This window comes from Terrilactibacillus laevilacticus, assembly GCF_006517395.1.
GTDB lineage: Bacteria > Bacillota > Bacilli > Bacillales > Sporolactobacillaceae > Terrilactibacillus > Terrilactibacillus laevilacticus.
The window spans coordinates 1-115,343 of the sequence record NZ_VDCY01000005.1; the positions used below are offsets into that span (position 1 = coordinate 1).

The following is a 115,343-nucleotide window of genomic DNA, read 5'->3' on the forward strand; positions in this document are numbered from 1 at the left end:
CTGTTTTGAGGACCGGAATGTAGGTTTTTACTACATGAGGACCGGAAAAACGAGCCAACGCCGAGAATCGTAGCTTATCATTTGTTGACTTTTTGAACAACCTCTTTAAAGGTTAAATTCCGATCCGGCACATTTACATCGAATGCTCCTTTATATAATAATGTCGCTATGTCATGATAATCTTCGCTGGTTACTTGAAAGACAATCGAAACGGTAATTAATCCATTATCTATATCTTCTTTATATTGATCTAATTTGATTGCTGTTTTATCTAAAATAATTTCATTTACCATGTATATCGTCTCCTATTCTTTATGAAAAAATGATAGCATTTAGATGATTATGGGTTCAAATGAATGGCATCTTAACTTTACGAGAATATTTCCTTTCAATATTTTTCATAAAAAGGATACATACTAAGTTCAGAGGTGACGATGATGTATAAATTGCTATCACACACAGATTTAGACGGCGTTAGCTGTGGTATTCTAGCTAAGCTCGCATTTGGTAAAGATATTAACGTTCGTTATAATTCCGTTTCAGCTTTGGATCAAAATGTGAAATGGTTTCTTGAAAATGAAGATAAAAGCACCACGCTATGGATTACAGACTTATCTGTTAACGAAGAAAACGAACAGAAACTGAATGAATTTTATAATGAGGATGGAAAGGTTCAGTTGATCGATCATCATAAAACGGCTCTTCATTTTAATGACTATGAATGGGGACATGTTAAAGTTGAAGATCAAGAAGGTCATCTATGTTCAGCGACTTCCCTTTTATATGATTACCTTCTTAATCATAACTATTTAAGTCCTAAATCATCGATTAGTGAGTATGTCGAACTTGTAAGACAATATGATACATGGGAGTGGGAAGCAAATAACAATCAACAGGCTAAGCGGTTAAATGCCCTTTTCTTTCTTGTTTCAATCGATGAATTTGAGGAAATGATGGTAGAACGTCTAAGTAAACAAGAGCATTTTTCTTTTGACGAATTTGAAGACCGAATTTTAACGATGGAAGAAAACAAAATTGAACGTTATATTCGTCGTAAGCGGCGTGAACTTGTACAAATTCAAGTTGGTGAAAATTTTGCTGGTGTCGTGTATGCCGAATCGTATCACTCAGAGCTTGGGAACGAATTAGGTAAGGATTATCCTCACCTTGATTACATTACCATTATTAACATGGGAGCAAAAAGAGTTGGATTTCGCACCATTCATGATCACATTGATGTTTCAGAGATCGCAGGGTTGTATGGCGGCGGTGGACATGCTAAAGCCTCCGGTTGTTTATTAACCGAAGAAGCTTATAAACAGTTTGTCTTAGACACCTTTCACCTTGAGCCATTACATGAAGATGCACGGTTTAATAAATATAATCTTAAAAAATCTCCGTTTGGTTCACTTTACAAAAATCGGATGAATGATATCTTCTTCCTTTATCCTGAAAATGAATACACATGGGCTATAGAATCTAACGAATTAAAAATGGATGAAACTTTCTATAGTTTTGAAGAGGCGGAAAAATATTTAAAACGAACTTATGGCGTATGGTTATTACGAGACCAAGACTTTGTCAACTATTTAATGGCTTTCCGCAAAAAGATGAAAGAACAAGAAGAGATTTAGGGGATAAAGAAAACCTGCCGATCGGCTAGCCTATAAGGCGCAGACAGAGGCCTAAGCCCGCACTTATCCTTTAAACCTTAAATTTTTATATTTCTTAAAGTGCAAAAAACAACAACCTGAATGCGTCTTCCCACGAATTCAGGTTGTTTATTTTCACTTTTAATGATGAATTCTATGTTGATTATTTCACCCATTTTTGTTGAAATTGTGTTATTTTGTCATATTCATTTTCGAGTTGCCTAGAGACTCGAATAAAGATAGGAATTAAATCTTGATAAACCGCTACATTTTCCTTTATGGGTTGATGTGCATGAGTTGAACCAACCCATTCAGACATCAATGAAAAATCATCAATTTCTCCAAGAGCGTACATGCCAAGAACAATAGCACCTAGACATGAGCTTTCAAATGTTTCTGGAACAACCACTTCTTGATCAAAGATATCTGCCATCATTTGACGCCAAAGTTCAGATCTTGCAAAACCGCCTGTTGCTTGAATTTTAGTTGGCATACCCATCACTTCTTGAAGAGCGAGCATCACGGTATATAGATTAAAAATGACACCTTCTAGAACCGAACGAATCATATGCTCTTTTTTATGGTGTAAACCGAGACCAAAAAAGGAACCCCTCGCATTTGCATTCCACAAAGGTGCCCTCTCTCCAGCTAAATAAGGATGAAATAAAAGACCATCAGAACCTGGAGATACACGTGAAGCGATCTTCGTCAAAACTTGATAAGGATCAATTCCGAGACGTTTCGCAGTTTCGACTTCGGAAGACGCTAATTCATCACGTACCCACCGGAAGGTCATTCCCCCATTGTTTACGGGCCCTCCGACTACCCAATGTTTATCCGTTAAAGCATAGCAGAATATTCGTCCTTTTGGATCGGTTGCCGGTTTATCTGTGACCGTTCGAATGGCACCGCTTGTTCCAATAGTCACCGCAACGACACCTGGATCGATGGCATTTACTCCTAAATTGGACAATACACCATCACTCGCTCCAATAATGAACGGTGTTTCGGTAGATAGACCCGATTCGTCAGCATAATTTTGTTTTAATCCTTTAACAACACATGTCGTAGATACGGGTTCTGATAACTGATCTGATGTGATTCCCGCAATTTGAAGTGCCTCATCATCCCAAGTCAAGTTTTTCAAATTAAATAAGCCTGTCGCTGAAGCTAGCGAGTAATCAATCAGATAACGATCAAATAATTTATAAAAAATGTATTCTTTGATTCCGATAAATTTACGTGTTTTGTTAAAGAGATCTGGATAATCCGTTCTTAACCATGCAATTTTTGCAAGTGGTGACATGGGATGAATCGGTGTTCCTGTCCTTTTATAAATCTCAATGCCATTCAGTTCATTCTTAATTTTCTCTGCCCATTTTTTAGCTCTGCTATCTGCCCAAGTAATGCAGCGTGTCAATGGTTTTCCATTTTCGTCCATCGCAATAAGGCTATGCATAGCAGAACTAAATGAGACAAGATTGAGGTCTGCCGGATTAATGTTACCATTATTAATGGATATTTTAATTGTTTTCATTACAGCTTCAAATATTTCTTCTGGATCTTGCTCCGCAATAGAGGGAGCAGGACTTAGCAATGGATACTCCACATGATGCATGCTGATGACTTTCCCTTTATCTCCGAAAACGACGGCTTTCGTACTTGTCGTACCGATGTCAACACCTAAATAATATGCTTGTTTCATCGTTTTTCACTCCTATTGAAAGAAAATACAATAAAAAATTTTTCTACATCCAAATAGAAACTTTAAAATTATTTTCATGCTATCTAAATTATAAACCATTAACACATGATTTGAAAGGGCTTTCATCACTTTTATTAAAAATAATCGTTTTGTATCTTCTGAAACGATTCCTAGATTCTCGTATCCTCTATTGCTTCTCTGACCTGTTCCATGGCTAAAAGTCCTTCATCCCCTCTTTTGACCATCACATTAACCAACAAAGCATCTACGAGACTGAGTTGGACAATTCGGGACGATAACGCTTCAGATCGATATTTTGTTTCTTCTGAACGAGAAAATAAGACGATGTCTGCTTCTTTTGCAAGAATTGAATTGGGAAAGCTCGTTATAGCTAATGTTTTAGCGCCCCTTTTCCGTGCAACATGAAAAATTTCTAAGCAGTGTTTATTCATACCTGAATGAGAAAAAAAGAAAGCTGTGTCGAGACTCGACACTTGAGAAGCTTCCATGAGTTGAAAATGTATATCCCCACCTAATAGGCATGATATACCAGTCCGAATAAATTTATGATAAGCATCCATAGCAACGATTGAAGAGCCACCAATTCCAAAGAAGATAATTCTCTTACTGTTCGTAAGTAAATCAACCGCTTGTTTGATCGAATGTTCATCAATGATGAGTGCCGTGTTCTCAAGCGATCTTTTATTTGATAAGAAAATTTTTTTCGTAATAGATAATTCGTTGTCACCTTCTTTTATATCCTCATGGATTTGTTGGATTGGACTCATTATCTCGGAAGCCAATGATATTTTAAAAGCTTGATAGCCTTTAAAACCTAAGCGCTTACAAAAACGAAAAACCGTTGCATCAGCGACTCCAATTTCATCCGCCAACTCATTGATCGTTTGATGGATGATATGCTTTGGATCCGCTAAGATATAATCAGCAATTTTTTTCTCTTTTACGCTTAAACATGTATAAAGTGAATGGATTCTCTTTAAACCATCATTGCTCATATAGACCTCCCCTAATTTGACTTCTTTAACAACAGTATAACACAGATAAATCAAAAAATTTTTTTTATAATACTTGTAAGAAGAAATAATTTTTTGTATAATGAAAGCGTTATCAAATCAAATTTATAATGAGGTGTATAGCCATGAATATTGGGTTTATCGGATTAGGAAAAATGGGAGCCAATATGGTCGAAAATATGTTAGAACATGGTCATGAAGTGGTTGTTTATGATAAATATGTATCTCCGTCTTTAGAACTCAAAGCAAAAGGAGCCGTTCAGGCATCAGGTTTACACGATTTGATCAATAAATTACCGAAACCAAGAAAAATTTGGGTGATGGTCCCAGTTGGTGAACCTATCAAGGAGGTATTAAACGAATTACTAGAAATATTAGAACCTCACGATATTGTTATCGATGGCGGTAATTCAAATTATAAATTATCGATGGATTGGTCAGCGCGATTTAAAGAGGCAGGAATTCATTTTTTAGATGTCGGGACATCAGGCGGGATGTCAGGTGCTAGACATGGGGCATGTTTTATGATTGGTGGAAATGAAAATGCCTTCAAATCTGTTGAAAAAGTAATCCAAGACATCGCCATTCAAGATGGTTATTTATATACAGGTCCTTCAGGAAGTGGTCATTTCTTAAAAATGGTGCACAACGGCATTGAATATGGGATGATGCAAGCCATTGCAGAAGGTTTTGAGGTTGTTGAAAAAAGTTCATTTAACTATGATTTAGAGGCTGTTTCCCACGTTTGGAATCATGGCTCAGTCATTCGTTGTTGGTTAATGGAATTAATTGAAAACGCCTTCAAAAAAGATCCTGATTTAGACGGTATCAAAGGGATTATGGCTTCATCCGGTGAAGGTAAATGGACTGTAGAAACGGCTCTTGACTTACAAGTTCCTACCCCAGTTATCGCCTTATCTTTAATGATGCGCTATCGCTCGTTAGAAACAGATACATTTACCGGCAAAGTCGTTGCAGCACTTCGCAATGAATTTGGTGGTCATGCAGTTGAACATGATGATTAATTTCATTTTCTAGGAGATTAAGAGTTTAAAAGAGGCTTTATCAAAGGAGGAAGAAATCATGCCTATATTTATTGTTGCTATCGGGGTCTTATTACTTCTGTTTCTCATTGTTAAATTTAAAATGAATACATTTATTTCACTCGTTATCGTCTCGATATTGGTTGGTTTAGGCTTAGGTATGGATTTAACTAAAATTGTATCGACAGTTGAAACTGGGATAGGCGGTCAATTAGGCCACTTGGCTCTCGTTTTTGGCTTTGGAGCAATGCTTGGCAAACTCGTTGCCGATGCGGGTGGAGCTTACCGTATCGCAACCACTTTAATTAACAAATTCGGTCGTAAAAAAATACAAATTGCCGTCGTCATGGCTTCTTTTATTATTGGTATAGCCTTGTTTTTCGAAGTTGGACTCGTCTTATTAATTCCTATTATCTTTGCTATTGCAACTGAACTTGGTATGTCGATTCTTTATCTTGGTATACCGATGGTTGCAGCCCTTTCCGTCACTCATGGTTTTTTGCCACCACACCCTGCTCCAACTGCGATTACAGCCGCATTTGATGCGAATATTGGTCAAGTGCTTTTGCTAGGACTCATTATTTCGATTCCAACAACAATCGTTGCAGGTCCATTATTTAGTAAAGTAGCCGTTAAATTGATGCCAAATGCTTTCCAGCGCAGAGGGAATATTAAAGCCTTAGGCGAACAAAAAACATTTAAGATTGAAGAAACACCCGGATTTGCTATTAGTACTCTTACGTCTTTATTTCCAGTCATCTTAATGGCATTATCTACCATCGTCTCATTAGTTGTTCAAGGAGATTCTGAATTTAAGAGGATTATTGAATTCATCGGTGCCCCTGGTACAGCCATGTTAATTTCGTTATTAATTGCGATTTATACGATGGGATATGCGAGAAAGATCCCAATGAATAAAATCATGGATTCGGTGTCTGAATCGATCTCCCAGATTGCGATGATGCTCTTAATTATTGGTGGTGGCGGAGCATTCAAACAAGTTCTTATAGATGGCGGCGTAGGTGATTATGTGGCTAAGTTATTTACCGGTTCAAATATGTCACCTCTATTACTCGCGTGGTTAATTGCTGCGATTTTGAGAATTTGTTTAGGATCTGCAACCGTTGCCGCCTTAACAACGGCCGGTCTCGTTGCTCCATTGATGGCCGCTGGATCGGTTAATCCAGCCTTAATGGTGCTTGCGACAGGTGCGGGTAGCTTAATTGCTTCTCATGTTAATGATGCGGGCTTCTGGATGTTTAAAGAATACTTTAATTTAAGCTTAAAAGAAACCTTCCAAACATGGACTCTATTAGAAACTCTTATTTCAATCATGGGACTTGTTTGTGTTCTCATCCTCGGTATGTTTATATAAAATTGTAAGCGCAATCAATCTCATGCTATCTGGAGAACAACTCACTGTTGTTCTCTTTTATTTTTTTATACCTCTATTTACATAAATTCAAATAGATGATTGTTGTTTACATTTTCATTATATTCACGATTGTTTGTCTATTACCCTATATCTATGTTTGTCGAAATTTGTTCATGCTTCAAAGGTTTAGATGATTGATTTCGACCAAATATACGATATAATGTCAATATAATGTCTTTATATAGTATATTCTCCCCACCGTTATACTACATATTGTATTCTATTTATTTTCTCCATCAAATATGTTTTTCTAAAATCTCATGATAGACAAGATACTTTTTTACCATGATTTAAAAAAGGAGCGTGATCTAATGACCACACTGCAATCAACGAAATGTCAGATTAACATCGATAAATTAAATAAAGATATTGATCTTTTTCCTCAAGTAGCTAAAATTACAAACGATATGAATACCACCTATAAAGGTGTATCAAGGCTTGTCATGTTAGATCGTTATTCATTCAAAGACACAGCAAAAACAACGCTAGCTGAAGGCGATTTTGTTGTTCTTACAATAAAGGAAGATCCTAAATTTCCGGCAAGAGGAACAGGGTTTGTATTAGACCTTGACTATAATAAACGACTTGCAACTGTTCAAATTGAAGAAGAGTTTAGGGGCATACTCGAACACGAAGCCGCTAAAAACGGAATTATTAAAACGAGTATTGATGTGCTAGATAAACCTTTAGAAATTTATTATGAACAAATCGCCCTTCGTAATGCCAAAGGTCTTGCAGCTGTTGAAAAAACACCTGAAAAACAAAAAGAGTGGGAAGAAAAATTTTATAAAGAACTCGTCTCTCTTAACTTTGTGCCAGCCGGACGTGTTATCTACGGTGCTGGTGCAAATACTCAAACCACATTCTTTAATTGTTATGTCATGCCTTATGTGGAAGACAGCCGCGAAGGTATTTCAGAACATCGTAAGAAAGTGATGGAGATTATGTCTAGAGGCGGCGGTGTTGGGACAAACGGAAGTACATTGCGTCCTAGACATGCCCTCGCTAAAGGAGTTAACGGTAAATCATCTGGGTCTGTCTCATGGTTAAATGACATTGCTCAATTGACTCATCTCGTTGAACAAGGAGGAAGCCGCAGAGGTGCACAAATGATCATGCTGCAATCTGATCACCCTGATATTGTTGAATTTATTATCTCCAAAATGCAAAATCCACGTATTTTAAGATATTTAATCGAAAATACACAGGATGAACAAATTAAAAAGCAAGCAAAAGATAAATTAAAATTTACACCTCTAACTGAGATAGAACAAAATATGTATCAAGGGATCGTCAATTTTAAGGATATCGAGGGACATGGCGGTTTTAGTGAGAGTGCTATTAGTGATGCTGAACTAAAATTAAGAGACGGTGGAACGTATAGTGTTCATCAGCCTGATTTCCTTTCTGGTGCAAATATTAGTGTTTGTATCACGAACGATTTTATGGAAGCTGTCAAGACCGATGAAGACTATGAACTTCGTTTCCCTGATATTGATCATTATTCTCTAGATGAGAAAAACGACTACAATGCCCACTGGCATGAAGTCGGTGATGTTCGCGAATGGGAAAAACTTGGGTACAAAGTTCGCGTTTATCGAAAAATAAAAGCGAGAGAATTATGGAATTTGATTAATATTTGTGCTACTTATTCTGCTGAGCCTGGTATTTTCTTTATTGATAATGCCAATAACGATACCAATGCAAAAGCCTATGGACAAAAAGTTGTAGCAACGAACCCATGTGGTGAACAACCTCTCGCTCCGTATTCTGTATGTAACCTAGGTGCCATAAACTTGGCTAATGTAGCTAATAAACAAGACAAAGTAGTTGATTTTGATAAATTGCGTCAAATTGTTGAAGTTGCTGTTCGGATGCAAGATAACGTTATTGATGCAACGCCATATTTCTTAGAAGAAAATAAAAAGCAAGCTCTCGGAGAACGTCGAATCGGTCTTGGTGTCATGGGGCTTCATGATCTTCTTATTTACTGCGAACAAAAATACGGTTCTAAAGAAGGAAATGCATTAGTTGATCAAATCTTTGAAGTTATGGCTGTTACCGCTTATCGTACCAGTATTCAAATTGCCAAAGAGAAAGGAAGTTTCCCTTTCTTAATAGGTCAAACTGAAGAAGAAACGAATAAACTAAGAAAAGCTTTTATTCAAACAGGCTATATGAAAAAAATGCCTAAAGACATTCATGAAGCTATTCTAGAGAACGGAATTCGCAACTCTCACTTGTTAACCGTTGCGCCAACAGGAAGTACAGGTACAATGGTTGGTGTCTCTACAGGACTTGAGCCTTACTTCTCCTTCTCCTACTTTAGAAGCGGAAGACTTGGTAAGTTTATTGAAGTCAATGCGGATATCGTTCAAGAATATCTTGATCAAAACCCAGATGTTGATCATCACAACTTGCCGGATTGGTTCGTATCTGCCATGGAACTTTCACCAGAGGCACACGCAGATACACAATGTGTTATCCAACGTTGGGTAGATAGTTCGATAAGTAAAACGGTCAACGCCCCGCGTGGTTATTCCGTTAAACAAGTTCAACAGGTTTATGAACGTCTCTATAACGGAAAAGCTAAAGGCGGTACAGTATATGTTGATGGGAGCCGCGACGCACAAGTTCTTACCCTTAAAAGTGAAGAAAGTGCAGGAGAACAAACTGAACTGGACTTGACATTCGATGAGCATGACGATAAACCTAAAGTCTATTTGGTTGATACGATTACAGAATTAGAATCAACCAATGTCACAATTGGCAGTGAAGTTGGTAACACATGTCCTGTATGTAGACAAGGGGAAGTTCGTGATATTGGCGGTTGCAATACTTGTGATAACTGTGGTGCCCAATTAAAATGTGGGTTGTAATTTTAATACAAAAGCTTGAGGGATCCCCTCAAGCTTTTTTTATCATCGTCTTTACTGGAACTTTTCTTTAATTATCTTCATTACATCTCCAGCCCTCTATATTTGCATGGTTATTCTTATATGATTTTCTCTTAACTCTTAGTCTACTGTCATTTTCCTAACCACCCCAGCGCCAAACAATAACATAAAACTTCATTGCATCTTCCTCTCACTGTCTAAATCTACAAGTCTATATTTCTATTTTAACTTACCAAAAAAAGAACCAAAGTCACCCGCATTAGGCTAACTTTGGTTCTTACTTCATGTCAATTTGATTATAGAATATTAACCTCTTTTTCATTTGTTGCTGACTTCGATGGATGACCAGCGATTTTTTTATCTAATGGTTTTTTCCAGAAACCAAGAATGAGTCCAGATACAACGGCTCCAATCGCAATCGAAACAAGGAATAATAAAGCGTGATTAGCAAGGAAGATGACAAAGATACCACCATGCGGTGCAGGAACATTAATATGCCACAATTGAGTTAATCCACCAGCAATCGCGGAACCGATGACGTTCGCACCAATAATTCTCATAGGATCTGAGGCTGCGAATGGAATCGCCCCTTCTGTGATGAAAGATAAACCTAAAACATAGTTCGTAATCCCTGCTTTTTGTTCACTTTCAGTAAATTTATTTTTAAATAGTGTTGTAGCAAGAGCAATTGCGAGCGGTGGAACCATTCCACCTGCCATAACAGCTGCCATCATCAAACCATTCGTATTACCGCTACTTGTAAAGACACCGATTGCAAACGTATAAGCTGCTTTATTAACCGGGCCACCCATATCAACGGACATCATTCCACCAAGAACTAATCCTAAAATAACGGCATTTCCTGTTCCCAAATTGTTAAGAACATTTACAAGTTCTGTATTGACCCAATTGAATATTGGATCTGCAATGTAATACATTAAGCTACCTGTTATCAAAAGGCCGAGAACTGGAAAGATCAAGACAGGTTTCAAACCATCCAAAGACTTTGGTAAATTAGTAAAGACTTTTTTGAGAAAAAGGATGATCCAACCTGCTAAGAAACCAGCAGCTAGACCACCAAGGAATCCAGCATTAGAGTTTGCAGCTAAAAGTCCACCCACCATACCAGGCATAAGTGCTGGTCTGTCACCAATACTATAAGCGATATATCCAGCTAAAATCGGTATGAGAAAATGAAACGCTCCGGTTCCCCCAGCAATGGTGCTTAGCATTTTGAAGATGGAATTGTTTTGTCCTAGCGTATTTTCAAGTAGGAAAGAAACCGCTAGTAATATACCACCACCGACGACGAAAGGTAGCATATGAGAAATCCCATTCATTAAATCTTTGTATATTTTACCCCAAACAGAAACCTTATTATCAGATGCTTCTGATTCATCTGAACCACCTTCAGCATGATACGTCGGTGCTTTTTTGTCTAATACTTTTTGAATAAGCTCCTCTGGTTTACGAATACCACTACTTACAGCTGTTTGTAAAACTCTCTTGCCGTCAAACCTGGCCATCTCAACTTTTTTATCTGCTGCAACGATAACTCCTACAGCCTGAGCAATTTCAACTTTTGTTAATCGATTTTTTACACCCTCTGAACCATCCGTTTCAACGCGAATAGCAACACCCATTTCTTCTGCTTTTTTCTTTAAAGCATCTTCTGCCATATAAGTATGAGCGATACCTGTTGGGCAAGCTGTGACGGCAACAATGAATGGTTTACCATCTTGTTTGTCGTTGGTTTTCATCTCTTCTCTTTCTTTTTCAGCCTGTTTATGATCAAATAAGCGTACAACATCGGCTGGTGTCTTTGCTTTTTTTACTTGTTCAACAAAAGGTTGATCAATCAATAATCTGGATAAGGCAGCTAATGTTTGTAGATGAACATTAGCGGCACCTTCTGGAGCAGCAATCATAAAGAATAAGTGTGATGGCTGACCATCAAGAGCCTCGTAATCAACGCCCTTTCTACTCCGTCCAAAAACCACGGTTGCTTCATTAACAGCCCTTGTTTTTGCATGTGGCATCGCAATGCCATCACCAATCCCCGTACTTGATTCTAATTCACGTTTTAATATCATGTCTTTAAACAACACAGGATCGTTAATTCGGCCTTGATTATTTAAACTTGCAATAAGTTCATCAATAGCTTCTTCTTTCGTTGATGCTTTCATATCCATAATCATCACACTTGGTATCATTAAATCTGTGATTTTCATTATGAAGGCTCCCTTCAATATAGTATAAATAAACGATCCTTGAGTGTAAGCGGTTACATTTCCTAAGCGATTTTCTATCTCATTTAGATTCTATCACTGTTGTTTCTTTTAGTATCATGTCTTTAACCGCTTGAGGTAACTCATTTGTAATAATAGATGCTTTAGAGAGATCAAACATTTTACTAAAGGATACTTCAGTAAATTTACTACTATCAGCAAGAATGTAAGATTTTAAGGCAAGTTCTTGTGCCCGTCGTTTAATCATAGCTTCTTCTGGATCTGGTGTTGTATAACCCATATCTATATCAATGCCATTAACACCTATAAAGGCTCGATCAAACCTGAAAGTATCAAGGGCTTGAATAGCTATGCTTCCAATAAAAGCTCTTGTATTGGGCTTCATCATACCACCGATGAGATAAGTTGCCATATTTTTTTTGACTAAGGCCTCAACATGGGCATATCCATTCGTGACAACGTTTACATTTTTTGCGTGAATAAAAGAAATCATTTCCAGCGTTGTTGATCCAGCATCAATATAAATACATTCGTTATCCTTGATTTGTTCTGCTGCTATCTTTGCAATGATTCTCTTTTGCTGAATGTTTTTGGATGATTTCGTTTCCATATCCTGTTCTTCACTACGTTGTTGCAGCGACATAGCTCCGCCGTGTACTCGCCTTATTAAGTGTTGAACTTCTAACTCATGTAGGTCCCGCCTGATCGTGGATTCAGAAGTATGAAGATCGTTAACTAAATCTTGTAACTTCACAATATGTTCTGCTTCAAGACGATTCAAAATGATCTTGTGTCTTTCTTCAGCTAACATGTTTCTTCCCCCTCCACACTTTTATTTTACCACCAATTCCTTCAAATGCAAGCGTTTCCATTCAAAAACTTTCAACTTTTTTATATGGTAAAATCTAATGTATGTCAATACTATTTCTGTGTTTATCCGAATGAATTAATGCGGATCATTTGAGGCTTTAACACACTTCGGTTATTATGGTTAGGGATTGTCATTCATTAGAACATGAAGATAAGTCTTCTGTATAAAATTGCTTTTGACTCTGATTTTTCTTAGGCGCTAATCTAGAGGTTGGAGCCCCTCTCCACTATGTAAACAATCAAATACGTTCATATTACGTTTATAAAAGTCCTCCTACAGTTGAATAACATGACTTAACCCTTTTATCTTAATGTTTTTTAGCTTGAGAATAAATGGATCCAAAAGCAACCAGAATATAGCTTAAGTTTAATAAAAGATTGTATTTCACTTTGGGTTATTGTTCATCTGGCACTCTTCATGCCGCTCAAAGCATACGTTTTCCAACCATGCCACTTTATTTGTATACTTAATATCACTATTTTTTTAAAGGAATGAATAGATATGGATCTAAAACTTTCAGACAAACTTGTCCTTGTGACAGGATCATCAGCAGGAATTGGAAAAGCCACAGCAAAAGCTTTTCTTGAAGAAGGTGCCTCTGTGATCATCAATGGCCGATCAAATGATAAAGTACAGGCTGTTAAAGAGGAATTATCCAAATATGGAAAAGTTCACGGAATTACAGCAGATCTTGCTGATGCTAAAGAATCTAATCAATTAATTCAACAAATAAATAATTTAGGAAATTTAGATATTCTGATTAATAATTTAGGCTTTTTTGAAGTAAAAGCATTTACCGACGTTACTGATGAGGAATGGTTTCGGTACTTTGAAGTCAATGTATTAAGTGCCATTCGTTTATGTCGACATTTTTTGCCTTTGATGCTAAAAAGAGATTCTGGCAGAATCATTAATCTTTCTAGTGAAGCAGGCATTAAACCTTTGCCTCACATGATTCCCTATTCAATGACTAAAACATCATTAATTAGTTTATCTAGGGGTTTGGCAGAAATGACAAAGGGAACTCATGTCACGGTCAACTCTGTTCTTCCTGGTCCCACTTGGACAGAAGGCGTCGCTCATTACATGGAAGGCGCAGCTCAAGCTGAAAAACAAGACCTTGATACGTTTGTTCAAAACTATTTTAAAGATAATGAGCCAACATCACTGATACAGAGATACGCTTCTCCAGAAGAAGTCGCGAGTATGATTGTTTACCTAGCATCTGAACTGGCATCCGCCATCAATGGTTCTGCTCAAAGAGTTGAAGGCGGTATTATACGTTCAATCTAATCCATTTAATTCTTTAACTAAAATGCAAAGGAATTCCCAAGAAAATGACTTCTTGGGTTTCTTTATTTTTGATCAGAATACGACTAGATTAATTTATGTTTACGATCCAACAATTCATCAATATCAAAATTAGGATTTATGATTAATAACAAGTTCAATAAATTTTGCATTTTTTTGTCTAATAGAGGGTCTGTTTCAGTTGAAATATTTTTATGGTGTACTTTTAGTTTATTTAACATGATAACATCTCTCCTATTATTTTGATTTGTTATTTGCTATGTCATATTTAAAGTAATACCACATTTTAAGAATAGCCAAACACTGAGCGATTGAAATCCCGTAGACAAAAACATTGAAGCTACTTTTCAGTTTCACTATTAGTATATTGTTCTCTATCTAAGATGTGAGGATAAGGTTTATTTTGTCCTATAATCACCAATTTATGTTTCCTGAATAATATTATTATTCCATCTTTTTAAAAAATGACTATATTAAATAAGATCAAAGCCTTATTATTGGCTTTGATGTCCCAATTAAAAAATATCCATCAGCATCATTTCTTTAACAAACCAGCTTGCATTAAGTAGTTTCTAGCTACCGATTCAGGTGACTTCCCTTGAACATTCACTTCATAATTCATTTTTAACATTTGATTATCTGTAATCTTTCCGGCCAGTTTATTTAAAACAGTTTCTAGTTCAGGATATTTTTGTAAAGTGCTTGTTTTAATCAATGGAGCCCCTTGGTATGGAGGGAAAAATTGTTTATCGTCTTTTAAAACAATGAGATGATTTTGTTTTATATCACTATCTGTTGAATAAGCATCCACAAGATTAATCTTCCCTTTTTTCACAGCAGCATATCGAAGTTTAGGTTCCATCGTTTTTATATTTGAAAAATGAAGGCCATACGTTTTTTGAATCCCTTTATATCCATCCGATCGATCTGCAAATTCTAATGTAAAACCTGGTTTTATTTGAGATTCAACCTTTTTCAAATCAGAAATTGTCTTAATTTGATACGTATTTGCCAATTTTTCAGGAATAGTTAATGCATAGGTATCACTGAACATCATCGGTTTAAGTAACGTCATGTGGTACTTTTTATCCAGCCCGGTCTTGGCTTGTTTGTAGACCTCATCTGCACGATGACTCACCGCATGCTCTTTTAAGAATGTTTCAACAGCCGTTCCAGTGAATTCAGGATAAATATCGATGGAACCGGACTTTAAGGCGTTAAAAACGAAAGTGGTTTTACCTAGGCCTGGTTTAAGCTGGACAGTGATATCCGTGTCTTGCTCTATCATCAGTTTGTACATATTAATTAAAATTTCAGGTTCAGAACCTAATTTCCCTGCAATGACGATTTGCTTTTGAGCCCCTCCATGAAAATACGGAAGAACGAATATAAAAGCAACAACAATGAAGACACCTATAACCGACTGAATCGCCCGCTTAAAGGATAGCTTTTCAACCAACCTTAAGAGCCAGTCAAAAACAATGGCAAGTAAAGCTGCTGGGATGGCACCAATTAAAATTAAGGCATTATCATTTCGATCTATTCCGAGTAAAATAAGATCTCCAAGTCCACCAGCACCGATCAATGCGCTAAGTGTTGCCGTACCTACAATGAGAACCATAGCTGTCCGAATGCCTGCCATAATGATTGGCATAGCAAGAGGCAATTCCACTTTCGATAGTCTTTTATTATTTGACATCCCCATCGCATTGGCCGCTTCAATGAGAGATGGATCAACATCACGAATTCCCGTATAGGTATTTCTTAAGATCGGAAGAAGTGCATAGACTACTAGAGCTATTATTGCAGGAACAGAGCCAATGCCCACAAGTGGGATCAACAATCCTAGTAAGGCAAGAGATGGAATGGTCTGAAGAATGGCTATGACTCCAAGCACCATTTCAGCCACTTTGGTGTGACGAGAAATGTAAACCCCAAGTGGTATACCTATGAAAACAGCAATAAAGAGCGCGATGAGCGACAATTGCAGGTGTTCTAATAGAGCTTGTAAGAGTTGACCCTCACGATCATGAAAAACGTTCAGAAACGACGCCATGCGCTCCCCTCCTTCGATTTGATAAATAGCGTTTCAAACCTTTTTGAGAAAAAGCCCCCAATAAGCGTCCGTTATGCTCCACGTAGATCTCCTTATTTTCCATTAATAGAATCAGAACCTCACTTATCAACGTATCTGATGTTATAATCAAAGCCTCATTAAAGCTTGCCTTATTTTCTTCTATAGGTTCTAAATCGATTTGATTCAGAATGGATTCTAGAGATTTTGACAATAGCGTTTCTTCTCGTTGAGTTTGTAAGATAGACTCGACAAAGTCATTCTTTGGATTTAATAGTAACTCCTCTGGTGTGTCAACTTGAATTAACTGCCCCGATTTCATGACTCCTATCCTGTCTCCTAGTCTCAAGGCTTCTTTCATATCGTGAGTAATAAAAACAATGGTTTTTTGAATTTTATTTTTCAAATGTAAAAGATCTTCTTGTAGTTTTTCTCTACTCAAAGGATCAAGGGCACTAAATGGCTCGTCCATTAAAATAATATCAGGATCAGCGGCAAGTGCGCGAATCACGCCTACTCTTTGCTGCTCTCCACCAGATAATTCCTTTGGTTTACGATGCCGGTAAACACTCGGGTCCAGTCCAACCATGTCTAATAGTTCATCAACACGTTGATCGATCTTAACTTTTTTCCATTTCTTTAGCTCCGGAACAACTGCAATGTTCTCTGCGACCGTTAAATGAGGAAATAAGGCAATTTGTTGCAAAACATACCCAATATTCCAACGCAATTCATCAATTTGGTATTCATTTATTGATTTATCATTGATGGTGATTGTACCGCTCGTTAAATCAATCAGTCGATTAATCAGTTTCAAAGTGGTTGTCTTACCACACCCGCTCTGCCCAATAAAAACAAAGAATTCACCTTTCTTAATGGTAAGATTTAAATCGGTTACAGCTTGTGTCCCTTCAGGATATACTTTTGTTGCCTTTTCAAATTGGATCAATACCCTCTCAACTCCTAAGTTGGATTACGATGTATTAGCCTATTTTAACGTAAAAAGGCCTAGAAAGCCTTCATCTTGCTTAGTTTATCTGGATCCATTTATAACTCTTATACATTCCATAAAATTTATGTCTTTTACTTTATTTAACTAGATCGATATACTTAGACCAATCATGATTTCAAGAATAGATCCCATTCAAGTAAGATTGCGGGGCTTAAACGGCGTAAACAGAGGCCTAGTTGCACTAATAGAAGTTGTTCAAAAAGTCACCAAATGATAAGCTACGAATCTCGGCGCCCGCTTGATCTTCTTGCTTCTAATTTGTCACCTTTTTGAACACGCACTAATACTTTACCTTAAATTTTTATGCATTATTAAAGTGTTAAAAAAGGAGATGGATTGATTTGACATCCAAAAATCAATGGAATTCAAATTTGTATGATACGAAAATTGACTTTGTTTCTAAATTGGGGCAAGGCATATTTGATATTTTAGATCCAAAACAAGGAGAACGAATCTTAGATCTTGGTTGTGGTACTGGAGACTTATGTGCCAAAATTAAAGAAGCTGGATCTTTCCCTATAGGTATAGATCTTTCAGAGTCTATGATTGAACGAGCACGGTTGAAGTACCCCAATATCCCTTTCCATTCACAAAATGCTATCGACTATCGAACAAATGAACCTTTTGATGCTGTTTTCTCGAATGCCACCCTGCATTGGATAAAACAAGCCGATGAGACAATCGAAACCGTTCATCAAGCCTTAAAAAAAGGAGGACGTTTTGTCGCTGAATTTGGTGGCAAGGGTAATGTAGAAACGATTTCAAAGGCAATTGAAAATACTTTAAAGGAACATGGATATAATATGGAAGGACGTAACCCTTGGTATTTTCCAAGTTTAGCAGAATACTCAACGAAGCTTGAAACTCATGGATTTAGAGTCATCCACGCCTCTCATTTTGATCGGCCGACCGAGTTAAAAGGCGAGGATGGATTGAAAGATTGGTTGGATATGTTTTCTGATGATTTCTTTTTCGATATTCCTCTTCAGATAAAACATCAAATGTATGATTCGATTATAAACGAAGCTAAACCGAAATTATGGCAAGATGGTAAATGGGTGGCCGATTATAAGCGTTTACGAATCGTGGCAGTAAAAGAAAATTGAATGGATGCTTAATAGCAAAATTTGTGCAAGACCATGATTATTGCTAATATGAGCTATAAATGGATCTTAGGTTAAAGGATGAATTCGAATGTCACAAAAGTTAATTCTTGCATCAAACTCCCCGCGTCGTAGGGAACTTCTTGCTAAAACTGGTTTTTCCTATCAGGTTGTGGTCAGTGAAATTGATGAAACATTAAATGAAAACTTCACTCCAGAAGAAAATGTCAAATCTTTAGCTGAACAAAAAGCAGAGGCCGTCAGCATGAATGACCCAGATGCCGTGATTATCGGAGCCGATACCATGGTTTGTATAGACAATATAAGTCTAGGAAAACCCAAAAACGAACAAGAAGCTAAACAAATGTTAAAAAGACTTTCCGGCCATGTTCATACTGTTATGACTGGAGTATGTATTAAATCAAGTGATGTTAACCTATCCTTCGTAGAAAAAACGGATGTCGCCTTTTATGATTTAACGGACGATGAAATTAATGACTATATTTCAACTGGTGATTCTTTTGATAAAGCTGGAGCCTATGGGATTCAAGGACAAGGCGCTCTTTTCGTCAAAAGTATCAATGGTGATTTCTTCTCCGTTATGGGCTTACCTGTTGCAAGAGTCTATCGAGAACTAAAATCAATCTTGAATTAATTGATCTGGTTATCGTTTGCTAACCAGATCAATGTCATGAAATAGCGTTTATCTGTTTGCTATGTCATTTGATTAATCGCCAACTTTTCTTTATCATTCACCAATTAATTGATCGTGATAATAATAATTCAATAAACGGCGTATCATAAGTATTAGTATTTTTGAACGGATGGGAGTTGGTGAACAATATGAAACGCAAACTTGTCATGGCTTTGAGTGGAGTCTATATTATTTTTATGGTCATTTTAGCTATTTACTACCATATTCAAGATCAATCATTTAAGTCCATCATTGCCATCAGCGGAATCATTTGCGGTGCTATTCCCCTTTTCCTTACCCTTTTTAAAAAAATTCAATTTAACTTACCAATCGTTATTTCTTATTTAATATTTTTACTTGGATCACAATATTTAGGTTCATTAATGGGTTGGTACGGGCTCGGTTGGTGGGATACATTTATGCATGTGATTAGCGGCGTGATCCTTGCTTATACAGCCATTGCTTTATACGAACGACTCACGCATCGGAGTGCTGGACATGAAATCTCACCTTGGCTGGTTTTTCTTTTTACACTATCCTTCGCCGTCTTTGGTGGTGTTGTATGGGAAATTTATGAATTTAGTGCTGATCAATTCTTTGGTCAGACACTTCAAGGCGGTGGAAACACCGACACAATGACCGATTTAATCGCTGATACCCTCGGCGGCCTTGTCATTGCCATCATTGCTGGAGTGAGAACGAAGATAAAGAAGCAGTAATTTTACTTTTACTTAACCAAAAAATATTCATTTTCTACATCCATAATCCATTTAATAACGGCTTTGCATTTGCTATAATAGGGATACTTGCAGATGACAGGAGAGATTTCATGAAACTTACTTCAACTGAAATTGAAATCGCAGAGATTTTAGAAAAAAACGCTCGCTTATCAAATGAAGATATCGCGAAGATGACTAATTTAAGCTTAGAAGAGACAGATAAAATCGTAAAAAAACTTGAAGAACATAATATTGTGGTTCGTTATGTTTCACTTGTGGATTGGTCAAAGATTGAAGGTCATGAAGGGGTTACAGCCATGATTGATGTCAAAGTGACTCCGAAAAGGGATGTTGGCTTTGATGCTGTAGCAGAGCGCATTTATCGTTTTAAAGAGGTTAAATCGGTTTACTTAATGTCTGGTACATATGATTTATCTGTTGTTATTGAAGGGAAATCAATGAATGAAGTCGCTCGGTTTGTTTCCAATAAACTTTCAACCATTGAATCTGTTATTTCGACAACAACACACTTTATTTTGAAAAAATATAAACATGATGGCACCATTTATGAATCTGATGATGAAGATCGAAGAATTGTGGTGTCACCGTGATGAGTCAAACGACCACTTACTTAGCTAAACATGTGAAAGAATTGAAACCTTCAGGCATTCGTCGATTTTTTGATTTAGCTGCTGGAATGAAGGGCGTTATTTCGCTTGGAGTGGGTGAACCGGATTTCGTGACTTCATGGAATCTAAGAGAAGCTGCCATTACTTCTTTAGAGCAAGGCTATACTTCCTATACAGCAAATGCTGGGTTAATTGAATTACGTGAAGAAATTGCGGGTTACATGCAAAAGCAATTTTCAGTCTCTTATCATCCAGAATCTGAAATCATCGTGACTGTGGGTGCTAGTCAAGCGATTGATATCGCCTTTAGAGCCATTTTAAATCCTGGAGATGAAGTCATTATTGTTGAACCTTGCTTTGTATCATATGCCCCGCTTGTGACAATGGCCGGCGGTGTTCCGATTCATGTTCAAACATTAAAAGAGAACGATTTCAAGATACTTCCTAGTCAATTAGAAGAAGTGATCACTGAACGAACGAAAGCGATTATGCTGTGTTCACCTAATAATCCTACAGGTACTATGCTGAATAAAGCTGAACTTGAAAAAATGGCCGAGCTCGCAGTGCGCCATGATTTACTTGTTCTATCGGATGAAATCTATGCTGAACTCGTTTACGATGAGCCCTATACCAGTCTCGCTTCCATTGAAGGAATGCGTGAACGGACGATTTTATTGAATGGATTTTCAAAAGGGTTTGCCATGACGGGGTGGCGTTTAGGTTTTGTGTGTGCACCAGAAGACATTACGCAAGGTATGTTAAAAATACATCAATATGCTATTATGTGTGCATCCACAATGGCCCAATATGCTGGGCTTGAAGGGTTGAAAAATGGCCGAGAAAATGTAGAAGAAATGCGAAAAAGCTACCGACAACGCCGCAATTTCATCGTTCAATCCTTAAATGATATGGGATTAACTTGCCATAACCCTGGTGGTGCCTTCTACGCCTTCCCTTCAATCGAATCAACGGGCCTCACCTCTGAAGAATTTGCTGAGCAGTTACTTAAAGCTGAAAAGGTGGCTGTCGTACCTGGAAATGCTTTTGGTGGGAGTGGTGAAGGTCATATCCGATGTTCCTATGCCACATCACTTGCCCAGCTTCAAGAAGCTATGAAACGAATCAAAAGATTTATAGAAAATCTATAAAATTAACAAAGAAGCTATTTATAGTAGATAAATAGCTTCTTTTTATTCAAAACATTTACTTCGCGTACCCTCTTCTATTTTCTCTATTTAATTTCAATTTTTGTTCCAAGGTCAATATCTGGTACTTCTTTATTTTCAAGATACAATGTTCCAGCCAGTTCAGGTGACTCGCTTCCATCAAATTTCATCGTAATGTGACCCAGTTCTACGAGATTTTTTTGGACAAGATTCCCAACAGCTGTAATATCGTATGATTGATTATTAAAAAACACTTTATTTCCCACTTTTATGTCACCGTTTAGCGGTTTAACATCTATTCCAAAACAGTAATCTTTCAATCCATCCGGTGCTTCGTTACCAAATAAAATAAGCATTTTTTCTGAAAAGAACTCTTTTGCCATTTCACCAATACTTTGAATTTTATTTTCATAAATTGTTGACATATCTCTTACTATTTACACTGAATGTAAATAGGCTACCTCCTTTATTTTTATAATTTGAATTAAACAGGGTACACACATTATTAAGCTCTTTCTTTTTTAAACATATAAACCAAAACTACATAACCAAGCGATAACCACCCTCGGTACACCCATTAGAAATCGTGAATAAAGAACTGCAGGGACACCGACTTCGACCGTTTCAGGTTCAGCCTCAGCTAATCCAAGACCAACTGGGATAAAGTCACAGGCATTTTGCGTGTTTATGGCAAATAAGGCTGGTAAAGCTAATTGTGGCGGTATATTCCCTTTTCCAATTTCAACACCAATTAATGTTCCAATAATTTGCCCGATAACCCCTCCAGGTCCAAGTAAAGGAGAGAGGAATGGCAAGGAACATACAAAACCGATGAGTATTAACCCCCATATATTACCTGCTAATGGAGACATTACGTTCCCAAACCATGTTCCAATCCCTGAGCCTTGAATGATTCCAATTAACATAGCCACAAATGCCATGAATGGTAAAATGGTATTTATTAATGTCTGAATGGCATCACGACCAGCTTGATAGAAAGTGTCTATAACTTTACCGGCCCCTAATCCGATTTTTGTTAGAATATTTTGATTTGAACTTTCTGCTTTAGTTTCTGAAATTTTCTTATCTGTGCTATATTTGTATGTTTTCTTTTCATGAACGACTTCATTTGATTCTTCTGGTATTGACTCTTCTTCAGCTGATGCAGCGGCTATTTGTTCGACACCCACATTAGAAACGTAAATGGATTCATTAATATATTGGGCAAGTGGACCACTTTTCCCTGTCGGCATCACATTAATGGTTGGAATCCCTTTTTTAGGATATATACCGCAACGCAGTGTCCCACCACAATCAATAATCGCTGCTGCAATCTCGTCATCCGGCACACTTGTTTTAAAACCATTGACAGGAATGGCTCCAGTCATTTCTGATAACTTATCGACAATCGCAGGTCTTGCTCCGCCACCAACTATATACAATATTTTGTCTTTTCCCTCTTTTGGTGTAATGATAAGAGGACCGCCGTATCCCCCGCTACCTTTAACTACTTTTACTGATTTATATTTCGTCATGATTTTTCACCCCTCACGCATTAATTTTCACTTCACTACTGAGTTCAACACCTTGTTGTTTCGAAACCCATCGAGTTAAATAGTCGGTAATCCAACCACATAAGAAGTTCGCGATTAAACCGACTAACAAGTACCGGATGGCAAGCGGAGTCGTATCTAATCCTAATTTTTGAATTCCTTGGGCAATACCTAGCCAAATAAAGAGTTCTCCTGCATTGATATGTGGAAATATACCGTTACTTGTATGGCAGAAATACGCTGCTGAAGCATAGTAACTCGGTTTGTATTTTTCTGGTAAGAATCGCCCAAGAGAAAGAGCCATTGGATTAGCTAACATAAATGCGCCTAAAAACGGTAATACCATATATCGAAGCAAAGGATTACGAGATGATTTGCTTGCTAAAACGTTAATCCGATCTTCGCCTATTAAACGAATAATCGAATTCATACAAACGAGTAGCATAAGAACAACAGGGACAATACCTGTCATCCAAGACATAAATGTTTTTCCACCTGTCTGAAACAGATTAATAAATCCTTTAGCTAGTTCAACAATAATATCCATCACTGTCACTCCTTTTTTAACTGAGTTTTATTTACCTAGAATACGTGACTTTCCATAAGAAACCATTTGTTGTAATGGGGAGATTGATTTTGTTGGAATCGTTCCCCCACTTGAGATAATTTTGTAATTATTGACTGCATCTTCAATGGCCGCTCTTAAAAGATTGTTATAAGCCTTTAAATCTTGTTCTCCTAAGGTTTTGATATTCTTTCCTGTTAATCCTTTTAATGCTTTAAATCTTGCTAAGACGGTGACACCCTGCATTTTTTGTACCTCAAAGATGTCCCCTTGTTCGTTAATTCTAATGAACACGATCGTACCGGACCTTAATCTTCCTTTCTTTCGCCCAATGGCCACTTTTCCTTTACGCCTCAGCCTCGTAAAAACATGTGAAAAATGTCTCATTTGTAAATAACCTAAGGCCATTTGGACAATAAATGCTCCACCTATGAAAATCATTAATGTGATAAAAAACATGAATGGACACCTCTTTTTTAATTCACCATCTCAAACAGTCTTTTCACTTCCAGAACGTTCTTTGTCTTCGAAAGTTTATTAACAAAGTCTTTATTCTTGGCTATTGAGATTAGCTCATCGTATAAACTAATCATGACACCATCATCAAGTTGTTGATTTTCCGGTATACCTAATAAGAAAATGAGTTTTATTTCCTTTTCATCCACTATAATTGGGTGTGAACTCACTCCTAAAGCAAAGACGATTTGGTTTGAACCTTTATTTACCGTATGTGGAAAAGCTATTGCATTATCAAAAAAGGTTCTTTTTTTGTCCTCGCGTTCAAAAACTCTTTGTTTAAACTGTAAACCTACGATATCTAACTGAGTTAATTCATCTAACATAAAAGATAAATTTTCATCATACCGTTTGGTGTGATCTAAGACAAAAAAGTGATGCTCACTCAATAAATGGCTCATTAATGATTCATGCTGATGGCCTGATGTAATATTTAACTTATTCAAGAGAAAAGATTGATTAATTTTTTTAAGGATCTTTTTTTCATCAAAAATTTCAGATAATAAAATAACTGGAACGTTAAGTTTACAAGCTATTGGGACTGTAGAAAAAATGACATCAAAGGTATTTAAAATATCACTCTCAATAGCATTAGATGAAAACATCTTCTTTTCTACGTTTTGATCTAAAATTTTATCTAATTGAATTGATATAATCTTCGCTGTTCCTCTACCCGTATGACAGACGATAGCGACACGTTTTATTCTCTTTATTTTTTCCTCTTGTTCATGAATTACCATGCAAAAATAATACGCAAGATATGCAAGTTCATCTTGATAGGTCTCTACGTGATATTTTTCATATATGACATCGTTAGAAATTTCAGCCATTTTATAAGCCAGTGGATATTTAAACTTGACTTCTGTGATCAGATTATTTTTCAATCGAATGCCAAATATTAATCTATTTAACATAAAAGTAAGATGATAGCTAAATTCATTTATGATTGGATTAAGATTTAGTTCAATATTCAACACTTTTAGTATTTGCTGTTTGATCTCATCAATTAGACTAAAGATTTCTTCAGGTACCTTAACTTTGTCAACATTCAATAGTTTTACGGGTGAACGTCTACTAACGATGGGAATCGTAATAAAAACTTTTTCTGGTTGTGTTAACTTTATTTTTAATACCTTTACTATCTTCTCTAATAAATGACTGGTTTCTCTAAACTCTTTAGTTTGTATAATAGATTGATATTTTTCAGGTATTTGTGAAGGAATTGGATGAGACGTCATTCGATTTAAGGCAATCATGATGAATCGTATTAAGTTATATTCAGTTTCTTCCTCAATCAAATGCTCCTTGCAATCATTTCTTATGATATTTTGAATGTTTTGATCTAATTTGTCACATTCCAAATATCGGTTATCATGATTTTGGATCATATATAATCTAATATCCCATTCATTTCCTTCAACATGGATACCTTCATTTGGTTTCCCTTCAACAAAAATTTCATAAGGAGCCAGTGCCAATCGAATTTTTTTTAAATCATTATTTAATGTTGAACGACCTATATTAAGTTCAAAGGCAAGATCATCTAATTTTAGTGGTTGACTTGCTTCAAATAAACGATATAACAGATAAGATGCTCTTTGATGCGGTGTATCGATCAACTGACTTTCTTTTACGAACTCTTTGATAAATTAGAAAACGATAAGTGCCATTTTCTAACTTAAGCTCTGACGATTCATCCAGAGCTTGATTAATCACTTTAACATCATTGTAAATCGTTCTTGAGGAAACATTTAACTTCTTTGCTAATTCTTCTTCTGTTATGTCATTTTCTTTAACACGTTTTAAAATAAATTTTAATCGATCTTCTTGAGTTATTTTGCCCATTTCTACAATCTCCTTTAACCCGAGTGCACTTGGGCGGAATAACTTTAAGAGACTATCCTCTTGATTTACCGCCAGTAATATTCACTGTTGTTCCTGTTATATAATCTGCACGATCGGATAGCAAATAAGCAACAAGATTTCCAATATCGTCTAATTTTCCTGGACGTCCTAGAGGAATTGCCTTAGAGTAATCCGTTCCAAGTCCATCAACTGTGGTACCTCTTGTATAGGCAAGTGCCTCGTTATAAGCATCTGTCGTTAACCCCGTTTTTTCATTGATGCCTGGTGCAACTCCGACTACACGTATGTGTCTTGATCCAAGTTCTTTTGCCCATGATCTTGTAAAACCGTTAACAGCTCCTTTTGTCGCTGAGTATACACTTTGACCATTCGAACCTTCCATACCAGCTTCAGAGGAAATATTGATAATAACACCTGATTTGGCTTTCAAGAATTCACGCACGACCGCTTGTGTCGCCAAAAATAACCCTTTGACATTGACATTGATCATAAAATCAAAATCTTTTTCGTTAAGCTCATACTCTGGTTTTTCACCTCTAAAGTCGACCAATAATCGAGGTAGATTGACACCAGCATTATTAACAAGACCATGAATCGCGCCAAATTTTTCGACAACATGATGAACTAAATTTTCAACACTTTCTTTTTTTGTTACATCTGTTTGGACATGATAAGCTCCGTTTTCTTCAATATCTCCTGTTGTGACATTAAGATCTGAAACAATCACTTGAGCACCAACTTGAGTCAATACATTTGAAATATGTTTCCCTATTCCTGAAGCCCCTCCTGTTACAATAATTGTTTTATTTTCTAAACCTAACCAAGACGCTACCATACGATAACTCCCTTTCACTATTTATTATACTTCTATTATAAAAGCGCTTTCAATTTAATTAATACATCAATTTTCAATGGCTTTGGAAAAGGTATGTACGAATTTGATGATCTCATTCTAAAACTATACATCCCATTTATATAATGTAATGTAGAATGACGATTCCCCAAAAAAAAAAATCATCCATCAAAGCTATTGATGATGGACGATTTTCTTTTGATTAGATGGTTTGCTTTAATAAACTCAGCATGTCAGCCATATCATATGGAAGTTCGACTTTCATTCTTTCTGCAAATTGAGAAACGAGCCTTAGAGTTTCTATACTTTCGATAGGATGGTCACCTGATGCACTTTCTGCTGATAACATAACCGCGTTTGTGCCATCAAGAACAGCTTGAAAAACATCCGTTACTTCTGCTCTCGTTGGAATAGAATGATCAACCATAGATTGGAGCATTTGTGTCGCCGTAATAACATATTTATTTAACCGATTGCATTCACTAATGATCGCTTTTTGTAAAAGGGGTATCCACTCATAAGGGCATTCAACTCCTAAATCTCCCCTGGCTACCATAATTCCATCAGTCGATTCAACGATCTCTTGGAAATTTTTGATAGCTTCCATTGTTTCAACTTTTACAATAAGCTTTGGAGCAACCCGTGTCCTTTCCCCTATAAAATCCCTGATTTCTTTTATGTGGGTTGCATTCCGAACAAACGAACAAGCTATAAAATCGACTTTTTCATTTAATAGAAAATCAATATCTTTTTTGTCTTTTTCGGTAATCGCTGGTAATTGGATCTTTGTCCCTGGCAAATTAACTCCTTTGTGGGATGAAATTATCCCGCCTTTTTTAACTGTGGTTAAGATATGTCCATCTTCTATCTTGACAGCAACAAGTTCAACTTCACCATCATTAATAAGAATTCTATTTCCAACTGTCATATCTTCTGTGATACCTTTATAATCGACTCCCGCTTCCTTTTCATTTCCCTTGATGGGTTGATTATGGAGAATGAACGATGCACCGGCTTTTAGTTCAACTTCCCCAGAGGGTATTTCTCCTAATCTAATTTTTGGACCCTGGACATCTCCTAAAATTCGAATAGAACCATCTAAAGACTTCACTAACTGAATCACTTCCCGATGACTTTCATGTGTTCCATGTGATAAATTAAGCCGAACAATCGTCATGCCATTTTCAATGAGTTTTTTTAATGTCTCCTTGTTTTGACTGGCTGGCCCTATTGTACAAATTCGATCAATGGTCATAAATTCACCTTCTTTTTAAACCTTTTACTATGGTATACCCATTAGGAAGGATAATAATTTTGAACGTTTAGGAAACATTTTAGAGCCTCCAATAAGTCAGCGGGGGTTTCATCACCACTAAATATTGTTAAACTAATCAGTTTTCAAAATACTGTTGTTCCCCTCAAAAAAGTTTCCCTGTTTCTCCTTAGCACACAAGGCGAGGGGCGTAGTCCATTGCTGTAGAATAAACAAAACAGTACTCAGATTTTTCGAGTACTGTTGTAAATGTTTTGGTCATTATTCCCATTGTCATTTGAACTCTATTCTTTAACTGATCCGGACGTTAATCCAGAAACAATTCGACGTTGGAAGATAAGAACTAAGATAACCAATGGAATGGTCACAACAACGGTTGCAGCTGAGATTTCTCCCCACGGAATGGTGTACTGACCTTGAAACATGGCAATACCGACGGGAACCGTTTTATATTTATCCGCTGTATTGATCGTAAGTGAAAATAAGAATTCATTCCAAGCCCCAATAAAGACTAAGATGGATGTTGTAAAAATACCAGGCCCTGCTAATGGAAGAATAACACGCCAGTACGTTTGCCACATAGACGCGCCATCAATTTTAGCCGCTTCCTCCAAATCAAACGGAATTTTCCTAAAGAAAGAAACGAGTAACCAGATCGACAGTGGTAAAGAGAATGTGGTATACGGAATGATTAAGCCTAAATAACTATTCGTTAAACCTACGTTTTTTAAAAACATATAGATTGGTGAAATAGTGGCTATTTGTGGAAACATCGAAACAGCCAAAACGGTACCTAGAATAATCGTCTTTCCCCTAAACTTTAATCTTGCAATCGCATAAGCTGCAAATGAAGCAACAAAGACCGTGTATATCGTTGTTATTGAGGCAACCACTAAACTGTTCCATTGATAATGTAGAAATGGATATTTTGTAAAAACAGAAACATAGTTTTCAAGAGTTGGACGACTTGTATAAGGGATGAACGCTTTATCCCCAAATAATTCGGTTAATGGTTTAATTGATGTTATTAACATCCATAAAAAGGGAAACATGACAACAAAAACAAAGACGAAAAGAAAAATATAGAATAAAGGACCCGCTTTCTTATGCATGTCAAACACTTCCTTTTCTCGTAATTAACTCATTTTTTGCCAGCATGATTTTGTATCGCCTTGGCCATCATTTTTTATTGCTATCTTGAATTAAATCTGCACCTAATAATTTGATATAAATGATGGAGATAATGGCCACACATACGAATACAATGACCGATAGTGATGAACCATTTCCAAAATTGGTTTGTGAGAACATGACTTTATAAGCTAAAATTGAGATCGTTTCAGTTGAGTTAGCTGGTCCTCCACCTGTCAAAACAAAAATCAAATCAAATACACGAAACGCATCTAATGTTCGGAAAAGAAGTGCCACAAGAAGACTCGATTTTAATAGTGGCAACGTAATTTTAATAAATTGCTGCCATTTATTTGCACCATCAATCGCTGCCGCTTCATACAAAGATGAAGGGATGGTTAGTAGCCCTGCTAAAAGTAATAAAGCCATATAAGGGGTTGTTTTCCATACATCGGTAAAGATAACCGAAAACATTGCCCCGATATTGGTTGTTAAGAGATCCGACATTTTATCCACTAATCCCACTTTTTCAAATAAATGCGCCACAATTCCATTTTGTCCATCATATAGGAATTTCCACATTAACGCCGAAACGGCCGTAGGTATCGCCCAAGGAATAAGAATACTAGCTCTGATTAACCCTCTGCCAAAAAAGGCTTTATTGATAAGTAGTGCAATAGCAAGACCGATGACTAACTCAAATGCTACGGATACGATTGTAAAAACGAGCGTATTCCAAATCGCTAGCCACGTGCGAGGACTCGATAAGTTTTCTTTGTAGTGTTGTAATCCAACAAAGTTGGATTTGATGAGTGCATCATTTAGGCCTTTTGAGAGCCCAACGATTTTTTCACCTTGCTCCAATTTTGCTGTTTTTGTCACTTCTTTTATTTCTTGTTGAACGTTATCTGTCATATTTTGATATCGCTTACTGAGCTTTTTATCTATAGATATAAGGGCCTCACCGTCTGATATCGATTTAAAATCCATCAGTTTATCATTAATCGTTTGATATGATTTCTTTAGATCAGGGTCTTTCTGTAATAAAGCATCAAATTGATCTATCTCAGTTTTTATTTTCGTTAACTGATCCACTTGATGACCATTTTGTATCTCTTGGTCAATAGCTGTAATAAGGAACGGTGCACTATTTAAATATCGCTCTAAATCAAAACTATAATTTAAGTGCACTGTAGATTTCGTCGGATCATTGAGTTTGAGATCAAAAAGACTTAAATAAAAAGATTGCAAAACTGGCCAAATAGCCACAATGAGAATAAGTAGCATCGATGGGAAAATTAAAAGATAGCCCGCTGATCTTTCTGATAGTTTCTTCTTTTTTTGTTTAAGTTGGACATTACCGACTGAGTGATCTATCTTTTTATCAGGTTTTTCCAGGTTGGAATGCATGTCATCACACCCTTATAAAGTAATCTATTGGACCTCATCATTCATCACATCCCGTGTCAATCTTCGTTCCAATTTATAGATATCATGCTGACCTTCAGGTAGAAGGCCAGCACCATTTCGTCAATCTTTATTTTGCAAGTTTCGCTTTGATTTGAGTTTCCATTTCTTGTATCGCCTGTTTCGCAGAAATTTCTTTATTGATCGCTTTTGAAACCTCAATCTGAATAATATCTGAAATCTCTTGATAGTTTGGTGCTACAGGTCTTGGTACAGCGTTAGCATAGCCTTCTTGGAATTCCTTATTAGCAAAGAATGGATTCGCTTTTAAGACATCTTTATCTTGGAATAAGGAGGTGAGTGTTGGAATATTACCTGAATCAATCGCCGTAATTTTTTGACCTTCTTTACCTGATAAAAATTTGACAAATTCCCATGCTTCTTTTGGATGTTTTGAATAAGCGGAGATACCTAATTGCCAGCCGCCTAGTGCCGTTACAGAACCTTTATCTCCTGCTGGAAGTGGAGCAACGCCCACTTTATCTACGATTTTTGATTGTGTTTTGTCATTGGCAATCGCATATTGGTAGGTCCAGTTTCTAATGAATGGTGATTCACCATTGATAAAGGATGTATGGGATTCAACTTCTGTAAATGTATTAATGTTGCCAGGAACAATGTTAGAGTTGGTGATGTCAACCATTTTCTGTAACCCTTTAATAGCCTCAGGACTATTAATCACCACTTCTCCTTTGTCGTTAATAAACTGTCCGCCATAAGAGGCGATAAATTCTACTGCGTCACAAACAAGTCCTTCATACTGTTTAGCCTGCATTAAATAACCATATTTTGTTCCATTTTTTCCTTGATATTGACTAGCTGCTTTTTGAAGGTCATCCCATGTTTTTGGTACATCTTTTTCAGGGACAAGATCTTTTCTATAGAACAACAAAGCGGCATCGCCGAGCCTTGGCATTGTCCATTGCTTACCATTAAATTGTGCAGCTTGAACCGCGCCTTTATTGTAATCATTCATGTTAATACGATCTCTTTGAATAAAACGATCCAATGGCATCACATAACCCGCTTGAGCAAATTCAGCTGGCCAAACGACGTCTAAAGAAATAACGTCAAATTCAGATGATTTAGCATTTAAAGCTGTTACATATGCATCATGTTGTGCATTGGAATCAGATGGAAGTTCCCGAAATTCTACATCAATATTTGGATGTTCTTTTTCAAAGGCTTTAATAATTTTAGGAACAACCTTCGTCGTATCCTTTCCTTGAGCATAAACAATTTTCACTTTTTTACCTTTAGTACTATTTTTGCTTTCATTTTGATCTGACTTACTGCCTGAACTGCAGCCGCCTAATATAAGTATTGCCACTAAAAATAAGCTAAGCATGCACATTGCTTTACGCTTCATCACAATATCCTCCTTTGGTGTTTAAATAGGACCATTTTGTTAACGCTTACATTTTCTGACTTACTCCTCACATCATACTTAATGCATGGCTATAGAATAGTTGGATGAGATCGTTTTACTCTAAAAAACAGCCTCCTTTTTGTAATCGCTTACAATTTTCTTTTTTTATTTTAATTTAAATCTTTAAATAAAACAACCAATATATTCCTTCAAAATTTGTTCATATATTACAAAATTCGCCGTTCACTAACTATATCTTTATCTTTACTTTTAACTATTGATGGACCGCCATTCCTACCGAACCAATCATTTTGTTTTTTTCGTATAAAAAAATAGTAGACTTATCATTTTGATTAAGCCTACTATTTCAAACGTCGATTGTAACTATAGAGTTTTTATTCCCTTTAATGCGCTATACATCTCTTTCAATGACTCTTTTGTCATTTCAACAGGATTATTATACATATTGGGAGAAAAACTCCCCTCTACGAGTTCGTTTAAGTCTTGTTCAGTATTGACACCAACATCATTTAGCGTCATTCGAAGACCCATCTCTTTTTTCATTGCATCGATTTGATTGGCTAGATCCTCTGCACTTTCAAATCCTTGACGTTGACTAAAAGCTTCTAGACGTTCCGCTTCCGGTCCCTTACTGTTAATTTTCCAAAAAGAAGGCAGTGTAAATGCACACGCTTCACCATGAGGGATATGAAAATCTTGTGTTAACGGATAAGAGCAGGCATGAGCAGCTGCGGTTTGAGTTAAGTTAAAGGCCATTCCCGCTGTCACTGAAGCTTCACTCATTTTTGCTCTTGCTTCTATGTTGTCAGGTTCATGATATGCCGTTAAAAGATGTTTAAACACAAGAGATGCAGCACGCTCTGCAGGAAGATCGGTTAAAGGTTGGTGTTTTTTCCCATAAAAAGCTTCTAAAGAATGTGCGAGCACATCCAGTCCACTTGCCGCTGTCACATAAGGAGGACATGATAAAGTCAACTCCGGATCAACTAACGCATATACAGGATAAAATAGGTCACTAGCAAGTGGTGCCTTTACATCGCGAGCTTCATCGGTAAGAACTGAGACCGTGGTAATCTCGCTCGCTGTTCCAGATGTCGTTGGAATCGCAATAAGAGGAATACTAGAACCTGTAACTGGAAGCTTTTTCGATAGATAATCAGCCGTTTTATTTTCAGTTCCAGCAACATAACAGGCTACTTTAGCACAGTCCATGATACTTCCCCCACCAAGAGCAACGGCAAATTCACATTTATTTTCACGAATCATCTGGGCGCAGTTATCTGTATTTTTAACCGTTGGATTGGGTCTGATATCGGAAAATATCGCGACAATTCTTCCTTCAGATTGTTTTTTGATTTCTTCTGCAATACCCAGCCTGACCATCGAAGGAGCACTAATAAGGATTCCACGGTTCAGATTCATCTGCTTTAAAATTTTGGGTAGTTGCTTTATTTTTCCTGCGCCAAAATCAATTGGCACAGGTTGCTTATATAAAAAATTCTCCATCTTACTTAAATTCCTTTCTCAATAAGTTCAGTTAATTTTCTAGATAATAATAGTACAAGCACTCATGATTTAACCGTTTGATCGGCAAATAAGACATCTTTCTCAAATAATGTCAATACCTGTTCGAATAGATCCATAGATTCATTTAATTCTTGTTCTGTGATCACAAGTGGCGGTGCGATAATCACACTTGATTCATGTGAATAAGTATAGAAACCGAATTCGCTGAGTAAGCTAACAAATTGACTCATTAACCCCACTTTATCTTTTCCATAATCCATACCGTAAGCGATGATGGGTTCTTTTGTTGTTTTATCTTTGACTAGTTCGACAGCTGCGAATAAACCGATATGTCGTACGTCCCCAACAGAATCATACCCACGGAGTTCTTCTAAACGAGAAGCTAATACCTTACCTACTTCATCTGCATGCTCTATTAAGTTTTCATCTTTATAAATATCAAGCGTCGCACAACCAATTTGTGTAGAGACTGTATGACCACTATACGTTAAACCCGTCATAAGCACATGGTCATCAAAGTATTTTGCGACTTTCTCGCTAACAATCACTCCGCCAAGCGGGCTGTAGCCACAGGTTACTCCTTTGGCAAAGGTCATCATATCTGGTTCGAAATCAAAATGATCGACGGCAAACATTTTTCCTGTCCGACCAAAGCCAGTCATGACTTCATCACAAATCATGAGAATACCAAATTCATCACATAACTCGCGAACACCTTCGAGATAACCCTTAGGCGGGATTAGAACACCGTTACTTCCAGGAATCGGCTCCATAAATACAGCTGCAATCGTTTCTGGTCCTTCATATAACATTTGATTCCTTAAACGGTCTAAATAAAATTTAGTTGCTGCTTCTTCATTTTCAAAATCAATGACTTCTCGATATAAGTATGGGACGTCAAATTTAATAAATCCGGGTAAGCCTGGTTCTACAGTAAAACGCCTGCTCTCACCAGATAAATTTCCAGCACCAAATGTTGCGCCATGATATGAACGATAGCGTGAAAAGATTTTATAACGTCCAGTTGCCATTCGAGCTATTTTTACCGCGTGATCATTTGAATCCGCACCGCCATTCGCAAAAAATACTTTTGCCATATTACTTGGTGCCACGTCAATAATTTTACGAGCGAGTTCTGCTTTTGAAGCCGTTGCAAAACCTGGTGCTGAAATAGGTATTTCACCAATATGTTTAAATTCCTCAAGCAATTTTGGGTGGGCATGCCCAACATTTAAATAAACTAGTTGGGAACACATATCGTAATATTTTTTATCTTCATCGTCCCAAAAAAAGATCCCTTTGGCTTTTGTTATCGTTTTAGGATTAACTTGCTTTTGTTTCGCCCATGAATGTAGAACATAATTCCTATCATCTTGTTTTATTTTCTCAATATCTACTGATTTCATGTGAGTAACAACTCCATTCATGTTTTAAAATTTTATAAAATTATCATATATCAGATAGTTATCAGAAAACAATGATGATTCAAACAAAAACCATTGTGCATTTGCACAAATAAACTACATACGAAGATCTTCAATCATAAAAGCAAGCGTTAAGGTTGTCTTAGTGAAAGTATGATCCAATTTCATATTTAAAATCGATTCAATTTTTTTTATTTTATATAATACCGTGTTTCGATGGATAAATTTTTTTCGACTGATGTTAATCGTACGCCCATCTTCCTCTAGATAAATTCTTAAAAAAGCAACGTAATCCGTTTCATTCGATTTGTCGTATTGGTAAAGTTTTCCTAGAGTATCATGATGATACTTGTCCGTCATGCGACGATTTCTAGCACCTAAAATTAACTTATAAGCACCTAGATCTTGATAAGAATAGATTTGATAGTTTGCATGTTTGCGATTAAGTTGAATAACTTTTAACGCTTCATCGTAACTTTTCTTAAGGTCTGATAAGTAAGTATAGTCCTCTCCCTTTGCGATCAGAGGCAACGCTTTGAAATCGAGTTGTTCTAGTCGATGGTAGACGTCTTGAACAATCTTAGAAAAAGAGGCATGTGAAACACCTTGATCAATGGTGTCAACTAATACAATATATTGATTTTTAAAAACCATGGATAAAGTGCATTCATAATAATCATGAAGAGACTTATCGAGGATTTTCATGATAGATTCTTGATGTTTCACATGGTTTGGAAGTTCACACACAACAATGGCGTTAGTTGTATCATTTTTGAAACCTCGTTTTGTCAGTTCTTTATTTATATCCTCATCATTAAAATCTGGATTAAAAAGAATTTCGGACAAGACAACATCACCATTCGTTGACTTATTCTGTTCTGTCATTAAAAATTGAACGGATAGTTTTAAAAAATCAGCCACACGATATTCCCATGGCATCTGAAACATTGGAAAGGCCTGCTCGTCAGCAAAATTCAATATTCTTTCTGGTATATTAGGAATGTAAGGCCCTGTATTTATCACCATCCCACAAGCCTGCCTTTGAAAGGCTGTTTCTACCATATTTATCAATTTTGCGAAATCATTAGCCATATCAATGCCTGTCGTCACGATCAGCTCATTTTGTCTAAAAAACTCTGCAAGATCGACACTCTCAGTTACATTAACCCCTGTAATCGTGCGATCAATACCTTCTTTACCTGCGACAAGAGAGATCGTTTTAAATTCAGGAAGACTAAAAATTTTTCTTAACGTTGTCATAGAAACTGTCCCCCTTTTGTCGAACGTTGAGATATAATTATAATAAATTCAATGTATTTTAAGACAAATTGACATGAGTCAGCTGTTCTTATGGCAATTTGCTTCCTCTCGATGTCTCATAAAGTGAATACCATTCTTCCCGTGTCATTAATTCTGATTGCCGCACAGCATCCTGGCAGTTTTTTATCCTCGTAGTATTTGTGGTACCGATGACAGGTTGAATTTTCATAGGGTGCCGCATTAACCAACCTAAAACAATCGATTCTTTTGTCGTTCCCTTTTCTAAAGCCATCTTTTCAATGAGTTCAATGGTTTTTCTATCAGCTTCTGAAATATCCTTTGGTACATTCCCAGAATAAAGACCTCTAGCGAGCGGTGACCAAGCTTGAACTTGTATGTTCTGCATCATACAATACTCGATTAGACCGGGGCCAAATTGCGTTTGAGATCCTTTCGTTTCATTAACTAATACACTTTGTTCTAACCAATCGAGTTTCTTTAAATTAAGTTCCAATTGATTAACAATGATCGGCTCTGAAGCGTACGTTTGGATATGCTGAATTTGTGAGGCATTCATATTTGAAACCCCAAAGTATCTCACTTTCCCGCTTGTTTTCAGCTCATCAAATGCTTCCGCTACTTCTTCTGGCTCCATTAATGGATCTGGACGATGCAGCAATAAAATATCAAGATAATCGGTTCCCAATCGCTTGAGAATACCATTAACCGATTCAATAATATGTTTCTTTGAAAAATCATAGCGAAATGGACCAACGTTGTCATCAAACCGAATGCCGCATTTACTTTGAATTATGATCTTTTCTCTTAGATTAGGCTTCGAATTGAGTATTTTGCCAAAAACAGTTTCAGACTTACCCATCCGGTAAATATCCGCAAGATCAAACATGGTCATTCCAATAGATAACGCTGTATCAACAGCCTGCTCTGCTATGTAAATATCATCTTGAGTAACTGGGCTATGATCCCAATTGCCACCAAAGCCCATACATCCTAAAACTAAACGACTTGTTGTAAGTTTTCTTTTTTCGATAGGCATTATACGCATGAATGTATCCCTCTTTCAAAAGATAATATCAATAAAATAAACATCTGAACCTCTCATGACTAAAGTCACGAGTGTTCTCGGCTATTTCATAAATTAGAGTTCGCCATCTTCTCTCTGAATTCCTTCTCATAATTATTTCATCTTTCAAGGGGTATGTAAGATAACCGAAATTTAAAACAGCTAAAAAAATAGGATAGGAATTTGTATTCCTACCCGAGAATCTATTTCTATTCATTTATATTAATCCACCCTCTAGAGTGCGAGGCCTCAGCAAGTCTTTTTGTTCCGAGAATGTAGGCGGCTACTTTCATATTTACGCCATATTCACTTACTATTTCCATGAGATCATTGAAACTTTCTGTTAATCTCTCTTTCAGTCTTTGATCAACAAGTTCTTCTGTCCAGTAGTATCCTTGGAGATTTTGGCACCATTCAAAATAGGAAACGATGACTCCTCCTGAATTGGCAAGGACATCTGGTACGACCTGAATACCTTCTTTATCTAAAAGTTCAATAGCTTCTTTAGTTGTTGGGCCATTAGCAGCTTCAACAATAAAGCGACATTTTAGTCGATCGGCGTTTTCGGATGTGATGACTCCACCGATTGCTGCTGGTATTAATACATCACATTCTTGTTCGAGCAATTCTTCATTCGTCATTGTTTGTCTAAATAAAGTGGACACGACACCATAAGCATCTTTATTTTCCATTAAATACGGGATATCGATCCCGGCAGAATCATAAATGGCACCTTTTGCATCCGCTATGCCAACAATTTTTGCTCCAAGATCATATAAATATTGAGCTAAGTAACTTCCAACATTTCCGAAACCTTGAATGATCACTCGCATATCTTGAATATTTAAATTTTGTTGTTCACAAACCAATTGAAGAATATATAAAACACCTTTTGAGGTGGCTGTTTCACGTCCTTTTGAACCTCCAAGTACTAATGGTTTACCTGTAATAAAACCTGGGGCTCCGTACTCACAAATATGATTATACTCATCAAGCATCCATCCCATGATTTGAGCATTTGTATACATATCAGGTGCTGGGATATCTTTAGTTGGCCCAACAAATTGACTAATGGCACGAACGTAGCCACGGCTTAATCGCTGCAATTCATTTGAACTTAAGTTTCTTGGATCACAAATGATACCACCTTTAGCTCCACCATAAGGAAGATGATTAATCCCACACTTTAAGCTCATCCATCCAGACAAGGCTTTGACCTCTTCGGGAGTAACATCTGGGTGAAAACGAATACCTCCTTTGGTTGGTCCACATGCATCATTGTGTTGGGCTCGATAGCCTTGAAATATTTTGGTCTCGCCATCATCCATCTGAACGGGAATACTAACCTCAAAAAAACGCATTGGATTTTTTAAAAAATGAAAGACCTCTGCAGGATAAGACAGGAGTTCTGTTGCCTCATGGAGTGTTTCCTGAAATTCACCAAGTGGAGTATCTTCTTTATTCATTCCTACTTTTTCTTCGTTGCGATTTTTCTCTTCAACTAGAATTGACATTGTTATCCCCATTCTTTTTTAATATTGTCTTAAAACTTCTTCCGAAAACAATAATAAGAGAGATAAGCTTACATTTATACTTTTTTGTAAGATAATATGACATATTATAATGAAATTATTAGTAACCAAGAGAATAATAATCTTTTATGTCAGTTTTTCTAACATATCTGTTGGACAAACTCATAAAATATGTTAAAAGAACCTGTTCCTTCATAACCGGAACAGGTTCCTTTGATACATCATTTTATATATTTAAGGAATAAGCGTTTTTTATTTGACCTCTTCAGGGACTTGTAAACCTAGTCCAGCTGCTACTCGTAATCCGTAATCTGGGTCGGCTTTATAAAAATGTCCAATCTGTCTGAGTTTAATCTCTTCTTTTTCAACTGGTTTCATGGCTGCGACAATATTTTCGATCAATCTCGCCTTTTCTTCATCCGTCATTAATCGATATAAATCACCAGCTTGGGTATAGTGATCATTGTGATCGTATCCCACACTATCCGCTGTACCATGAACTGGATAAGTCGCCTGTTTTGCTTCTGGTGTCTCTGTAGGCCCTCCAAAACTATTCGGTTCATAATATGTTGAGCCCCTACCATTTTTATCAAAGCGCATCGCACCGTCACGTTGATAATGATTGACATCGACTCGGGGACGATTGATTGGCAACAATTGGTGATTGGCACCAACGCGATGCCTGTGAGCATCTCCATACGCAAATAGTCGACCTTGTAACATCTTATCCGGTGAGACATCAATGCCAGGTACTAATGTTCCAGGTGAGAAAGTAGCCTGTTCGACTTCGGCAAAGTAATTCTCAGGGTTTCGATTTAATACCATTTTTCCTACTTCGATTAATGGATAATCTTTTTGGGACCAAGTTTTAGTCACATCAAAGGGATCAAAACGGTAAGTATTGGCATCTTCTAACGGCATGATTTGAACATATAATGTCCATGATGGAAAGTCTCCATTTTTTATGGCATTTTGTAGATCTTCAATATGATAATCTGGATTTGCACCGGCAAGCTGTTCCGCAACATCTGGCGTTAGATTTTTAACACCTTGATCGGTTTTAAAATGATATTTAATCCAGACACCTTCTCCAGCTTCATTTGTCCACTTAAATGTATGACTTCCAAAGCCGTGCATATGTCTAAATGTCGCAGGGATCCCGCGGTCTGACATTAAGATCGTCACTTGATGCAGTGATTCTGGTGAGAGTGACCAGAAGTCCCATACAGCGGTCGGATTTTTCAAATGAGTTTTAGGATCTCTTTTTTGAGTATGAATAAAATCCGGGAATTTAATCGCGTCTCGAATAAAAAAGACCGGTGTATTATTTCCTACTATATCGTAATTCCCTTCATCTGTATAAAATTTTACCGCAAACCCTCTTGGATCACGCAATGTGTCGGCTGAACCATTTTCACCTGCAACCGTTGAAAACCGAACAAACAGAGGTGTTCTTTTTCCAACTTCAGATAAGAAACTCGCTTTCGTATATTTTGTTAGATCATTCGTCACTTCAAAATAACCATGTGCACCGCCACCTTTGGCATGAACGACTCTTTCTGGTACTCTTTCTCGATTAAAATGAGCCAGTTTTTCCAAAAGATGCACGTCTTGTATTAATACTGGTCCTCTATGACCGGCTGTCATTGAATTTTGATTATCACCAACGGGCGCTCCCCAACTTGTTGTCAAATGCTTTTTATTTTCGTTCATTGGTCACCTCTCCACACACTATTTAGATTAAGTATTTATTTATTTTTATTTCCTATTGATAATAATTATAATTTAACATCATTTATAAATCAACTGTTTTTATCTATTTCTTTTAATCTATTTCTTTTCAATGATAAAAACGAACAATATTCAATAAAATTTTTAAAAGTAAAACTTATGCCTATTTTTATAAATGAGAGTAAAACTAATTAATTGAGAATTCCACTCAAAATGTTTATAAATCGAAAAAACCAGGCAATCTAGATGGCCTGGTCAGAACTTCTTATGAATAAACTCATTTACGGTTTAGATGTGAAATGGATGTTTTGAAAAGCGGATGAAGACTGAAAGGTATATAACCCAACCAATCCTTGATGGAATGTGGGATTTTGTTTTTCAATCATAAGCTTCCGATCTAAATAAATTTTGATTAGATTCTGTTGAACGATAACTTTGAGATGATAGGTTTGGTTACCTTTTAATGGCATGGTTTTTTGAGAGATAACCTGACGCTTCCCATTGCAAACTTTTATAAGCTGAACGGACTTATGTGGAATATCAAGGGCTGCGACGTACATATTTTTTGCCACCTTGTCAGAATGAAAAATCAAACCTCCAGTACCTGTTCCTTTATTTATATAGTTTCTATTAATAATGGTTACGTCACTTTCATATACGAAATTTTTACCCATCCTATTAGAGAGAATGCTGCCTTCATCTTCAGTTTGACCCACTTTGCCACTCATAGAATCAGCCCAGATTCCCTTTATCGTTTGCCATTTCTTAATGTTTGAAACAAGAGGAGAAGATCCCCAAATCGAAGTAAAAGGTTGAAGAACAAATGAAGTTATGACTGTATGACCACCAGAACTATAGAGTGACATACCATCATTGTTCACTCTAGGAAAAATTTGATCTGTAATCACTCGGATTCCATTATTTCCGAATACTTCTAATGCTGAATGATCTAAAAATATGTGTAACTGAATTTTATGGTTGGTTGGATTCATATGTATAGCATGTACACCCGTTATATCTGAGTTAAAATGAAAATTTGACGAATGCGAGCGATCAACAAATAATCGATGGGTTGTTACTTGATAACCAATCCTTGTGTATTGACCGTTACCTTCTCTAAGTTGGAAACCAAATTCCTTTGCATTTGACTTAGAAAGATCAAATTCTGCTTTTATTTCTCCGACCTTAAACTTGTGACCTTTAAGGATGTTAGTACTTGGTTGTATGGTCTTATGATGAAAACGAATGTGTCCATCTTTAGGTTTAAGATAATAAATCGGCGTTTGTTTTAATCGAAAGGCGTCACCCATTTTAACTAAAGTTAAACTAACGGGTAAACTCATTGAATTTCGCCAGGGCGTCGTTGGTGTTCTCTCGGCATATTTCCAGCTACTCATCCACGCTATCGTCACGCGTTCTCCTCTAGGGCCTTCAAGATTATTCCATGGGATAGCCGCATAATAATCTGCTCCATAATTGACCCAGTCTCTTCTTTTTAGTTTTCGATGTTGAATAAAATGCTGACCATTAAAATCACCAACAAAATATTCAACACCGGTTCCACCGGCAGGCGAACCTTCCGTCCGGCTTATTTGCAAGACCCATTTCTTTTGATTTGAGTTTTCAACTGGCAACCGCATAAGAGATGGACATTCCCAAACCCCTTTACTCTGATCAGTTGGTCCGAAAGTACTCATTAGTGTCCATTGCTTTAAATTCTTAGATGAATAAAACATCGCTTTATTATGAGTTGTAAGGACCATAATCCATTTTTTATCTTTTTGATACCAGAAAACATTTGGATCACGCCAGTCTTTTATCCCAGGATTTTTCATGATAGGTTCATTGATTTTTTCCCATGTTTGTCCTTCATCGTGGCTTACGGCTATTCGTTGATCTTGTATCCCTTTCCGATCATTCGTATAGAAAGCGACCATGGTATCTTTTCCAAACCCCGAGTCATTTTTCTTATCAATAATAATACTTCCTGAAAAAATGTGTCCTTGTGCATCAGGATATAAAGCTATTTTTTGCGGAATCCAATGGGTTAAATCAGTACTAATAGCATGTCCCCAATGCATCGGACCCCATAATAAGCCATATGGGTAATATTGATAGTACATGTGATAGAGTCCATGATAATAGACCAGGCCATTTGGATCATTCATCCACCCAAATTCAGGTGAAAAATGAACTTGATTACGATAAGGTTCTTGATAATACTCAGGGTCATAGGCATGACTCATCTGTGGACATAGGAACACGATGAAACTCAAACTAAAAACAACCATTAATTTCTTTAACAACGTCGCACCTCTTTTTCTTGTCGTTCTTTTCTCCTTCCACTCATAATACATTTATAGTTATACTGTACATTAAAGTTAGTTTCATCCATTTTTTATAAAGAAATGGAACTTTTAAACAAAAAAACATACCCCGTGAAGGGCTTTTTAAAATTTGATCACCATTAGATTTTTCTAGTTCAGACTTGTACCGTTGGAGGACAGCCTCTCACGATTCTTCGATTATGACCTTTTATTTCTTCTTACGAGCATATTCTTCTTATCTTTGTTAAAGTGGAAGTATTCCATTATTTTTAATAGGAAAGGAAGAAAATTTAATGTCATTAACAGGAAAAAAAGTATTATCTTTTGTCAGTGATGATTTTGAAGATTTAGAGTTATGGTATCCGATCTTACGCCTCCGCGAGGCAGGAGCCATTGTTCACTTAATTGCGGAAGAGGCTCATCATAAATATATCGGAAAATATGGAGTTCCTGCAGAATCAGACTATACTTTCAGTGATGTTAATCCAGAAGATTATGATGCTGTTGTGGTTCCAGGAGGATGGTCTCCAGATAAACTCCGCCGTTTTCCTGAGGTTATTTCAATTATTCAGCACTTTCATGAAAACAAAAAACCAATTGGTCAAATTTGTCATGCAGGTTGGGTGCTCATATCTGCTGGAATACTCAAAGGTGTACATGTCACGAGTACCCCAGGAATTAAAGATGATATGACGAATGCAGGTGCCATTTGGCATGATGAACCTGTCGTTGTAGATGGCCATATTGTATCTAGCCGTAGACCACCCGATTTACCTGATTACTTGAGGGAACTCATTAAAGTACTTGAAAATAAATAAGCTAGAACAAAGTGCGTTCATTGTTTTGAACGCACTTTGTTTATCGTGTTTCTGAGGCTTTTAATCTTTCAAATAGAATTATAAAGAATAGAACTAAAGCTACCGTTAATAAAATATGTCCAAGTCCAGCCATACCTGAGATCGCTGGTCCTACGGATTTACCAAGAACGCTCATCGTCCCGTGGATGACCATAAACCCAATCGTCCAGAGCAGGCCAATATTGTATATCCAGTAAAACGCTAGGAACAACTTACTCTTTGATAAAGTAAAAAGTTTCTCTAACACTAAGAAAATCAAGAACATCATCATACCAAGTGCAAGTAAATGGGTATGCAAGACAGACAACATTGATTCGCCTGTGAAGTTGTATGCTTTCGTTATTTCTCTGTAAAAAATACCCGCTAATAAACCTAGTATCATATAAATAAGTGCGGCAAAATATAACTTTTTCATGTCCAATCTCCTTGCAATAAATAGTCTCCTCTATGATTATACCATTTTATCAATCCGCTTTGCATTTAGACTCTACTATGCCTAGACGGATTCAATTAAGATATAACGACTTACAGACCGAAGTTTAAGCTATAAGTGCGTGTTCAAAAAGGTGACAAATTAGAAGCAAAGGCTAAGAGCGGCGCAGTTCCTTAGGACCGGCATTCCACATGAGGTGGTGGCTTCAGGCGCCAGCCACAGGACGTGAGCGATTTTAGCAAGAGATCCTCTTGTATTCACTACATGAGGATCGGAAAAACAAGTGGGCGCCGAGATTCGTAGCTTATCATTTGGTGACTTTTTAAATCAACCTCTATTAAGATATTAATTTCACCATTGCTAGGTTTACATTTAGTCGCTTATAATTAAGATGATGACATAGAGAGGTGAGAGCATGAAGTGGCATTTAAAAACATTTTCTGACTTAACAACATTAGAGCTTTATCAAATACTTAATGAACGTAATCGTATTTTCATTGTTGAACAAGAATGTCCTTTTCAGGATATAGATGATAAAGATCAAGATTGCTACCACTTATTTACCGAAAAAGACGGTCAGATTATAGCTTATCTCCGTATTGTACCGGAAGGAGTCATTTACCCTGAACTATCCCTTGGTCGTATAATTGTAAAAAAAGAGTACCGAAAACAAGGGATTGCAAGAGAAATGATCGCCAAAGCTATTCAGTTTTCTATCGACGAACTACACCCCAAAAAAATTAAACTACAAGCACAAGTACAAGCGAAAGGACTCTATGAGCGATTCGGTTTTAAAGATGTTTCAGAACCGTATCTAGAAGATGATATTCCTCATGTTGATATGATATTAGAGATTTAATTTTACGCACAAAAGCAACCGTCCTTATTCATATATAGGATGGTTGCTTTTCATTATAAGCATGTTATTTTCGAGCTTCATACACTTTTAACTGTTTTCCTTTTACTTTTGTCTCTTTCATGGCATTAAGTACGATAGGTCCTTTTCCGTTAAGGATATCAACATAAGTCGCGGTATCTTGTATCGTTATAATGCCAATATCATCAGCTGTGACGCCTTCGAGTTTTGCAATGGTTCCTACAAAATCAACAGCTCTCAATTTCTTCTTTTTTCCGCCATTAAAATACAATTTCATAATGTCTTTATTTAGTGATTCACTTTTATCTCGTTTCAGTTTCGGCGTTTCGCTTATTGTCTTTTGAAACGATGCCTGATGTTTCAACACGTTTTGTCTAGTTGGGAGTGTTTCCTTTTTTAGCTTAAAACCAATGTAGTCTTGGATTTCTTCTAATATAGGTTCATCACGAGAAGTCATAAAGGTTATAGCAAGCCCTTTTTTCCCAGCTCGTCCAGTCCTCCCAATACGATGGACATAACTTTCTTTTTCAAGCGGGATATCATAATTAATGACAAGAGAAATATCATCCACATCTATCCCCCTTGCTGCGATGTCAGTCGCCACAAGATAGCGGAATTTCCCAAGTTTAAACTCCTTCATCACACGGAACCGTTCTTCTTGTGTCAGGCCACCATGAATTTTTTGGCAAGGATAATTTAATCGCTTTAAGCCTTGATAAACGGTATTCACGTTTTCTTGTGTCCGACAGAAGATCATGCAACTATTAGGATTTTCGATAATTAAACTATTTTTAAGTAAGCGAAACTTCTCTTCACCTTTTACTTTATAAAGTTTATGCTCTATTTTATCCGTTGTTACACTTTCCTGCTCTATCCCAATATCAATTGGATGATTCATATAACGGTGACATAATTGTTTAATGCTTTCTGGGACCGTTGCTGAGAATAGTAGTGTCACTCGATCCTTTGGTAGTGATTCAATAATAGCCTCGACTTGGTCCAAAAATCCCTTATTCAGCATTTCATCTGCTTCATCAATCACAAAAAAGTTGATTCGTTCTAAGTTAAGGGTCCCTTTTTTAATATGATCAAAAACTCGTCCTGGTGTCCCAACAACGATATGAGATTTTTGTTTTAACTCGTTTTTTTGTTTCTCAAAGGGCTGTTTACCGTAAATGGCGGTCGCCTTTATGCGTTTAAATCGACCGATGTTAGTCAGATCATCTTTTATTTGTGTTGCTAATTCACGTGTAGGGGTTAAAATTAACGCTTGAGGTTTATTTTCTTCCCAATCGACGAGTTCACAAATAGGTATGCCAAAGGCGGCTGTTTTTCCGCTCCCTGTTTGCGATTTAACAATGATGTCCTCACTTTTTAGAATATGGGGGATGACCTTTGCCTGCACAAGTGTTGGCTGGCGATAATTTAAGCGTGATAAAGCTTGTAAGATTTCTTGACTAAGAGAAAATTCTTTAAAACTAGATGTGTACATTCCTCAACCTCTTTTTCTATTTTTCCAATATATATTCCATTATGCCATTTTTGGTTTGGTTTAAGTCAAAAAAGACCTCTTATTTAACAGAGGTCTAAACTTATTACAATATTTTATTAAGAAAATCAATCGTCCGTGGATTTTTGGGATGAGAAAACACTTCATCCGGTGAGCCTTGTTCGACAATATAGCCGCCATCCATGAAAATCACACGATCCGATACTTCTCGAGCAAAGCCCATTTCATGGGTCACAACCACCATGGTCATCCCGTCTTTGGCCAAACTCTTCATCACATTGAGTACTTCTCCAACCATTTCAGGATCTAGTGCGCTTGTAGGTTCATCAAACAACATAATATCCGGATTCATGGCAAGAGCTCGTGCGATGGCTACACGTTGTTTTTGACCTCCAGATAATTGATCCGGATAACTATTTGCCTTATCGCTTAAGCCGACACGATCAAGTAGTTTAAGAGCTGACTCTTTAGCTTCTGCTTTTGTTTGTTTCTTTAATTGAACAGGAGCTAAGGCGATGTTTTGTAAAATGCTTAAATGCGGAAATAGATTAAAATTTTGAAACACCATTCCAATATTTTCACGGACTTTATTAATATTTATCTTCTTACTTAGATCGTGGTCATCAACGATAATCGTTCCGCCATTCATTTCTTCAAGTTGGTTTAAACAACGTAAAAACGTACTTTTACCTGAGCCTGAAGGACCGATCACACAGACCACTTCACCTTCTTTGACTTCTAGATCGATGTCTTTTAAGACTTGCAAGTCTCCATAATTCTTTTTTAGATTAGTTACTTTTAACTTTACCATGACGGATTCTCCTTTCTAGGCGATTGGATATTTTTGTTAATATTGTGATAATAATAAAATACATAATTGCTACAATCAGCCATATTTTAAAGGATTCAAAATTCCTCGCGATAATAATTTTCCCGCTTTGTGTTAACTCAGCTAGTCCAATAATCGATAGAATCGAAGTGTCTTTTAATGTCATAACAAATTGGTTAATAATCGATGGAATCATAATACGAACGGCTTGAGGCAAAATAACTTTCATCATCGATTTTCCATATGGTAAACCAAGACTACGAGCAGCTTCCATTTGTCCTTTATCAACCGATTGAATACCGCCTCTGACGATTTCAGCCATATAGGCACCTGCATTCAAACTAAGCGTAATGACCCCTGCTAAGAGAGCACTCATACGAAAATCAAGAGCCGTTGGAATTCCAAAATAAATAAAGAACGCTTGTACAAGGAGTGGTGTTCCTCTAAATATGTCAACGTAGATTAAACCAATAGCTCTGATAACTTTGTTCGTTGATACTCGCATAAAGCCAAAAATTAAACCAAGGATTGAGGCGAAAATTAAAGAAATAACCGTCAGTTCAATGGTTAACCATAACCCCTGCATCAAGCTAGGCATACTTGATTTTACAAGTCCAAAAAAACTCGTATCTTTCTCTACACTTTTCTTCGCTTGTTCGCCAAGGTATTTGTTCATTAATTGATCGTACTTCCCATTGGCTTTCAAATTTTCTAATCCAGCATTAAATTTTTCCAATAACTCTTTATTTTGTCCTTTGCTTACCGCGAAACCGTAAGATGCCCCTTTTTCTTTATTGGTTACCATCTTCAAGCCATTATTTTGTGTTGTTCCGTAAGCAATGACCGGATAGTCATCAAAACATGCGACCGTATGACCACTTTTAACATCATCATACATATTAGAAGAATCATCAAAAGTGACGGTTTGAAATCCATATTTATCTTTAATGGAGTTAGCAAAAGCAGCTCCTTCAGTTCCTGTCTTTACAGCTACTTTCTTCCCTTTTAAATCTTTATATGACTTAATATCTTTATTTGATTCATCAATAGCCATCACGACGCCTGAATCAAAATAAGGTTTTGAAAAGTCGAATTTCTTTTGCCGTTCATCGGTAATACTCATACCGGCAATGACGCCATCAACTTGTTTTGATTCGAGGGCTTGTACAGCGGCATTAAATCCAAGTGGTTTCATTTCATATTGAAACCCTTGATCCTCCGCAATCGCTTTTAACAGTTCCATATCTATCCCAACATAGTTGCCGCTTTCATCTTTAAATTCGAATGGCGCGAACGTGACATCAGTTGCGATGGTATATGTTTTACCTTGTTTTGCACTAGGTTGCTTTTGATCTGATGATTGAGAACAGCCCGATAGGACCGCTATCAAAACCAAAAAAATTGTAAAAATACTAAATCCTATTTTTCTCATAAGTCCTCCTTGATGTCTGAACATAGGTGCCTAAGTTACTTATTAGATAATTTTATAAAAGAGTATCTTATGTCTCTACTTTTATAAAAACTCTAAATGCTATTTTAACATAATGTTAAAACTTTGAAAATTGTGTGTTGAAAGGTGTGAATAATGACTAATTTATCATTATGAACAGAATCAGCTGGACCAAATAAAAAAAGCCTCTCACTTAAAGGCTTTTAATTTTATCCCGCATTAACGGCTAGAAAAGACCCCCACTTCAAGGTCATGAATGTATACGAGCATTCTTAGGCGGGGGATAACTGCCCGTAAAAGCCCGATTGGTTTAGGATAACAATGAGTGAGGGATCACGTAGGCTATAAACCGACGTCCTGTCGCAACGCGTCGAAAAACCCCACTCATTGAAGTTTCACGTTTTCAACTCTATCATAAATTATCCAATTGCCACTCGTTTCTTAGATTTGTTTAGATAGGATGTCCAATATGACCATCCATTAGATATAAGGAGACCAATCAGGAGAAATGTTAAACCTCCAAAAACAAAATAACTGACCCAACTTGTTGTAGCTGCTATAGCACCAAATATAATTTGATCCCGATATTTTGCTGGAGATGTTGGAGGGTCCGTTAACATAAAAAAGGCTAGAAAAATAGTTGAATTAATATATGGTGATCTTATGACTAGTTCAGCATATTGACTATTTAGAAACGTAAATACCAGTAAGATAAGAAAATAGATCCCCAAAAAGGAAAAAACTTGTGGGAATTTATTCACCCTATTTGCGACAAAATACCCTATGATCACAACAAGAATAACAGACCATCCTGGTAATAAGGTTAAACCTCCCCACCAACTTTGACCACTTGAAAAAAAAGATGCAGAAATTAACAACCCAAATGCTGCTGGATTAAATATTGGTTTATATTTCTTTTTTATATTATGTTTGGCAACTATTGCTATAATTGCTGTTAATATTGTTACATAGATTGGGGATGTTGGACTTAAAACAAGACCAATGATTAAGCCTGTCAATAATGCACCATCTGGAAATTTAATTTTTCTTTTATGACTAATAGTAAAAATGAGATCAACCATAACTGACGATGCTACTGCAATTAGAACGGTCACGATCCCTGAAAGTGGTTCTGAATGAAAACTCCCAACCAGCATTAGAAGAATTAAAGAGGCTATCAGGAACCGCTTCGGAGCTTTTGTCATTTTTTTTAACTTGACCATCACGTTTTCTTCTTTGTCATTTCTTGAGGTGACTCTTGATCGATGATTCTGTATCTCGGATGATTTCTCATTATTTATTTGCATACGATCAACTCCTTCATTTTAAGTGTTTGTCTGACTCTAAGATCAGAAGTCACCATTATTCCTGATACTCCCATATCTTCTAAAAATGAAAGACCATCCTTCTCCCCCATAATAAATGCCGCCGTCGAAAAACTATCAGCCATCATGCCAAAAGGAGCAATAACCGTACAACTTAAAAGACTATTTTGTGGTCTTCCCGAATCCGGGATTAAGAGATGGTGAATGTTACTTTTTGGATTAAACCGTTCATAACTACCAGATGTGCAGATTGCTGCATCTGTGAGTTGGATGACCCTCACATTCTGATTTTTATTCATAGGATGTCGAATTCCAACTTTCCATTTACTGCCTTCTTCATTTATTCCTGAAACAAAAATATCACCACCAGCATCAATATAAAAACCGGTTGCTTCAGCTAGCATTTTTGCACAAAGATCAATAGCAAATCCTTTCGCAATAGCACCAAAATCTAACAGAATCGGTTTTAATAACGTTACCGTTCTTCTTTCTTCATTCAAAACGATATCTCTATAACTAACTGGTTCATCCGCAATCTTTGATTCAATTCTTTCACCTGTTTCATATTTTTGATTAAATCCGTATTTTTCTAACTTTTTCCCTAGTGTTGGATCAAAAGCGCCATTTGTTAAATTTGATAGGGTTAGAGCATAATTCATGACTTCAAAAAATGTTGGACTTACAACCACAGGTAAATTGACATGATGACTGACCTTCATTAATTCACTATTTGATTTAAAACGACTAAACAAATTTTCAACCTCATAAAACATGGTGAGTGACTTAGTTAGTTTTTCACGATATAAAGTTTCTTGTCCTATCTGGCAAACAACCTTTACATTCACTATTGTTCCAACAGCTAAAATGGACTCTCTTATTGATGTTAATGTCATATAACACGGCCCCTATTTTAAGAATAATTTGACTTACGCTTTCGCAGAAGCTAAAGCTTGATCCACCGCTGTTTGAAAATCCTCAGTACTTAACGTAGCTCCACTAACAACATCCACTTGACTACTTTGTCGTTGCACGACCTGATCCGGTAAACCATCAATATAGCTTTTTGAATAAGACGTCGTACAGTTTGTAATTTGGACTTTAGCGATCGAACCATTTTTAATTGTGACGGATACACTTACTGACCCAATATGATTAGATCCCGATCCATTATAGACACCATCTTTATACACTCTTTGATTAGAAGTTGTTTTATTATTTGTTTGGTTATCTTGTTTGGATTCATTTACCTCTTTATTTGTTTCGACTTTAGACTTATTTAAGAAATGAGAAGCACTTGATGATTGATCTGCACTTGTATGGATCGTTTCCGTATAAGCTGTAAGATACAAACTGCTTATTGCAGCCGTGCAAAGGACGATCATTTTTTTATTCATTTTTTTGCTGTTCTTCTTTTTTTCCGACATCAATAAGTACCTCCACTTGAATGATAGGTAAACTATATCGCATAAAAATGAAAATTAGATTAAAATAAAAAAACAGTAAATGAAATATACCTAAATTTCACTTACTGTTATATTAACTAAATTAATTGTATTAAGGTTTTTCTAAAAGCTTCTAAAGCTTTCTCTAATTCTTCTTTAGATAGCCTTGCAAAAGTGAGCCTTATAAATCCTTCAGAGGCTCCTAGTACACTTCCTGGCATCAGGATAACCTTATTATTCGCTGCTTGATGAAATAATCGTGATTCTTGAATCGGTATTTTTAATTTTAACCAAATATATAATCCGCCTTTAGGTTCATGAAAAGTCAAAAAGTCTGAAAAATGACGTTTAAGAATGCTAATGGCTACATCGCACCTATTTTTTAACTCTGACACAAGATGGGCAACATGCTCTTCATATTTTCCTGAACGCATGAAATAATTGGCTACTAATTGCGGGAAAATACTTAAACCAAAATCCATCTGATTTCTTGCGTCCATTAAACGAGAAATAACGGGTTTCGGTGCAATTAGCCAACCAATTCGAATATTCGAACCAACCGTCTTAGAGAGTGAACCTAAATACAACACATTTCCTGACTCGTCCATCTTTTTCATCAATTGACCCGTTTTACCTTCAAATGAAAGCAGACTAAATGGATCATCTTCAACTATTGGAATGGATAAAGATCTACACATATCTACTAGATCTCTTTTTCGTTTCTCTGATAAGGATACACTGGTTGGATTCTGAAAAATGGGATTTAAGAAAACAAGTTTAATCCGATGTTTTTGATATAAAGTTTTGACATCTTCGGGATTAATCCCTTCTTCATCTATCGGCAGAGCAAAGATCCGAAGACCGGCGGATTGAAACAACGGCAAAGAGTAATAATAAGACGGTGCTTCAATAGCTATGGCATCCCCAGGCGATAATAAACATTGAGTCATAAGGTAGATGGCTTGCTGCGCACCACTCGTGATCATGACGGAATCAGGAGTGGTGTCCACATTATATGTCACCTTCATGTGACGAGCAATCGTTTCTCTAAGTGGTCGATATCCTTGTGGGTCCTCGTCTTCAAACAACTCTTCTGGACCTAGAATTTTATCGTATTGCGGTTTTAGCAAGCTTCCTGGAAACAAATCAGGACCAAGTTCACCACCTGCTAAGTTCCATAGTGTTTTATTGTGGGAGAGTTCATGTATTTTTTGAATAAGTGGATGTGGGGGCAAAAAAGCTCCACTATCAACATAGGCTTTCCAATTGGGTGAACCAGCGGGCGAAATCCCCCATTTTTGTGTACTTACTTTGGTCCCACTTCCTCTTTTTCTTTCTATTAATCCAATAGACGTTAATTCATCGTATGCATGAACGACAGTTGAACGGTTCACGCCAATCTGATCTGCTAACTTCCTTTCTGTTGGTAAGACACTACCAGGTGTATATTCACCTTTCATAATTTTTTCACGTAATTGATCGCTTATTTGTCGATATATCGGCTGTTTACTCTTCTTATCAATTTCCCACATTTTACTTCTTCCTTTTTCTAAAAGAGTTTCGTTAATACGATTATATTTTAAAATTGGATGAGAAACAAAACATCCAATTGGACGGTTTCATTTATTATGTCTTACTTTATCATAATCTTATAAATAATAAGCATTTATTTTTCAAAAGATAACCTGAGAATGAGTGTAATTGGAGGAATGTATCAATGGTTAATACAGTTGTTGGAACGGATCGTGTCAAACGTGGAATGGCACAAATGCAAAAAGGTGGCGTCATCATGGACGTTGTTAATGCTGAACAAGCTAAAGTAGCTGAAGAAGCTGGCGCTGTTGCCGTAATGGCCCTTGAACGTGTCCCTTCTGATATTCGAAAAGCTGGCGGCGTTGCACGTATGGCTGATCCTCGTATCGTGGAAGAAGTAATGAAAGCTGTCTCAATCCCAGTCATGGCCAAAGCACGTATTGGACATATTACTGAAGCTCGCGTACTTGAAGCCATGGGTGTAGATTATATAGATGAAAGTGAAGTTTTAACACCGGCGGATGAAGAATATCATCTTCTTAAAAGTCAATATACCGTACCATTTGTTTGTGGATGTCGTGATTTAGGTGAAGCTGCTCGCCGTATTGGTGAAGGTGCTGCTATGCTTCGTACGAAAGGCGAACCAGGCACAGGAAATATTGTTGAAGCCGTGCGTCACATGCGTAAAGTCAATGCTCAAGTGCGTCAAGTTGTAAATATGAACGATGACGAACTCATGACGGCTGCGAAAAACTTTGGCGCCCCTTACGAAGTATTAAAACAAATCAAAGAAGCTGGTCGTCTCCCAGTAGTTAACTTCGCTGCTGGTGGTGTGGCTACACCTGCTGATGCGGCCCTCATGATGGAACTTGGAGCTGACGGCGTCTTCGTTGGTTCAGGTATTTTTAAATCCGAAAATCCTGAAAAATTTGCTAAAGCCATTGTACAAGCTACCACATATTATACGGATTACAAATTAATCGGCGAACTTTCAAAAGAACTTGGTACCGCTATGAAAGGTATTGATATTGCTGATTTAACATTAGAACAGCGTATGCAAGAACGTGGTTGGTAATAAGAAAAATTATTATAGAGGTTGTTCAAAAAGCCACCAAATGATAAGCTACGAATCTCGGTGTTGGCTTGTTTTTCCGGTCCTCATGTAGCAAAAACCTACATTCTGGTCCTCAAAACAGCGCCGCCTTGATCTTCTTGCTTCTAATTTGCCACCTTTTTGAACACGCACTTAAAGTATAAGAAAAGCGGATGAAACTCATATTCCGCTTTTCTTTTTAAAACGAGTAATCGAAAGGAGCGATCTTGATGGTGAAAATAGGCGTTTTAGCCTTGCAAGGAGCTGTATCTGAACATCTAAACCATATTGAAAAAAGCGGTGCTGAGGCCATTAATGTTAAAAATCCTGAACAGCTTGATGATTTAGATGGGTTAATTTTACCTGGTGGTGAAAGCACGACCATGCGTAAATTGATGTTAAAATATGGATTCCTCGAACCGATTCGTACCTTCGCTAAGAAAGGAAAAGCCCTTTTTGGCACTTGTGCAGGTATGATCATTCTTGCCAAAGATATAGAAGGCGATTTAGAAGAAGAAGAGTCACTTGGTTTAATGGATGTGAAGGTTAGACGTAATTCATTCGGACGCCAAGTCGATAGCTTTGAAGCTGATTTAGATATAACGGGTCTTGATGCACCGTTTCCAGCTATTTTTATTCGGGCTCCTCATATTCTTTCAGTTAGTGATCATGTCGATATCGTTTCTACTTGGGAAGACCGAATTGTAGCCGTTCGTCAAGGAAATATCCTTGCTACGTCCTTTCATCCAGAATTAACAGATGATTATCGTATGATTGGTTTATTTATTGATATGGCGCGCAAAGCCCATGTTCCTGCTGACTCTTAATTTTCGAAACGTCATTAAAATTAAAAATCCCTGATGGATAGATGTTCCATCAGGGATTTTTTTGTTTCATAGATTAAATATCTCCATGCTTACATATTTTTTGAAGTAATACGATTAATTGATCCTCCTCTTCGTTTGTTAGTAGCTTCGTTAATTTACGATTTGAACGATCAAGGATCTTTTGAAAAGTTGGATAAAAATCTTTTGCTTTTTGTGTAGGAAATAGTAAATTTGATCTCCGGTCGTTTTGATTAGTTACTCTTTCAATGTACCCATTTCTTTCTAATTGTTTGACTGATCTTGCCGTTGTTGCTTTATCATATTTCAATTTTGTTGTTAATCGATCCTGATTAATACCTGGGTTCATTAAGATCGTCTTTAAAAAGCTGTGCTGTCCCCCGCCACCTATATTAAAAGGTCTTAACTCTTTGCTAAGGATTTTTTGGTTTTGTCGACTTATATAGGCAATCAACTTACCAATGGGCTCTTTCGCCATTTATTCACCTTCTCAAGCATTATGTAAAAAAATCTTCATTTTATAGAGGTTGTTCAAAAAGTCACCAAATGATCGTGCGATTCTCGGCGCCCTCTTGTTTTTCCGGTCCTCATGTAGCGGATACAAGAGGATCGCTGGCTAAAACCGCTCACGTCCTGTGGCGGGCGCCTGAAGCTACCACATCCTGTGGAATGCCGATCCTCAAAACAGCGCCGCCTTAGCCTTCCGACGCCCAGGACGGGCTAGTTACTCTCGTTCTTGCAGGATGCCAGCGTACTTAGCCAGTAACCCTTTTCATTTGTCACCTTTTTGAACACGCACTTATATAGTTGCGTGACCAACTTATTCTCTGTATCATAAGTTTAGATGAACATAGTTGCAAATGCAACTAAATAGTAATGAGGTGTTGTTTTGCAATCTCAAGTCAAAACTTATCAAGATGATCCAGTCATACAAAAGAAGCGCTGGATAATCTTAATTGTTCTTAATTTATTCGTGTTTATGTCAACTTTAGATGGGAGCATTGTTAACATTGCCCTTCCATCCATTTCAAAAGATCTAAATTTACCCATTGCTCAATCGGAATGGATCGTAAGTGGTTATATTTTGACCATTTGTTCCATCATTCTTTTTTTTGGCAGACTCGGGGATATTGTCGGCAAGATAAACATGTTTAAGCTAGGATGTATCATTTTTATATTTGGTTCGTTATTGTGTGGATTCAGCAATAGCTTAACTTTTTTATTAACTTCACGTATCATACAAGCAATTGGTGCCTCCATGACAATGGCCAATAACCAAGGCATTATCACCGAAATCTTTCCTGCTAAACATCGGGGAAAAGCTCTTGGATTACTTGGAACGTTTGTTTCACTCGGTAGTATTACTGGCCCTAGTCTTGGAGGGTTTATGGTTTCTTCACTGGGATGGCAGTCTATTTTTTGGGTAAATGTTCCGATCGGTCTCATGGCAATTATACTGGGATGGATGATACTACCAAAAGATATGATCAAATTACGGTCAAAACTCGATATCACAGGCAGCGTTTTGTTCGCCTTATCCATCATCAGTCTTTTCACCGGTCTTTTACTTGGGCAGCAAGTTGGTTATACCGACCTTCGCATCCTAGCCGCATTTTTCGCTGGTGTTGTCTTATTGGTCTTTTTCCTATATGTTGAAATTCACAAAGAAGAACCCATGATAACGTTATCCATTTTTAAAAACCCATTATTCTCGTTAAGTATTTTTTGTGGATTTCTTGTCTTTGTTTCAAACTTTTGTTTCAATATCGTTTCACCCTTTTATACTCAAGATATTCTCCTATTATCACCCTCACATGCAGGATTAGTTCTGATGCTCTTTCCTGTAACGATGGTGATTGTGGCTCCTTTAAGCGGTGCATTATCTGATAAAATTGGTTCAGAGCTATTAACCTTTGCTGGGCTCTTAATGATGGTTGTAGCTCAGTTTGGACTCGCCGGTCTTCATCAAGACAGCGACATTTGGCTTGTTTGTGTTTGGGTAGCTCTTCTTGGAATAAGCTGCGGTTTGTTTCAATCTCCTAACAACTCTCTCGTTATGTCTACTGTACGAAGAACACAACTTGGCATCGCCGGAAGCATCAATGCTCTAGTTCGAAATTTAGGTATGGTTGTTGGAATATCCTCTGCGACAAGCATTTTATTTTCTATTATGAGCCGGGAAGCTGGATATCGTGTAACAGCATTAATTCCCCATCGCCCTGATATTTTCTTAGATGGCATGCATATTGTCTTCTTGAGCTCTGCGAGTGTTTGTTTACTTGGTGCATTACTCACGGGCTGGCGATTATATCATTCAAAACGGTCGAGACGCAAACAACCTAACATCCATCAAAATATAAAATAAAAGAAACGCCTCATCGGTTTTTAATTCACTGGTGAGGCGTTTCTTTTGCCTTTTGTTACTAATTATTTAACTTTTTAAGTCTAAAATGGCTTGTTCTGCTAAAGTAGCCAGCAGCCTAACACTTGGCATTAAAGCTCGATCATCAATCTCAAATTTGGGATGATGAAGTGGATAAGTTGTTGAAGTGCCAATATGAACAAACGTACCTGGTATTTTTTCTTGATAATGAGAAAAATCTTCTCCTGAAGAAGGCGGCTTAATGTCGATGACTTCAAAACCTACTTCTTTTGCCTTTTTAATGGTAAACAGGGTCCATTTTTCATCATTCATAACGGCTGGAGATCCACCATGCCATATGAAGGTTGCTTTCGCTCCAAATGCGCTTGCAATTCCTTCAATCACTTGTTTTATTTTTCCTTTAATTTTTTCTCTAATATTGAGATCAAATGATCGAACGGTACCTTCTAATTGAGCCGTTGAGGGGATAACATTCCATGTATTTCCGCTATGCAGCTGACAAATACTGACGACGGCGCTATCTTGCCAATCAATATTGCGGCTAACGATGGACTGCAGTGCAACCATAATATGTCCAGCAACGAGAATCGTATCCACCCCTAAATCTGGATGTGCCGCATGTGTCCCTACCCCCTCAACCACAATTTCAAATCGATCACAATTTGAAGACATCGCTCCAATACGTGTTCCAAGTTGTCCTAATTCAAGACTTGGCATATTATGAAGGCCAAAAATGGCTTGAACATCATCAATGGCATGTGTATTAAGGATGTCAATGGCTCCAGGACCCGTTTCTTCTGCTGGTTGGAAAATAATACGAACCGTTCCTTTTAGTTCATGTTCTTTTTGTTTTAGTACGTAAGCGGCACCTAATACGGCCGTTGTATGAAAATCATGGCCGCATGCATGCATTTTTCCATCAAAACGTGATTTATAAGGTAATGTCGTTTCTTCATGAATGGGAAGAGCGTCAATATCCCCTCTAATGGCTACAACTGGTCCATTTGGATCACCGCATACTTCGGCAACCAATCCCGTTTTTAAAGGTAAATCGAGTATGTTTATATCTAAATCACCTAACCAGTTTCTCAACTTTTTCGTTGTTTCAAATTCTTCATTTGAAATTTCTGGTTCTTGATGAAGATTATAACGAATTTCAATTAGTTTTGTTTCAAGTTGTTCGGTCGTATATGTGAGTTCTTCATGAACCAAACCCCTCACTCCTCTGCTTAGACTCTTCTAGTATCTTATCACAAATCAGTCTATATAACTTTAAGACTCGTAAAAAAACACTCCAATATCACAATGACTTGGAGTGTTCTAACTAGTTATAGGACTCTACACGGAGGTATTTTTCTGCCTGTTTGATGCTTTCACTTGATGGTGGTTGGACATCTTGAAGAGGATAAACTAACCCCAATTTCTCCCATTTATATACACCCATCGTATGATAAGGCAAAATTTCCACTTTCTTAACATGTTTTAACGTGGCTATAAAATCGCCGAGTTCTTGAAGATCATCTTCATCATCAGATATACCGGGAACGAGAACATGTCTAATCCACATATCTTGCTTATGACTAGATAGGAATCTTGCCATTTGTAAGATATGGTCATTCGTCTTTCCTGTTAATTGTTGATGTTTTAGATTATTTATCTGCTTAAGATCAAGCAATACCAAATCGGTTACTTGAAGAAGCGTTTCAAAACGCTCAATAAAATGAGGTTCGCCCGAAAAAACACCGCCACTTGTATCAATCGTTGTATGAATCCCTTGTTCCTTACATTTTGTAAATAACTCGATTAGAAATGGAATCTGCATTAACGGTTCTCCACCGCTGACCGTAAGTCCACCACCAGAGGCATCCATAAAAGGTTTATACGACAAAGCTTCTGATAGGATTTCATCAGCCGTAACTTCTATTCCTTCATTCACTTTCCACGTATCAGGATTATGGCAATATTGACACCTGAGTACACAGCCTTGCATAAATACAACAAAACGGATACCTGGTCCATCCACAGAACCAAAAGATTCTGTGGAATGGATACGACCAATAACATTCTTCACTTAAGTCACCTTCTACTACATCATGGCATGCATCGTACGATGAATGACATCGAGTTGTTGTTCACGTGTTAACTTAATAAAATTGACGGCATATCCCGAGACTCGAATGGTTAACTGCGGATATTGTTCGGGATGTTCCATTGCATCCAAAAGCGTTTCACGTCTAAATACATTGACGTTAAGATGATGACCTTTTTTCATCACATACCCATCTAACATACCAACCAAATTTTGATATTGATCTTCTGGGCTCTTTCCGAGTGCACTTGGAATAATAGAGAAGGTATTTGAAATTCCATCTAAACTATATGAGTAAGGAATTTTAGCTACAGATGATAAGGATGCTAAAGCCCCTTTTGTATCTCTTCCATGCATTGGATTAGCCCCTGGAGCAAAAGGTTCACCGGCTTTTCTTCCATCAGGTGTTGTACCTGTTTTTTTACCGTAGACCACATTTGATGTAATCGTTAGAACAGAGGTTGTATGCTTTGCTCCGCGATAGGCTGGGTGTTTTTTCACTTTCGTCATAAATCTTTTCACCAAATCAACGGCTATTCTGTCGACACGGTCATCATTATTGCCGTATTTAGGGAAATCTCCTGTTATATTAAAATCAACCGCAATACCATTTTCATCACGAATTGGCGTTACAACGGCATACTTTATGGCGCTTAAACTATCAGCCGCAACCGATAATCCCGCAATTCCGGTGGCCATCGTTCTTAAAATCTCGGTATCATGTAGGGCCATTTCTAGCCGTTCATACGAATATTTATCATGCATATAGTGAATCACATTCAGAGTATTTAGGTAAAGGCCAGCAAGCCATTCCATCATTTGATCATATTTCTCCATTACTTCGTCATAATCGAGTACATCAGAAGTGATAGGTTCGTAGTTAGGGCCGACTTGTACCTTCGACTTCTCATCTTTTCCACCATTAATAGCATAAAGCAATGTTTTTGCTAGATTGGCCCTGGCACCGAAAAATTGCATTTGTTTTCCAATTCTCATAGCAGAAACGCAGCAAGCGATTCCGTAATCATCACCCCATTCTGGACGCATAATATCATCATTTTCGTATTGAATGGCCGAAGATTCAATTGACATTTTAGCGCAATATCGTTTAAACGCTTTAGGCAATCGCTTAGACCATAAGACCGTCAAATTGGGCTCAGGTGCAGGACCTAAATTGGTCAATGTGTGCAAAAATCTAAAGGAATTCTTCGTTACAAGTGCTCTACCGTCTTCACTGACTCCCCCAATCGATTCCGTGACCCAGGTCGGATCTCCTGAAAACAGTTCATTGTATTCTGGCGTTCTAGCAAACTGAACCATACGGAGTTTAATGATAAAATGATCGACAATTTCTTGGGCTTCTTTTTCGGTTATACGCCCTTCGTTCAAATCACGTTCAACATAAATATCTAGAAATGTCGACGTTCTTCCTAAACTCATAGCTGCTCCATTTTGCTCTTTGATGGCGGCTAAATAACCAAAATAGAGCCATTGAAACGCTTCTTGTGCAGTCGATGCAGGTTCAGAAATATCAAAACCATAGCTTTGAGCCATTTGTTTTAAGTCCTGAAGGGCGCGAATCTGTTCATTTAGTTCTTCCCTTGCCCGAATGACATCATCCGACATGGACCTTAATCCTGTATTTCGCAAGTCCTTTTGTTTTTCCGCAATCAAACGATCGACGCCATATAAAGCAACTCGACGATAATCACCAATAATTCGACCTCGGCCATAGCTATCTGGCAGTCCTGTAATGATACCTGAACGTCTTGCTTTTCTCATTTCATCCGTATAAGCATCAAAGACGCCTTGATTATGTGTTTTCCGCCAATCTCTAAAAATTGAACTGATTTCTTTATCTATTTCATAGCCATAAGCTTTTGCTGATACTTCAGCCATCCGAATACCGCCAAAAGGCTGAAGCGAACGTTTGAAAGGTTTATCCGTTTGCAAACCAACGATCTTTTCTTCATCTTTGTCTAAATAACCAGGATCATGGGAAGTGATCGTAGAAACAATACGTGTATCCATATCTAACACACCGCCACGTTCCCTCTCTAGTTTTGCTAGAGCCATAACTTGATTCCAGAGGAATTGTGTTGCTTCGGTAGGTCCTTCTAAAAAGGCTTCATCTCCTTCATAAAGTGAATAGTTCGTCAGAATGAAATCTCTCACATCAATTTCCTCTTTCCAAACATTTCCTTGAAAGCCCTTCCATTTTTCCATATTCTTTTCCCTCCTTCTTTCTCAATTCTTATTATACGTTAAGTAGCAGACCACTTTACTTCCTGAATGTTACACCTTTGTGAATTACAGAGGAAATTATATTAAGAATAGATGTACATCCTTGTTTGTTTCTGTTATGATGGGGAACGTGTGTGCCTATATATACATATGATTTATGCCACTCCTATAACTTCGGAGAGTTTCGGCATCGATAGAAAGGGAGTAAAAAATGACCGGAAAGACCCATATAGTTGGTGGGCTCGCAGCAGCTTTAATATCTGTGCAACTAGAGCCCTCTTTAGATCCTTTTTTTGTTTTACCTTCTGCACTAATTGGTAGTTTAGTTCCTGACATTTGTCATAGTGGGAGTCAACTTGGACGGAAGATACCTGTTTTAGCGCGATCCATTCGCATCCTATTCGGACACCGTACAATAACTCATAGCTTGTTGTTTCTTTTTATCACTGGCTATCTAGGCTATCATTTTATTCCTTATTGGAATTTGACAACCGGTCTGATGATTGGAATGATAAGTCACCTTATACTTGATGCAGCAACAAAACAAGGGATAATGCTACTATTTCCCTTAAAGATGAAGATTAAATTACCGATAACGACTCATACAGGCAGCCAAGCAGAAAAAATTATTCGAAATCTATTATCTTTATATGTATTTGTACAGGCACTATTTCTTATGAATCTTCTTCCGAGGTAAAGGACTAAAGTTCATCACTTTTTTTGTAATATGGTAGATTCATCGAAGTTGACCAAAAAGGACATAACCCACCTATTTAAGATGGGTTATGTTGATTATTGAAGGAGTTTCTTATATAGAGAATGATATTTTTCAGCAGACGCATCCCAGCTAAAATCCAACTTCATGGCTTGTTCCACAAGACTCTGCCATTTCTCCGTTTGATGAAAAAAACCTAGTGCACGTTCAATGGTATATAACATATCATGTGCGTTAAAATTGGAAAAAGTAAAACCCGTACCTTCATCAGTAAATTCATTATATGGGGTAACGGTATCTTTTAATCCGCCTGTTTCTCTGACAATCGGAATGGTTCCATAGCGAAATGCAATTAATTGACCAATTCCACAAGGTTCAAATTGAGATGGCATGAGGAAGAGATCAGATCCCGAATAAATTTGTCGTGCTAATGATTCGTCAAAATAGATATTGATTGAGGCTTTGTCTGGATACTGAAACCCTAGATCCTTAAATGCTTGTTCGTATCTATAATCCCCTGTTCCGAGCAGAACAAATTGAACATCATAGCTCATCATTTCATGGAAGACTCGAAGAATCAAATCGATCCCTTTTTGATCGACCAAACGTGTAATCATAGATACTACAGGCGTATCATTTCGTACCGGTAGATGTAATTTTTTCTGTAGTTTTTGTTTGTTAAGTTGCTTACCTGCAATGTCTGAATAATGTTGAAATAAATCGTCATCAGTGTCCGGATTATAACTAATATCATCTATTCCATTAATAATACCAACTAAATGGTTTTGTCTTGTTCGAATAAAACCATCCAGTTGTTCACCATAATAGGACCATTGTATCTCTTCGGCATAGGAAGGACTAACCGTCGTTATCCAATCTGAATAAGCAAGCCCTGCCTTCATGTAATTTACATTTCCATAAAATTCTAGACCATTAATGTGAAAATATGAATCATCTAATTCTAATAAATCATAGAGTACAACCTTTGGATAAATCCCTTGATACCTCAAATTATGAATGGTAAAGACCGTTTTGATATCTTTATAAAATGGGTTTTGGCTATAATGAGCTTTAAGCATCACGCTTATGGGGCCTGTTTGCCAATCATGACAATGAATGATATCGGGTTTATCTTTAAAATGTGGCACGCTTTCAAGAACAGCTCTTGAAAAGAAAGCAAATCGCTCACCATCATCATGATAACCATAACTTCCATGGCGTTTAAAGTAATATTCATTATCTAGAAAATAATATGTGACTTCATCTTGTTCTAGTTTTAATATTCCGCAATATTGCTGACGCCAGCCAACTGATACATTTATACTTGTTACAAATTCAAGACTTTCGATATATTTGGGATGGATGTCTTCGTATTTGGGTAAGACAACACTAATATGAAGATCTTGATTTGTTAATGAATTAGGTAAAGCACCTATTACATCGCCAAGTCCTCCTGTTTTAACAAATGGGGCGCATTCAGATGCTGCAAATAGTACGTTCATGACTTGGACCCTCCGATAGATTAAATGATCTCGCCCTTTTTTATCACCATTGGATCAAGATCACCCATGACAACTTGATTTTTTCGAACCTTGACTTGTTTATCAGTAATCACATTTTCGAGGAGCGCACCCTCTTCAATCTCACCTTTTTGCATGATAATGCAATTTTTCACAACCGCTCCTTTACGTATTTTAACACCACGAAAGATAATGCTATTTTCAACGATACCCTCGATATCACATCCGTTAGCAATTAATGACTTGTTAACCTTTGAAAAAGCAGAGTATTTGGCTGGGGGTTCATGTTTCACCTTCGTGAAAATATCCCAGTCACGAAAGAAGAAGGATTGTAAAACATGAGGGTCTAACATCGTCATATTACTCGTGTGATACGTTCTTAAAGAATGGATAAAAGGTAAGACACCCTCAAATGCATACCCATTCACACGTCGTTTCGTTAAATTTGCTTTTATTCCATCTTTTAATAGATCATATTCCTTATTATTAACGCAAGATTCGATGATATCGATAAGTACCTCTTTATTTATCACGTAAGTTTCAAGACATACTAAATCGCCTTCATCAATTCTTGTGTATAAGCCTATATCTTGTACTTCTCCCGCTTCATCTATTTTGCATGTATGATATAGGGGTTTTGAGACAGGTTCACCTTCATACGCCTTATAAACAAGCGTAATATCCGCCTTACTTTTTTTATGTTCTTTGATCACATCTGTAAAATCAATTTTACAAACATGATGACCTGGCGATATGACGACCAAATCTGCAGCTGAACGATGAAAAAAATCGATTTGATCTTTGAATTGATCCAAGTCTCCACGAATCATTTTGTTTGGATGCATAGGTGGAAAAAAGAATAAACCACCATTTCTTCGATCTAAATCCCATTCTTTTCCTGTTCCTAAATGGTCCATCATGGATCGATAATTTTCTTTAGCAAAAATGCCTACTTTGCTAATATTAGCATGTATAAAATTAGAAAGCGTAAAATCAATGAGTCGATTCCGTCCTCCAAAGGGTACAGAAGCAAGGCAACGATTTAATGTCAATTCTTTTAAATATTGTTTTTCATTGATGAGATTAACAATTCCAAGTACCCTATCCAATAAACACATCCCCTTTTAGGATCAGTAATAGATTTAAGATTTCTGAAATAGTTCGCGTAAATGATAGAAGATCAAGAACGAGGTTTCGGGGAACTATATGTAGACTTTAGATCTACAAGAGGACCGGAGAAACAAAACCTTGATTTCATTTATGCTAGCTTGGTACCTTAAAATATAAATAATAGCATTAGACTTTTTTATTTATGAACAACTAGCTTAAATTTTTATAACACTTCTCGAATATGAGAGGTCATCTTTTCTTTATTACTTATTAAAGTAATGTTTTGAGATGGATTTGAAGTGCCAAAAGTAGAACCAGCTTCAACAATCGTATGACTTGTCACAATTGATCGTTCGATTGTGACGTTATCTCCTATCGTCACATTTGGCATGATGACAGAATCCTTAATCGTACAACCCTTCCCAATCTGAACGTTATAGGAAATAACAGATCGAATAACTTTACCAAAAACCATTGATCCTTCATTTATTAATGACTGTCTAACTTCAGCCTCTGGAGAGATGTATTGCGGTGGATGATTAGCATTCCCGGTAAATATCTTCCAGTGTGGATCATTTAAATTCAGTGGTGGGTTTTCTTTCAGGAGATCCATATTTGCTTCCCATAGACTTTCAATTGTACCAACATCTTTCCAATAGTCACTGAATCTGTAAGCATAAATTCGACTTTTGTCTGCTAACATTTTTGGTATGATATCCTTACCAAAGTCATTGGATGAATTTGGATCTTGATCATCTTGAATAAGGTGCCGACGTAATGATTTCCAATTAAACAAATAAACACCCATCGACGCTAAATTACTTTTTGGCAAACTTGGTTTCTCATGAAACTCAATAATTCTATCTTGTTCATTGGTATTCATAATACCAAAGCGATTCGCGTCGTGCCATGGCACTTGAATAACGGCAATCGTCGCTTCAGCCTGCTTTTCAATATGAAATTCCAACAATTTATTATAGTCCATTTGATAAATGTGATCTCCTGAAATGACCAAGACGTATTCAGGATCATTTTGGTCTATGAATTTTATATTCTGATAAACGGCGTTTGCTGTTCCCTTATACCATTGGCCACCATTTTGTCCTCGATAAGGTGGAAGGACATGGGCTCCTCCACATTTACGGTCTAAGTCCCATGGACGACCATTTCCCACGTAAGTATTGAGAAGGTGAGGCTGGTATTGTGTTAGCACCCCAACAGTGTCAACCCCAGAATGCATACAATTACTTAATGTAAAATCTATAATACGGTATTTACCTCCAAAAGGAACAGCTGGTTTTGCTAACGTATTTGTTAGTTCACCCAACCTTGTTCCCTGTCCCCCTGCTAGTAACATGGCAACCCATTTTTTATTTGTCATAAATAAAATCCTCCCTCCTGCGTCTTTTTTTTGTTTGTTTCATAAAGATGCTCACCCCCAAAGGAGGAACAGTGACTTCCATACTGTACGGTTGATTATGATAGGGTTGTTTCTCAACCTCTATCGATTCAGCATTGTATTGCCCAGAACCGCCAAATTCTTCTAAGTCAGTATTAAATACTTCAAAGTATTTTCCAAAAGAGGGAACGCCAATTCTAAAATTGTGGTAAACAGTTTCTGTAAAATTACATAAAACGATGCAATAGTCTCCTTTTCTTTTTCCTCTTCTAATAAAAATTATGATGCTTTGTTCATTATTATGCGGGTCAATCCACTCAAATCCTTCAGAAACATGATCTAATTTCCATAGACAGGACATTTTTTGGTAAAAATGATTGATTGTTATAAAAAACTGATTAAACTTATGATGAGATTCAAAGTTTAGTAAGTTCCAATCCAATTGTTCTATATCTTTCCATTCGTCGAATTGAGCAAATTCACTTCCCATAAAAATAAGTTTTTTACCAGGATGGGTTAAGAAATAAGTATACAGTAACCTTAAATTAGCAAATTTTTGCCAATAGTCACCTGGCATCTTATTTAATAAAGACTTTTTACCATACACAAGTTCATCATGAGAGAATGGGAGTATATAATTCTCTGAAAAAGCGTAATACATGGAAAATGTCAACATATTGTGATGATACCGTCTATGTACGGTTTCCTTCTGCATATAACGAAGTAAATCATTAACCCAACCCATGTTCCATTTATAGTTAAAACCGAGTCCCCTTTTATCCGTTGGATAGGATACTAATGGCCAATCGGTTGCCTCTTCTGCTATCATTAAAGCATGTGGAAAGTTTTTAAATACGACTTCGTTAAGTTTCTTTATAAAAGCAATTCCTTCAAGATTTTCTTCCCCACCATACTTATTTTTCAATGTTGACGGTAGAGTATGGTCATGATTCAAATAAATTAAATAAGAAACAGCATCGATACGGAAACCGTCAATATGATATTTATCCATCCAAAAGATCGCATTTGAAATTAAGAAACTTACCACTTCAGGCTTATGAAAATCAAAGTTGTACGTACCCCAAAGTGGTCGTTCCGAACGAATTGGATCAGCAGGTTCATAAAGTGCTGTCCCGTCGAACTGCCCTAATCCATGAGAATCTTTGCAAAAATGTAAAGGGACCCAGTCTAAAATAACACCGATGCCTTTTTGATGGCATTGATCGATAAAATACATAAAATCCTCTGGATTTCCGTATCGGCTCGTTACTGAATAATACCCTGTTATTTGGTAACCCCAAGAACGATCGTAGGGATGTTCCATCACTGGCATAATCTCAATGTGAGTAAATCCATGACGAAGAACATAATCAATCATTTGATCTGCGTCTTCTCTATAGGAATAAAACTCACCATTGTCTTTCTTTTTCCAAGATCCGAGGTGGCATTCGTAAGTTAACATGGCTGAATGATATGAGTCATATTTTTTGCGATTATTAATCCATTTCTGATCGTGCCATTCATAATGATCCAATGAATAAACACGCGAAGCCGTGTTAGGTCGTAATTCCGAGAAAAAAGCATATGGATCCGCTTTCAAAATGGTTTGGTTTGATGGAGTCATAATTTCATACTTATATAAATCGCCTTCAACTAGATCAGGTATAAATAATGTCCAAACACCTGAATGAATATTAGTCATGCGATGATTAATCCCATTCCATTGATTAAAATCGCCTACAACAGAGACATGTTTCGCATTCGGTGCCCAAACAGTAAATCGCACACCAAGAATATTTTGATCTTTTATCACTTGCGCTCCGAATAGCTTATAACCCTCATACAATGTTCCTTCGTGAAAAAGATAAATGTCCTCTTCACTAGGAAGGATGTCTAGCTTATTTTCCAGTAATTGACTCAATTATCCACACCTCCAAATCCCTTATTAAATCTTATATTAATTATTCTACGAAAGTATTCAGAATCCTTTGTAATTTTATATCTAAATTTGTCGAAATTTTTATTTATTAAAAATTATTTTTTTCAAAAATATCAGTGTTGAAATTTACTTTTAATCATATGATAAGTATCAAGAAAAACGTATGTCATTCTTAAACCCTTCTTAAAGGGGTGATAAAACAAAAAAACGCTTAGAACAGATAAACTTGTTCTAAACGTCATTTAAATTAAAATCTTAAAATCAACTTTCCCCAATATATAAATACTACGTTTGAACTGCACGGTAGTTGAGTGAGTATTGCATGCGCTTTATAAAGATAAACGATAGGGCAACTGACCAAGCAAGGGGATTATTTTGATTGGGAATATTTTTCCCTCCAATATATAGTTCAGGAACAGCCCAGTTCTCTGGAACAATACTTTTAGTTTTTTCGAAATACTCTTCAGCTTTATCTAACATTCCGAGTTCATCGTAGCACAGGCCAAGCCATGGAAAAGCAAAACACCATTCTGCTTCTGCACCTTCATTATAATACTGATCATTTTTGTAACGGATACAGCCATTCGTACGTTCAAGCTGTGTGGTGACATGATCAAGAATGGTTAACGCCATTTCACGACTTACTAAACGATACGGATAAATTAATGATAGGAGAGCTAAATCGGTTTCTTTTGATTCGCTTTCCCTAGGAAGCAAGTGACTGAGGGTTTGTTCTCCTTTTTTAATAAGGTCGTCCTTCACTTTGACAATCAATTTGACAGCTTGAAGGCCAGCAACACACGCTCCAACGCTTGAGGCATGTACTTCCATATTTTCTTCCCACATGCCATTATCTTTTGCGGTCCAATATTCTAGGCATTCAAGATAATCTACTAATTTTTGGATAATCCGAATATCATGATGATCACGAATCAATCTCTGACCATTCTTTATCCCTTCCCCTATTCCCCAAAGAAAAGCGCCTATTGCATCATTTTGAGCATGACCCCACGCAGCATTGATCTCCTTTAGATCCATTGAATAACGAGAATGAATATATTCATAAAGTTGAACAGGCTTTTTATTTCGATGTATATCAATTTTCCATTCATATCTTAAGAAAAGATCTAATAATGCATGAAATGCCTTTTCGTATCGTTCAGATGGTTTTTGAATAAAAGGTAGAACAGTATAGACAATATCTCTTATCCAAACATAGCTATAATCCTTTGATAAACTAGCTGTATATGCTCCATTGGGTAAACGCATTTGATCTAGCACTTTTATCGCTTGCTCTGTATTCATTATCAAAACACCTCCACTATTTTTTACCTTAATTTCAGTGTTGACAAACCTCCATTTTTTAAACATCAATAAAGCGCTTACAAATATGTTATATTCCTAGTTTATGTTGAAATCTTTAAAAATGATTATACTTATACCATAATAGAAGCAAAAACACGCCCTTTTTTAACGAACAATGACTTTTTTTACTTCGATGTTTCTATTGTACGTGTTCAAAAAGGTGACAAATTAGAAGGATTACTGGCGAAATACGCTGGCATCCTACAAGAAACGCCAGTACTAGCCCATCCTGGGCGTCGGAAGGCCAAGAAGCTTAAAAACGGCATTCCACATGATGTGGTAGCCTCAGGCGCCAGCCACACGTTGAGTGATTTTAGCTAGAGATCCTCTTGTATCCACTACATGAAGATCAGAAAAGCAAGTGGGCGTCGAGATTCGCACTATCATTTGGTGACGATAGAGGACTTTTCATCGCTTTGGCTCCACTTGAAAGATGTTACATATTGCGATATGATGACTACCAATAACATCCGACGTATAAAAGGAGAACTCAAGCATATGAAAAAACTAGGATTAATCCTCCTTGTCATCATTCTGTCGACAACTTTTACTACACTCATTATTTTATCTCATTCTAATGATGAAAATGTATCGAAACATAAGAGAAGCAAAACTCATGAAGTAATTAGTGCCAGCGTTGACCATTCCAAAATTCAATTAAAAAAGAAACATTCCTATCCAGTCGTCTTTGTACATGGGTGGACCGGAACGGAAGGCTCCTTTCGATCAATGCTAAATCGGATGACATCGGTTTATGAAGGTCCAGAAAGAGCACTCCTTATCTATGTGAAACCGAATGGCAAACTAATCGTACATGGAAAAATAACCAATCAACGTATTCCACTTATCCAAGTTGTTTTTCAGAATAATAAAGGCTCTCTAGATGAACAAACAAAATGGTTTGAAACAACCATGCAATGGTTAAAACAAAAGCAGCATATTCAAACGGTAGACCTTGTTACTCATTCTTTTGGAGGTAAAACAGCGACTTACTTTCTAGAAACAACCTCAAAATCAAGAAAAGACTATCCGGCTGTGAATAAATTTGTCCCTATTGCGGCTCCATTTAGCTGGAGAGATGGACCACAAGACGATAGCAAATTAACTGTCGACCAAATGAAAAGAACGAGTGTAGTATACCCCAAACGAGATCAACTTCCACATAATTTAGATGTTTTAGCGATAGGTGGAATCATAAATAAAGCCGAAGCCGGCGACGGAACGGTCAAGCTAAAAAGTGCTTTTTTAGGCCGTTATATTTTTACTCATCAAAAATATCAAGAAAAAACTGTAACTGGACGTATGGCGCAACATAGTATGCTCCATGAAAATCCAAAAGTAGATGCTCTTATTGCTGATTTCTTATGGGGTGTTAATAATAAATGATAAATAAAAGGTGGAGACTAAACGACTCTACCTTTTATTTATTAGATACCATACGAGACCTAGATAATACGATATGCTCCATCTGGAGGACACTATTAAAGTTTCAGACTAACGATGTTCAAAAAAACCTCTAAACAAATAAAGTAAAACTTCAATCTGTCAGATCTTACGGCCGTTAAGCCAATAAATAGTAACCCTACATCATCCTTATACTGATGTAGGGCTTTTATTAAACTCGACTAATCTTGTACTTCATGAATATAAGGAGCTGGATCATAGTTATCTATTGGCATGGTCAAAACCCGATCCATGACACTTTCCGCTAGTAACTTTCCAACTAAAGGTCCTGTTGTTAATCCTGATGCCCCAAGACCATTAGCTGTTAAGAGATTAGGATATCCTGGTACCCTCCCGATGAAAGGTGAAAAATCAGATGTAAATCCTCGAGATCCTACTCTCCATTCTTTGATTTCGCCTTCGTTTAAACCAGGGGCAAAACGTAGAGCCTGATGTAAAATATCATATATGCCCTCAACAGTAGGTGAAAGATCAAATCCCTTATGTTTTTCATGCGTTGCTCCTATAACAACTTGTCCATGATCAAATGGGACAATACTTTGACCAATTGGAGGCAAAATAACTGGCCAATAACCGGTTTGTTTATGGTTTAATCTTAAATGTAATAACTGACCCTTTTGAGGCGTGATATCAGTCATTAAGCCAAGCGGAGCTAATAGATGGCGTTCCCAAGCTCCAGCAGCAATGATGACCTGATCAGCAGGTAGGATGTTTTCGATCGTATGACAAGATACACCATCTACCTTTCCATTTGTAGCACAAAGATTTGCAGAACCATGAAGAATGGTTGTACCATGTTTTACAGCGGCTATTTCTAAAGCATCTCTAAGTGCTCTTCCGTTGACTCTAGCTCCACCAGAAACTTTTAATCCCATAAAATGGTCTTTCAATAATGGAAATTCTAATTTAGCTTGCTCATGGGTTAATAATGTAATTTCACCTATTTCTGGCGCTTCTTTTCGTCTACTTTCTGCTTTCTCTGCTAGGTCAATAAGCAATTGCTTATCTTCTCGAATACACATAGCCCCCACTTGCTGAAAACCTATGTCACAGGACACCTCATTCGTTAAATTCACGATTAGTTCACGATAATATCTTGCCCCTTGTTTAGCCAATTCGTACCACACCTTGTTACGGCGTTTTGATAACCAAGGGCAAATAATACCTGCTGCTGCGTCTGTTGCCTGACCTGGATCTTTTCGATCAATAACAGTCACGTCATAGTTCTTTGATTGACTTAATGTATAGGCAGCACTCATCCCGATAATTCCGCCGCCTATGATTACAATTTTCTGCATATCATTCATCTCGCTTTATAATCTCCTAGTTTCATTCTATCATAAATATAGAATGAAATTTACCCAACTGGCTATGTCTTATCTTCTAAGAAGTACTTTCAAATGATTAAACTTAACAAGACCTTAATGAAAGAAGGAATATACCGTGATAGAGAATGAGTGGTTATCTTGTCTGCCTATTGAAGGTATAAAGGATGTCAAACGTGTTAGTGGTGGAGATATTAACGAAGCTTTTTTAATAGTAACGAATACACTACCGTATTTTTTAAAAATCCACCGTAACATGAAAGCTCACTTTTTCAAAAAGGAAGCTTACGGTCTTAAATTATTAGGAAAAAAAGTGCGAACACCGATTGTCTATGATGTTGGACAAATAAAAAACGATGCGTACATCCTAATGGAGGCTATAGAAAGCGGTCCACCTAATGATACTCTTTGTGGACGTGCTCTTGCTCAGCTGCATACTGATACCCAATCACATTTTGGTTTATCTGAAAATAATTATCTAGGAACTTTACCACAATCGAACCAACCAAATAAAAACTGGGCTTCCTTTTATATCAATCAACGATTAAATCCCCTTGTTAAGATGGCAAAGGAGCAGGGGTACTGGAATCAGCAACGCGAAAAACTCTTTAGTAGGTTTATCGATCGATTTAAAAATGAGGATAGAGCCGTAATGCCCAGACTATTACATGGAGATTTATGGAGAGGAAACGTCATGTTCACAACTCAAGGAGAGCCGGTCTTCATAGATCCTGCCGTTTTCTATGGTGACCGCGAAATGGACCTTGCCATGACGATGTTGTTTGGAGGGTTTAGTAAAACTTTTTATGCATCCTATCAAAAGGCTTTTCCATTAGAAACTGGCTTTGAAGAAAGAGTTCCTGCCTATCAACTCTATTATTTACTCGCGCACTTAAACTTGTTTGGTGAAAGTTATGGTGGGTCAGTGGATCGTATCTTACGGCGTTGTAACAGTTAAAACTTTAGCTTGTAACACAACAAAATGGGGTGCTATATTCACCACCCCAATCAAGCTATTATTTCAATCTATGAAGAAGCATGGATATAAATCGATCACTATCGACGTCTAATGCGACATCCATATTTTCTTTTTGATTTATTTGAAAACGGAGATCGCAAACGGTTTGTCCATCGCATAAAGAACTTTCGGTTTCTACATCTACATAGAGACTTTCAGTTTGAATCATAGTTGGATCAATAGCAACGCCTACCGCCAGTGGGTCATGCATAGGGCAAGCTGTGATTACTTCATCAAACTGTCTGAAATTCATATAGTATTGAGTGCTTTTATGAATGAAATCGTAATAGCGAGATCCCTTTAGTTCATCGACATGGTAATCATGTAAAAGAGTTTTCATCGTTACATCTAGTCCTACCATCGTCAAGGGTATTCCTGAATGGAAAACAATCTTTGCCGCTTCTGGATCCGCATAAATATTAAATTCGGCAACAGGGGTTACATTCCCTTGGGTTTTAGCAGCGCCACCCATAAATATCACTCTTTTTATATCTCTAGCAAACGTAGGGTCTTGTTTTAAGACATGAACAAGGTTTGTTAATGGAGCCGTCATAATGAGTGTCACTTCTTTTGGATATCGATGAACTTGCTCAATGATAAAATTAGCCGCATGCTTTGATGAAGGCCTTGCGTGTAATTCCATATCGGTTAATGCTTCGCCAAGTCCATCATTACCGTGAACACGGTGTTCATGAAACTTTTTTCTGATGAGTGGTTCAAATGCACCGGGATAAACGTTAATCTCATTTTCTTTCCCTACCAATTGTAAAACTTTTAACGTATTTCGAGTGGCTTGTTCAAGAGAAACATTTCCGCTTACCGTTGTAATCCCTAGTATATCTAACTCTTCTGATTCTGTTGCCAGCATAATGCCAAGAGCGTCATCAATTCCTGTATCAACATCCAATATTACTTTTTGCATTTTTATGTGTCCCTTCTCATTTTTTCTGAATCTAAAAACCTATGTATTCATAAGCTATAGCTATTAAAAAGATAGTCAAAGTTTTTCATGTTATAAAGTATCCTCTGTCTAAAAAGGCAAAGGATACTAGGAAAATAGAATGTATCTTTTAATTAGTTAAACATATTTTTCGAAATTAAAGCGTTACTCTTATCGTCATTTCACATCTACTTTTTTTAGCGTGAGAGGCTTTCAAACCACGGTTTATTCTATGAAAAATCACAAATCTAATTATACCAATGGGACGATGAGTTGACAATCCACATAGACATTTTTAAACTTAGATAAGTTTTATATAATTAAACAAAATTCATTGTTTGATTCATAAAGAAAAAGACCAGCATGTGAGCTGGTCTCTTTGATTAGTTATTATCCCGGTTATTTGAAGCGACAAGCATGAGGATAAATCGCAAAAGTTCCATAAAAGCAACAAGCGCAGCTGCCACATACGTTAAAGCTGCAGCGTTTAAAACTTTACCTGCTTGGCGTTCCTCATCTCGTTTAACAATCCCTAGACTGACAATCTGATCACGGGCCCGGCTTGATGCGTTAAATTCAACTGGTAGAGTAACCAATTGGAATAAAACAGCAAAGGCAAAAAATATGACACCAATTAATGCAAGATTAAATATTTGAAGCAGAAATCCTGCAAAGATCAAAATATACGATAAACTTGATCCCAAATTAGCAAGAGGAACAAGTGCATGTCTGATTCGAAGTGGAGAATAATTCGTTGCGTCTTGAATTGCATGCCCTACTTCGTGTGCAGCGACAGCCGTTCCTGCAATAGAATCACCATGATAGATCCCTGAAGATAATCGAACAACCTTACTTGAAGGATCGTAATGATCAGTAAGTGTTCCAGATACTTCTTCAATGGTCACGTCATACAATCCATTATCATCTAAGATTTTTCTTGCGACTTGTGCGCCTGACAAACCGGTTGAGTTAGGAACTTCTGAGTATTTAGCATAGTTCCTACGAACACGACTTTGTGCCCACATAGGGATAGCCATTAAAATAACCATATAGATGAGATACTGCACAATTCCCATGATTGACTTAACCTCCACTATTTTATTAAGGTCAATTTTAGTCAAATATTGTCCTTTTGTCAAATTCCCTGTATCGTCAAAAATGTTTCCCCTTTTGTATTAATTTTCTTTTAAGTGCGTGTTCAAAAAGGTGACAAATGAAAAGGGTTACTGGCTAAGTACGCTTGCATCCTGCAAGAAACGTCAGTACTAGCCCATCCTGGGCGTCGGAGGCTAAGAGTGGTGGCAGTTCCCGAGGACCTGCATTCCTCGCGTTGTGGTAGCTTCAGGCGCCAGCCACAGGACGTGAGCGGTTTTAGCCAGAGATCCTCTTGACTCCACTACATGAGGACCGGAAAAACGAGTGGGCGACGAGATTCGCAAGTTATCATTTGGTGACTTTTTGAACAACCTCTTTAATCGCTTTTCGACTTCTTCTTAATTTACTAACTAAAAGAAGCGTAATAAAAATCCCCCCACTAATATATATTATGGGAATCCACTCAATTTGAGAATGCGATTGTTGTGTTTTCTGATTAAAAACAACTTGCAGGTCTTCTCGGAGTTGATTTAATTTTTTTACACTATCTTTATCTTGCCTTATCGTCATTCGATTATTAGATAATTGGTCAACTTTTTCATTGACTTGTTGGACTTGATTAGAATTCTGATCGATCATCATGGCTGGATAAATGGTCTGATACTGATCAAGAAACTGATTTAACTGATGCTGAAAATGTGTCCAATCTTTTTTTTCAACTGAGTTCTGCATTTGATTGGCATATTTCATCACTTTGGGCGTTAATATTTTCCACATTGGATTAGAATCAGATTCAATTGCATCGACAGCTAGTCGAAGTTGAACCACGTTACGGTTTTTTTGTTTTTCACTAATATCTGATTTAATGGTTTGACGCGCTTGATCTAATGAAGAAGTGATGATTCTTTGATCTAAATCTGGAATGGGCGTCATATCTACAAGCATGGACCACTTTTTATTGAAACTTTTTAAAAGATCATCGATTTGTCCATATTGTCCATTATTGGCAAATTGATAGGATTGATCTGATAATTCTTCAAGTTCCTGCCAAGTTTGAGCAATAAGGTTCTCATCTTCTTTAGCCAATACACTATGTGGCAATAAGAATACTAATATGGTTACTAAGCATAGCATAACACTCTTCATATTCCCATGTCCCTCCTCTTATGAGAAGTATATGGTTAAAGGGACAAGAATAGACTGTCATATTGATGATCCTTTCATTCACTTGATAACTCAATCTTCTAACTGACTTATATGATTTAAATAGTACAGGGGTTTTTTGGTAATAAAGAAAACTTGACGGTTGCGGGGCCTATAAGACGCAGATAGAGGTCTAGAATGGGTCACTTCAGCTTCGCCTTCCGCGACAACTCGATGCTTAATCAAAGAAGGATTATGCTAAGTTGCACTTATACCTTAAAGCAAAAAAAGCCACTTTTTACTATTTCAAAAAATGGCGATTTTTAATGCGTATGGGAAATATTTTATTTTAAACTATCTCTTTCCTGTTTGAAATCTATTGAATATTTAACCTGATGCTTAGTTAACATATAGATCGAAGTAAGGCTAATAACACTTAACCAAAACGTACAATAGCCTATTATCTTCATATTTTCCTTGAGATACGGGTACCAAGGAGCCATACCAAATATGTAATCAATGAAGTCATTATGAAATAGCCAAAGTGAAGCCAAAGCAAATTGCCATTTTTTAAAATTAAAAAACTTAGCGAATAAAACCCCTTCTATAGCCATAAAACCATGTGAGATCATCAGCATGATTTCTGTCGTTTGGATTGGATAACCAAAGTGAGCACTTACCGCGTTCATACCGACTGCCCATAACCCATACTTGACTAAGCTAACCATCGCTAATCCTTCAAATAACAATGAACGCCGATGAAATAGAATAAAAAGGATGGCTATGCAGAAAAAGAGAGTGGCCATCGGACTATCAGGTACAAAGATCAGATATTTATAAGGTGTATCTTTTAATTGAAATTTATACCACCAAAAGCCATAAACGGTTCCTAAACCATTTATTATCAGTAATATAATTAGAAAATATTTCTGTTTCATGAGGTAATAAAGTAATGTCATTCTTATCCCTTTCTAAAAGCACATGAAATATATGACTATATGAGCGATGGATATTTTGCTTTTAGTTCTGCTAAAGCCATTGATAATTCCTCAAATTTCCCTTTATCAAATTGATCTAGCGCCTTATTAATTTCTACGTCTAATTTTCGTTTTTGAAATGAAACTTCTGCTGTTGATAGAATTTGTTCTACATAATCACCGTATCGGTGGTGTATATAAATATCTACATTCGGACTTTCTTCCATAACAGCAAGAAATTCATCTGTTGGTTGATGAGAAGAAAGATTCACTTGGATATAAATCGGCTCTTCTTGATTTAATCGAATATCATGAAAGGCTCTTTCTGGATCGTATGTTCTTACCTTATGTTTAATATACACAAATGGATATGAGGAAGTCCACTTCTCAGACAATATAATTGAACGTGTTAATCCTTGTACATTATCGACAAACCGAAAAATTTTTAACAAGTCGTCTTCATCCATGACATAATTTAATAGCCATACTGTTTCACGGCTTCTTAATTGTCGCCGCTCTATTAACCATTTTAAAAATTTCCGTTTTTTTTCTAAAGAAATTAATTGTTCCAATGGTCTCATCTCCCTCCATTTAATTTTAAAAACGTATTAGTAGATGTATTGACGTGTTTTGACTCCAATTTTAAGCACTTTTCCTAAATATAGTGACTTAATTTTCTTTAAAGTGATATCATGATTTTAATTTGAATAGATTATAGCCTTACCCGCTATGCAGCATCATTACGAGCCAAATGGATAAAATACATAAACCAATACAATTACTTTCTACTCTATTTATTTCACGACAAACGATTAAAAATCCTCTTTAATTCGTTCGACAAATGATTGCAAATTTTGATTTTCTGGATCATATTGTAAAGCTTTTTCTAGGTAGATTAGGGCACGTTGACGGTCTCCTAATTCCCACATCACTTCACCATATTCATTAAGAAATTCGGCATTCTGGGAAAAATGTTCATAGCACGTTTTGTAACATGACTTTGCTTCCTCTAACCGGTCACATTTCATATATGCGGTTGCTAAGTACCAAGTCAACATTGGATCATCTTGTTTATTCTCTTCTAAGATATCAATAATATCTTCAAACTCTTCTAGTTCAACTTTAATTTCGATGTATTTAATGAGAATATCTGTACTTTCCGGATTCAAGCGATAAGCCTTTTTATAATAGGCATCTGCTTTAATCCAATCATGCAACTTCGCCGCGAGATCTCCTGCCTCAGCATATAGTCGTTCATTAAACTCATCTTGTTTTAATCCATCTTCAAGAACTTTAAGAGCTTCATCTGTAGCCCCCTCATGGTCATAGGCTTTCGCTAATAAAGGATAGAGTGTACTGTATTGCGGATCAAGCTTACGCAATTCTTCTAATGCCGATACCACAGTTTGGTATTTATGTAATTGTGATGCTGTCACAGCATAGCCAAATAAACCATCGAGATTCTTATCTTTATCTAAACCTTTCTGATAATATATCATGGCTTGTTCAAAATCCCCGGCTAAACTCAATGCTTCTGCCAATTTTAATGAAATGTTTTCATGCGAGAGAGATTCCGCATTTAAGACTTGTTTGTAATATTCAATGGCCTTTTTAGGCTCTCCAATCGACATATAAAATTCACTCAAAGCAAAACTAATAACAGCTTCATTTGGAGCCATTTTATGTGCAGATAATAATTTTTGCTCAGCGACTTCATCTAATCCTTCCAATTGATATAGATCGGCAAGTAGCAATTGTGCGCTTAAATAATTTTCATCTAATTTATGAATTTTTATCAGTGCATCAATCGCTTTCCCTTCCTCATCTTTATCAATATAAAGTTCAGCCATTTGCAGGAGAATAGTACTGTCATTTGGATACCTTTTTAACAATCGTTGATAAACTGTCTCTGCGTTATCAATCAGTCCGTAGTCCTGATAAATATTGGCTATTTGAAAGGCTGTGGTATCATCAGCTTTTTTTAGGCAATCTTTAAGCAAAGAAAGTCCATCTTCTGTTTGACCCGTATCGATCATATTCATGGCTAGTTGTATGTCATTCATTTTCTTTACACCTCGTATATTAAAGACTTATCGTTTCACTATCCAAACTAATACTAACATCTATATGAATAGAACTGACTTCTCTATTTTTTAGACTTATCATAATCATAATAATGAAGTATGGGATTGACTTCAAGCTATCACACTTTCTATTGAGGCTCTTACGACTAAAGTCACGAGTGTTCTCATTTGGTTCATAAAAAAAAATAGAACCCGGCCTTAACGTGCAGGGTTCTATTTGTTATTCGTAAGAACTAGCTTTGGCTTTGCTTTAATAGGGTTTCAAATGAAGGAAAAGAAACAGAGATCGCTTCAGCTTCTTCAACGATGACGGGTTCTGTTGATAACTGTCCTGCTATAGCCAGCGTCATCCCAATCCGATGGTCTCCGTAACTATGAACATGTCCACCTTTTAAAGGTTTACTTGGATGTCCATGTATAAGCATCCCATCATCTGTCCCTCGGATATCTGCCCCTAGTTTACTTAATTCACCTACGGTTGTATCAATTCGATTTGTTTCTTTTACTTTTAATTCTTCGGCATCTTTGATCACGGTTTCTCCGTCTGCCTGTGTCGCTAATAAAGCGATAATTGGGATTTCATCAATTAATTGCGGTATTAAGTCGCCACTTATCGTTGTTCCTTTTAATTTCGAATAGCGAACAGTGATATCCGCAACAGGCTCATTATTCCACTCCCGCTCGTTCGAAAGGGTAATGTCCGCTCCCATATCTTCTAATACTTTTAAGAGTCCAATTCTTGTAGGATTCACACCGACTGATTGGATCGTTAATTCACTTCCTGGTGTAATGAGACCCCCCACAATAAAGAAGGCAGCTGATGAAATATCACCGGGTACTTGGATGGCGGTGCCCGTCAAGTTTTGAGGACCTTTAACCGCATATGTTGTCCCTTCTACCTCAATATGGCCTCCAAATGCTTTCAACATTCTTTCCGTATGATCACGTGATTTTGCGGGCTCAATAAGTTTAGTTACTCCATTGGTCTGCATCGCAGCCAGAATGATCGCACTTTTAATCTGAGCACTTGCAACAGGTAAAGTGTATTCCGTTGGGTGTAAAGGTTGTCCAACCACCGTGATAGGGACATATCGATTATTTTTTCGTCCATGGAGCCGCCCGCCCATTTGCTCTAATGGTTTAATTATTCGATCCATCGGACGTCGATGGATCGAGTCATCACCAATAAAAACACTATAGAAAGATCTTGCTGATAAGAGACCCATTAATAAACGAATCGTCGTTCCTGAATTACCTACGTCTAAGATTCGTTCAGATTCTTTTAATCCATCAAATCCATTTCCATGAATCGTAATGGTATCACCGTCATCTTGAATGTCTACTCCCAGCTGCTTAAAACAAGCTAACGTACAAAGACAATCATTACCTCTTAATAATCCTTTTATGACTGTCGTTCCGTTTGCAATAGCGCCAAAAATGAGCGACCTATGAGAAATGGATTTATCCCCAGGAACTGTTATAGTCCCTTTTAAAGCTCTGTGATTACCAAAAAAACTTATATCTACCATATATATCACCTAATCATTTAAGTATGTTGTGTAATTATTTTTTTTCAAAATGGCCATAGCTTTCTCACGATCTTGCTCTGATTCAAAAGATAGACGCATGATACCTTGAATATTTTCTCTTCCTTCAATGATGTTCAAATTTGTCAAATTTATTCCCGCTTCACCGATTAATCCCGATACTTTAGAGATCGTGTAAGGCTCATCAGGAACATCAACATACAAATCATAATCCGACATAATGGCTCCTTTTTGCTTAACGGGAAAACCATCTCGATATTGTTTGGCGTCGAGGAAAAATGTATTGATAGCTGTTGTCTCGTTATTAATAAGCATTTGTCTAATTTCTGACATATCTTGTTGCCATCTATCCAGAAGGTCAAGTATGACATCTCGATTATCTGACACAATATCTCGCCACATGGTGGGATCAGATGAAGCAATTCGAGTGATATCTCGAAATCCTCCAGCTGCATAAGCTCTCAAATTCATCCCCTGCTCTGAAAAGTCCTTTAAGTGATTGACTAAAGCAGATGCAATAACGTGAGGGAAATGACTGATAATACCAACGACTTTATCATGCTCATCTGCAGAGAAACAAATAAATTTAGCTTTAGTCCCTTTTAGCCATTCTATTAATCGCTGACTATTGACTTTTTTTCTATCCGTATCTTCCACGATAAAATAGTACGCATTCTCAAATAAATAAGGTCTAGACGCACCAACCCCTGATTTATGTGAGCCTGCCATAGGGTGTCCACCAATAAATGTGGCCTTTCCTTTTAAATGCTTCTTGGCCAGTTCCATAATTTTTCGTTTTGTACTGCCTACATCGGTGATTAAAACATTTTCTTTCAAATCAAGATGACTGAGTTCATGGATAAGGGTTAGAATACCATTAACTGGAGCGGCGAGGACGATGAGATCCGCCTTCGCAGCGCTTTTTTCCAGAGAATCTGAAGCCTCATCAACAATTCCCAACTTCAATGCTTCATCACAAGCTCCTTGATTTTTATCGAATCCAATGATATGTACATGATGTGCAGATCGTATGGCTTGGGCAATCGATCCACCAATAAGACCAAGCCCTGCAATTAAGACTGTTTTCTTCGTAGTTGACATATTAATCTGTATCCTTATATTTTTAGTTGATTATGTAAGAAATGATTATTTAAAAAACAAAGTCCTGATTGGCAACAATACACATCACAAGTTATGTGATGTGTATTTGCCAAAAATTAAATAACAGCTTTATCTTTGTTAAATAATTGTTTTTGTAGTGTGTGATACATGTCACCTAATGCTTCCTTGCGTTTTTGGTCATCCTTTAATTCATCTAATTCATCTATATGCTTTTCAATTTCACGAACAATGGCACTTCCGACTATCACACCATCACAATGATCTTGAAGGGCTTCAACATGCTTAGATGAAGAAACACCAAAGCCAACAGCAATAGGAATCGGTGACAGCTCACGCACACGTTTCAGAAAAGGATAAACATCTGGATGAAAAGTTTGACGTACTCCGGTAACACCAAGAGAAGATACACAGTAAATAAACCCTTGTGCCTGATCAACAATCTGTTTTAAACGTTTATCAGAAGTTGTTGGGGCTACTAATTGTATAAGTGGTATGTTTTCCTTCGTACATAAACTTCTTAAATCACCACTTTCTTCAAATGGCAAGTCAGGAACAAGTAAGCCATCAACATCACATTCATGCGCTAATTCCATAAACCGTTCTTCCCCTAATTGTAACAGAACATTATAGTAAGTAAATATGATAATGGGAATTTTCAATCCTTTTTCCCGCATTTTTTTAGCTAAAAACATTGCTTTTTTCAGTGTCATCCCTTGTTTAAGGGCACGCAAAGATGCTTTTTGAATGACAGGTCCATCAGCTGCAGGGTCTGAAAATGGGATACCAAGTTCCAGTGCTGATGCACCCATTTTTTGCATCATAAGAGCTATATCAACGGTGGCATTCTCAGAAGGATCACCGGCTGTAATAAAAGGGATAAAAAGAGAACCTTGATTTTCCCTCATATACTGATTAAATCGATTCATGAATAGCCCCTTCTTTCTCCAAATATTGCATCACGGTATGAACGTCTTTATCTCCTCTACCAGAAAGACAGACTAATAGAGTTTGACTAGGGTCCATCGTTTTTGCTTGTTCAATAGCTAAAGCAAAAGCATGGGCACTCTCAAGCGCAGGGAGGATCCCTTCTTTTTTACAAAGTAGTCCAAGTGCTTCCATCGCCTGTTTATCTGTTATAGCTCGATAAGTCACGCGTCCACTTTTTGATAAGTGAGCGTGTTCTGGTCCAATCCCTGGATAATCTAACCCTGCTGAGATCGAATAAGGTTCAATGATTTGACCATTTTCATCTTGAATAAGATAGGTTCTTGCACCATGCAGGACGCCTTCGGTACCTTTGGTTAAAGTCGCCGCATGCTCCTCCGTATCAATACCTTTACCCGCTGCTTCAGCACCGAATAAAGCCACATCATCCTCTAAGAAAGGATAGAACATTCCCATCGCATTGCTGCCGCCGCCAACACAAGCAACAACGGCATCAGGAAGTTTTCCCGTTTTTTCAATAAATTGCTCTTTTGATTCATCACCGATCACCCGTTGAAAATCTCTGACCATCATCGGATAAGGGTGAGGTCCTACAACAGAGCCAACGATATAGAAGGTATCTTCAACATTTGCCGCCCAATACCTAAAAGCTTCATTTGTGGCGTCTTTTAATGTTTTATTACCACTTTCTACAGGGATAACCTCTGCCCCTAAAAGTCTCATTCGAAAGACATTTAGCGCTTGTCTTTCAACATCTAGTGCTCCCATAAAAACTTTGCAAGAGAGACCAAAATAAGCCGCTACTGTTGCAACAGCAACACCATGTTGACCTGCCCCAGTTTCTGCAATGACTTTATTCTTTCCCATACGAACAGCAAGTAACGCTTGACCGATGGCATTATTTATCTTGTGAGCCCCTGTATGATTAAGATCCTCACGTTTTAAATAAATTTTGGCCCCGCCCACTTGTTCTGTCACTCGTTTTAAATAAGTTACCGGTGTGGGACGACCTGAATATTCTTTTAACAAGGAATGATACTCAGAAAGAAACGCTTGATCTTTTGAGGCATCTTCGTAGGCCTTTTCAAGTTCCTCACAAGCAAACATGAGGGTTTCTGGTACGTATCTTCCACCAAAAGAACCGTATCTTCCCTTTTTAATTGGCTGTTTCGTTGTCTCTTGTTCTATCATGATTGCAGCACCTTCTCTTCAATTTGTTGAATTAGAGTTATATCTTTTTGATTAGCTGTTTCGATTCCTGACGCTAAGTCGATACCATCCGGATCATAATCTAATAGATGAGCAAGATTTTTAGGATTAATGCCTCCAGCTATCAAACAAGGAACTTTTTGACGCTTAGCTTCCTCAAGATAAAGCGGGGTATAGGACCATTCAAATGAAAGGCCCGTTCCACCCCATGCCGTTGCTGTTTTTTTATCGATAACATAACCATCTGCTATCCCTTTGTATTTGCGCATCCTATCTAAAGAATCTGGAGCATGATGAATCACTTTCCACACTCTTTTTTTGGTATCCTCTTTTACCTTTAATAAGAATTCAGGTGTTTCGGTTCCATGACACTGAATGACATCTAATGGAACTTTTTCTAAAACCTCCATGATTTCGCCCATGGATGGATTAACAAATACGCCTACCCAAGTTTTTGCCGATGCATTTTCTAGTTTTGGAAGCCAACCCGCCAATTGCTCAGGTGCAACATAGCGTTTGCTTTTTTGAGTGAAAATTAATCCAATATGTGTGGCTTGACTATTTAATGATAATTGTAAGTCTTGAAAAGAACGGTTTCCACAAAATTTTATTATCATATTAAACCAACCCAAATAATTGATTGATTCCATCGGTTGGTGTTTTAGCTCTAATTAAAGCTTCACCAACGAGACAACCATTAACACCGAGGTCTTTTAGAAATTCAATGTTCTCATGTGTATGCACGCCTGATTCACTTACTAAAACAAGATCTTTTGGAACCATACTCACTAGCTTCCTCGTTGTTTCAAGTGTTGTTTCAAAGGTTTTTAGATTTCGGTTATTAATTCCTAAAACTGAAGGTTTGAAAGTCGTCAGAACTTGATCGAGTTCTTTTTCGTTGTGCACTTCAACAAGCGATTCGAGACCTAATTCTTCTGCATAGAGATACAAATCAAGCAGTTTTTTTGGCTCTAGTGCAGCTGCAATAAGGAGAATTGCATCCGCTCCAATTCGATTACTTTCTTCGACTTGACGATGATCAATAATGAAATCTTTTCGAAGTATAGGAATCTTAACTTGTTCACGTACCTTTACTAAATTTTCAATTGATCCTTGAAAATACGTTTGATCCGTTAAAACTGAAATACAATCTGCTCCTGCTAAAGCATATTCTTTACCAATGGCTGCTGGGTCAATTGTTTCTCTAAATATCCCTTTGGATGGTGATGCTTTTTTTACTTCAGCAATTAATCCAATCGAATGATTAGGATGTGTTAACGCATATTTAAACGAATATCGTTTTCGTTCGGAGTAATCCAATTCTGTCATTTGAAATTCGGCGAGTTCTTCTTTCTTCGTTCCCAAAATTTTTTCAAGCAAGACGTTCTACCTCCACATGACTTCTTAATTTTTCTAATTGTTCAAGAGCCATTCCTTGATTGATGGCTTTTCGTGCTTGGTGAACGCCTTCCTCAATGGTTGATACTTTACCATAGGTGAATAAACCTGCCCCTGCATTTAAGCATACAATATCGGTTGCACTTTGATTTCCTTTACCTTTAAAAATATCTTCGATAAGAACCGCACTTTCTTGGCTGTTTGATACTTTTAAGTCATTAAAGGATCCACGTTCTAATCCGACGTCCTCGGGTTGAAGTTTAAATTCTTTGACTTTATTTCCTTCAACGAGAACCATATTTGTTCTTCCACAAATGGATATTTCATCAAGTCCATCTTCTCCATTAACTAATAAAGCACGTTTTGTCCCAAGGCGTGAGAGAGCGTGTGCCATTTTCAAAGCTGACTCATAGTTAAATACACCCAATAACTGTCTAGAACTGTTTGCAGGATTGGCTAAAGGACCTAATATATTAAAAACGGTTCTAAAACCTAGTTCCTTTCTTGGCCCTGCAGCATGTTTCATAGACGCATGAAATAGTGGAGCAAAAAGAAAACACATATTTTTATCATCAAGAGCTTTGACGGCCTCTTCTGGCGTTGATTGAATTGAAATTCCGAGTGTTTCTAAAACATCTGCACTTCCGCTTTTTGAAGAAAAAGACCGGTTGCCATGTTTAGCTACATTTACACCTAGAGAAGATAGGACAATCGCCACAGCAGTGGAAATATTAAACGTAGAAGCATTATCTCCACCAGTCCCACATGTATCCATGACCTCGTCATGATAAGAAAATGTTTTGGCATGTGCCCTCATGGCACGTGCAAAACCAGTAACTTCTTCAATCGTTTCGCCACGGAAACGAAGAATAGAAAGAAAACTGGCTATTTGAGTTGGAAGAACTTCACCAGACATAATTTGATCCATCATGTACACTGCTTCGTCTTCCGTTAATTTATGTCCATTTAATAATTCGGATAATTTTGATTCAAACATTATGATTCCTCCTCAATTTTCACACGATGTTATTTTAGTTATTTAATAATCTATAAATTTTATGACTTAAAATAACTACGCCATCGGTGATATGATTCGGAACGCTTAGGATATAAGTTATTGAACATCTTTGCACCCCTCCAAATTTGAGGAATGGGCGTCTGATGAGGATGAAGAAAATAGGGGGATTTTTAGTTAATAATGGATTAATAAATTAATAAACACTTTCATTTTTGTTTTCATTAACCCTAAGCTCTTCTCTGCTCAAGCACACTCATTCTCGTCTAATCTCTACTCAGCTATTTTCTGATGCCCTACGGCTTCTGAAAAGTTAATACTATAATAAACAAATTCCATTAGTCTGTCAATTTAATTAATCTTGTGTTCTATCTACAATTCTTACATTTCCCCATATACATCTTAAATCTGTTTTTACACACTTTTAGTAAATTATCTCAATTTTAATAGCCATAAATTGAAAGCCCCAATTAAAAAAAAGTCAAAAACCGAGTTTATCTACTCTATCCAATATATCGGTAAAGCTATAAAAAAGCTAGCATACCAAAATATGCCAGCCGTAGATTTATTAAAAGTTTAAAAGATGTTTTTTGTAAGCTTCAAAAGAGGCTATTTTTTCCTCTAAATAATCACCTGCAAATTTGTCTGAGACTGCCTTTGCAATTTCAAGAGCTACGACATGTTCACAGACGACACTTGCAGCTGGAACAGCACAACTATCGGAACGCTCAATGCTTGCGCTGAAAGGTTCCTTGGTGTTTATGTCAACACTTTGAAGTGGTTTATATAGAGTTGGAATAGGTTTCATAACGCCTCTAACCACGATTGGCATACCTGTTGTCATGCCACCTTCAAATCCTCCCAAACGATTGGTTCTTCGCGTGTATCCTTCTTCTTCATTCCATAAAATTTCATCGTGGACTTCACTTCCCGGACGGTTGGCCGCGTCAAACCCAATCCCGAATTCAACCCCCTTAAAAGCGTTGATACTAAGGACAGACATCGCAATTTTAGCATCTAATTTTCGATCGTAATGAGCAAAACTGCCAAGTCCCGCAGGAACATTATTCACGATAACTTCTACGACTCCCCCAATGGAATCGCCATTTTTTTTCGCTTCATCTATGACGTTAATCATTTTTTCTTCAGCTTTTTTGTCTAAACAGCGAACAGGTGAATTTTCCGTGCGCTCCTTAAGTTCTTCAATTGATTCAGGCACAGTTTCCGTGTCAACTACTCCTCCAATATTGATCACACGACCAGCCACATCAATCCCAAAATGAGAGAGAAACTGTTTTGCAATGGCACCAATTGCAACACGCATCGCTGTTTCCCTTGCAGATGATCGTTCTAAAACATTACGCATGTCTCTATGATTGTATTTTAATCCACCATTTAAATCTGCATGACCAGGTCTTGGCTTTGTAACCTGCTTTTTCACTTCATCTGGATTTTCTATGGGATCTGAAGTCATAATGGATGTCCAGTTTTTCCAGTCTCTATTTTCAATGACCAATGTTACAGGGGCACCCGTTGTTTTTCCATGTCTAACACCAGAAACAATTTGGACTTGGTCCGTCTCAATAACCATGCGGCGTCCGCGCCCATGCCCCCCTTGTCTCCTTTTTAATTCTGCATTGATTAAGGATTTATCAATGGGAAGTTGTGATGGGAGCCCTTCAATAATGGCTGTCAATTGTGGGCCATGTGATTCTCCTGCTGTTAAAATTCTCAATTTTTATCTCTCCTCAATTTTTTTGATAAAAAAATGTTTTAACTTGATGTTCGGCACATCACATCATATGAACTCTTCTCAATTTTTTGATAAAAAAATGTTTTAACGGGTTTTAAATTAAAATTCTCAGAATGAAAAATTTGTTCTGTACTACCAACGAACAACAATCCATTTGGTTTTAGAGCTTGACCAAACTTTTGATAGATCATTTGTTTGGCATCTTCTTTAAAGTAAATGAGAACATTTCGACAAACAATAAGATCAAAAGAATCCGGTGCGGGATCAGATAGCAAATTGTGTTGTTGAAACGTAATTAACGGGCGATATTTGTCTTTAACCGTATAGATTAACCCATTTTTATCAAAGAACATGGTTTTTTCCTGATCTGTTAGATTGTTTAATGTCCTCTCAATATAGTTGCCTTCTTTAGCCTTCCGAAGAACTTTGAGGTCAATATCTGTGGCTGTAATATGAATGCCCTCTAACGGGAGATAGCGAGATAGTAAGGTTGCTAAAGAAAACGGTTCTTCACCGGTGGAACAAGCTGCGCTCCAAACCTTTATTTCTTGTTTATCACGAAACTGCTCTTTTATAAATTGTTCCAAAACATCCCATCTTGGTCGATTACGATAAAATTCAGTCACATTAATGGTCACGCGGTCAAGACATTCTTCATAAAGTGGTTTTGACTTAAGTATGGCATGATAAAATTCTTGAAATGTTTGAATATTTCGTTTGAGCCTTAATGTCGTTAATCTTCTTTTCATTTGCTCTTCTTTATATAGTGAGAGGTCAATACCCGTTAAATTATGAAAATGCATTATAAACCATTGGTAATCATCCACCACTCGTAATAAGCACCTCTCTTCCATATCACACATAGGTAAATGAAACGAGTGTTAACTATGTACGATAACCAGTCCTGTGGCATCTAGATTTCGGTTCTAAGTATTAAACTGATATCTTTGCTTATAAAAATTTTGAGAGATCGTATAAAAAACCAGCCAATGAACGGCTGGTTTTAAATCCATTGGTCAACCGCTTTCTCATACTTAATGATTTCAGATGAGTTAAAGAACAAGTGGATTTCTCTTTCAGCACTCTCGAGTGAATCTGAACCGTGAATCAAATTCCGACTCATAAATGAACTGTAATCGGAACGTATCGTGCCAGGGGCGGCTTCAAGTGGATTTGTAGCTCCCATAATCTTACGTGATAAACGAATGACATCTCTGCCTTCCCATACCATAGCAAATACAGGGCCAGATGTTATGAATTGAACAAGATCTTCAAAAAAAGGTTTACCTTGATGTTCAGCATAATGTTGTTCAGCAAGTGAGCGTGAGATTTGCATGAATTTTGCGCCAACTAATTTAAACCCTTTTTCTTCAAAACGATGAACAATGGCTCCAATAAGCTGTCTTTGAACCCCATCGGGTTTCACCATAAGAAATGTTTTTTCCATTACCCTTATCTCCTTTGTTCACCATATTCGTTTTGAATTCACTACGTTATGTCGTTTCGGGCTGGACACTTTCTATCAAAATAAATATGGTGTTTGTAGTTTATCAAATTTCAGTTAATTCGACAATTCTTTATTTATTCATAAATGATAAAATAGTCAAGCGAATGCCATTTATCACGTTTATTCACCTAACTAATACTTCCTTTTTCCAAGATAGTCTGCAATTTTCCTCAGATTTTCTGTAACTTGATTTTGTGGTAAACTCTTAAGGACGTTAAGAGCTTTATCGAGATAGCGTTCATTCATTGATTCTGCATACTCAATCCCGCCTGATTGTTTGACTGATTGGATCACTCCATCCCAATCGGCTTGATCATCGTTAGATTCAAAACATGATATCACACGTTGACGGACATCAGGGATAGATAATGCAAACAAAGTAGGCAACGTAATATTACCTTGTTTCAAATCGCTCCCAGATGGTTTACCCAGTTGTTTCTCTGTTCCAACAAAATCCAATATATCATCTATTATTTGATATGACATACCAATAAAATAGCCAAAATAATAAAGTTTACGAACAATGTCTTGTGGGCAACCTGCAGTTAACGCACCCAATTGACAACTTAAGGCTATGAGGAGAGCCGTCTTGCGTTTAATTCGCAGGAGGTAGTGACGTAAATGTTGATCTACATTGTAGAGATGTCGAATTTGCTCTATTTCACCTAAGCTAACATCTCGAATGGCTTTCGATACGAGTTGATGAGCATAGGGTAGTTGAACCCCTGTCATGTGCTCAATAGAATGAGCAAAAATATAATCTCCTGTATACATGGCCACACGATTATCCCAAGTCGCTTTGACGGTTTTTTTACCCCTTCTTAGATTAGCGTTATCAACGACATCGTCATGAACTAACGAAGCCATATGTATTAATTCAAGCGTTACTGCGGCTTTTTTTACATCTTCATGATTGGGATTTCCATATTCCGCTGATAACATAACAAGAATAGGTCTAATTCTTTTTCCACCTGCTCTTAATAAATCAACGGCTGCTTGATGTAAAGTCGTGTGATTTGTCTTGAGGAGGTTCTCCATAACTTGTTCGATGTCTTTTAAATTTCGTTTTTGTGTTCTGTATATTCCTGCTATTGTCATACCATTCACCTATATTCAAAGTTCTCTTTCAAAGTTAAGAGTTAGTAACAAGAGGCATCATCCTCTACTTTTTATGACACTCGGACGGAATAGATAAAGTGAAACCTCCATTAGTGGGGATTTTTCGACGCACAGGATGTTCTAGTGCAGGCGTTGCGATAGGACGTCGCGTTTTTAGCCTGCGTCATCCCCCACTGATGGCAAGCCTGAACCAATCAGACCCTTTACGGGCAGTTGATCCTCACCTATCTTCTTTGAATACCCAGAATCTTGTGATTGGGTTCTTTTCTTGCCGTTAAGGCGGGATACGTTGGGTTATTTTTTTGCTTTATGTACGGCAGCAATTCCACCCATAAATGACGTAATCTCCACGTCTCGAAATCCAGCTTCGTTAAATAATTCGGCTAACTTTTGTTTGTCTGGAAAATTTTGGGTTGATTCATTTAACCAAACATACTCTTTATAACTGCCAGCAAAAATTTTACCTAATACCGGCATTATATTTTTAAAGTAGAAAAAATACATTTGCTTATATACTGGTAAAGTGGGCTGAGACGTTTCAAGACATACAGCCATTCCGCCTGGTTTTAAAACACGGAACATTTCTTTTAATACTGTAAGATAATCAGGCACATTTCGTAAACCGAAACCAATCGTTGCATAGTCAAACGAATTGTCATCAAATGGCAGTGACATGGCATCGCCCTGTTTAAGCTCAATATTCTGTAACTTTGTTTCCATTAACTTCATTTTAGCCACTTCTAGCATATTATCACTGAAGTCAAGGCCAACAACATGACCGTTTGGACCAACACTCTCCCCTAAAGCAAGAGTCCAATCTCCTGTTCCACAACACAAATCAATGGCAGTACGTCCTTTTTTCACATTCATTAATTGCATCGTTCTCTTTCGCCATGATTTATGGCGATTGAAACTTATAAGAGAATTCATGAAGTCATATTTTTTATAAATGGTTTGAAACACATGATGAACTTTTTCATGCTTTGATTTCATTTCATCGATCGGCATAATTTATCCTTCCCTTAATTAATGTGTTCCTCTTAAATGGTTGACTTACTTTAGTGAAATGATCGATAAGGTATCCAAGATGTTTTGATAAGTTTTGCTTTTTAGGTAAAATATCCATTGACCATTTTTTTCTTATCTGATTCATTTGATCTTCAATCTGCTCTTTAAAATTTTGCTTATCTATGTCCGTACCTTTTATGATGTGGTAGATGTAAGATGTATGAGTAGCTTCCCTGTGATCTAAAAAATCTCTTTCCAAATGAAGGCGCTTTAAGAAAAAGAAATCCGCTATGATATCGGACCATTCGTTAATATCTAATTTTTCTGCCAACTTTATGATTAGGCATGATTCTATTTGTCTTAAATGATTAAAATAATAATCAACATTTACGACATTCTCAGCGTAGAAAAAATGCATTTTATGCATATTTAATTCCTGTATAGCTTGTGAGATCCATTTAATCATTTGAATATCTTTTTGTTCAGCCAATATGTAATAGTAAAGTGAGCTATAAAAATCACCAGATAAGACTGTGAGTTGTCTTTGTTTAAGTTCAAGGCCTTTAAATTCTTCATTTTTTGTGATTTTTTCATGAGTATCTAACCCCATTTGTGCAATCATCACACTCATGACATATTGTTCGATATTTTTATAAGATCCATGTTGTTTAAACAATAAAAAAAGGGTTAGTATTTTATCTATGTCAACAGTTGGTTTAGGCAAATAGCGATTAAGATATGGGTGATTAACCTTTTTTTGAATTTTATGGTATATTTGAACAACTTCATCTTGGATTGACATGCTATTCCCCCATACTTAGAGTTCTTCCTTTTGTCTTTCTAATCAAAAAACATTGAACGCTTAGAAATATCTTTGAGCGTTATAAATTATATCATAATGTAAATGAAGTAGGAGACGATAATCCTATCATTCAGAGGAAATATCCCCATATTTGGTATGTACAGTTGCTTTCCCTCTAATCTTGACGGCTGCTGTATGCTCTGTGAATTGAGCTATCATGATTTCGCCTTTGTCCAGCTTTTCTAGATGATTGAATTTAGTTTCTGCACCACGTGTCATTCCTATCACATTAACACCATCTTCTTCAGCTTTAACAATAAAGTAATCATTCATTTGATAATCATCAGCCATATATATCCCTCATCTTTTTGTTAGTCTTTAATTAAAGAAAGTGCTTCTGCTCTTGCAGTTGCATCATTTTGAAAAATCCCTCTAACTGCAGAGGTAACCGTTTTTGCTCCGGGTTTTTTTACTCCTCGCATTGTCATACACATATGTTCAGCTTCAATAACAACAATAACCCCATAGGGATGAAGAGATTCAGCAATACTATCCGCAACAGTCGTGGTTATTCGTTCTTGAAGCTGTGGTCTTTTAGCAACCGCTTCTACCGCACGTGCAAGTTTACTAAGCCCAGTCACACGACCACCTCGTGGGATATAACCAACATGTACTTTCCCAAAAAAAGGGACTAAATGATGTTCACACATCGAATAAAACGGAATATCTTTGACAATAACAAGTTCTTCATGATTTTCGCCAAAGACTTTTGATAAATGTTCTTTCGGATCTTGATGTAATCCTTGAAATACTTCTTCGTACATTCTTGCAACGCGTTGAGGCGTCTCTATTAGCCCTTCACGACTTGGATCTTCACCAATCGCCTCAAGAATCATCGTTATCGCTTTTTCGATTTTTTTATGGTCCACAGTCATGGTGTATTTCCTCCAGTATCAAGCTTTTATGTATTGTTCATTATGAAATAAAAAACTACAAGTTATGTTTGTTTTTAGTGAGAAGTGATTCAGAAAATGGGATAATGGAGATTCGTTATTTATTAATGATTAAATTGGCATGCTCTTTTGCCCTTTTAAATAAACGACGGAAAAATTTCCTTCGTTGATATTTGTTTTCGAAATCTGCTTTCGTGCCATTCACTATCTAAAGAAATATTAACATAGACCCTTCCTTAAAGTATAAAGAAAACACATTTATTATTCAACTTCAAACTTCTACACCCTAATATTCACAAAAAATCCTTTGGTATTATAAAAATATCCGAATGGTGATTGTAAATTCTCCATCTGCTTTTTGATTAGAATAAAGTTATATGATTATGGCAAAGAAAACTTGCCGATTGCGGGCCTAGGCGCAGACAGAGGCCTAGTTTTATACATTCTTTAAGTGTAAAAAAGGAGTCACCCATGTGACTCCTTCACGTCAATCTAAAGCATCGCCCTATGTACTTGATTATTGAACGGACTCTTTAAGAGCTTTGCCTGGTTTAAAAGCAGGTACTTTACTTGCAGCGATATCAATTTCTTCACCCGTTTGAGGGTTGCGGCCTTTACGCGCCGAACGTTCGCGTACTTCAAAGTTACCAAAACCAATTAATTGCACTTTGCTACCTTCTTTGAGAGCATCAGCAATTGTTGAAAATACAGAATCAACAGCTTTAGTTGCATCTTTTTTGGAAAGCTCAGCAGATTCTGCTACAGCATTAATAAGTTCAGTCTTATTCAACACCTTCACCTCCTCTCAAAACATCATTCGTATCACTTTCATTATTTTTGTGGTTGCAAAAACATTAACAAGGCTTATCTTATACGAACCTATTCAATAATTCAACATCTTTTATTAAAATATAGTCATATTCATCGCTTTTTAATCTTTTTTCTATAAATTTCATGCATAAATGGCTATATTTTTAATAGATCTTGCTCCCCATGATCATTATATATTAAATAATTGAAGGAAAAAATCAACAAAAAAAGACCCTCAAATTGAAGAGTCTTAGAAAGTAAGTCCTATTTCATTTACAAAATAATAGCAATTAACCCTCCTGAACCCTCATTAATAATTCTTTCTAGTGTCTCTTTTAACTTATAACGAGCGTTTTCTGGCATGAGGGATAACTTAGCCGAGATGCCTTCACGTACAATGGAGTTTAACGATCTTCCAAAAATATCTGAATTCCAAATCGATAAGGGGTTATCTTCAAAGTCTTGCATCAAATATCTAACCAGCTCTTCACTTTGTTTTTCCGTACCAATTATCGGGGCAAATTCCGACTCTACATCCACTTTTATCATATGGATCGAAGGAGCTACAGCCTTCAGTCTAACCCCAAATCGAGATCCTTGTCTAATAATTTCAGGTTCATCAAGACTCATATCGGTCAGAGCTGGCGCTGCGATACCATACCCCGTTTGTTTTACCATTGTTAGGGCATCTGCTACTTGATCATATTCTTTCTTAGCATGAGCAAACTCTTGCATAAGTTGAAGCAAGTGATCTTTCCCACGTATTTCAACACCTACAACCTCTTTTAATACTTGATCATATAGGTCATCTGGTGCATACAAATCAATTTCCGCAACACCTTGGCCCATGTTAATACCCGCCAGTTTTGCATTTTCAATAAATTCATACTCGCCAAAGTGACCGACCACACGATCAACATCACGTAGCCTCTTAATATCTTTTACAGTATCTTTGACCGCACCTTCATAGCTTTGTCTTAGCCAGTGATCATCATGTAACACCATGACCCAACTTGGTAGATTAACATTAACCTCCAAAACCGGAAATTCATATAAAGTTTCTCTCAAAATATTATTAATGTCCTGTTGGGTTATATTTTCTACACTTTGTGCAAGCACTGGAATATCATATTTTTCAGCTAACTCGTTTCTAAGAGCTTCTGTATTCGGATGATAAGGATGGGTTGAGTTAACAATCATAATAAATGGTTTACCCACTTCTTTTAATTCTTCAACGACTCGTTCCTCTGCCTCAATATAGTCACCACGTGGTATTTCACCAATCGAACCATCCGTTGTTACCACAACACCAAGTGTAGAGTGTTCCTGAATAACTTTTCTTGTGCCGATTTCCGCTGCTTCTTGAAATGGAATTGGTTCATCATACCAAGGCGTATGCACCATTCTTGGCCCATTTTCATCTTCAAAGCCTTTTGCTCCGCTGACGGCATAGCCAACACAATCAACAATACGGATATTGACTTCAAGACCATCATCCACTTTAACTGAGACTGCATGATTCGGAACAAATTTTGGCTCCGTTGTCATGATTTGTTTGCCAGCTGCACTTTGAGGTAGTTCATCTTGTGCGCGAGCACGGTCAGCCTCATTCTCAATATTAGGGAGTACAACAAGTTCCATAAACTTTTTAATGAAGGTTGATTTACCCGTACGAACGGCACCAACAACACCGAGATAAATATCTCCACCAGTTCTTTCAGCAATATCTTTGAAAATATCGATTTGTTCCAAATTATACACCCTCCCGATCTTCAAAAATGTATTCGAAGACGTCATATAATATATAAATATGACTTTGTCCATCGAATATGACAACTTACAATATTAATTCTATGATTTTATAAAATGCATCAGCTCCAATATTTGAAATGGACCGCCAGATGGTAAATTCCCTTCTCAAATAGGCTATTGTATAACTTGACCTTTCAGACCACTTTTTTCATATTTTATAAGAAAAACTTTATATTTTATCCCGCCTTAACGGCTAGAAAAGACCCTACCTCAAGATTTTGAGTTTTTAAAGAGAATAGGGTGGGGATCAACTGCCCGTATAGGTCCGATTGGCTTGCCTGTAAAGCGCAGACAGAGTCCTAAGTCCGCTCTTATAATTTATGAGGTTGTTCAAAAAGTCACCAAATGATAAGCTGCGAATCTTGGCGCCCGCTCGTTTTTCCGGTCCTCATGTAGTGGATTCAAGGGGATCTCTGGCTAAAACCACTCACGCCCTGTGGCTGTTGCCTGAAACGACCACAACGCGAGAAATTCCGGTTCTAAGGAACTCCGCCGCTCGACGCCCAGGACGGGCTAGTACTGGCGTTCTGGCAGGATGCCAGCGAGCGTACTTAGCCAGTAACCCTTTTCATTTGTCACCTTGAACACGCACTTATATCTTAATTTAAATACTTTCTTAAAGTGAAAAAAAATCAGGTAAAGCATACGCTTTACCCGATTTGACTAAATCCTTCTACAACTAGCATCTCTTCTATTGTTGTGGTCATTCAATATACCGTATGCCATCGCCGTTTATATTGTCCTTGACGATAGCCTAGTTTCTTATTTTTGATCGAACATTTTTGACAAAGAAGAGAAATTTAAAGGGACATTATTGTTAATAATCGTTTTAACGAGTAGATCTTCTTTTTCTTTTGGTACTGATACATTGGCCAATTTTGCAACTTGTCCAATGAGATCTCTTACTGTTTTTTCATCATGAAAGTCAGCATTTGAAACTGAGTTAGCTAGAGAGAAAATATCTTCTTTTTTTACATTGGTCTTCTTTTCAATATGATCAAAAAAAGGATTTTTTGAATCCAATGAGAATCCCCCTTTTCCTTACTTTCAAAACATTATATGCAAAGGGGGAAACATTGTGCAGAAAAAAGAACGAATATCATTTCAGTGTCATTTGAAATGATATTTCTTAATGTCTAGATAGGGTGTAAAAAACCTTTCTTTAGCCACTTAACTGTTTCATTGACTGAATTTATCTTGTAACATCTCGAATAATGGTCCTATTTCGTCTTTTTTGTCACGATTCATTAACTCGTCTACTGCTTGTTTAGGCGACTTTCCTTCGAATAAGACATTATAAATGGCAGTAGTAATCGGCAACTCTACATTTTCTTGCTGTGCGAGTAGATAAGCTGCCTTGGTCGTTCTAACACCTTCGACAACCATCCCCATTTCATTCAACGCCTCTTCTAGAGTGTGGTCCTTCCCTAGTAAATGGCCACATCGCCAATTACGACTATGTATACTTGTACATGTGACAATAAGATCTCCCATTCCAGCAAGGCCGATAAACGTTAATGGATTTGCCCCTAATTTTGTTCCTAATCGAGCAATTTCCGCGAGACCTCGTGTAATAAGTGCCGCTTTTGCGTTATCTCCATAACCAAGACCATCTGATATACCGGCGCCTAAAGCAATGATATTCTTCAGAGCCCCCCCAATTTCCACTCCAACAATATCATCATTTGTATAAACACGAAAATGATTATTTATAAAGGCGTCTTGAACTTTTCTTGCAGCTTCAAGCGAATGTGAGGCTACAGCGACCGTTGTTGGATGTCTAAGGCAAACCTCTTCTGCATGACTTGGTCCTGATAGTACAACGACACCTTGCCTTTTGTCATTTGGTATTTCTTCCTCGATTAATTCAGAAATACGTTTTGAGCTCCCAGGTTCGATTCCCTTACTCCCATGAACAAAAATGACGGAATGATCAAGATTTTCTCGAATGTTTGTTAAAACCTCACGCATGGCCTTTGTTGGAACAACAATTAGAACCATATCGACTTCTTTAAGAACCAATTTCATATCGGAGGAAGCTATAATTTGGTCAGATAAAGTGATCCCTGGTAAATAGCGTTGGTTTGTATGTGAGCTATTAATTTCATCTATTTGATTTTGACGATGCCCCCATAATTGAACCGAATAACCGTTATCAGCAAGAACCATAGAAAGCGCCGTTCCCCAACTTCCTGATCCAATAACTGCCACTTTTTTCATTTAATCCACTTCCCCTTCATTAGGCCTCTTTTTTTTGACCCAATTTGTTTTCTTCGCCATGAAATAAACGGACAATGTTCATTCTATGCTGCCAGATTGCTAAAACAACGATAAGAAAACCGATCGCTGTTATACTATTAGAATAATTACCGATGATAAGACTAAGCGTAGGCGTTAAAATAATTAGTATGATAGAACCAAGTGAGACATACCTCGTAATAGCAATTAAAATGAGCCCTATGACGCCTGCAATGACAAAGGGAATCGGAAGTAGCATAATAAATACACCGATTGTTGTGGCGACTCCCTTTCCACCTTTGAAACCAAAAAATACTGGAAAGTTATGGCCTAAAATAGCACACAAGCCACTCAATGCAATGGCCCAAAGATCTAAATGTAAAGCTTGAGCGATTAGAATGGCAACAACCCCCTTCAAAACATCAAGGATCAGAACGCCGATGGCTGGACCAACGCCAAGTACGCGCAATGTGTTTGTTGCCCCAGCATTACCGCTTCCTTCTTTACGAATATCAACTTTTTTTATTTTCTTCGTGATTAAATAGCTAAAACTTACCGAACCAATTAAGTAAGCTAGTACAAACGAAATAAACATCATCCCCAATTTCTCTCCCTCTTACTGTTCGTTCTTTCTTCTTACCATCACTCGAATGGGTGTTCCAATAAATCCAAATGTATCTCTAATTTTATTTTCTAAATAACGTTGATATGAAAAATGCATGAGCTCTGGATCGTTGACAAATAAAACAAAAGCTGGTGGTTTTACACTAACCTGGGTTGCATAATAAATTTTAAGTCGTTTACCTTTATCAGATGGCGGCGGTGTAATAGCTGTGGCATCATTAATGACATCATTTAATAGACTGGTTTGGATTCTCATTGCATGATTCTCAGCTACCATTTGGATTGTTGGAAGCAGATTAACGAGTTTTTGTTTCGTTTTTGCTGATAGGAAAACAATAGGAGCATAACTTAAATACTGAAATTGTTCTCTAATTTTTCTTTTAAATTGATCCATTGTTTTCGTATCTTTTTCAACAGCATCCCATTTATTAACCACTATGACAATGGCCCGACCTGCTTCGTGCGCATAACCGGCAATTTTTTTATCTTGCTCAATAATTCCTTCCTCACCGTTAATAACAACAAGCACGACATCTGATCCTTCAATCGCTTTTTGTGCTCGTAATACACTGTATTTCTCCGTTTTTTCATAGACTTTACCACGTTTTCGGATACCTGCTGTATCAATGATCACATATTCTTGGTTATCCCTTGTAAAAGGTGTATCAATTGCGTCACGAGTCGTACCAGCAATATCACTCACAATAACTCTTTCTTCACCTAATATAGCATTAACAAGAGATGATTTACCGACATTCGGTCTCCCAATTAATGAGAATTTAATGGTTGTTTCATCATACTCATCTTTCTCTTCTTGTTCAAAGTGTGAAACAACACTATCTAATAAATCCCCTATTCCTATCCCATGGGATCCTGATATACCGATAGGATCACCAAGACCTAATGAGTAAAATTCATATAGGTTTTCTCTTTGCTTAAAATTATCAATCTTATTGACTCCTAGAACAACAGGTTTATCCGAGCGGTATAAGATTTGAGCAACTTCTTCATCAGCATGAGTTAAACCGTCTTTTCCATCAACAATAAACAAAATGACATCCGCTTCGTCCATAGCTATTTGGGCTTGTGCTCTCATTTGAACACGTAAAGGCTCGTCTCCTAGTTCAATTCCACCTGTATCAATAACATTAAATGTATAATTAAGCCATTCTCCTGGACCATAGAGCCTGTCTCTTGTGACTCCTGGCATATCTTCCACAATAGCCAAACGCTCGCCTACAATACGATTAAAGATGGTTGATTTTCCAACGTTTGGTCTACCCACAATGGCAACTGTTGGTTTAGACATTCACTTTCTTCCTTTCAGTGCAAATATTAGTAAAGTTTTTATCAAAAGAATCATTTCATTGATGTCATTGGGACCCATCTCCAAAATAAAAAAGTCTACACTAAATTAATTGAGCTAAACATCTATTTTTGAGTCCTCGTAGTGAAAAATATGATTTTATCAATAAACTTATGTACTTTAAAACTATAGCCTCATACTATTATTTGCTTGTTTTTCTAATATTGATTCATGCTTATTCTAAAGTGGTTTGTAACGGAACCTATTGAATTCATTCCAAAGAAGCGTTCCTCTTTATAGTATACACTTGTCCATGTATCAGGTTGCATTTTTTTATAAAAAATTTTCTAGTACCTGTATTGATAAATAATCCCTTCTTTTACAGAAGGGATTGACGAATAAGCGTATTAATCTTATCAAAAAAAGAATCTTTACTCAAACAATTTCTTAATAGAGGTTGTTCAAAAAGTCATCAAATGATAAGCTACGATTCCTCGGCGCTCGCTTGTTTCTCCGGTCCTCATGTAGAAAAAACCTACATTCTGGTCCTCAAAACAGCGCCACCTTGATCTTCTTGCTTCTAATTTGTCACCTTTTTGAACACGCACTAATAAGCATTTCATTCGTTATACTTTTTTACCTAAAAGAAAGCTGTGTAGATTACACAGCTTTCCACTTTGATTATTTTTTAGCCCGCCTTAACGGCTAGAAAAGACCCCCACCTCAAGATTCTGAGTATTCAAAGAAGAGAGGTGGGGGATCAACTGCCCGAAAAGGTCGGATTGTTTCAGGCTTTCCATCAGTGGGGGATGAAGTAACCCCCCCACTGATGGAAGTTTCACTTTATTTTTTTAGTTTTTTTAATTGATCACCGATCATATCACCAAGAGAAAATCCAGTTGTTGAATCATCATTTGTGTTAATAACAGGCGCTTCTTCTTTAACGGGTTCTTCTAAATCTTTAATACTTAATGAGATGCGCTTATCATCAGCATTTACATCAAGTACTTTAACTTTTACCTGATCTCCTTCAGTGAGAACTTCATTCGGCGTACCAATATGCTTATGTGAGATTTCTGAAATATGAACGAGTCCTTCAACACCAGGTATAAGTTCAACAAAAGCACCAAAGTTGACGATGCGTTTGACTGTTCCTTCTAAAACATCTCCTGCATGAATCGTTTCTTTTGCTTTATCCCAAGGACCTGGCTGAGTATCTTTAATAGATAGGGATATACGTTCATTTTCAGGATCCACGGATAGAACTTTAACTTTCACCTTATCTCCTTCAGAGACAACCTCCGATGGTGTATCAACATGACGATGTGCCAATTGAGAGATATGCACGAGTCCATCTACACCGCCGATGTCAACAAACGCACCAAAATCGGTGAGTCGTTGTACAGTCCCTTCAAGAATTTCACCAGCTTGAACATCTTGAAGAGTGGCCATTTTAATACGCTCTGCTTCTTCATCAATAACGGCTTTATGAGATAAAATAACCTTTCTTTTTTCACGATCTAATTCAACGATTTTCACGTCAAGTGATTTCCCTTTATAGTCACTAAAATCCTCAACGTATACACGCTCAACAAGTGATGCCGGAATAAATCCACGTACACCTAGATCGACAACAAGTCCACCTTTAACAACATCTGCAATTTCTACCGTAAACGTTGTTTGATTTTTAAATTTATCTTCGAGGCCGTCCCAAGCGGAATCCGCATCTACTTCTTTTTTTGACAAGACTAATTCCTCATCAACCAACTTAGTGACTTTAACTGTTACTTCATCGCCTTCATTTAATACATCAGAGACTTTATCGATGTGTAAACTTGATAGTTCACTAATAGGTAAAATGCCATCTACTTTATATCCTACATCAACCAAAGCATGTTTTTCTTCAACTTTGGTAACCTTCCCAGTTACAACATCGTCAACATTCAAAGGATTAAATTCATCTAATTCATTGTTTGTTTCTTCAACCATTATCAGTGACCTCCTTTAATTAAACCAACAATAACTCTCTTATTTTAACTTCTTACAATTAAGCCTATTTGTCAAGTAGATAAGCTTATCAGACCTATTAGATCTTTTAAACTGATCTTACTTTTAAATCCTCAATTTTAGTCATAATACATCTAGCTACTTCAATCGGTTTTGCTTTATTCTCTTTAAAATTAGACATATCAACTGGCTGACCAAAGTATACTTTTACTCGGCTAAATAGTTTATAGTTTCCTTTAATATAGCAAGGTATAACAACAGCATCTGTTCTAAGAGCAAAGAAACCAGCTCCAGGCCGTGCTGGGTTGAAATCATCTGTTCGACTTCTCGTCCCTTCTGGAAACATAATTAAAACATGGCCATCATCTAATAATTTCTTTGCGATTTTTAAGGCTTGTCGATCACTGGCACCTCGTTTAATTGGAAAAGCATGCACTTTCTTTAATATTTTCTTTCCAAACTTAAATTTAAACATTTCTGATTTGGCTAAAAAACTCACTTCTCTAGGACAAGAGACGCCTACAAGCGGTGGATCAAAATTGGACAAATGATTACTACAGATCAGAACTCCGCCATCGCTTGGAATATGCTCTACTCCTACGACTTCATATCGGTACATGATGCGAAAAAAGTAGTGCAGAATGTTCTTACCCAATGAGTATAAGCTCAATGTGATTGCCTCTCTTTCACGAGTTCCAATATTCGATCAACGACATCGTCAATTGATAATGATGTTGTGTCTATTTCAATGGCATCTACGGCTTTTACTAATGGGGAGACCTCTCGTTCACTATCCTTCTTATCTCTTAAGGCGATTTCTTCTTGTAACTTTTCTAAAGACACTGTTTCGATATTTTTCGCCAAAACTTCTTTATATCTTCTTAATGCTCGTTCTTCAACTGATGCCTTTAGAAAAATCTTAACATCGGCATTAGGTAAAACGTGTGTACCAATATCTCTTCCATCCATAACAACGCCTGTATTTTCAGCTAATTTTCTTTGTCTCAAGACCATTTCTTCACGAACTTCACGATGTGAGGACACAAGAGATACCGCATTTGTGACATTCTGATAACGAATAACTTCACTTACATCTTCACCATCGAGTATGACACGCTGACCATTTTCCGTTGGTTTAAGTTTAATTATAGCACGATCAAGGATAGACTTCAGTTTTTGACCATCTGTTAAATCTACTTTTTTCTCTAAAGCTTTGAATGTCAAAGCACGATACATTGCACCTGTATCAATGTAGATAAAAGAACATATTTTAGCTACTTTTTTAGCCACTGTACTCTTTCCTGCTGCAGCAGGTCCATCTATCGCAACCTGAAAATTCTCTTTCATAATTATCCCCAAAACTCCTATCTCTCACTTCTATTTTCCTGTATTACTATACCATAAGAAATGGGGTTCTTCCATTCTGTCAATGACTAAAAAAACCCATCGACAAATTCCCATTTAGTAGGTGTTCAAAAAGGTGACAAATTAAAAGCAAGAAGGCAAAGATCAGCGCTGCACCTGAGGACCAGAATGTAGATTTTTGACTGGAAAAACAAACGGGCGCCGAGACTCGTAGCTTATCATTTGGTGACTTTTTGAACAACCTCATTTATGTATCTCTCTAGCTTACTTTCTATCTCCAATAACGTCTTTCTTGTAATTGTTGTTCATAGCAATATCGAATAATTGGTTCTCGATGTTTTTCTGTTGTCTCTTTAAACTCGATGGAGGCTTTGTCACTTCCTGTTTTTTTGTCATTAAATAGTCGAACAACACGGCCAGTAAATTGTAGATAGTGAAACTGCCCAGATTGCATAGGTAATGATACCCATACATCGACCATTTCTTCTTCTATTAATTCATGATGTGCAGGTAAATTGATTAAAATCCCCCCACCACCTATATCACTGGATAACGTTGTGAACGGCTCCTTATCCTGTTGTTTAAAATGAATAGCTACATCGACAGAGGCCTGTACCCTAACGTAATTTCTTCGTTGGATTGATTGAATTTCTTCCCTATTAGGATACTGAAGTCTCATCATTGGAATTTTGCTTCTCTTTCTTTCAAGAATAAATGTAGGGAATCGAACAACTTTCTGATTATTGTTATAATAAGCGTGAATCTGAGTCCCTATTGGAATAAATTCCGTTTTTCTCGTTTTGATGTTGACAGGAAAGTCAATATATATCCCTTTATCTAATTCTACCTGGGTAATACGACATCGAAACTTCTTAACTTTATTTGCGTTTTCTCTATATTCTAATATTAGATTTTCCCCTATCTTAAACATCTCGTCCCTCTCTTCTCCCTCATCTAATCTCTATTAAAATTTTATCATAATCGATTAAAAAAGAGGAAGTTATCTCCCTTTTACCCATTCAATAATTCAACCTTTTCTTGTTCATTCGTATTTGCATTGATCAGTATTCGATAAGAATGTTGATCTTGTGTAGCAAGAATTTCATAACACAACACATTTTGGATCTGCTCATTTTGAAAAACGACTAAATGAACTTCCTGAACTTTTATTTTATTGCTTAAATGATCTATAACCACCTGTTTTTTTAACTTGGGCTTTAAATTAACATGGATTGTTCGATTATATAAATAATCTGTTTGATCAAATCCAATCACTTCTCCTGTATCTAAAGCGACCTTTATCCGAATGGAGGCTGGATAAATACGAACATTTTCTTTTTTTAAAGCATAGGTTAATAATCCAACGTGGTCATATTGGTCGCTTTGTACAAGTACCATATTTTTTATTTTTCGCTTATTTAAGTATTTATTGGCTTTTTGAATGGCCTCATACAACGTCACTTTATCATAGTTTGTTTCACGTTGTTTCATAAACCAAATGACATGCCCGCCTTGTTTCGACACTTGTCCAGATACACCTTTTTGATTTGATTTATTTTCCATCGACAACGTATAAGAGTCTTTTTTTCCATTTCTACCTGTTAATTCTATATGTTTGACCTTCATGTTATGATCATCGATAAACGACTGAAATCGCTCAATCGCTTCTTTCTGATTTATCTTTGGACCACTTAGATTTGTGAATGTTTTATCTTGATTAACGGCATTTTTGGGATTAGTTGCCTCAAAACTTTTCGTGTAATCTGCAGATTTAGCATCGACTGTTTTTAATCCATCAATCACTTGATTATCCATTTTCTGATTTTGAGAAGATAGAGCCAGTTCTACATCCATCCATCTTAAGTGATTGGTCATAACCACATTTTCAACTTCTCGTAAGCCATCTTCAACTTCTTTTGATTGACTATAAAGTTTTTGAAGTTTTTTGTAATCTGAATCAGATATATCTTTATCGTTTGTTTCTTTAATGCCTTTTTCGTAGCTGAATTCCCCGACCTTCGCCAAAAACTCATTCGTTTTATTAAATGGCATTAAAGTTAATGGGAGTTCACCTATAAATCCATGTGCAAGTGTAGACAAGCGCCAAACATCCGCCAATTGTGGACGCATCGAATCTTGAGTTTTCATGGCGAGCGTTGACCCTATTTGATTATGGAGCTGATCAATATAGTAGGCGAGTTCGTGATAAGCTTGTTGATAATTATTCTCTGCGTGAATCAGAATATTGTTTTTCTCTTTATGTTCCTCATAACCCCAATAAGAGAATCCAATGACAGATAACGCCAAAATGGCAATTAATATCGAACGAAACACAGACGTTCACTCCTTTTTAACAATAGCAACATTTTCATCACACATCAGTCACCTATTTATTTATCCAAAAGCGTAAGTATTATTCTCACCATAGATGTCAAATAGGAAATATCGTTAGATCAGACTTTAGTACCTTATGAGTGATAAAAATGTTAATAAAAATCGTTTATTCACAAAAAATATGTCTTCCTATTTTTGCAATTTGGGGCCTACTCCAAATCCAAGCTGATGTAGCCGTTTCTGGATTAAAATAATAAATGGCCCCATGAGTTGGATCCCAACCATTCAAGGCATCCAATACAGCTCTTTTAGCAGTCTCATTCGGTGTCAGCCAGATTTGTCCATCGGCGACAGCTGTAAAAGCACCTGGTTGGAAAATAACCCCAGAGACGTTATTGGGAAATTTAGGGTTAGAAACGCGATTAACAATAACGGCCGCGACAGCCACTTGTCCAACATATGGCTCTCCTCTTGACTCTCCATAAACCGCATTGGACATTAAATTAATATCGCTTTTAGAATATCCTGATGGCAGATGATCTATTGTGTATTTTCCACCTTGATTCGTCTTTGCAGCCTTATTGTTTTGGCCAGTTGACTGATTTTGATTAGAAGACTGTTTTTTGTTATTCCCCGAAGGATTGTTAGCTGTCTTTTTTTTCACTTGCTGATCTAGTGGAATTCCACCATAGTAGGTGAAATCATTTCCTGCGTTAATATTTTTCTTAACAAAGCTGGCATCATACTTCGAAGCCTTGACTAATTTTTGCTTTGTCGTCGTTCCTAATTGACCATCAACTTTTAATCCATATTTTTGTTGAAAGTTTCTTAAAGCCCAGTAGGTGCTCCAGCCAAATGCTCCATCAATCTTTCCTTTGTAGAAGCTTATATATTGCAATCTTGCTTGAAGTTCGATGACATCATCACCTGTTGCGCCTTTTTGAACGATTTGTCCTGAAAATGCCGTAGCCTGATTTGATTGTAGATTTAGTATAAACATACATAGCACAATTACTGTAATGACTATCCCTATTCTCTGAATATATCCTTTCTTTCTCATGATCACGTCTCCTAATTCACAAGATATACCCATAGTCTTTCAAAAAAAAGTGAGTTTATGTATCGAAAAAGGATAAACTTATATTCAACAAATTCGGGTTACACGATTGAATCTAATATTCTGCCTGAATCTTTTTCGACTAAAGCTTGCCAGTAAGATTGATATAACTATGACAAAAAAAAACATAACAAAAATTTGTTATGTTTTAAGTGTGTGTTCAAAAAGGTGACAAATGAAAAGGGTTACTGGCTAACTTGGTGACTTTTTGAACAACCTCTTTAAGAATAAATAATATGTTATTGTGGTAAATCCCCGTTCATTTTATCGGATACACGCGACAAAGGTAATTTACGTTTTAACCAAAGTTGATGCTGAACATGTGCCATCTTCACTTTTCTAAGTGCATTCCACCACAAAAAGCCCATAAATGGTATCATGATGTACAACCAAGATGTCTCAAGATGCAGCAATAGATCATATATCCCATGAAGTACGACTGCAAATAATAGCCCTACGAGTAAATACTTTCTTTTATTGGAAGAAAATTTCGCTTTTCCTATATAATATCCCATAATAACACCAAATAAAGCATGACTAGAAACAGGCAATAAAGCACGCATAATAGCATAATGTAAGCCATACGCTGATAGATAGAGGACATTTTCAACTGTTGCAAAACCTAATGAAACAGCCACTGAATATACGATCCCATCATAACGTTCATTAAATTCCGCATGATGATAAGCTGTATAAATAACAAGAAACCATTTAACAAATTCTTCCAAAAAGCCATTGAGGACAAAGCTTTCTAACCAAATGGAATGAATAAGATGCTCCGATTGAAAAGCAAATTGTACTACCATAACCGGAAATACAACTAATGCCCCAAAAATCAGCATACGAATGACCATTCGAATCGGTTCCGTTTCATATTTATCCCTGAGGTAAAAATAGGACAATAGTGCTATGCCCGGTGCAATACCCGCAGACAATACGGTAAACATAAGCATCCTCAATTCTATATTAATTTTAACCCATTCCAAGGGGTTACGATTTTCAAAATTCCATATAAATCACTTATATAATCCCCTTAACACTATTATAACGTTAAGAATCATGATTTTCATCAATCTTAAGATGTATTTGGGTCTTAAATTAGGGATGCTGCTTTGTCTCTCATCACAATAGTTTGACTTATTGGATCGCCATGAAATCGTCCATTTTCAATAAAAATCTCATTGGCATCATTCCCTGCTGCTATAACACCTGCAATAAAGATCCCTTTAACATTGGTTTCCATGGTTTGTGGGTTATATACCGGTTTCCCTGTATCTTTTTCGATGTCTACACCCATACTTTTAAGCATTGATTGATCTGGATGATACCCCGTCATAGCAAAAACAATATCATTTTTAATTTCAGAAGTTTTCCCGTCCTTCATGTAAACGACGGACTTTTCTTTAATCTCGGTTACTTCTGCATCAAAAATCATATTGACTTTACCGTGTTTGACTAATGATTCAAATTCAGGTAGTATCCACGGTTTAATACTTTTAGAATAAGAGGAACCACGATAGATCACCGTCACTCTTGCACCGGCTTTATGACATTCCATTGTTGTATCAATAGCAGAGTTTTTTCCACCAATAACAACAACATCACAATCAAAAAATGGATGAGCTTCCTTAAAATAATGATAAACTTTAGGTAAATTTTCACCTGGAATTCCCATTAAATTAGGATGATCATAGTATCCAGTTGCTATAATGATATAACGAGCTTGATATGATTTTTCTCCTAGATTTTTATCCAGTTTTGTTAAAACATGAAAAATGCCATCGTCCTGTTTTTCTACTTTGATAACCTCTTCAAAGCTACTGACTCGAATGTTCTGTCTCTTGACAACTTCTCTATAATAGGACAAAGCTTGATTTCTTCGAGGTTTTCGATCTTCAATGACGAATGGCATATTACCAATTTCCAACTTATCACTTGAACTAAAAAATTGTTGATGAGTTGGATAACGATAGATCGCTTGAACAATATTACCTTTTTCAATAACTAAAGGATTATATCCTTCGTTTTTTAAATAAATGGCAGCAGATAATCCGCAAGGACCCGCTCCAATAATAATAACATCTTCCATATCCTATCTCTCCTTATTACTTTTTCACTCTATGATGATTTTTTACCTATGTATATGGTTATATATCTCTACTCTAACTATAGAAAATTTGTGAGCATCCTTCAACCCATAATATTTACATTAATTTTATTTATGAGTTCATAATATAAATGAGATCGTCATATAATGGAATCACAAACTCATTTTATATTCAGATCAACATGATTGAGATTGATTATTCTCACATAAATGATCAAGCTAACCAAAATTAAAAACCTCACGATTAATGTGAGGTTTTCCCTTCAATAAAAAAATGATGCAATTGTTTAATGGCGTTTTCTTCTATTATAGGTTTACCATACTCCATTAAACGGTGTATTGTTATTGTGGATGTATTACCAAATTCAGCTAAAACAGATACTAAAAGTGGAACATCGACAGAAACTTGATCCTCATCGAAGCATATATAATATTTATTTTCAAATAGATATAGAATGCCACTTTCCTCCCCCATATGATGGAGCATACGAGCTAGAGAGATAACATCTTCAAAATCAGTAAATTGATACAAAATATCATAGCTTTCATCTAGAGTTACCTGCATTTCGATGTAATTGTCATCTTCATCATCAAATGTATCAGTGTCAGAATGAAATGATTTAGAAACAATAACAACCATCCCTTGAGCAGGTAAGGAAAACACTTCAACTTCAATTGGGCCATCCGCTTGAAAACCAAGCTCATCATCAGCCTCCATGATCATATCGCGAAAGAGTTGTTCTACTCTTGGAAGATCATGCCACATATCTTCTTTGGAAATTCCGCGTTCATTAAGATCATCAAACGTTAAGAAGATCTTAATTTTATCGCTATTTAATCTCTCCAACCGCATCGTATCGTCCTCCTTACCTTACACGAAAATCTTTCTATACTATATGCATCTTCCTCTTTACTTGTTCATAACAGAGGCTTATGTAGTAGTATACAATGAGTTCTGCTATATGGACAAGTTTTATTACTTAGCCTCCGCTCGGTTTAAGATGAGATATAACGTATCTGGTTTTGCACCGAATCTAAGTGGAAGACGCGATGTTCCATATCCATTGCTTATGATTAGTTTTCCAAAAGATCGTCTTTTTACGCCTCCAACTTCTTTTAAACTAAATCCAAATAATCGAATCTGGCCTCCATGCGTATGGCCGCTAACAACAAGTTGAATACCTGTATCTTTTGTGATTCTATATTTTATATTCGGATTATGAGAAAATAATATGACGGGCGCATCGGCTTTTCCTTGAAGGGTCTTGTTTAAATCATCTCTCTCATAGGTTAAATCATCAATACCTGCAAGGTTTAAAGTTCGCCCACCACGAGTGATAACGATACAGCTATTTTCTAAAATTTGAACGTGGTGATGTTTTAATGTTTTTATAAGTCGATTTTTATTAACGGTATAATCATGGTTTCCCCAAATAAAGATGAGTGGGGCAATTTGGCTTAGTTTTTTTAAATTTGTTTCAACTCGTTTAAAAGGAACGCCTCTTTCAGTAATATCCCCGCCGATCACCACATAGTCGACTTTAGGTAGCTTATTTAGCTTATCAATGAGCTTAGGTGATATTGATCTCCTATGAATATCCGAAATAAAAAAAATACGAAAGTCTTCAAAGACTATATCTAGACCCTTTATGGCAATATGATGATTGATAATTCGGTTTAAATGCGCCTCTATATACATGTAAAGAAGCATAAGTAGGGAGGCAAAAAGGAACAGACCTAGAAAAATTAGCACAAACCACAAAACCTTACCCTCCTAAAAGTCCCGCAACTAAAGATATACATCATTCATTTTCATAAAAAAGGGCCATGGGACGCGGGTATGACTTGAATAAGAACGAACTAGCTGCCCGATTCCTAATCCCTTTTCGTCTTTTTTAGTTTATGTAGAACACTAAATTATGTTCAACTGAACACAAATAAATAAACTGTTATTATTTTCCACTCCATTAAAAAAGTTAAGATTTATTGAATGAAAAATATCCATATTGATATTGATTGAGGTTTCACCAGAAATAGATCGATCATTGCTCATTTTCCCCATTGTTGCGAGATTAATCTTCATGTAGATCTAATATTCTAAAACCTGTTTTTTCCAACTTATCCAGAAAAGATTGAAGTGATTTTGATTTTTCTATTTTTAATACCATACGCCTTACTAATTTATCTGTCTCATCAAAAGTGGCAAATGAAATAATGTTGATATGACATTGTTTTGCAAAATCAGCTATTTTAGCCATTCGTCCTTTTGCATCATTTGATGTTAAAGAGATACGAACTCCAGATTTTTGCATTCCAAAAGCACTTTGGAATGTTTCGAGAATGTCAAAACGCGTCACAATCCCTAAAAATTCTTTCTTTTGACCAACTACTACCGCGATAGGCCTATCTTTAAGAGCTACAAGGGCTTTTTCAAATACATCATTGACTGTGAGAACGTTGCTGTCTTGAACAACAATATCGCCCGCTGTCTTTGATTCAACAAATACTTTTCTTGGCTCCTCACTGTCAAATGCTGCTTCATAAATTCGATTTTTTGTGAGTAATCCAATGTATTGTTTTCCATCGTTACTAACAACCGGGATGCCATCAATTTTCTGATCATCAAAAGTATTCAAAATAACTTTTAAAGATGTACTTGTTTTTGCATAAGTGACTTTCATTTTTGGAATCATGACCTGTTTTACAAACATTTATATTCTCTCCTTACTCCACATCTTTTTTTCAAAAAGATTTCTTTTCTTTTTAAATCTTAGTTTATTTCAAAAAACAATGAAATCCTTCGCCAATTTACATAAAAGAAACAAAGACATTAATGAGCAACTTCTTAATTCCAGATGTTTGAATATTTCGTTACATTACATTATTCCACATCAAACTTGCTAATCCCTTTCAGGCAAATTAAATAATAAAAAAACTCTTATAGTGCGTGTTCAAAAAGGTGGCAAATTAGAAGCAAGAAGATCAAGGGGGCGCTGTTTTGAGGACCGGAATGTAGGTTTTTACTACATGAGGACTGGAAAAACGAGCGGGCGCCGAGATTCGCAGCTTATCATTTGGTGACTTTTTGAACAACCTCTTATATATTAAGATCAATCTTATTATTTTCGGTCTTTGACAAGCTATAGAAACATATACAAGAAAAGTAAACATCTTTTAATAAAGGAGGTTTTCTGCTATGCCGACCTTTCGAAGAACGTATAAACCTTTCGTGAGTCCTTTCGATCCTTGTCCACCTCTACGTGTCAGAACATATGAAACACCTGCACAACTCTTTTTAGGATTTCAACCAGAAAATCTTAAACAGTTTACCTTAAAAGAAGCATTAAAACACGGCACCCTTTGGCCCGCTTTATATACTCCCTACACTAATCCCTATGAAACGAAGAAGTAGCTGTAAAGCTATTTTTTCAATAGATCCATTTTTTTCGTCTAACTATAAACATAAGCCGGCTGTCCACTTCTAAAGCTTATTCGTTCCATAGAAGTGGACGAATAATCAAAGATGATCTCGTGAATGTTTTACCCGGAAGTTCAAACAATCTCCTACCTTTTTTCAAGTGTTACTATTTTGATTTTAGGAGTGATTAGGATGGATAAACAAAATCCTCTGCCAAAGAGCTATTATGACCAGTTGGAGGCCATTCAAGTTGTAGATTTTGCCTTAGTTGAACTAAATTTATATCTGGATACTCATCCGAATGATCTCAATGCTCTTAAACAATTTAATTCCTTAACAAAACAAAGTCTAGAACTCAAGCAAAAGTTTGAAGCCCAATTTGGACCTTTAATGCACTTTGGAAGAAGCTTTTCAGAATACCCATGGAGATGGAAAGATGCTCCATGGCCATGGCAAGTTTAGACTGTTGTCTTTAGTAGGCAGACGTATCTATCAATTCACGTCACTGATTTCCTTGAATATCTCTTGATTAAATAAACCATCTGATGAAAATACAAGTGGGGAGTGTCTATTGACATGTGGTATTATGAAAAAAAATTACAATATCCCGTAAAGGTTAGCATATGTAACCCTAAGTTAGCTAAATATTTGATAGAGCAATATGGCGGGGCTGACGGGGAACTTGCTGCCGCCTTGAGATATTTAAACCAAAGGTATACGATTCCAGATAAAGTCATCGGTCTTTTAAATGATATTGGGACAGAAGAATTCGCCCACTTAGAAATGATCGCTACAATGGTTTACAAACTGACGAAAGACACTACACCTGAACAGTTAAAAGCCGCTGGATTAGGTGAACATTATGTGAATCACGACAAAGCACTATTCTATGAAAATGCAGGGGGAGTGCCTTTTACCGCTACATACATACAGGCTAAAGGAGATCCCATTGCAGATTTATATGAAGATATTGCAGCTGAGGAAAAAGCACGTGCCACGTATCAATGGATTATTGATCTTTCCGATGATCCATTTTTAAATGAATCTTTGAGTTTTCTTAGGGAAAGAGAAATCGTCCATTCTCAGCGTTTCCGCGAAGCTGTGGAAATATTAAAAGAAGAACGTGATAAGAAAAAATATTTTTAAAAAGACTGATTAAATCACATGTCCCATTGATTCCGGTATATAGGAACGATTTATTTAAAGAGCCTGTTCAAAAAGGTGACAAATTAGAAGCAAGAAGATCAAGGCGGCGCAGTTTTGAGGACCGGAATGTAGGTTTTTACTACATGAGAACCGGAAAAACAAGCCAACGCCGAGATTCGTAGCTTATCATTTGGTGACTTTTTGAACAACCTCTTAAAGTTGTCTATTATTTGTTTCAGTACTTTCTCCTTAGCTTATGTAGTTATAAATTCTAATCAGGCGGAGGAGATTCTCCACCTGATTCCTCTTTATCTTCCAAGGCTTTTAAGTAGACCTTCACTTATGATACAAGTTGATATCTTTTTCGTCATTTAAAAAACGCAGCGTCTCATCTTTCCCACTTTGATCGATCTGTTTAAACCATAGCTCTTCATAACGATCTATCATTTCTTTCCTTAAGTCATCAAAATCCTCTTTAGCTTCTTCATATTTATTTCTAGCACTCACCCATACAAAATGGATAAAAATACATAGCAAACCAAAGCAAAGAATAAGCGGATCTGTGCTTACAGATCTCATCGGAT

At 36.8% G+C, this 115,343-nt stretch carries 104 protein-coding genes (1 of these 104 running past the window's edge); 21 read left to right on the plus strand and 83 right to left on the minus strand.

Annotation, left to right across the window (positions count from 1 at the left end):
* Positions 1-77: 77 nt before the first annotated feature.
* Positions 78-293, minus strand: a complete 216-nt coding sequence (locus FG390_RS07790; protein ID WP_141190486.1) for a DUF3219 family protein — start codon at positions 291-293, stop codon at positions 78-80.
* A gap of 144 nt (positions 294-437) precedes the next feature.
* Between FG390_RS07790 and FG390_RS07795 the strand changes: the two genes are divergently transcribed.
* Positions 438-1,634, plus strand: a complete 1,197-nt coding sequence (locus FG390_RS07795; protein ID WP_141190640.1) for a DHH family phosphoesterase — start codon at positions 438-440, stop codon at positions 1,632-1,634.
* A 181-nt stretch (positions 1,635-1,815) separates the two neighbouring features.
* On the opposite strand, the gene gntK is transcribed toward FG390_RS07795, so the two are convergent.
* Both gntK and FG390_RS07805 read right to left on the minus strand, forming a co-directional pair.
* The gene (gntK, locus tag FG390_RS07800; RefSeq protein ID WP_141190487.1) at positions 1,816-3,357 is read right to left on the minus strand and encodes a gluconokinase; all 1,542 of its coding nucleotides are present in this window, start codon (positions 3,355-3,357) and stop codon (positions 1,816-1,818) included.
* A gap of 170 nt (positions 3,358-3,527) precedes the next feature.
* Complete coding sequence (locus FG390_RS07805) at positions 3,528-4,373, minus strand: MurR/RpiR family transcriptional regulator (RefSeq protein WP_141190488.1); 846 nt, start codon at positions 4,371-4,373, stop codon at positions 3,528-3,530.
* A 143-nt stretch (positions 4,374-4,516) separates the two neighbouring features.
* Between FG390_RS07805 and gnd the strand changes: the two genes are divergently transcribed.
* The 3 genes from gnd (at position 4,517) to FG390_RS07820 (ending at position 9,748) form a co-directional block, all read left to right on the plus strand.
* Complete coding sequence (gene gnd, locus FG390_RS07810; protein ID WP_141190489.1) at positions 4,517-5,416, plus strand: phosphogluconate dehydrogenase (NAD(+)-dependent, decarboxylating); 900 nt, start codon at positions 4,517-4,519, stop codon at positions 5,414-5,416.
* A gap of 58 nt (positions 5,417-5,474) precedes the next feature.
* A complete protein-coding gene (locus FG390_RS07815) occupies positions 5,475-6,809 on the plus strand; it encodes a gluconate:H+ symporter (protein ID WP_141190490.1) in 1,335 nt (444 codons plus the stop codon).
* Between the two features lie 371 nt (positions 6,810-7,180).
* Complete coding sequence (locus FG390_RS07820; protein WP_141190491.1) at positions 7,181-9,748, plus strand: vitamin B12-dependent ribonucleotide reductase; 2,568 nt, start codon at positions 7,181-7,183, stop codon at positions 9,746-9,748.
* 314 nt (positions 9,749-10,062) lie between these two features.
* Here FG390_RS07820 and FG390_RS07825 read toward each other — a convergent pair whose 3' ends face one another.
* Positions 10,063-11,997 carry a PTS fructose transporter subunit IIABC gene (locus FG390_RS07825; protein ID WP_141190492.1) on the minus strand — a complete coding sequence of 645 codons (1,935 nt, stop codon included), beginning with the start codon at positions 11,995-11,997 and terminating at the stop codon, positions 10,063-10,065.
* 79 nt (positions 11,998-12,076) lie between these two features.
* Positions 12,077-12,826, minus strand: coding sequence for a DeoR/GlpR family DNA-binding transcription regulator (locus FG390_RS07830; RefSeq protein ID WP_141190493.1), 750 nt, complete (start codon positions 12,824-12,826; stop codon positions 12,077-12,079).
* A 561-nt stretch (positions 12,827-13,387) separates the two neighbouring features.
* Between FG390_RS07830 and FG390_RS07835 the strand changes: the two genes are divergently transcribed.
* Positions 13,388-14,179, plus strand: a complete 792-nt coding sequence (locus FG390_RS07835) for an SDR family NAD(P)-dependent oxidoreductase (RefSeq protein ID WP_141190494.1) — start codon at positions 13,388-13,390, stop codon at positions 14,177-14,179.
* A gap of 83 nt (positions 14,180-14,262) precedes the next feature.
* Here the strand turns inward: FG390_RS07835 and FG390_RS15760 are convergent, their stop codons facing one another.
* The 3 genes from FG390_RS15760 to FG390_RS07845 form a co-directional block, all read right to left on the minus strand.
* Complete coding sequence (locus FG390_RS15760; protein ID WP_181406428.1) at positions 14,263-14,418, minus strand: hypothetical protein; 156 nt, start codon at positions 14,416-14,418, stop codon at positions 14,263-14,265.
* Between the two features lie 314 nt (positions 14,419-14,732).
* The gene (locus tag FG390_RS07840) at positions 14,733-16,253 is read right to left on the minus strand and encodes an ABC transporter permease/substrate-binding protein (RefSeq protein ID WP_141190495.1); all 1,521 of its coding nucleotides are present in this window, start codon (positions 16,251-16,253) and stop codon (positions 14,733-14,735) included.
* The gene (locus tag FG390_RS07845; RefSeq protein WP_141190496.1) at positions 16,225-17,220 is read right to left on the minus strand and encodes an ABC transporter ATP-binding protein; all 996 of its coding nucleotides are present in this window, start codon (positions 17,218-17,220) and stop codon (positions 16,225-16,227) included. The genes FG390_RS07840 and FG390_RS07845 overlap by 29 nt, the downstream gene beginning before the upstream one ends.
* Positions 17,221-17,624: 404 nt before the next feature.
* Here FG390_RS07845 and FG390_RS07850 point away from each other — a divergent pair, with 404 nt between their 5' ends.
* The 5 genes from FG390_RS07850 to FG390_RS07870 all read left to right on the plus strand — a co-directional run bounded on the left by FG390_RS07850 (position 17,625) and on the right by FG390_RS07870 (position 21,576).
* Positions 17,625-18,389, plus strand: a complete 765-nt coding sequence (locus tag FG390_RS07850; RefSeq protein ID WP_141190497.1) for a class I SAM-dependent methyltransferase — start codon at positions 17,625-17,627, stop codon at positions 18,387-18,389.
* An 88-nt stretch (positions 18,390-18,477) separates the two neighbouring features.
* Positions 18,478-19,041 carry a Maf family protein gene (locus FG390_RS07855; RefSeq protein ID WP_141190498.1) on the plus strand — a complete coding sequence of 188 codons (564 nt, stop codon included), beginning with the start codon at positions 18,478-18,480 and terminating at the stop codon, positions 19,039-19,041.
* Positions 19,042-19,229: 188 nt separating this feature from the next.
* Complete coding sequence (locus tag FG390_RS07860) at positions 19,230-19,799, plus strand: DUF2238 domain-containing protein (RefSeq protein WP_141190499.1); 570 nt, start codon at positions 19,230-19,232, stop codon at positions 19,797-19,799.
* Positions 19,800-19,909: 110 nt separating this feature from the next.
* Positions 19,910-20,410, plus strand: coding sequence for an Lrp/AsnC family transcriptional regulator (locus FG390_RS07865; protein ID WP_141190500.1), 501 nt, complete (start codon positions 19,910-19,912; stop codon positions 20,408-20,410).
* The gene (locus tag FG390_RS07870) at positions 20,410-21,576 is read left to right on the plus strand and encodes an aminotransferase (RefSeq protein WP_141190501.1); all 1,167 of its coding nucleotides are present in this window, start codon (positions 20,410-20,412) and stop codon (positions 21,574-21,576) included. The genes FG390_RS07865 and FG390_RS07870 overlap by 1 nt, the downstream gene beginning before the upstream one ends.
* A gap of 83 nt (positions 21,577-21,659) precedes the next feature.
* On the opposite strand, the gene FG390_RS07875 is transcribed toward FG390_RS07870, so the two are convergent.
* The 18 genes from FG390_RS07875 to FG390_RS07960 form a co-directional block, all read right to left on the minus strand.
* On the minus strand, positions 21,660-22,019 hold the full coding sequence (locus FG390_RS07875; protein ID WP_141190502.1) for a PTS glucitol/sorbitol transporter subunit IIA: 360 nt from the start codon (positions 22,017-22,019) through the stop codon (positions 21,660-21,662).
* A gap of 96 nt (positions 22,020-22,115) precedes the next feature.
* Positions 22,116-23,129: a PTS glucitol/sorbitol transporter subunit IIB gene (srlE, locus tag FG390_RS07880; RefSeq protein WP_141190503.1), complete on the minus strand. Its 1,014-nt coding sequence runs from the start codon at positions 23,127-23,129 to the stop codon at positions 22,116-22,118.
* A gap of 13 nt (positions 23,130-23,142) precedes the next feature.
* Complete coding sequence (gene srlA, locus FG390_RS07885; protein WP_141190504.1) at positions 23,143-23,694, minus strand: PTS glucitol/sorbitol transporter subunit IIC; 552 nt, start codon at positions 23,692-23,694, stop codon at positions 23,143-23,145.
* Between the two features lie 27 nt (positions 23,695-23,721).
* Positions 23,722-24,171, minus strand: a complete 450-nt coding sequence (locus tag FG390_RS07890) for a transcriptional regulator GutM (RefSeq protein WP_141190505.1) — start codon at positions 24,169-24,171, stop codon at positions 23,722-23,724.
* 17 nt (positions 24,172-24,188) lie between these two features.
* On the minus strand, positions 24,189-25,847 hold the full coding sequence (locus FG390_RS07895) for a BglG family transcription antiterminator (RefSeq protein ID WP_141190506.1): 1,659 nt from the start codon (positions 25,845-25,847) through the stop codon (positions 24,189-24,191).
* Complete coding sequence (locus FG390_RS07900; RefSeq protein ID WP_141190507.1) at positions 25,795-26,073, minus strand: helix-turn-helix domain-containing protein; 279 nt, start codon at positions 26,071-26,073, stop codon at positions 25,795-25,797. Before FG390_RS07900 ends, FG390_RS07895 begins: the two co-directional genes overlap by 53 nt.
* Before the next feature lie 52 nt (positions 26,074-26,125).
* Positions 26,126-26,929 (minus strand): SDR family oxidoreductase, encoded by an 804-nt coding sequence (locus FG390_RS07905; RefSeq protein ID WP_141190508.1) that lies wholly within the window; start codon positions 26,927-26,929, stop codon positions 26,126-26,128.
* Positions 26,930-27,149: 220 nt separating this feature from the next.
* On the minus strand, positions 27,150-28,202 hold the full coding sequence (locus FG390_RS07910; protein ID WP_141190509.1) for a pyruvate kinase: 1,053 nt from the start codon (positions 28,200-28,202) through the stop codon (positions 27,150-27,152).
* Positions 28,203-28,504: 302 nt separating this feature from the next.
* The gene (locus tag FG390_RS07915; RefSeq protein WP_141190510.1) at positions 28,505-29,332 is read right to left on the minus strand and encodes a carbohydrate ABC transporter permease; all 828 of its coding nucleotides are present in this window, start codon (positions 29,330-29,332) and stop codon (positions 28,505-28,507) included.
* Between the two features lie 67 nt (positions 29,333-29,399).
* Positions 29,400-30,638 (minus strand): carbohydrate ABC transporter permease, encoded by a 1,239-nt coding sequence (locus FG390_RS07920; RefSeq protein WP_246092769.1) that lies wholly within the window; start codon positions 30,636-30,638, stop codon positions 29,400-29,402.
* Between the two features lie 250 nt (positions 30,639-30,888).
* The gene (locus FG390_RS07925) at positions 30,889-32,187 is read right to left on the minus strand and encodes an ABC transporter substrate-binding protein (protein ID WP_141190512.1); all 1,299 of its coding nucleotides are present in this window, start codon (positions 32,185-32,187) and stop codon (positions 30,889-30,891) included.
* Positions 32,188-32,571: 384 nt separating this feature from the next.
* Complete coding sequence (locus FG390_RS07930) at positions 32,572-33,714, minus strand: iron-containing alcohol dehydrogenase family protein (RefSeq protein ID WP_141190513.1); 1,143 nt, start codon at positions 33,712-33,714, stop codon at positions 32,572-32,574.
* A 62-nt stretch (positions 33,715-33,776) separates the two neighbouring features.
* Complete coding sequence (locus FG390_RS07935; protein ID WP_141190514.1) at positions 33,777-35,141, minus strand: aminotransferase class III-fold pyridoxal phosphate-dependent enzyme; 1,365 nt, start codon at positions 35,139-35,141, stop codon at positions 33,777-33,779.
* 114 nt (positions 35,142-35,255) lie between these two features.
* Positions 35,256-36,419 (minus strand): PucR family transcriptional regulator, encoded by a 1,164-nt coding sequence (locus tag FG390_RS07940; protein WP_141190515.1) that lies wholly within the window; start codon positions 36,417-36,419, stop codon positions 35,256-35,258.
* A gap of 88 nt (positions 36,420-36,507) precedes the next feature.
* Positions 36,508-37,485: an aldo/keto reductase gene (locus FG390_RS07945; RefSeq protein WP_141190516.1), complete on the minus strand. Its 978-nt coding sequence runs from the start codon at positions 37,483-37,485 to the stop codon at positions 36,508-36,510.
* Between the two features lie 227 nt (positions 37,486-37,712).
* On the minus strand, positions 37,713-38,969 hold the full coding sequence (locus FG390_RS07950) for a Glu/Leu/Phe/Val family dehydrogenase (RefSeq protein WP_258311629.1): 1,257 nt from the start codon (positions 38,967-38,969) through the stop codon (positions 37,713-37,715).
* Positions 38,970-39,287: 318 nt separating this feature from the next.
* Positions 39,288-40,748 (minus strand): catalase KatA, encoded by a 1,461-nt coding sequence (gene katA, locus FG390_RS07955; protein WP_141190518.1) that lies wholly within the window; start codon positions 40,746-40,748, stop codon positions 39,288-39,290.
* A 299-nt stretch (positions 40,749-41,047) separates the two neighbouring features.
* Positions 41,048-43,072, minus strand: a complete 2,025-nt coding sequence (locus tag FG390_RS07960; RefSeq protein ID WP_181406430.1) for a glycoside hydrolase family 32 protein — start codon at positions 43,070-43,072, stop codon at positions 41,048-41,050.
* A gap of 314 nt (positions 43,073-43,386) precedes the next feature.
* On the opposite strand from FG390_RS07960, the gene FG390_RS07965 reads away from it, so the two are divergent.
* The gene (locus tag FG390_RS07965; RefSeq protein ID WP_141190520.1) at positions 43,387-43,911 is read left to right on the plus strand and encodes a type 1 glutamine amidotransferase domain-containing protein; all 525 of its coding nucleotides are present in this window, start codon (positions 43,387-43,389) and stop codon (positions 43,909-43,911) included.
* A 40-nt stretch (positions 43,912-43,951) separates the two neighbouring features.
* Here FG390_RS07965 and FG390_RS07970 read toward each other — a convergent pair whose 3' ends face one another.
* Positions 43,952-44,365 carry a DUF2871 domain-containing protein gene (locus FG390_RS07970; protein ID WP_141190521.1) on the minus strand — a complete coding sequence of 138 codons (414 nt, stop codon included), beginning with the start codon at positions 44,363-44,365 and terminating at the stop codon, positions 43,952-43,954.
* A 433-nt stretch (positions 44,366-44,798) separates the two neighbouring features.
* Here FG390_RS07970 and FG390_RS07975 point away from each other — a divergent pair, with 433 nt between their 5' ends.
* Positions 44,799-45,242 (plus strand): GNAT family N-acetyltransferase, encoded by a 444-nt coding sequence (locus tag FG390_RS07975; RefSeq protein ID WP_141190522.1) that lies wholly within the window; start codon positions 44,799-44,801, stop codon positions 45,240-45,242.
* A gap of 64 nt (positions 45,243-45,306) precedes the next feature.
* Here the strand turns inward: FG390_RS07975 and FG390_RS07980 are convergent, their stop codons facing one another.
* The 7 genes from FG390_RS07980 to pdxR all read right to left on the minus strand — a co-directional run bounded on the left by FG390_RS07980 (position 45,307) and on the right by pdxR (position 53,348).
* The gene (locus tag FG390_RS07980) at positions 45,307-46,752 is read right to left on the minus strand and encodes a DEAD/DEAH box helicase (protein ID WP_141190523.1); all 1,446 of its coding nucleotides are present in this window, start codon (positions 46,750-46,752) and stop codon (positions 45,307-45,309) included.
* A 103-nt stretch (positions 46,753-46,855) separates the two neighbouring features.
* The gene (locus FG390_RS07985) at positions 46,856-47,581 is read right to left on the minus strand and encodes an amino acid ABC transporter ATP-binding protein (RefSeq protein ID WP_141190524.1); all 726 of its coding nucleotides are present in this window, start codon (positions 47,579-47,581) and stop codon (positions 46,856-46,858) included.
* On the minus strand, positions 47,559-49,031 hold the full coding sequence (locus FG390_RS07990) for an amino acid ABC transporter substrate-binding protein/permease (RefSeq protein WP_141190525.1): 1,473 nt from the start codon (positions 49,029-49,031) through the stop codon (positions 47,559-47,561). Before FG390_RS07990 ends, FG390_RS07985 begins: the two co-directional genes overlap by 23 nt.
* A gap of 437 nt (positions 49,032-49,468) precedes the next feature.
* On the minus strand, positions 49,469-50,356 hold the full coding sequence (locus FG390_RS07995) for an RnfABCDGE type electron transport complex subunit D (RefSeq protein WP_141190526.1): 888 nt from the start codon (positions 50,354-50,356) through the stop codon (positions 49,469-49,471).
* Complete coding sequence (locus tag FG390_RS08000) at positions 50,347-51,267, minus strand: FAD:protein FMN transferase (protein WP_141190527.1); 921 nt, start codon at positions 51,265-51,267, stop codon at positions 50,347-50,349. The genes FG390_RS07995 and FG390_RS08000 overlap by 10 nt, the downstream gene beginning before the upstream one ends.
* Before the next feature lie 33 nt (positions 51,268-51,300).
* A complete protein-coding gene (locus FG390_RS08005; RefSeq protein WP_141190528.1) occupies positions 51,301-51,798 on the minus strand; it encodes an FMN-binding protein in 498 nt (165 codons plus the stop codon).
* A gap of 116 nt (positions 51,799-51,914) precedes the next feature.
* Entirely contained in the window at positions 51,915-53,348 is a 1,434-nt protein-coding gene (gene pdxR / locus FG390_RS08010) for a MocR-like pyridoxine biosynthesis transcription factor PdxR (protein ID WP_141190529.1), read from the minus strand.
* Between the two features lie 185 nt (positions 53,349-53,533).
* On the opposite strand from pdxR, the gene pdxS reads away from it, so the two are divergent.
* Both pdxS and pdxT read left to right on the plus strand, forming a co-directional pair.
* The gene (pdxS, locus tag FG390_RS08015; protein WP_141190530.1) at positions 53,534-54,424 is read left to right on the plus strand and encodes a pyridoxal 5'-phosphate synthase lyase subunit PdxS; all 891 of its coding nucleotides are present in this window, start codon (positions 53,534-53,536) and stop codon (positions 54,422-54,424) included.
* Between the two features lie 248 nt (positions 54,425-54,672).
* Positions 54,673-55,269: a pyridoxal 5'-phosphate synthase glutaminase subunit PdxT gene (pdxT, locus tag FG390_RS08020; RefSeq protein ID WP_141190531.1), complete on the plus strand. Its 597-nt coding sequence runs from the start codon at positions 54,673-54,675 to the stop codon at positions 55,267-55,269.
* 73 nt (positions 55,270-55,342) lie between these two features.
* On the opposite strand, the gene FG390_RS08025 is transcribed toward pdxT, so the two are convergent.
* Entirely contained in the window at positions 55,343-55,765 is a 423-nt protein-coding gene (locus tag FG390_RS08025; RefSeq protein WP_141190532.1) for a MarR family winged helix-turn-helix transcriptional regulator, read from the minus strand.
* 411 nt (positions 55,766-56,176) lie between these two features.
* On the opposite strand from FG390_RS08025, the gene FG390_RS08030 reads away from it, so the two are divergent.
* Positions 56,177-57,652, plus strand: coding sequence for an MFS transporter (locus FG390_RS08030; protein WP_141190533.1), 1,476 nt, complete (start codon positions 56,177-56,179; stop codon positions 57,650-57,652).
* Between the two features lie 66 nt (positions 57,653-57,718).
* Here FG390_RS08030 and FG390_RS08035 read toward each other — a convergent pair whose 3' ends face one another.
* From FG390_RS08035 to pflB, 3 genes are all read right to left on the minus strand, one after another.
* Positions 57,719-58,882, minus strand: a complete 1,164-nt coding sequence (locus tag FG390_RS08035; RefSeq protein WP_141190534.1) for an amidohydrolase — start codon at positions 58,880-58,882, stop codon at positions 57,719-57,721.
* A 112-nt stretch (positions 58,883-58,994) separates the two neighbouring features.
* A complete protein-coding gene (pflA, locus tag FG390_RS08040; protein WP_141190535.1) occupies positions 58,995-59,741 on the minus strand; it encodes a pyruvate formate-lyase-activating protein in 747 nt (248 codons plus the stop codon).
* A 15-nt stretch (positions 59,742-59,756) separates the two neighbouring features.
* A complete protein-coding gene (gene pflB / locus FG390_RS08045) occupies positions 59,757-61,985 on the minus strand; it encodes a formate C-acetyltransferase (protein ID WP_141190536.1) in 2,229 nt (742 codons plus the stop codon).
* A 229-nt stretch (positions 61,986-62,214) separates the two neighbouring features.
* Between pflB and FG390_RS08050 the strand changes: the two genes are divergently transcribed.
* On the plus strand, positions 62,215-62,700 hold the full coding sequence (locus FG390_RS08050; protein WP_141190537.1) for a metal-dependent hydrolase: 486 nt from the start codon (positions 62,215-62,217) through the stop codon (positions 62,698-62,700).
* A gap of 95 nt (positions 62,701-62,795) precedes the next feature.
* Here the strand turns inward: FG390_RS08050 and glgA are convergent, their stop codons facing one another.
* The 5 genes from glgA to FG390_RS08075 all read right to left on the minus strand — a co-directional run bounded on the left by glgA (position 62,796) and on the right by FG390_RS08075 (position 69,991).
* A complete protein-coding gene (gene glgA / locus FG390_RS08055; RefSeq protein ID WP_141190538.1) occupies positions 62,796-64,220 on the minus strand; it encodes a glycogen synthase GlgA in 1,425 nt (474 codons plus the stop codon).
* A gap of 20 nt (positions 64,221-64,240) precedes the next feature.
* The gene (gene glgD, locus FG390_RS08060; RefSeq protein ID WP_141190539.1) at positions 64,241-65,347 is read right to left on the minus strand and encodes a glucose-1-phosphate adenylyltransferase subunit GlgD; all 1,107 of its coding nucleotides are present in this window, start codon (positions 65,345-65,347) and stop codon (positions 64,241-64,243) included.
* A gap of 224 nt (positions 65,348-65,571) precedes the next feature.
* Entirely contained in the window at positions 65,572-66,729 is a 1,158-nt protein-coding gene (locus FG390_RS08065) for a glucose-1-phosphate adenylyltransferase (protein WP_141190540.1), read from the minus strand.
* Positions 66,719-68,668 (minus strand): 1,4-alpha-glucan branching protein GlgB, encoded by a 1,950-nt coding sequence (glgB, locus tag FG390_RS08070; protein ID WP_141190541.1) that lies wholly within the window; start codon positions 68,666-68,668, stop codon positions 66,719-66,721. The genes FG390_RS08065 and glgB overlap by 11 nt, the downstream gene beginning before the upstream one ends.
* Positions 68,669-68,971: 303 nt before the next feature.
* Entirely contained in the window at positions 68,972-69,991 is a 1,020-nt protein-coding gene (locus FG390_RS08075) for a glycoside hydrolase family 15 protein (protein WP_141190542.1), read from the minus strand.
* A gap of 558 nt (positions 69,992-70,549) precedes the next feature.
* Between FG390_RS08075 and FG390_RS08080 the strand changes: the two genes are divergently transcribed.
* Positions 70,550-71,437, plus strand: a complete 888-nt coding sequence (locus FG390_RS08080; protein WP_181406431.1) for an alpha/beta hydrolase — start codon at positions 70,550-70,552, stop codon at positions 71,435-71,437.
* Positions 71,438-71,676: 239 nt separating this feature from the next.
* Here the strand turns inward: FG390_RS08080 and FG390_RS08085 are convergent, their stop codons facing one another.
* A complete protein-coding gene (locus tag FG390_RS08085; protein WP_141190544.1) occupies positions 71,677-72,822 on the minus strand; it encodes an NAD(P)/FAD-dependent oxidoreductase in 1,146 nt (381 codons plus the stop codon).
* 136 nt (positions 72,823-72,958) lie between these two features.
* Here FG390_RS08085 and FG390_RS08090 point away from each other — a divergent pair, with 136 nt between their 5' ends.
* Positions 72,959-73,798, plus strand: a complete 840-nt coding sequence (locus FG390_RS08090; RefSeq protein WP_219995049.1) for a fructosamine kinase family protein — start codon at positions 72,959-72,961, stop codon at positions 73,796-73,798.
* 58 nt (positions 73,799-73,856) lie between these two features.
* Here FG390_RS08090 and FG390_RS08095 read toward each other — a convergent pair whose 3' ends face one another.
* The 38 genes from FG390_RS08095 to FG390_RS08280 all read right to left on the minus strand — a co-directional run bounded on the left by FG390_RS08095 (position 73,857) and on the right by FG390_RS08280 (position 112,906).
* Complete coding sequence (locus FG390_RS08095; protein WP_141190545.1) at positions 73,857-74,780, minus strand: nucleoside hydrolase; 924 nt, start codon at positions 74,778-74,780, stop codon at positions 73,857-73,859.
* Positions 74,781-75,181: 401 nt separating this feature from the next.
* Positions 75,182-75,874 (minus strand): zinc metallopeptidase, encoded by a 693-nt coding sequence (locus FG390_RS08100; RefSeq protein ID WP_181406432.1) that lies wholly within the window; start codon positions 75,872-75,874, stop codon positions 75,182-75,184.
* Between the two features lie 367 nt (positions 75,875-76,241).
* The gene (locus tag FG390_RS08105; RefSeq protein ID WP_141190546.1) at positions 76,242-77,039 is read right to left on the minus strand and encodes a sporulation protein YpjB; all 798 of its coding nucleotides are present in this window, start codon (positions 77,037-77,039) and stop codon (positions 76,242-76,244) included.
* Positions 77,040-77,380: 341 nt separating this feature from the next.
* On the minus strand, positions 77,381-77,995 hold the full coding sequence (locus tag FG390_RS08110; RefSeq protein WP_141190547.1) for a DUF1405 domain-containing protein: 615 nt from the start codon (positions 77,993-77,995) through the stop codon (positions 77,381-77,383).
* A 35-nt stretch (positions 77,996-78,030) separates the two neighbouring features.
* A complete protein-coding gene (locus FG390_RS08115; RefSeq protein ID WP_181406433.1) occupies positions 78,031-78,585 on the minus strand; it encodes a YpiB family protein in 555 nt (184 codons plus the stop codon).
* Positions 78,586-78,825: 240 nt separating this feature from the next.
* Positions 78,826-80,076 carry a tetratricopeptide repeat protein gene (locus FG390_RS08120; protein WP_141190549.1) on the minus strand — a complete coding sequence of 417 codons (1,251 nt, stop codon included), beginning with the start codon at positions 80,074-80,076 and terminating at the stop codon, positions 78,826-78,828.
* Between the two features lie 254 nt (positions 80,077-80,330).
* On the minus strand, positions 80,331-81,626 hold the full coding sequence (gene aroA, locus FG390_RS08125) for a 3-phosphoshikimate 1-carboxyvinyltransferase (RefSeq protein WP_141190550.1): 1,296 nt from the start codon (positions 81,624-81,626) through the stop codon (positions 80,331-80,333).
* A 9-nt stretch (positions 81,627-81,635) separates the two neighbouring features.
* Positions 81,636-82,745: a prephenate dehydrogenase gene (locus FG390_RS08130; RefSeq protein WP_141190551.1), complete on the minus strand. Its 1,110-nt coding sequence runs from the start codon at positions 82,743-82,745 to the stop codon at positions 81,636-81,638.
* A 116-nt stretch (positions 82,746-82,861) separates the two neighbouring features.
* Complete coding sequence (gene trpA, locus FG390_RS08135; protein WP_141190552.1) at positions 82,862-83,692, minus strand: tryptophan synthase subunit alpha; 831 nt, start codon at positions 83,690-83,692, stop codon at positions 82,862-82,864.
* A complete protein-coding gene (gene trpB / locus FG390_RS08140; RefSeq protein ID WP_141190553.1) occupies positions 83,679-84,902 on the minus strand; it encodes a tryptophan synthase subunit beta in 1,224 nt (407 codons plus the stop codon). Before trpB ends, trpA begins: the two co-directional genes overlap by 14 nt.
* Positions 84,899-85,537: a phosphoribosylanthranilate isomerase gene (locus tag FG390_RS08145; RefSeq protein ID WP_141190554.1), complete on the minus strand. Its 639-nt coding sequence runs from the start codon at positions 85,535-85,537 to the stop codon at positions 84,899-84,901. The genes trpB and FG390_RS08145 overlap by 4 nt, the downstream gene beginning before the upstream one ends.
* Position 85,538: 1 nt before the next feature.
* A complete protein-coding gene (trpC, locus tag FG390_RS08150) occupies positions 85,539-86,300 on the minus strand; it encodes an indole-3-glycerol phosphate synthase TrpC (protein WP_141190555.1) in 762 nt (253 codons plus the stop codon).
* The gene (gene trpD, locus FG390_RS08155) at positions 86,293-87,315 is read right to left on the minus strand and encodes an anthranilate phosphoribosyltransferase (RefSeq protein ID WP_141190556.1); all 1,023 of its coding nucleotides are present in this window, start codon (positions 87,313-87,315) and stop codon (positions 86,293-86,295) included. Before trpD ends, trpC begins: the two co-directional genes overlap by 8 nt.
* A gap of 586 nt (positions 87,316-87,901) precedes the next feature.
* Positions 87,902-89,068: a chorismate synthase gene (gene aroC / locus FG390_RS08160; RefSeq protein WP_141190557.1), complete on the minus strand. Its 1,167-nt coding sequence runs from the start codon at positions 89,066-89,068 to the stop codon at positions 87,902-87,904.
* A gap of 38 nt (positions 89,069-89,106) precedes the next feature.
* Positions 89,107-89,913, minus strand: coding sequence for a CheR family methyltransferase (locus FG390_RS08165; protein WP_141190643.1), 807 nt, complete (start codon positions 89,911-89,913; stop codon positions 89,107-89,109).
* Between the two features lie 176 nt (positions 89,914-90,089).
* A complete protein-coding gene (ndk, locus tag FG390_RS08170) occupies positions 90,090-90,533 on the minus strand; it encodes a nucleoside-diphosphate kinase (protein WP_141190558.1) in 444 nt (147 codons plus the stop codon).
* A gap of 192 nt (positions 90,534-90,725) precedes the next feature.
* On the minus strand, positions 90,726-91,691 hold the full coding sequence (gene hepT / locus FG390_RS08175; protein ID WP_141190559.1) for a heptaprenyl diphosphate synthase component II: 966 nt from the start codon (positions 91,689-91,691) through the stop codon (positions 90,726-90,728).
* 315 nt (positions 91,692-92,006) lie between these two features.
* Complete coding sequence (locus tag FG390_RS08180; RefSeq protein ID WP_141190560.1) at positions 92,007-92,720, minus strand: demethylmenaquinone methyltransferase; 714 nt, start codon at positions 92,718-92,720, stop codon at positions 92,007-92,009.
* Positions 92,707-93,522, minus strand: coding sequence for a heptaprenyl diphosphate synthase component 1 (locus tag FG390_RS08185; protein WP_141190561.1), 816 nt, complete (start codon positions 93,520-93,522; stop codon positions 92,707-92,709). The genes FG390_RS08180 and FG390_RS08185 overlap by 14 nt, the downstream gene beginning before the upstream one ends.
* Positions 93,523-93,648: 126 nt before the next feature.
* Positions 93,649-93,873, minus strand: a complete 225-nt coding sequence (gene mtrB, locus FG390_RS08190) for a trp RNA-binding attenuation protein MtrB (RefSeq protein ID WP_246092765.1) — start codon at positions 93,871-93,873, stop codon at positions 93,649-93,651.
* Between the two features lie 20 nt (positions 93,874-93,893).
* The gene (folE, locus tag FG390_RS08195) at positions 93,894-94,457 is read right to left on the minus strand and encodes a GTP cyclohydrolase I FolE (protein ID WP_141190562.1); all 564 of its coding nucleotides are present in this window, start codon (positions 94,455-94,457) and stop codon (positions 93,894-93,896) included.
* Between the two features lie 535 nt (positions 94,458-94,992).
* A complete protein-coding gene (gene hbs / locus FG390_RS08200) occupies positions 94,993-95,265 on the minus strand; it encodes a non-specific DNA-binding protein Hbs (RefSeq protein WP_141190645.1) in 273 nt (90 codons plus the stop codon).
* 293 nt (positions 95,266-95,558) lie between these two features.
* On the minus strand, positions 95,559-97,037 hold the full coding sequence (gene spoIVA / locus FG390_RS08205; RefSeq protein WP_141190563.1) for a stage IV sporulation protein A: 1,479 nt from the start codon (positions 97,035-97,037) through the stop codon (positions 95,559-95,561).
* An 822-nt stretch (positions 97,038-97,859) separates the two neighbouring features.
* The gene (locus FG390_RS08210) at positions 97,860-98,120 is read right to left on the minus strand and encodes a stage VI sporulation protein F (RefSeq protein ID WP_141190564.1); all 261 of its coding nucleotides are present in this window, start codon (positions 98,118-98,120) and stop codon (positions 97,860-97,862) included.
* Between the two features lie 156 nt (positions 98,121-98,276).
* Complete coding sequence (locus tag FG390_RS08215) at positions 98,277-99,317, minus strand: NAD(P)H-dependent glycerol-3-phosphate dehydrogenase (RefSeq protein ID WP_141190565.1); 1,041 nt, start codon at positions 99,315-99,317, stop codon at positions 98,277-98,279.
* 19 nt (positions 99,318-99,336) lie between these two features.
* Positions 99,337-99,933, minus strand: a complete 597-nt coding sequence (plsY, locus tag FG390_RS08220; protein WP_246092766.1) for a glycerol-3-phosphate 1-O-acyltransferase PlsY — start codon at positions 99,931-99,933, stop codon at positions 99,337-99,339.
* Positions 99,934-99,951: 18 nt separating this feature from the next.
* Positions 99,952-101,268, minus strand: coding sequence for a ribosome biogenesis GTPase Der (gene der, locus FG390_RS08225; RefSeq protein WP_141190566.1), 1,317 nt, complete (start codon positions 101,266-101,268; stop codon positions 99,952-99,954).
* A gap of 840 nt (positions 101,269-102,108) precedes the next feature.
* Positions 102,109-103,254, minus strand: a complete 1,146-nt coding sequence (rpsA, locus tag FG390_RS08230; protein WP_141190567.1) for a 30S ribosomal protein S1 — start codon at positions 103,252-103,254, stop codon at positions 102,109-102,111.
* Positions 103,255-103,360: 106 nt separating this feature from the next.
* Positions 103,361-103,942: a lysophospholipid acyltransferase family protein gene (locus FG390_RS08235; RefSeq protein ID WP_141190568.1), complete on the minus strand. Its 582-nt coding sequence runs from the start codon at positions 103,940-103,942 to the stop codon at positions 103,361-103,363.
* The gene (cmk, locus tag FG390_RS08240) at positions 103,939-104,619 is read right to left on the minus strand and encodes a (d)CMP kinase (RefSeq protein ID WP_141190569.1); all 681 of its coding nucleotides are present in this window, start codon (positions 104,617-104,619) and stop codon (positions 103,939-103,941) included. Before cmk ends, FG390_RS08235 begins: the two co-directional genes overlap by 4 nt.
* Before the next feature lie 289 nt (positions 104,620-104,908).
* A complete protein-coding gene (locus FG390_RS08245; RefSeq protein ID WP_141190570.1) occupies positions 104,909-105,568 on the minus strand; it encodes a flagellar brake protein in 660 nt (219 codons plus the stop codon).
* Between the two features lie 80 nt (positions 105,569-105,648).
* The gene (gene ypeB / locus FG390_RS08250; RefSeq protein ID WP_141190571.1) at positions 105,649-106,971 is read right to left on the minus strand and encodes a germination protein YpeB; all 1,323 of its coding nucleotides are present in this window, start codon (positions 106,969-106,971) and stop codon (positions 105,649-105,651) included.
* Between the two features lie 166 nt (positions 106,972-107,137).
* On the minus strand, positions 107,138-107,971 hold the full coding sequence (sleB, locus tag FG390_RS08255; protein WP_141190647.1) for a spore cortex-lytic enzyme: 834 nt from the start codon (positions 107,969-107,971) through the stop codon (positions 107,138-107,140).
* A 356-nt stretch (positions 107,972-108,327) separates the two neighbouring features.
* Positions 108,328-109,035 carry a glutamic-type intramembrane protease PrsW gene (gene prsW / locus FG390_RS08260; RefSeq protein ID WP_141190572.1) on the minus strand — a complete coding sequence of 236 codons (708 nt, stop codon included), beginning with the start codon at positions 109,033-109,035 and terminating at the stop codon, positions 108,328-108,330.
* 146 nt (positions 109,036-109,181) lie between these two features.
* Entirely contained in the window at positions 109,182-110,177 is a 996-nt protein-coding gene (locus tag FG390_RS08265) for a YpdA family putative bacillithiol disulfide reductase (protein WP_141190573.1), read from the minus strand.
* 262 nt (positions 110,178-110,439) lie between these two features.
* The gene (locus FG390_RS08270) at positions 110,440-111,048 is read right to left on the minus strand and encodes a genetic competence negative regulator (protein ID WP_141190574.1); all 609 of its coding nucleotides are present in this window, start codon (positions 111,046-111,048) and stop codon (positions 110,440-110,442) included.
* Between the two features lie 123 nt (positions 111,049-111,171).
* Positions 111,172-111,948: a metallophosphoesterase gene (locus tag FG390_RS08275; protein WP_258311630.1), complete on the minus strand. Its 777-nt coding sequence runs from the start codon at positions 111,946-111,948 to the stop codon at positions 111,172-111,174.
* A 319-nt stretch (positions 111,949-112,267) separates the two neighbouring features.
* Entirely contained in the window at positions 112,268-112,906 is a 639-nt protein-coding gene (locus tag FG390_RS08280) for a CBS domain-containing protein (RefSeq protein ID WP_141190576.1), read from the minus strand.
* A gap of 485 nt (positions 112,907-113,391) precedes the next feature.
* Here FG390_RS08280 and FG390_RS08285 point away from each other — a divergent pair, with 485 nt between their 5' ends.
* The 3 genes from FG390_RS08285 (at position 113,392) to FG390_RS08295 (ending at position 114,759) form a co-directional block, all read left to right on the plus strand.
* On the plus strand, positions 113,392-113,607 hold the full coding sequence (locus tag FG390_RS08285; protein ID WP_141190577.1) for a spore coat associated protein CotJA: 216 nt from the start codon (positions 113,392-113,394) through the stop codon (positions 113,605-113,607).
* A gap of 198 nt (positions 113,608-113,805) precedes the next feature.
* On the plus strand, positions 113,806-114,075 hold the full coding sequence (locus FG390_RS08290) for a spore coat protein CotJB (RefSeq protein ID WP_141190578.1): 270 nt from the start codon (positions 113,806-113,808) through the stop codon (positions 114,073-114,075).
* A 114-nt stretch (positions 114,076-114,189) separates the two neighbouring features.
* A complete protein-coding gene (locus FG390_RS08295) occupies positions 114,190-114,759 on the plus strand; it encodes a manganese catalase family protein (RefSeq protein ID WP_141190579.1) in 570 nt (189 codons plus the stop codon).
* Positions 114,760-115,095: 336 nt separating this feature from the next.
* On the opposite strand, the gene FG390_RS08300 is transcribed toward FG390_RS08295, so the two are convergent.
* Positions 115,096-115,343: the 3' portion of a DUF2663 family protein gene (locus FG390_RS08300; protein ID WP_181406436.1), read on the minus strand. The gene runs 208 nt beyond the window's last position; 248 of the gene's 456 nt are visible here — the last part of the coding sequence; its start codon lies beyond the right edge, outside the window; it ends in the stop codon at positions 115,096-115,098.

Coding starts and splice junctions, on each gene's coding strand:
- glgA (WP_141190538.1), bottom strand. CDS start 64,220: ATGAACGTACTATTTGCAGCATCTGAATGCGCCCCATTTGTTAAAACA.
- FG390_RS07975 (WP_141190522.1), top strand. CDS start 44,799: ATGAAGTGGCATTTAAAAACATTTTCTGACTTAACAACATTAGAGCTT.
- FG390_RS07860 (WP_141190499.1), top strand. CDS start 19,230: ATGAAACGCAAACTTGTCATGGCTTTGAGTGGAGTCTATATTATTTTT.
- FG390_RS08100 (WP_181406432.1), bottom strand. CDS start 75,874: ATGGGAATTGTGCAGTATCTCATCTATATGGTTATTTTAATGGCTATC.
- FG390_RS07805 (WP_141190488.1), bottom strand. CDS start 4,373: ATGAGCAATGATGGTTTAAAGAGAATCCATTCACTTTATACATGTTTA.
- FG390_RS08280 (WP_141190576.1), bottom strand. CDS start 112,906: ATGTTTGTAAAACAGGTCATGATTCCAAAAATGAAAGTCACTTATGCA.
- FG390_RS08095 (WP_141190545.1), bottom strand. CDS start 74,780: ATGCAAAAAGTAATATTGGATGTTGATACAGGAATTGATGACGCTCTT.
- FG390_RS07795 (WP_141190640.1), top strand. CDS start 438: ATGTATAAATTGCTATCACACACAGATTTAGACGGCGTTAGCTGTGGT.
- ndk (WP_141190558.1), bottom strand. CDS start 90,533: ATGGAAAAAACATTTCTTATGGTGAAACCCGATGGGGTTCAAAGACAG.
- FG390_RS07950 (WP_258311629.1), bottom strand. CDS start 38,969: ATGAATAAAGAAGATACTCCACTTGGTGAATTTCAGGAAACACTCCAT.
- FG390_RS07920 (WP_246092769.1), bottom strand. CDS start 30,638: ATGCTACTTATTCTCATTGTGGCTATTTGGCCAGTTTTGCAATCTTTT.
- FG390_RS07840 (WP_141190495.1), bottom strand. CDS start 16,253: ATGGCGTCGTTTCTGAACGTTTTTCATGATCGTGAGGGTCAACTCTTA.
- FG390_RS07830 (WP_141190493.1), bottom strand. CDS start 12,826: ATGTTAGCTGAAGAAAGACACAAGATCATTTTGAATCGTCTTGAAGCA.
- trpD (WP_141190556.1), bottom strand. CDS start 87,315: ATGTTTGAATCAAAATTATCCGAATTATTAAATGGACATAAATTAACG.
- FG390_RS07935 (WP_141190514.1), bottom strand. CDS start 35,141: ATGAAATCAGTAGATATTGAGAAAATAAAACAAGATGATAGGAATTAT.
- trpB (WP_141190553.1), bottom strand. CDS start 84,902: ATGATAGAACAAGAGACAACGAAACAGCCAATTAAAAAGGGAAGATAC.
- FG390_RS07905 (WP_141190508.1), bottom strand. CDS start 26,929: ATGGTAGCGTCTTGGTTAGGTTTAGAAAATAAAACAATTATTGTAACA.
- FG390_RS07995 (WP_141190526.1), bottom strand. CDS start 50,356: ATGCAAATAAATAATGAGAAATCATCCGAGATACAGAATCATCGATCA.
- srlE (WP_141190503.1), bottom strand. CDS start 23,129: ATGACGAAATATAAATCAGTAAAAGTAGTTAAAGGTAGCGGGGGATAC.
- FG390_RS07970 (WP_141190521.1), bottom strand. CDS start 44,365: ATGAAAAAGTTATATTTTGCCGCACTTATTTATATGATACTAGGTTTA.
- FG390_RS07820 (WP_141190491.1), top strand. CDS start 7,181: ATGACCACACTGCAATCAACGAAATGTCAGATTAACATCGATAAATTA.
- FG390_RS07790 (WP_141190486.1), bottom strand. CDS start 293: ATGGTAAATGAAATTATTTTAGATAAAACAGCAATCAAATTAGATCAA.
- srlA (WP_141190504.1), bottom strand. CDS start 23,694: ATGGATATTATTGTTGAACTAGCTAAAGGATTTATTAATCTGTTTCAG.
- pflB (WP_141190536.1), bottom strand. CDS start 61,985: ATGGAAAAATGGAAGGGCTTTCAAGGAAATGTTTGGAAAGAGGAAATT.
- FG390_RS07925 (WP_141190512.1), bottom strand. CDS start 32,187: ATGAAGCGTAAAGCAATGTGCATGCTTAGCTTATTTTTAGTGGCAATA.
- FG390_RS08290 (WP_141190578.1), top strand. CDS start 113,806: ATGGATAAACAAAATCCTCTGCCAAAGAGCTATTATGACCAGTTGGAG.
- FG390_RS08265 (WP_141190573.1), bottom strand. CDS start 110,177: ATGGAAGATGTTATTATTATTGGAGCGGGTCCTTGCGGATTATCTGCT.
- FG390_RS08295 (WP_141190579.1), top strand. CDS start 114,190: ATGTGGTATTATGAAAAAAAATTACAATATCCCGTAAAGGTTAGCATA.
- pdxT (WP_141190531.1), top strand. CDS start 54,673: ATGGTGAAAATAGGCGTTTTAGCCTTGCAAGGAGCTGTATCTGAACAT.
- FG390_RS08120 (WP_141190549.1), bottom strand. CDS start 80,076: ATGAATGACATACAACTAGCCATGAATATGATCGATACGGGTCAAACA.
- folE (WP_141190562.1), bottom strand. CDS start 94,457: ATGACTGTGGACCATAAAAAAATCGAAAAAGCGATAACGATGATTCTT.
- gnd (WP_141190489.1), top strand. CDS start 4,517: ATGAATATTGGGTTTATCGGATTAGGAAAAATGGGAGCCAATATGGTC.
- FG390_RS08285 (WP_141190577.1), top strand. CDS start 113,392: ATGCCGACCTTTCGAAGAACGTATAAACCTTTCGTGAGTCCTTTCGAT.
- pdxS (WP_141190530.1), top strand. CDS start 53,534: ATGGTTAATACAGTTGTTGGAACGGATCGTGTCAAACGTGGAATGGCA.
- FG390_RS07965 (WP_141190520.1), top strand. CDS start 43,387: ATGTCATTAACAGGAAAAAAAGTATTATCTTTTGTCAGTGATGATTTT.
- FG390_RS07875 (WP_141190502.1), bottom strand. CDS start 22,019: ATGTCAACAATTTATGAAAATAAAATTCAAAGTATTGGTGAAATGGCA.
- mtrB (WP_246092765.1), bottom strand. CDS start 93,873: ATGGCTGATGATTATCAAATGAATGATTACTTTATTGTTAAAGCTGAA.
- FG390_RS07890 (WP_141190505.1), bottom strand. CDS start 24,171: ATGTTTTTTATCACATTAATGATTTTCATAGGTGGAGCATTTATTGTC.
- hepT (WP_141190559.1), bottom strand. CDS start 91,691: ATGACAATAGCAGGAATATACAGAACACAAAAACGAAATTTAAAAGAC.
- FG390_RS08005 (WP_141190528.1), bottom strand. CDS start 51,798: ATGTCGGAAAAAAAGAAGAACAGCAAAAAAATGAATAAAAAAATGATC.
- FG390_RS08145 (WP_141190554.1), bottom strand. CDS start 85,537: ATGATAATAAAATTTTGTGGAAACCGTTCTTTTCAAGACTTACAATTA.
- FG390_RS07945 (WP_141190516.1), bottom strand. CDS start 37,485: ATGCGTATAATGCCTATCGAAAAAAGAAAACTTACAACAAGTCGTTTA.
- FG390_RS08215 (WP_141190565.1), bottom strand. CDS start 99,317: ATGAAAAAAGTGGCAGTTATTGGATCAGGAAGTTGGGGAACGGCGCTT.
- FG390_RS08075 (WP_141190542.1), bottom strand. CDS start 69,991: ATGAATACAGAGCAAGCGATAAAAGTGCTAGATCAAATGCGTTTACCC.
- FG390_RS07900 (WP_141190507.1), bottom strand. CDS start 26,073: ATGGGCAAAATAACTCAAGAAGATCGATTAAAATTTATTTTAAAACGT.
- FG390_RS07825 (WP_141190492.1), bottom strand. CDS start 11,997: ATGAAAATCACAGATTTAATGATACCAAGTGTGATGATTATGGATATG.
- FG390_RS08185 (WP_141190561.1), bottom strand. CDS start 93,522: ATGTCAATCCAAGATGAAGTTGTTCAAATATACCATAAAATTCAAAAA.
- FG390_RS07865 (WP_141190500.1), top strand. CDS start 19,910: ATGAAACTTACTTCAACTGAAATTGAAATCGCAGAGATTTTAGAAAAA.
- FG390_RS07930 (WP_141190513.1), bottom strand. CDS start 33,714: ATGGAGAATTTTTTATATAAGCAACCTGTGCCAATTGATTTTGGCGCA.
- FG390_RS08105 (WP_141190546.1), bottom strand. CDS start 77,039: ATGAAGAGTGTTATGCTATGCTTAGTAACCATATTAGTATTCTTATTG.
- sleB (WP_141190647.1), bottom strand. CDS start 107,971: ATGTTTATACTAAATCTACAATCAAATCAGGCTACGGCATTTTCAGGA.
- FG390_RS08025 (WP_141190532.1), bottom strand. CDS start 55,765: ATGGCGAAAGAGCCCATTGGTAAGTTGATTGCCTATATAAGTCGACAA.
- FG390_RS08085 (WP_141190544.1), bottom strand. CDS start 72,822: ATGAATGATATGCAGAAAATTGTAATCATAGGCGGCGGAATTATCGGG.
- der (WP_141190566.1), bottom strand. CDS start 101,268: ATGTCTAAACCAACAGTTGCCATTGTGGGTAGACCAAACGTTGGAAAA.
- FG390_RS07835 (WP_141190494.1), top strand. CDS start 13,388: ATGGATCTAAAACTTTCAGACAAACTTGTCCTTGTGACAGGATCATCA.
- FG390_RS07815 (WP_141190490.1), top strand. CDS start 5,475: ATGCCTATATTTATTGTTGCTATCGGGGTCTTATTACTTCTGTTTCTC.
- FG390_RS08245 (WP_141190570.1), bottom strand. CDS start 105,568: ATGTTTAAGATAGGGGAAAATCTAATATTAGAATATAGAGAAAACGCA.
- FG390_RS07985 (WP_141190524.1), bottom strand. CDS start 47,581: ATGGTAAAGTTAAAAGTAACTAATCTAAAAAAGAATTATGGAGACTTG.
- katA (WP_141190518.1), bottom strand. CDS start 40,748: ATGAACGAAAATAAAAAGCATTTGACAACAAGTTGGGGAGCGCCCGTT.
- cmk (WP_141190569.1), bottom strand. CDS start 104,619: ATGAAAGAGAATTTTCAGGTTGCGATAGATGGACCTGCTGCAGCAGGA.
- FG390_RS07870 (WP_141190501.1), top strand. CDS start 20,410: ATGAGTCAAACGACCACTTACTTAGCTAAACATGTGAAAGAATTGAAA.
- gntK (WP_141190487.1), bottom strand. CDS start 3,357: ATGAAACAAGCATATTATTTAGGTGTTGACATCGGTACGACAAGTACG.
- FG390_RS07940 (WP_141190515.1), bottom strand. CDS start 36,419: ATGACAACGTTAAGAAAAATTTTTAGTCTTCCTGAATTTAAAACGATC.
- FG390_RS08065 (WP_141190540.1), bottom strand. CDS start 66,729: ATGACAAATAAAAAATGGGTTGCCATGTTACTAGCAGGGGGACAGGGA.
- FG390_RS08180 (WP_141190560.1), bottom strand. CDS start 92,720: ATGCCGATCGATGAAATGAAATCAAAGCATGAAAAAGTTCATCATGTG.
- FG390_RS08050 (WP_141190537.1), top strand. CDS start 62,215: ATGACCGGAAAGACCCATATAGTTGGTGGGCTCGCAGCAGCTTTAATA.
- pdxR (WP_141190529.1), bottom strand. CDS start 53,348: ATGTGGGAAATTGATAAGAAGAGTAAACAGCCGATATATCGACAAATA.
- FG390_RS07980 (WP_141190523.1), bottom strand. CDS start 46,752: ATGTACACATCTAGTTTTAAAGAATTTTCTCTTAGTCAAGAAATCTTA.
- trpA (WP_141190552.1), bottom strand. CDS start 83,692: ATGAATCGATTTAATCAGTATATGAGGGAAAATCAAGGTTCTCTTTTT.
- FG390_RS07915 (WP_141190510.1), bottom strand. CDS start 29,332: ATGCATAAGAAAGCGGGTCCTTTATTCTATATTTTTCTTTTCGTCTTT.
- FG390_RS08000 (WP_141190527.1), bottom strand. CDS start 51,267: ATGACATTAACATCAATAAGAGAGTCCATTTTAGCTGTTGGAACAATA.
- prsW (WP_141190572.1), bottom strand. CDS start 109,035: ATGTTTACCGTATTGTCTGCGGGTATTGCACCGGGCATAGCACTATTG.
- rpsA (WP_141190567.1), bottom strand. CDS start 103,254: ATGGTTGAAGAAACAAACAATGAATTAGATGAATTTAATCCTTTGAAT.
- FG390_RS07910 (WP_141190509.1), bottom strand. CDS start 28,202: ATGACCATTGATCGAATTTGTACAATAGGGCCAGCCAGTCAAAACAAG.
- FG390_RS07855 (WP_141190498.1), top strand. CDS start 18,478: ATGTCACAAAAGTTAATTCTTGCATCAAACTCCCCGCGTCGTAGGGAA.
- plsY (WP_246092766.1), bottom strand. CDS start 99,933: ATGATGTTTATTTCGTTTGTACTAGCTTACTTAATTGGTTCGGTAAGT.
- FG390_RS08270 (WP_141190574.1), bottom strand. CDS start 111,048: ATGCGGTTGGAGAGATTAAATAGCGATAAAATTAAGATCTTCTTAACG.
- FG390_RS15760 (WP_181406428.1), bottom strand. CDS start 14,418: ATGTTAAATAAACTAAAAGTACACCATAAAAATATTTCAACTGAAACA.
- aroA (WP_141190550.1), bottom strand. CDS start 81,626: ATGGTAGATATAAGTTTTTTTGGTAATCACAGAGCTTTAAAAGGGACT.
- FG390_RS08130 (WP_141190551.1), bottom strand. CDS start 82,745: ATGTCAACTACGAAGAAAACAGTCTTAATTGCAGGGCTTGGTCTTATT.
- FG390_RS08110 (WP_141190547.1), bottom strand. CDS start 77,995: ATGACATTACTTTATTACCTCATGAAACAGAAATATTTTCTAATTATA.
- FG390_RS07990 (WP_141190525.1), bottom strand. CDS start 49,031: ATGAGAAAAATAGGATTTAGTATTTTTACAATTTTTTTGGTTTTGATA.
- FG390_RS08080 (WP_181406431.1), top strand. CDS start 70,550: ATGAAAAAACTAGGATTAATCCTCCTTGTCATCATTCTGTCGACAACT.